This is a genomic window from Chloroflexota bacterium, assembly GCA_009840355.1.
GTDB lineage: Bacteria > Chloroflexota > Dehalococcoidia > Lucifugimonadales > JADFKI01 > Bin90.
This window is the reverse complement of the sequence record VXNZ01000014.1, coordinates 1-115343: the sequence shown is the minus strand read 5'-3', so window position 1 is coordinate 115343 and position 115343 is coordinate 1. Positions and strand designations below refer to the sequence as shown.

Sequence of the window (115343 nt, the reverse complement as noted above, 5' to 3'; positions counted from 1 at the left end):
GGCGCGATTGCTGCGCTGCTCGGCGCGCCGCTCGCCATCGGTATTGGTGGCGGTATAGTGCTGCTGAACGGCTTGCGCCTCATACGAACGATAGCAATCAGATACCGGAGCGACCAGCCTGAGTCCGCCTCCGAAGAAATCGCTGCATAGCGTATCTGATGCCGAATCCCTTTCACCCCGTTGAGCAAAGGGTTAGTATGGGGTGTTTAGCATGGGAATGAAAACATTCCATCCACCCTATCTGGCAACATAAGCCAAAGTCCGACTTATGCTTCTGATCCTACGAAATCCCCGCTTCCGCTTGCTGTGGGCTAGTTCCGTTGTCAATTACATGGGCTTGATGTTCTACTTTACCGTGCACGGCTGGCTTGCGCTCACGGTTACTGAATCCAAGTTCTGGGTCGGTGCGACATTCGGCTTCAACGGACTGAGCATCATGCTCTTCAGCACGGCGGCGGGCGTACTTGCGGACAGGCTGAACCGTAAGTACCTTATTTTGGCGGCGCTGTTCTTTCAGGTGTGTGTAGCGGCGGCTATAGCCACGCTCATATTCGCCGAACAGATTCAACTCTGGCACATCATCGTTACAGCGTTCCTCGACGGCGCGATAATGTCGGTCAAGGTGCCGTCGCGCACTGCGCTGGTGCTAGATGTGGCGGGTCGCTCAAACATGCTCAAGGCGACGGCGGCAAACTTTGCCGCAATGACCAGTGCGGGCATCGTCATTCCGCCCATTGCCGGCCTGATGGTGGATACTCACGGCATTGGTTGGGCGTATTTCGCTATGAGCGGCTTGTTCGCTATCTCCGGCATTCTGCTGACCTTTCTGCGCGGCGTCCGGCGCACCCCAAGAAAGTCGGAAGCATCCCCTGTGCAAGACTTCAAGAACGGCGTGAGTTATGTGTTCAGCACGCCTGCCGTCAGATTGCTGTTCGTCCTTATGCTGACATCAGAGTTGTTTGGCTGGGCGCACGAAACCATGATGCCGGTGATGGCGGATGAAGTTATCGACGCCGGACCTACAGGACTGGGCTATCTATTATCGGCAGGAAGCACGGGCGCGCTGGTCGCTTCGCTAGTACTGTCCGCATTCGGTGACATTCGCACAAAAGGTGCTGCCCTCATCGCTGGCTATATCGGCTTCGGGTTATTCTTAACGCTGTTCGCCCTGTCGAATTCGCTACTAATTTCTCTAGTCCTCATCGCTGTCGCCCATGCCAGCGCCGCCCTCTATGAGACGATGCTCGGCACGCTATTGCAGACCACCGTTCCTGACGAAATGCGCGGGCGCGTGTTGAGCTTCCAAATGTTCAGCTGGGGTTTTACTGGCTTTTCCGGCTTTCATACCGGAGCGATTGCGGCGCTGCTCGGCGCGCCGCTCGCCATTGGCATTGGCGGCGGCATCCTAATCGTCAACGGCTTGCGGCTGGTACGCAGCTTGGCAGGGAAATACAGGGGAGGCGAATCAACGCTCGCTCGGACGTCCGAAGAATCGATTGAACCAAGCAAGCGTTAGTCGGTGATTTCCAATAGTGCCGCTTATTTCCGGCTGTCGCTCCACCAGCGTTCCATGCGCTCGCGGACAGTGCGTTCGTAGCCTTGCGTGCCGGGCTGATAGTAGCGCCGGTTTTTCAAACTGTCCGGCAGGTTCTGCGTCGGCGTAAAATTGCCTTCGTAGTCGTGCGCGTACTTGTAGCCGTCTCCGTAGCCCATATCGCGCATCAGGCCGGTAACGGCGTCGCGCAAGTGCAGCGGTACGGGTTCGTTGCGCGTGCGCTGCACATCTTCCATCGCCTTGTTAAGCGCCATATACGACGCGTTGCTCTTCGGCGCGGTTGCCAAATATACCGTCGCCTCAGCGAGTGGAATTCTGCCTTCCGGCAGCCCGATGAAGTGCACGGCTTGCTGCGTGGCGACCGCGACCGTGAGCGCTTGAGGCGCCGCCATGCCAATGTCCTCAGATGCTAGAACGACTAGACGCCGCGCGATGAACAGCGGATCTTCGCCCGCTTCCAACATACGCGCAAGCCAGTAGATCGCCGCATCCGGGTCGGACGCGCGCACGGACTTGATGAACGCCGAGATTGTATCGTAGTGCAAGTCGCCCGCCTTGTCGTGGCGCAGCGAGCGGCGCTGCATAGCGTCCTCCACGACTTCGACGGTGATGTGCCGTGTGCCGTCTTCGTCAGGCGAGGTTGCGCTGACCGCCAGTTCCAGTGCGTTGAGCGCGGTGCGGGCGTCCCCGTTGGCGAGGTTTACCAGCGCGTCTATGGCAGTATCAGGGATGTGCGGCCGCAAATCTGCGAGACCGCGTTCGTCGTCTGCCGCCGCAGATTGCACGATGCGGCGCACATGTTCATCGCTCAGCGATTCTAATGCGAACACCCTTGCGCGGGATAGCAGGGGTGATACGACCTCGAACGACGGGTTCTCGGTGGTCGCGCCAATGAGCGTCAGCGTGCCGTCTTCGACATACGGCAGGATGACGTCCTGCTGCGCTTTGTTGAAGCGGTGTATCTCATCGACGAATAGTATCGTGGACTGCCCTCCCATGCCCAGCCGTTCACGCGCTTCGCCTGCGATACGCCGCAAGTCCGCCACGCCGGACGCCACACCGCTGACTTGTTCGAAGTGGCTGCCCGTTACATTTGCGATGAGATTCGCGAGTGTAGTCTTGCCGGTGCCCGGCGGTCCCCAAAGGATGATGGACGGCAGCGTGTCGGCTTGGATGCTGTTACGCAGCGCGGTTCCACGCCCGATGATGTGCTCTTGCCCGACATATTCATCGAAAGTGCGCGGGCGCATCCTCGCGGCAAGCGGCGCTCGGCTGCCGAGTTCCTGCCGTGAACGATGCTCGAAGAGTGTCATCAGTATCCTCTGTGCCAGTGTTAGGCTTGTAATGCAGTCTGTACAGTTGCCAGCAGCGCGTTTTCTTCCTCAGGCAGCACAGTGCGGGCATCAAGCAGAACTCGCCCCTCTTCGATGCGCCCTAGAACGGGGGAATCTGCGTCCCGCAGGTGCTTTGCAACAGCCTCCGCGCCGCCCTCAACACGATCGCAGTCTATCGAAAGCACCCATGTGGGAAGCGTCTCGCCCGGCAGACTTCCACCGCCAATCGTGGATCTTGATGATGCCGCGGATGCGTGCGAGCCTATATTATCCGCCCAGTACATGACGCGCCGCTTGACCACATCGGGTGGCATTGCAATCATCCGCCAGATTGGTATCTTGTCCAGTGCTTCACCGCGTAGGTAGTGTTCAATCGTCGCGGCGAGTGCTGCCATGCTCAGCTTGTCGATACGCATTGCCCTAGCCAACGGATGCCGCGCAACCAAATCGACCAGATTGTTCGTGCCGGCGATTATGCCTGCTTGCGGACCGCCTAGCAGCTTGTCTCCTGAAAAGAACGACAGACCTACGCCCGCGTTGACGCTTTCCTGCGGCATGGGTTCGTGCATCATGCCAAACTGCGCGGAATCTAGCAGGCATCCGCTGCCCAGGTCGTGCAGCACCGGCACGCCGCACCGCGCGCTGATTTCAACAAGATCTCGGATTTCCGGCGCGTGCGTAAATCCCATCACTCGGAAATTGCTGGCGTGCACTGCCAGCAGCGCGCCCGTACGTTCCGTGATGGCAGCTTCGTAGTCGCTGGCGTATGTGCGATTGGTCGTGCCGACTTCGACCAGAGTCGCGCCGCTCTGACGCAACACATCCGGAATGCGGAAGCCGCCGCCAATCTCAACCGCTTCGCCACGAGACACGATGACTTCCTTGCCATTTGCAATCGCCGCGAGACCGAGCATCACGGCGGAAGCGTTGTTGTTTACGACTAGCGCCGCCTCTGCGCCCGTTACACGCGCGACCAATTTCGAGATGTGCGCCTGCCGAGAGCCGCGCCGTCCGGTGTCCAAGTCCAATTCGAGGTCGCTGTAACCCTGCGCTGCCCGCAGCGTCGCGTTCTTCGCGTCGTCGCTCAGCGGCGCGCGGCCAAGGTTCGTGTGCAATACAACGCCCGTCGCGTTTATCACATGGCGGGGCCATGGTAGCGCCATCACTTCTGCGCGCGCCGCGACATCGGCAATAATCTCGTGCAGCTGCGGTGCATCGCCACCTGCGGCGATTTCGCCGCGCGCGCCCGCGAGTCGCTGCCTGACGATTTCCGTTATCGCCAGCCGCGAGTGCTTATCCACTAACGCCGAGATGCGCTCGTCCGACAATATCCGTTCCACGCTCGGTAATAATCTGTACGCTGAAGTCATATTACAATTCTCCCACGCACAATTATAAGCGATAGGTAACTCGCATTGCTTACAGGCAAAGTGTGTCGTTTAATTCCAATTATCCTGTCCATCTGCGTCAGTTTCGCTATTGCACCTGAATAGTGGTAAATTTACGCGTTGTTGACCCTACCATAGGGCGATTGTTAGAATGTTCAGAATGTGATGATTTTCTCTACATCAGAGGGTCCATGTTCGTAATAGGTTTAACAGGCGGAATTGGCACCGGTAAGACGCACGTATCGCGCTTGTTGGAAGACTTGGGCGCTGCCATCGTGAACGCTGATTTGCTCGGACACGAGGTTTACGAGCCTCAGTCCGAGGGCTGGCGTGCGGTTGTTGACGCATTCGGCGATGGTATAGTCGCTGACGACGGCGCGATTGACCGGCGCGCGCTCGGCGGCATCGTGTTCAGCGACCCTAATGCGCTGCAGCAGCTCAACGCCATAATGCATCCCCGCATATACGCGCTCGCGGAGCAGCGACTGAACTCGCTGGCAGAGCAGGGCACTACGAATGCCGTGCTCGAAGCCGCATTGCTAATTGAAGCGAATTGGACGCCGCTGGTCAATGAGGTCTGGGTTACGGTTTCACCGGAAGCGGATGTCATCGCACGGCTGCGGCGGCGCAACATGGACGAAACCACCGCCCGCTCCCGCATCGATTCGCAGATGCCGCAGGCTGAACGAGTGGAACACGCGGATGTGGTGATCGAAAACAGTACGACACCGGAAGAACTATCGGCAACGATTCAAGACTTGTGGACCAGCAGGGTTCTAGCCCGTTAAGGAGTGCAGACTTACAAGATGACGCAATCAACGACCACGCTCTACCGAAGCTACATCATCGAGGAATATCACCTCACCGAAGAACCCTACTATGTCGCGGTCGGCGACGAGGTAGAGCTGTTCGAGGCGGCGTATCAGCAGCGCATTCCTCTCATATTCAAAGGACCCACCGGATGCGGCAAGACGCGCTTCGTGGAGTATATGTCGTATAGGCTCGGGCAGCCGCTTACGAGCATCAAGCAGGCGGACAGCCGCGGCGTCGAACGCCCGGAAGGCGACAACATTCCGCTGGTAACCATCGCCTGCCACGAAGACCTGACCGCAAGCGACCTAGTGGGGCGCTACCTGCTGGAAGGCGATTCGACGGTGTGGATAGATGGGCCGCTAACCCGCGCGGTCAAAGCTGGCGGCATCTGTTACCTTGACGAGATTGTTGAGGCGCGCAAGGACACTACCGTTCTCATCCACCCCCTTACCGACCACCGGCGCATTTTGCCGGTCGAGAAGCGCGGTGAACTACTTGAGGCGGCGGACGGCTTCCTGCTGATTTTGTCGTACAACCCCGGCTATCAGAGCGCGCTGAAGGACCTGAAGCACAGCACACGCCAGCGCTTCGTCTCCATCGAGTTCGATTATCCGCCGCGCGACATCGAAGCGGAAATCATCCAGCATGAATCAGGTGCTAATGTGGACGACTCGCTGCAATTGGCAAAGCTCGGCGAGAAGGTGCGTAACTTGCGCGAACACGGTCTCGGCGAAGGCGCAAGCACGCGGCTGCTCATCTACGCCGGCAAGCTGATGGCACAGGGTATTTCGCCACGCCGCGCGTGCCAAGTCGCGGTCAACTGGGCGGTTACCGACGATGAGGCAGTGCAGCGGAGCATCGAAGAGATTATCGCGTCAATCTTCGAGTAGAACGCAGTGCGGCCATGGCACAGATTCAGAAGATAACGCCGTTCCTGTGGTACGACGGCCGCGCAATGGAAGCCGCCGAGTTCTATGTGTCCATCTTCGAAAATGCTAGAATCGTGGACGCGCACAAGCTCAGCGGCGGTCCGGCAGAAAGTGCCAGCATCGTGTCATTCGAGCTGGACGGGCAGCGATTCACGGCATTGGACGGCGGACCTATGTTTCAGTTCTCGGCGGCGATATCCTTTGTGGTAAATTGCGATACGCAAGACGAAGTGGACCACTTCTGGGAACGGCTAGGCGAAGGCGGCGAGCACGACATGTGTGGCTGGTTGCGCGACAAGTTCGGCGTGTCTTGGCAGATAGTTCCCAGCGCGGTGCCGGAATTGCTCGGGGACCCGGACAAATCAGGAGCAGTCATGGAAGCGCTGCTTCGCATGCAGAAGATAGATATCCAGACACTGCGGGACGCCTACGACAGCGAGTAATCTCATTGCAAGAATCCCAAGAAGTGCCTCGCCACAGGCTCTTCGCAGTTGAAATTGCCACCGGCACGAACCCGCAGCACAGAAACAGGTAGCAGCGAAAGCGCAGATGCCCCTATGGGCGACAAACAGTGCGACACTTTCATAGATTACATCGAGCAGGTTATCGCTGAGACTCCGCACAGGCAAGTCGATGACCCGGCGCTCACGCCTGCTGGCGTGATGCTGCTCGTTTTTCGCAAGGATAGCGAGCATTGCATCCTATTGCAAAAGCGTTCAAGCAGGGTTGACAGCCACAAGGGCGAGATTTCGTTTCCCGGCGGCAAGCGCGATCCTGAGGACGTGTCTATGCTCGCCACTGCCATCCGCGAGACGCACGAAGAGATGGGCATCGACCCGCAGGATATTCGCGTTTTCGGCGCGCTTGACCATACCGCCACCACGACGGGCTACCTGACATACCCGTTCGCAGGCACGATACCGTATCCCTACGACTTCGATCCAAGCGAACAAGAGGTTGCGGAAGTGCTGGAAGTGCCTGTATCCTCACTGATGGACTCCGAGAACTGGCGCGGCGAGACGCGCGTGGTCAACGGCGACTTACTATGCGCGCCCGTCTTTGCGTATGATGGACACATAATCTTCGGCGCCACCGCGCGCATTATAGACCGCTTTATCGAAATGCTCCAATCCTCTACATGGGAGGCAATGCCTTGAAGAATCAGTCGGCAACGCTAGATGACATCAGAGTCGAGTTGGGGAAGTTTCCCGCTTCCGTAGTCGACGAATTCGACAAGGCGCTGGTGCAGATGCCTCCGAATCTCACCGACGCGCAAAGGCACGATTGGGCGAACGCAGGCCTTGAAATTGCGCAAGAAACCGTGCGCTCGTGGGAAGCCGCCGCCGAGTTCTACAAGGTGAGCGCTAGGGTGCTCGCCTACATGCCGCTGAACTACTTCTTCCAATGGACGGACTGCGGCAAGGCACTCTGTGCGGAATCGCCCACTCTTGCGACCGCATACTTTGAGGCAAGCCCGGGTACGATGAGCAAGCTGCGCTCGCGCCACATCGAAAGTTGGGCGACGCTCGGGCGCACGCTGTATAAGGGCACTTGGAAGTCCAGCACGCTGGCTTGCAAGTTCTTCCAATCCAGCCCTGCGCTGCTAGACGATCTTAGCTTCCCGGAGTTGGAGCGCTTCGCCAATTTCCTAGACGCGCTGTCACACAGGTCCTATGACCTGTCATCAGACTGCCTGACGCTTGGGCAGAAGCTCTTCCCGATGATTGGTGACGACAAGGCGGCGTTCATCAACATGGCGACAGTGCTCACGGACTCCGGTTGGCGCGAGATTAAGGCGTTCTTTGAGTCCGGCGCGCGCGCATTGCCCCGCATCGAAGGCACGCAGCGGTTGCGCTTCCTGAAACTCGCCGAGCAGCTTGTGCAGAACGGCGGCATGAACATCCCAAGCGTAATGTTGGAGACATCCAACGCACTTTCGCAAGTGGATACGCACGACCACGAGCAGATTCTTGGCATGGCAGAAGCGCTGCTGCCGCGCTCGGCGCATGCGGTGCCGGAGTTCTTGAAGGCATGCCCCGTTGCGTTGGACAAGCTGACGATGAATCAGCTCGAAAAGTGGTACGCAGAGGGCGTCAGCATCCTGATGCAGAACAGTGACGGAGGCTTGGCGTACTTCAAGATAGAGTCTGCGCGCTCCGAAGAGATGCTCGAAACGCTGTCGTCCGGCGTCGAATTCCAGCGCATCAAGGATGTGATGGAGATGTACTGCCGCGGTCTCGCGGGCGCGGAAATCAAGATGTCCGAAAGCGGCGAACTTGCCGACAAGAATATAGGCTGGGTGTCCAGCGAATCGCCGACGACGGAAGGCTCGACGGTCTTCGTCCCCGGGCTCGTTGACCGCTACATGACCAAGCACGAGAACTTCAACTGGTTCAAGGTAGTGTCCACGCACCAAGTCGCGCGCCTTGAATTCGGCAGCTTCTGGTTCGACTTCGACAGGCCATCCACGATGTTCGACGACCTGCGAGAGGAATTCGCACGGCAAAAGTTCGCTGCGGCGCATCCCGGCGACGATGGTGCCAGCGAAAGCGGCGACAGCCTGCCGGAGTCTGACGCCGAAGAAGCCGGGCGCGCCTGGGTTACCGACATACAGCGCTACTTCGACTTGTTCGATGACCGCAAACTGGCGCTCGACATCTACACAGTCGTCGAAGAGGCACGCCTAGATGCTCGCGTCAAGCACGAGTATCGCGGCATACGGAACACTTACACTCAAGTGCAAAAGGACTCCCTACCGCATCGCCCGAACATCACTGAACTCCCGATGCGTCAGGCGATGGTCGAGTTTTTGGTCAGGCTGAGCCTACAGCAGTACGAAGGCTTGCCCGCGCCGGAGCAGTACAAGGAGCAGGCGAAGCAAATCGGGCGAATATTGCGCCAGGTTGTCAACCCAGACGCACAGGTCGAGGACACTGCCGAAGCAACGCTGCGAATCTACGCGATCATATCGCAGATTCCCAACGAAGAAGCGCCACCGGAAGACTGGGATGATCTGGACATGACCGACGAAATGGAAGAGGAATACGTCGATCCGGACGAGATGGAGTCGTTGCTGCAGCAGATAGCGCAGGGCATGGAAATGCAGATGCGCCCGGACGGCGAACAAGACTACGAAGCCACAGAAGAGGTGGATTTCCGAGGCGATTTCAAGCCGGAACTCACGCAGCTTTTGGAACAGTTGCGTATGCAGCAGGACGAACCCGGCCAGGCAAGCGGTGAGCCTATCACACAGGAAATGCTGGAAGAACTTCTTCAGAACAGCGCCGAGCTCGAACTCGAATCGGTGCAGGGTGAGATACAGCAGTCTAGCAATGTGATGGCGAACAACCTGATGAAGGAAGCGGGCGTTGACGCCCCGCAATCGCCTGAGTTCGGGCAAGGCCCACTCGTGCATGTGGACGAAGACGGCGGCGAGCTTGAGGCAAACGAGCCGCAAACATTCGTGTACGACGAGTGGGACTTCCGCGCGGACGACTACAAGCCGCGCTGGTGCATCGTGCGCCAGAAGACGATGCAAGAGGGTGACCCGTCGTACTACGGCAACACACTCGGCAACTACGGCACGCTGGTTACTCAGATTCGCCGGCAATTCGAGATGATGGTGCCTGAGATGTTCCGCAAGGTGCGCAAGCTCGAAGATGGCGAAGAGATCGACATAGACGACATCATCGAAGCCTTCGTGGACATGAAGACCGGAGCCAGCCCCAGCGATAAGTTCTACTGGCGGCGCAACAAAGTGCAGCGCGATGTAGCGGTGGCATTCCTGCTGGATACCAGCGCATCTACCGCCGAGGCGATCGACGACACGCGCAAGAACACGGACGACTGGGACGCGCCGGACGACCCCGTTGAGTATATGGTCTGGTTGCGCACCCGCAGAGGTGAGGCTATGCGCCGGTCGTACAAGCGCATAATCGATGTCGAGAAAGAGGCAATTGTCCTGCTCATCAACGCGCTTGAGGCAATCGGTGACCTATACGGAATATATGGCTTCTCGGGCTACGGCAGGGAGAATGTCGAGTTCTACACAATCAAGGACTTGGACGAGAACTTCTCCGACCGAGTGAAGCGGCGCATAGACCGCATCGCACCTCTGCATGCCACGCGCATGGGTCCTGCGATTCGCCATACGACATACAAGTTGGACAAGCAGGACGCACGTACAAAGCTGATGTTCCTAATCAGCGACGGCAGGCCGCAGGACAGGGGATACAGCCGCGAAGGTGTGGAGAAGGAGTACGCCGTCCACGACACGAAGATGGCGCTCGACGAGGCGAAGAACAAGGGCATCAACGCCTTCGCGCTCACTGTGGACAAGAACGGGCACGATTACCTAAAGACGATGTGCTCCGACATGGGCTACGAAGTGCTTGACGACATCTACGAACTGCCCTCGCGCCTGCTCTACCTCTACAAGAAGCTAACGATGTAGCGGGGCAAGGGATAACAATAACGACAGACTAATGCAACATAAGCGGGGCAGCCATTTTGACTGCCCCGCAACCACATCTCGCGTCGTGTCTCTATCGTTTATCAACCGCCGTTTTCCGTCTGACCGCCGTTCATCCTACCGCTGATGTAGCTCTCAAAGAGTATTAGCGTGTGCGTAATTGAGCGCCCTAGAATGCGCTCTCTGCCGGAGCGTTGCAGCGCGCTCATTGAGAACCCTGAATTCCGCCACGACAGAGGAAACGGGATTGGCTGAGTTTGCAGGCTGGCTTCGTCACGCATCATGAAGCCGGAATACCAACCGCCCCAATCGTAGCCGGTCATTCCCAAGCCCACATCGGCGTTAAAGCGCTCACGCACGTGTCGAGCCATCAGTTCCGCAATTTTCAGATTTTCGTCGCCCATCTTGCCGCTCAGCGCGTCTGAAACAGACAGTGTGATATTCGCACCCTGGTTGTTCAGCGCCGACACGGAGGCCACTATACTTCCGCGCAGCACTTCGTCCGCGCCTTCGACGGCTGCCAGTCTGCTTGTCAGTACGCCACCTGTGAAATCGTCTGCAATCGCGAGCGTAAGACCGTGTTCGCGTAACCGGGCGATCGCTCTAGATTCTGGCGTGTCCTCGTCGGTGCCCCAAATCGCGCCGTCGCCCACGATGCGCCGTATCTCGGCTTCCATCGGCGCAATCAGCGCGCTCGCTTCCTCTTCGGTGCTTGCGGTGGCAATCGCTCGCAGATGAATGCCATCCTGTTTGGAATATATGCCTAGTGATGGGTTCTCGCTCTCGAATAGGGGAGACAGCATCTCGTCCAAGCCGCCCTCGGATATGCCGAATGTCTTCAGATTGCGGGTGACGATCGCGATGTTTGGGTTCAGCGCACGCAATCTCGGCGCGACTTCGTGCTGCCACATGCGCTGCAATTCGCGCGGCGGTCCCGGCATCGCCACGATTATGCTGCCCTCGTGTTCCACCCACCAGCCGGGCGCGGTGCCCGCCGGGTTGTCAATCGCCTGCGCGGATGGAATCAGGGTTGCTTGCTTAACATTCGTCTCAGGCATAGGAAAGCCACGATTGGCGAACAAGCCCTTCAGGTGTTCCAGCAGGTCGTCTTGCACTGTCATATCTTCGCCGCAGACCCTGGCGATGCTTTCTCGGGTGAGGTCATCGGATGTCGGTCCGAGTCCGCCGGATGTCAGCGTGACGTCGGACCGTTCGCTTGCGCGCTGTATCGCTTGGAACAACCGCTCAGGGTCATCGCCGACTTTGGTAACCCAATGTGTTTCCATGCCCAGTTTCGCAAGTTCGGACGCAAGATACGACGAGTTGGTATCAACCAACTCGCCCATAAGAAGTTCCGTGCCTATCGACAGAATCTCAGCGTGCATAGTTATAGTCTCCAATAATTTTGAGCCTATCGGAAGTGCGCTGTTGGCCAGCAGTTTAAGCACAGACACATTCGCATACCCAACTGCGGCGCAAACGTTAGGGCAGGGAAAATTCCAGCTCAACATCACCGGGCGGCACTCGCGCATTATCCGCCGTAAGGGGGATCCTGAGCCAGCGTTACAAAGGTGTCCACCCAGTCCGCGGGCAAGCCGATTATCGGCTGGCGGATAAAGTTCGACTCGGACTTTGCGTAATATACACTGCCGTCTTCGCTCTTGTCGCCGAGCAGCAGCAGCACGCCGTCAGTGAATCGCGTGCCTCTATCGGTCTCGCCGGAGAAGCGTATCTCGATTGCGTTTGAGTCGTCGTTAATGCCCCAAGGCGTATAATCCTGGTCGTCAACTGCCGGCACGATGACCGTCATACCTTCGGGGCCCGGCACCAGCGGGATCAGCGGCTCCCAGACACCGAGGTCTATGGGTTGCTCTTCTTCATCGACAGCGTAATCAATGACCGTCCATTCCTTCGTGCGCCAGTCTTGGATGAACGAAATCAGGTGCGTGTCCTCGGTCACCGGATTTCCGAAATAGACGTTCAACTCGACTATCTCGGTGGGGTCACGCCGTTCGTACCACTTCGGGACGGGCGGTTCGTTGGCGAGCCTGCTGATGACATCGCCCCAGCTTGACGCGATGAGGAACAGGTCCGGGAAACCTTCGACTTGACCGTAGTGATGCCTGCCGTCTGTCGTCAGGTCGCCCAGCCTGAATTGCACGCTGCGATCTGCCGTCAAGCCGACATCGACAATCGTGTCCGGCTTGTCAAGGCCGTATTGCACCGGGTTGTCGATGACGGGCTGCACGGCGGTCAGGTCACGCCGCGTACCAGGCCCGCTGAGTAGCAGCGTTATGCCGCCCCACCGATTGTAGCTCGGCGGGATGCCTTCCGGATTGGTGAACGCCCAGGTTTCCTCTTCGGTCCTGTAGAAACTCACGCTCTTGTCTTCGAGGTATCTTACGCGAATAGTCCGGATGTCGTCTTCGTGGACTTGATAGAACCACGGAGACCTTTCGGCTTTCTTCTCCACGAGTTCCCAGCGACCGGGATTGGCTTGCACGACGTGGTAGTCATCAAGGTCGCCTTGCAGGCGTGTAACCGCAATCTCGAACACATTGCTCCAAGCGATAGCGCCGACGATAACCGCCGCCACGACTATCGCTGCCGTTGCCTTTAGGTTCATCCGGTATTTCTCCCAAGAGTGCGGTCAGGCGCTGCAATTCCAGTCAGGGCACGCCTATACGCTGCCGCGCCGAAATCGCTTGACCGCTGTACTACGCTATTGGTCCGTGTATTCTAGCGCCTTCGCCACCACACGACTGCGCCGATGATGAGCATGATGACCGGCGGCACGAACCAGCTCGACCACTTGATGAAGTCGCGTTCTCGTGTGGTCACCACAAGCTCGCGGTATGGGAAAACCTTCGGGCGAATGGAGATTAGCTCATAGTCTTCCGCAAGCCAGTTCACCGAGTTTAGGAACAGATCCGCGTTGTCGCTCGATGCAAAGAACTTGTTCTTAGCGAAGTCCGAGTCGCCGAACACGACGAATTTCGCCTGAGGGTGGCGCAGCGATTCGTCAATCGTGCCTGTGGCTTCCACTACCACGGATATTGGGAATGGCCCCAGCCGTTCTTCGCCCGCATTGTAGCTCACATCTTCCGCGTTCGATTCTAGCCAGCTCGCGGGTGTGGTCATTGCAATTGGCAAAATGCGCACGAATGGCGGTGTCTCTTCCGGCGGTATCAGCCTGTCAACGGCAGCCGCTTCGGGGAAGAAGGTTACATCTATCTGGTCGGCGATCGGTATGCCCTGCGTGGTTGGCGATGTGCTTGTAGAATACTGAATGTTCGCGCGTTGCAGCAGCGGCGTCAGCTCTTCGCCTGCGACATTGCTAACGGCGTCGGCGATGCTCAATGGCATATTCGTGCTGGGATCACGGGTCGCGACCAGCACGCCCCACTGCGCTATCAGAAAGTTGAAGCCATCCGGAGTAGTAGGGTCGTACAGCGCGATAATCCTGCCGCCGCCCTTCATGTAGGCGTCGAGCGCGGCGAATTCATCGGTGTCCAAGTCTTGCTTAGGCCCCGCTATTACTACTACAGCGGCGTCTTCCGGCACGGCGCCTACTTGTTTAAGGTTCAAGGGCAGCACGCGGTAGTTATCGCGCTGCATTCCTGAAATGGCATAGTCCAATCCGTTGTCTAAGTCTATGTCCCCGGACAGTAAGTCTCTGGTTGCGCCGGCTTCGTCGTGTCCGGTCAGGTAATAGACAATCTTCTGCTCTGCGCCGGTTACGATGAGAATGCTAGTTACGAAGTCTTGCTCCGTGAATGTCTGAACGCTTTGCTGCGTGCCGTCGTCCAAGTCTTCGAATACTATGGCGGGGAAAGTTGTCACGCCGTACTGCTGTGCCACGCTTCGCTGCAATTCGGGGTCCACGAAGCGATAGCTGAACATGTTGCTGCGGCGAGTGAATTCGTTAAGCAGGTCTTCCGCTTGCTGCTGTGCTGCGACACTTCTGGTGTCGGACGGCACGAAAAACGCATTCGCGCGCACGAGCCCGTCCAGACCGTCTAGCACCTGCACCGTCTGCTCGGACAAGGTGAATATGCGCGTTGCCGTTACGTCCACGCGCGTCGGGTTACGATAGAGCAAGAAGTTGAGCAACAACACTATCGCGAAGAATGCGATTGTCAGCACGACGATGTTGCTACCGTACCTGCCTTGCCGCCCAACGAGGAATATGGCGATCGCCCTTGGAGAAAGCACCAGAGCGAGAAACACCAGCACGATGCCGATTATGATGACCGTTACGGAGAAGTCCCGAAGTTCTTCCACAGTGAGGTACATCGCCCCACCGGCGATTAGGGCGACGATACCTACTACCGCCGCTACGAAGCTCCAGAACCCCGTCGATTGCAGCGAAGACAGCACCACATTTTTCAGGCTTTCTCCGCCGCCGCTTTGTTCAACCATTTACCGCCACCTGCGCGTTTCTAGTGACCGGACGGCGATAAACAGGAATACCGCCGCCATGCTTATGTAATAGACGATATGGCTCGTGTCGATGACGCCGCGCGCGAAATCGGTGAAGTGCGCGTTCATGGAAATGGCGTTCAGCACATCCGACGCGACGCCTTCCACGATAGATGCTATCCGGTCGATAAACGATAAGGTCAGCAAAATGCCGATGCCGACTACCGCCGCGACAATCTGATTGCCGGATAACGATGACGCCATTAGGCCGATGGCGAGCGCTGCCATGCCATAGAGCACCAGACCGAAGTATGCGCTAAGTATCGGGCCGGTGTCAGGGGTGGCGAATACATACAGCAGCGCCACATAGTAGAAAGTGAAGATTATGGTAACCATCAGCGCGATGAAACTCGCGATGTACTTGCCGGCCACGACTTCCCAGTCTTGCACGGGGGCGGTCAGCAGCAGTTCGAGCGTACCCAATTTCTGCTCTTCAGCGAGCAGGCGCATCGTCAGGAGGGGAGCCAGGAACATAATGAACAGGCTCGCCCACGAGACAAAGTTCCGCACGCTCGCCTCTGCGAATGGACGCGTCATATCGAAGACGAAGAAGATACCCGTCAGCACGAGGAACATCGCACCAACGATGTACGCCGTCGGCGTGGTGAAGTACGCCTTCGTCTCCTTCCAGGCTATGGTGAATGTATTTCTCAACCTATTGTCCTTACTTCAAGTCAGGGCTGCTGACATCGGGGAATATATAGACTTGCCTATTCTTCGGCGACTGCGATTGGCTCTGGCACCGATTCTTCGGTCGTAACTTGTAAGAAAATCTCTTCGAGCGACATCCCTATCGATTGCAGGCGCAGTAGTTCCCAGCCGCCGCCTACGACCGTTGACGCGAGCATGGCGCGCGGTTCGGATTGCGGGTCCGTGCCTACGATAAATGTGGAATATCCGCCTTCTTGCGAATAGCGATGGTCAACGGCTTCTACGCCTTCTACGCCCTCGATAGCCTCCGCAATCTCGCGGGATGGCCCGCGCGCGTCAATCTCGATGCGTTCCACGCCGCGCAGCCTTGTAGCCAGGTTTTCGGGTCTGTCCACCGCGACAATCTGCCCTTCATGGATGATGATTACGCGCTCGCAAATCATGCTCACTTCGGGCAGGATGTGCGTGCTAAGTATCAGCGTGTGCTCGCCGCCCAGGTCTTTGATGAGCTGCCTTGTCTCGACGACTTGAATCGGGTCGATGCCGATGGTCGGCTCATCAAGCACAAGCACGGCAGGCTCGTGCAATATCGCCTGTGCAATGCCCACGCGCTGCCTAAACCCCTTTGACAGCTTGCCGATGTGAGTCCCGCGGTATTCTTCCAGCCGGCAAATTTCGATGACTTCGTCCGTGCGCCTGCGGATATAGTCGGACGACATACCGCGTATCTTGCCCATGAACGCCAGGTATTCGCGCACTTCCATGTCCGTGTACAGCGGCACGGTTTCGGGCAGGTAGCCGATGTGCCGGCGCGCGTCCAACGACTCGTTCACGATGTCGTATCCGGCGATGGTCGCGGTTCCTTCGGTCGGAGGGTGAAATCCAGTGATTACCTTCATCGTCGTGGACTTGCCCGCGCCGTTCGGTCCGAGAAAGCCCAGAATCTCGCCCTGTTCCACGCGAAACGAAATATCGGTAACTGCGGGGAAATCGCCGTAGTATTTGCTAATGTGTTCCAGCTCAATCATGTCGTACCACTGCTACCAATCCGGCGCGCAATCCGCCCCTTCTTATTCGTTAACGCAACAGGAGGCGGTTGGTTAGTATTTGCCTTCCCTCCGGGCAGAATGTCTAATCAACGCGCCGCCTCGCGCTTGCAAGTGTTGATTCTATCTAAATCATCCCATCAATTTCAATAATTGTTGAACGCGGAGACGATTTCACAAGTCTCTAATACTGTCATTCTGAACGCGGTGAGGAAATTAAATTCGTTGCGTGCAAACCTGTTTCCGATTTTAGATTTCTCGCCCCGCTCGAAATGACAGGTATAAATTGCAAGGGACAGGTATGAATTGCATTTGTGAAATCGTCTTGAACGCGCTGGACGTTGGTGCTAACCTATTTTGACATCACACCGACGGCAAAATGCCGATCTGGGCGTGCCGATTTCCGGTCATAACGCCCATACAGTGGCGGTTTATCATACGCTTATCATCGGAGACAAACGCAAGTTGCATCTTGTAATTGACGGCTACGGCGCACCATTTGAGAAGCTTAACGATACCGATCTCGTGTATCGCTTTCTCAACGAATATCCTGACGCCATCGGCATGACCAAGATTGTTCCGCCGCAGGTCTACACCTATCAGGGCAAGACGCCTGAGGACTGGGGCGTGTCCGGCTTCGTCATCATCGCCGAGAGTCATATAAGCGTTCACACCTTCCCGGATAGGCAGTATGTCAACATTGACATATTTTCCTGCAAAGACTTTGATGCGACTTCCTCACTAGAAGTGGTCAAGCGGACTTTCGGGCTGCCGCAGGTCAAGGTGTGGACGCTTGAGCGCGGTATAGAATACTCCACGCCGCGCGAAGGATACAACGGCATGGTGCACGAGCGCGTGAGCATCGGCGTGCCGTCGCGCGCAGACGCGGATACCGCGAACTGATATGCCCGCATCTGAATACCATTGGCTCGGGGATGTGCCGCTGCAATGGCGCACCTTCCTCGACACGCCTCCAAACGAAAATCATCCGGATGATGCCGGTGTATTCGTCATTCCCGTGCCATACGACAGCACGACATCGTTTAAGGCCGGCGCACGGCACGGACCTGCGGCTATCATCGAAGCGTCCAAGCACATTGAAGACTACGACATAGAGCTAGACTGCGACATATCCGCAACTGGTATTCACACCACGCCCGAATTGCTGCCGCAGATGGACAGCCCGCAATCTATGATTGCCGCCGTCCGTACAGCCGTCGCCACCGCAGCGTCGCATGGCAAGCTTACCGCGTTGCTGGGCGGAGAACACACCATTACAATAGGCGCAGTGCAGGCGTACAAAACGCTGAATCCGGACCTGTCCGTGCTATACTTGGACGCCCACGCCGATATGCGCGACTGCTATCAAGGCACGCGATGGGGGCATGCATCGGTCGCGCGCCGTATAATGGAATTTTGCCCGGTGGCGCTCGTGGGCGTGCGCAGCACTAGCGAAGAAGAAATGCATCGGATAAGAACGCATCGGATACCGACGGCATTCTGGACGGCAGGTTCGCCTGACAATATGCCCGATGCGATGGCAATAATGTCTGAAAGTCTCACCGACAAAGTGTATATCAGCATAGACCTCGATGTGCTCGACCCGTCGCTTATGTCAGCCGTAGGAACGCCCGAACCGGGCGGCATGCTATGGCACGAGGCGCTCGAACTGCTGCGAATCGTCAGTCGTCGCGCGGAAATCGTGGGCTTCGACATCGTGGAACTCAGCCCGCGCGAAGGTCCGATCGCCTGCGCATTCACGGCAGCGAAACTTGCCTATAAGCTAATCGGCTACGCGACGGCTACGCGGCGAAGATGATTCAGGCATCTGAGTCAGAACAGCCCCGCCAAGTCTCAATCTTTTGAGCCTTGTGCACGCACATGCTAAAATGTGTCACAATACGACACAGTGTCGTTCTGACGCGAACTAGCGTATCCGGCATTCTGACACTGATTGTCCGCAATCGACACATTTATGTATCGTTCATAGATTGTTAGATAATGCGGATGGAAAGGGGAGTACATTGACCATCGCAGAAAGGGTCATATACTTGGACCACGCGGCGACCACTCCCATGCGTTCCGAAGTGCTTGATGCGATGATGCCGTACTTTGCGGCTGACTTCGGGAATCCGTCCAGCATTTACACCATCGGGCAGGAAGCGCGCAAAGCCGTTGATGACGCACGCGAGCGAATCGCCCGCATTCTGGGCGCGCGAATGAGCGAGATTGTCTTCACAAGCGGCGGCACCGAGTCTGATAACGCAGCGATCAAGGGCGTCGCATTCGCGCTGAAGAGCCTTGGCAACCATATCATCACCACCGCCATAGAACACCACGCCGTGCTGCACACCTGCTACCAATTGGAGCAGTTTGGCTTCGATGTTACATACCTACCGGTCGATGAGTACGGCATGGTGGACCCCCGCGATGTCGTCGACGCAATCACGGATCAGACGATTTTGGTCAGTGTGATGATGGCGAACAACGAGATAGGCACTGTGCAGCCAATTGCTGAGATCGCGCGGCATGTGAAGGCAGAGGCGGGCCGGCGCGGACGCAGTATCCTGATGCACACGGACGCCGTGCAAGCCGCCGGATTCCTCGACATCAATGTCCGCGAATTGGGCGTGGAATTGCTTAGCCTGTCCGCGCATAAAATGTACGGTCCCAAAGGCGTGGGTCTTCTGTACATCAGGCGCGGTACGCCATTCGACGAGCAAAACGCAGGCGGCGGTCAAGAACGACAGCGGCGCTCCGGCACCGAGAATGTGCCCGGCATCGTCGGATTCGGCGAGGCGCTGCGTCTCGCCGCACAGGAACGGGAAGCGAGCTCGGCACACTGCCTACGACTACGCGAACGGCTGACGCAGGGTATATTCGAGACGATTGACGGTGTAAAGCTCAACGGTCACCCGGCACAACGACTGCCCAGCAATGTGAATTTGTCGTTCAGAGGCGTCGAAGGCGAGCCTGTGCTGCTCGGGCTGGACTTCGCGGGCATCTGCGCGTCAAGTGGAAGCGCTTGTTCGTCCGCATCGTTGGAGCCGTCGCATGTGTTGCTTGCCATCGGGCTGACGGCGGAAATGGCACAGAGCAGCTTGCGATTTACCATCGGACAGGAAAACACAGACGCCGAAATTGACTATGTGCTGTCCGTATTGCCGGATATGATAGCCAAGCTACGGGCAATGCCGTCGCTGTCCGCTGCGAGATAATATCGCAGCGCTGCATTGGCAGTCGCTGGCGTAGTTCGCATTCAGAATTGATATTACAGATTGAACAGGAAGCACGACGACAGAATTGAAAGCACAAATTTCGCACCTGACGCAAAAGTCACATTGGTTCAAGGCGAGTAAGTTTAAGGGAATATCCGGCTGCCTGTCGCCGCTTGCGCTGTTCCTCCTATTGGCGACATCGTTCGCACTGCTGTCCTGTGGCAGCGATGAGCCGGAGAGGGTATCCGCGCGTGGCAGGAGCCTCGAAGTGCACACGACGCATCCGCTCATCGTGGATAAGGTCGCGTTCACGGACGGTGCCGGACAGTACCGCGTCATACGCCCTAGAGCGTCCAATCGTCAGCTGGTGCTGCTCGACATAACGCTAGTCAACCGCACCAGCCTGGTTACGCCCTTGCTCATCGACGAAGACGCAGCGCAGCTCGGCGACAGGCGCGGCGAGCGCATCAACGCGGTTGACCCGTTCGAGGCGTCGCGCGTCGTGGACACTGCCGACCCCGAGACTGACTTGTACACGCCGTTCCTGTGGGGTGCCATCGAACTCGACCGCGAGTTTCAGGTGCAAGGCTGGATGGTGTTCGATGTGCCGAAAGGGCTGATTCTAGGCAGCCTGTGGTGGGAAGAGGTGGACGCCATCATCACCGACTTCATCGAATACAGACGCCGACGGTAGCATCTGCCTGACACGCTCGGCATTTCTGTTATACTGGCACACCAAAGCAGAAACACCACCAACGCGGGAGCGGATGTGCTCCGGTGGGTTCCACGGACTTCAAATCCGATGGTCCCGGCCCTTCGGTCGGGACGGTGGGTTCGACTCCCTCTCGCTCCCGCCAATTTTCTTGCGTATCGAATGATGCGACATTTCTGTGTTGCACGGTCTGTTTTTTCGCTGCGCCGGTGAGTTCGGGCTTCCTGCCTTGACGCTTTAGCGCGGCGCATCCCATTCCAAGGTAGAACCGGAGGAGACCATGAAAGTAGGCGTGAACCTCATCAACTTTGGACCTGCCGCAAACCCTGAAGCCTTTCGCAAGACGATCGAACTCTCTGAGACACTAGGCTATCACCTGGTAATGACATCCGACCATATTGCCATAACGCCCGATGTGCATGGACGATACCCCGAGCCATTCTACGAACCGCTGAGCACGCTGGGCTGGCTTGCCGGAATCACCGAAATGGAGATTGGTAGCACGGTCATCATCGTGCCGTATCGCCACCCGCTTGAGACGGCGAAAGCGGGTGCGAACATCGACCAACTGAGCGGCGGCAGGCTCATATTCGGCGTTGGAGTTGGCTGGGCGGAAGGCGAGTTCAATGTGCTAGGCGTGCCGTTCAACCGGCGCGGCGCGATGACCGACGAATATCTACAAGCGATAAAAGCGCTGTGGACGCAAGATATAGCGTCATTCGAAGGCGAGTTCGTCAGTTTTGAAGACATTCGCACGACTCCGCGGCCAATACAAGAACCGCATCCGCCGATATGGGTCGGTGGTCCATCGGACGCCGCGATTCGTCGCGCAGTGAGGTACGGGGACGCTTGGCATCCGATACGCATCTCGAACGACCAGTTCGCAGACATAGACATACCCAAGCTGACAAGATTTGCAGAAGAGGAAGGCAAAGATGTACCGGACCTCTGCCCGCGCATCCGCCTTCGCATTACCGACACGCCGATGGACAATGCCGATCGTCTAACCGGCGAAGGCACAATCGACCAGATTCGCGCCGACCTTGAGCTGCTGCAAGAGTTGGGTTGCACCTACGTGCTTCTCGATTCATACTACGGCGATGTAGAAGCGACCGCGCACCACGAGACCACATGGCGAATGCTGGCGACCGTTGCGGAAAAGGCGCTTGATTTGCCCAAGCAGAGCGTTCGCTGGGTTTGCGCGCGTTAAGTGACTTCCCGCCAACAAATGAGACGCCGGTGAAATACCGGCAAAAGGGAGCAGCAATGGGCACATTCGATGACAAGGTCGTAATCGTCACCGGCGGCGCGCACGGCATCGGCAAGGCCACTGCGCTTGAGTTTGCGAAAGAAGGCGCGCAAGTTGCGATCGCGGATGTGAACGAAGAGGCTGGGCGCAGAGTCGAATCCGAACTCAACCGGCTCGGGCAGGGTGGGTTGCTGGTAGTCGCGGATGTCGCTAGGAGCGCGGAATGCAGCCGGGTTGTGGCTGAGACAGTGCAAGCTTTTGGCGGCGTGGATGTGCTATTCAATAATGTAGGCATTCAAACGCCGGACTCGTACAAGAATGTAGAGGACACACCGGAAGACCTGTGGGACAGGATTATTAATGTCAACTTGAAGAGCTACTTCCTGATGTCCAAGTTCGCCATACCGGAGATGCGCAAGCGCGGCGGCGGCGCGATTATCAACACTGCGAGCGTGCAGGGCTTGCAATCGCAAAGGCTGGTGCCAGCGTATGCCGCGAGCAAGGGCGGCGTGCTCTCGCTGACACGGCAGATGGCGCTCGACTACGCTGAGCAAAATGTCCGCGTGCTCGCAGTTTGCCCTGGCACAATCGACACCGAAATGGTGCGGACTGTCGCACGACTGGAAGGCGGCGACACCGACAACATTATTGCGGACTGGGGCAAAGGGCATCCGATCGGCAGGGTTGGGCTGGGCGTTGACGTTGCGAATGTCGTGCTGTTTCTCGCCAGTGACAAGGCAAGTTTCATGACAGGCGAGTATGTCAATGTGGACGGCGGATTTATGGCGCTCGGCGCGTGGGCGTCCGGCGCAGGCGCGGCGCAAGACTGACGAACGCAGGAAGGTTGGCGGGCATGAATAGCTCGGACATGGAAGGCAAGGTTGCCATCGTAACAGGCGGCGCGGGCGGGCTTGGCAGCGAGATATGCCGTAAGTTTGCCGTGCGTGAAGCATCGGTGGTAGTCGCAGACATGAACGGCGAGAGCGCCGCCAATGTTGCATCTGCGATTACGGCAGACGGCGGTCAAGCCGTGTCATTGCAGGTCGAAGTAACCGACGAACAATCCGTTATCGACTGCGTGAAGTCAATCGTCGATAGGCTACGGCGCGTGGACTACCTCGTGCATTGTGCGGGGACGAACATCAAGGCGCCGGTGCTAGACATGTCGCTCGACCAGTGGCAATTATCACTGCAACCGCACTTGACCGGCGCGTTCCTGTTCTGCCGTGAGGCTGGCAGACAGATGGTCGAGCAGGGCGATGGCGGCAGCGTAGTCCTGATGTCGTCAGTTACGGCGATGTCACCCGTGCCGGAGCGCGGCGCATACGGGCCTGCTAAGGCTGCGCTCATAAATTTCGCAGGGCAGCTGGGGCTGGAATGGGCGCAATACGGCATAAATGTCAACGCGGTCTGCCCGGGCGTCGCGCTCACGCCGATGACAAAGATGGTGTATGAACGGGAGCCTGAACTACGCGAACAACGGCTTAAGCGATTCCCGATCAGGCGGGAAGTGTTGCCGGAAGAAGTTGCCGATCTGGTGCTGTTCCTATGCAGCGACAGCGCGCGATACATCAACGGCGTGGGCATCCCCATCGACGGCGGCTTCCTTAATTCCGGCTTCTACCAAGCCCCTTAAGCCAAATAATATCCGCAAACATCCCGCCTTTCGGCATGGCAAATCCAATTGGAGGTACAGGCATGGCGCTGCTGAACAATGACACCGATGTATCCGTGTTGGTGGACGGGCTTGACCATGTGGAAGGCGTCGCGTGGGGCTTAGACGGCTACTGCTACGCCGGCGGCGAGGCGGGTCAGATATACAGCATAGACATCGAGCACAAAGAGGCGACGCAGATTGCGGACACCGGCGGGTTCATCCTCGGACTCGCGCTAGATGCGCAGCATAACATCTACGCCTGCGACACCGGCAACCGCGCGGTAATGAAAATTACGCCGGACGGCAATGTCAGCAAGTATTCCACAGGCGCTCCCGACGAACCGTTCTACACACCAAACTATCCTGCGTTCGATACGCAGGGCAATCTGTATGTCTGCGATTCCGGCGACTGGAAAGCGGATAACGGCAAGATTTTCGTTGTCAGACCCTCCGGCGAGACCAAAGTCTGGACTCGGACGCTGTGCGAGTTCCCGAACGGGCTTTGTGTTGGACCGGACGGCACAAGCTTGTTCGTTGCGATGAGCCTGAATCCACCACGAGTTGCGGAAATCGCGATTGCGCCGGACGGCTCAGCCGGCGATGCGCGCACCGTCGTTGAACTCGCGGGTAAAGTGCCGGACGGCGTGGCATTCGATACCGACGGCAACCTATACATAGCCTGCTACCGACCTGATCGCATCTACCGCCACAGCGCCGACGGCAATCTCGAAATACTCGCTGACGACATCGAGGGCACGATTATCGCAGCGCCAACGAACATCGCATTCTGCGGCGCGAACCGGGATATTCTGCTAAGCGCCAATCTCGGACGCTGGCATATCACGCGGTATGAAACGGACGCAACCGGCTTACCATTGCATTACCCCGATCTCGATGCGCATTCGCATTGACGCTAAACGGACGCTACACATCGGAGGCACGACATGACCCAATACCAACACGAGCGCAATCACGGCTGCCGCGTATCCGATGCTTGGACATTCCGTGGACTGAAGACCGCCGTCATCGAGAACGAGATTTTGCGAGTCGTGGTGCTCATCGATAAGGGTGCAGACATTTACCAGTTCGTGCATAAGCCGACGGACACCGATTTTATGTGGCGCTCACCATGGGGCGTCCGCTCACCACACGCGCGTGTTCCTACATCCGGCGCTCCCGACAGCCTATGGATGGATGTGTATGAAGGTGGATGGCAGACTGTGCTGCCCGGCGGCGGATTCCCCAGCCGCTATATGGGCGCAGATGTCGGTTTGCACGCCGAAGTAAGCACCGTGCCGTGGGACGCGGCGATCATTGAAGACAAGCCGGACATCGTATCAATGCGCTTCTGGGTCCGCGCCGCGCGGACGCCGTTCTTCTTCGAGAAGGCGCTGACGCTGCGTGGTAATTCACCGGTGCTAGAAATCGAAGCGCGTCTCAACAATGAGGGGGAAGAGCCGGTGCCCTGCGTCTGGGGCGAACATATCGCGCTCGGTCCGCCGTTCCTCAGCGAAGACTGCGTTATCGACCTGCCCGGCGGCTTGATTATGAACGAAGAGGGCGACGACTGGCATACGAACATCAAGCTGATGCCCGGCTTGGAGTCGCCTTGGCCAATGTCGCAGCTTCGAGATGGCACCCCCAGAGACCTTAGCCGGATACCACCAAAGGATTTTCGCTCTTATGATATGTCATACATCGCCGATATGCCTGACGGCTGGTACGCCATAACCAACCAGAAGTCCGGCGTAGGCTTTGGCTTCCATTACCCGCAGAATGTGTTCAAGTTCCTATGGTATTGGCACTCATTCGGCGGAGGCTTTGGCTACCCCTGGTATGGGCGCACCTACAACATCGGGCTAGAGCCGTTCACGAGCTATGGCAACGCCGGACTCGCGAGCGCCGTGGAGAACGGCACTGCGCTAATCGTGCAGCCGGGCGAAACCGTCGAAGTGTCGCAACGAGCAGTTGCCTACAGCGGCGCATCGAGAGTCAGTTCCATATCCGAAGACGGTGACGTTCAGATCGTGCCCCGCTCGAAATAAGAGCAGTCCATCGGAATTGTGGCAAGACATGGGCAAAACACCTGTTTTGTCCGCAAAATTGTCAAGGTGAAATTTGGTATTCATTGCCAAATTGACTTGACAGTTTCGTGTCAATCAGTATTATTGCTTGCATATCCTTTTAGTGTTGGGTAATCTGCGAGACTAATCGCGTAGATGAGACTTCACGAGAAAAAGCAGAAAATCTAGAAGGCAATGAGCCTGAAGGAGGGACAATGGTTAGATTACCTTTTGTGGTAAGCAAGTGGAGGCATTTAGGCGTCTTAACTGTTGCGGCAGTCGCGCTGTTCGCGCTCATCGCGTGCGGCGGCGCTGAAACGCCACCGGCGGCGGAGCCGGCAGCACCGGCAGCAGCACCTGCGGCGACAGCACCGGCAGCAGCACCTGCGGCGACAGCAGCGCCAGCAGCAGCAGCACCGACGGCAGCGCCCGCGCCCGCGCCGACAATCGCGCCCGCGCCCGCAATGGCTGGCGAGGTTACGATTACGATGGCGATTCCGGAAGTCTCCGAGCAGTTCGGCGACTTTGAGGTCCAGACTTACGGCGGCAGCCCCGGCGAGATTCAGATGGGTTTCTTCGACCAGCTTCTCGTCCATGACGGTGAAGATCCACTTTCACCGTTCGTGGCGGAGAAGTGGACCATCAATGACGCCGGCAACCTGCTCACGCTCAACATTCGTGAGGGCATTATGTTCCAGACGCCCGACGCTTTCGCTGGTGAGGACTTTGGTGAACTCACCGCTGAGGACGTCGCGTGGAACATGAACCGCCAGAACGCCGTTGTTAACCCCAGCCTAGGCGCGGCGATTGGCGCGCAGCTCGGCGCAACCTTCGGCGAAGCAATCGCCGTTGATGACTACATCGTCGAAGCGCCGATGGTAACCGACATCTTCTGGGGCATCCCGATTAGCGAATTCGACATCAACGACACAACCGTCCGACTCGACAGCAAGGACGCTTACGAGCGCATGGGCGCAGCTGCGGTGCAGTTCGTGCCGGTCGGCTCCGGCCCGTTCACCATCGGTGAGTGGAAGCCCAACGACCGTGGCGAAGTCCACGCAGTAGCGGAGCACTGGATTGAGACCGCGCACATCGGCAAGTTCGTCGTAAGGCAGATGCCCGAAATCACCTCTCGTATGGCTGCGATGGAGACCGGCGAAATCGACCTCGCCGCCATTGACTTCGCCAGGCTCACCGAGCTAGAGGAAAAGGGACTGAAGTTTATCCCCACGATGTCAGACAAAGACACGATGACCCTTAGCGTTATCTGGCCCGGCAACCTCTGGACAGACAAGAACGCGAAGACCGAAGAGGCACTTGAGCCTTGGCTGTCCCCGGTCTATGAGACCGACCTACCGCACCTTGGCAACCCGTGGTGCGACCTCGGCAAGGCTTGCCAGTACGAAGACACGAACAATCCTCCGGGCATGAGCGACATGGAACAGGCGCGACTGGTTCGCTGGGCGCTCTCCATGGCAATCGACCGGCAGGGTATCGTGGATGTCCTTCAGGCAGGACTCGGGACTCCCATCTACCTCGAGCTGATGGGACCGAAGTTCCCTGGCTGGCAGCCTGAGCGCACGGTCAATCAGGGCATGATTAACGCCGCACACGAAAAGTACAGCAGCGACCTGCTGGGTAGCGGCACGGACTGGCCTGAGTACGATGTACCTGCAGCCGAGGCAGACTACGAATGGCCCTGGGAGATCCCCACCGACTACGACGAAGCAGAGCGTCTCCTTGACCTTGCCGGCTTCGAAAGAGGCGCAGACGGCACACGATTCGAGATTAGCCTGAACAAGTACCGCTGCGAGACCGGCGATGTCTGCCTAGAGCAGGCTGACGCTGTTGCGGCGGGCTGGGAAGACATCGGCGTGAGCACCACGCTGCTCACCGAAGAGTACGGCGCAGTTGTAGTGCCGCGCATGCGCGACCGCACGCAGCCTTGGCCCGTTGTTAAGAACTGCAGCGTGGAGACCGCCAATTATCCGTTCGACTGGCCTCCGCCTCCAGCGGACAGCTCCTTCAGCCGCCCGGCATGGGGTTGCTCCTTCGAGAGCCGCTTCCTTGACTTCATGTATGTCGGCATCAATGGCGAGAGGGACAAGCAGGCGCGCGAAGACCTCCACCAGGACATGGTTGACTACTACTACTACTGGCAGCTCTACAGCGGCATGGTTCAGCCGCCGCGCGGAGTCGCTGGCAACCCTGAGACAGTGGAATCCTGGGGTTCCCGCTCCACAGCCGCCGGCTTCTGGGGCAGGCCGCAGCACATCGTTCCTGCTCAGTAAAATCCTGTAATTCATCATAAGTAGGGGAGAGGGGATATTTTCCCTCTCCCTTCCCACATATCTAGTCCATCCCTATTTCGACCTCCTGCATTGGTATGCTTGCCGGAGCAGGACAAGTAACCGTCCCCGTCGATTTGAGACGAAAGCCGTAACTAGGCTAAACCGACTAAGAGGTTCAAGTCCCCTATGGCAAAGTTCTTAGCAAGAAGGTTACTCTCAATCTTCATCTCCCTAATCGGGGCGACAATCTTCATTTTCATTCTGACCAGGCTCGGTCCCGACCCGCTGACGTTGTACATCGGAGACGCGCAGGTTGAGTTGTCTGAGGAACAAATCCAGCTCATCAAAGAGCAGCTGGGCTTGGACAAGAACCTACCCATGCAATACCTGACATGGGTGTGGAACTTGCTCCAGTTCGATCTGGGGCAATCGATTGGCACGCTTAGGCCGGTCAGCGAGATTATCCGCATTCACATTGCCGTAACGCTGATTCTAGCCGCCGGTGCTTGGCTCTTCGCCATTACCGTCGGCATCAGCATGGGCATATTAGCGGCTGTGAAGCGCGCGACTTTCTGGGACTATATTGGACGCATATTCGCCCTGATGGGGCAGGCGACGCCGCAGTTCTGGTCGGGCGTACTAGCCATCTTCTTCTTTGCCGTGCTCTTACGAGAGTGGTTCGGCTTCGACTTTTTCCCTACCGGCGGCATTGGTGAATACGACGGTTTCCCTCTGCACTGGGGCAATGCCAAGTACTACATATTGCCGTGTATCGTCTTGGGCTGGCCCGCGTCTGCCAGCATCATGCGCCTCACGCGCTCTTCAATGCTTGAGATTCTCGACTCCGAATTCATCAAACTCGCGCGGGCGAAAGGCGTTAGTCCGCTGACAATCATCTGGAAGCACGGACTTCGTAACGCCATCATTCCCCCGCTGACTTCGGCCTTGGTATTATTGGCGGACTACCTAAACGGCGCGCTCGTCGTGGAGATTATCTTCTCTATGCCCGGTATCGGCACAGTCGCGCTAAACCAGGCTGTGTACGATAACGACTGGCCCCTTCTGGCTGGCACGGTGTTCGTCTTCCTCGGTATCTATGTAACCTTCGCATTCCTAGCGGACATCCTTTACGCGCTAATAGACCCCCGCATACGGTATGAATAGCCATGCAGTCTAATCCTACAATGACCGATCTCGAACGCGATCTTATGGGTATGCGCCAGTACCCGCCGGTACTGCAGCAGTTGAACTCGACTTGGCGCTTCATTCGGCGCTGGCCCGTCATACCCATGACCATCCTCGCGATCCTAATCTTCTGCGGGATATTCGCGCCTGCGCTCGCGACTCACGGGGAAGCAGCAGGTGGAATCCGCGATCGCCACTATCCGCCTATCTGGATGGACGACGAGCGATACGACCGCCTACGTGAGAACGGCGAAGACGCTGGCAGTTGCCTTTGGCGCGCCGTCACGGGCGACCCCGAGACAACAAAGCGCGCCGATGTTTGCCAGTTCCACATTTTCGGCACCGACCACTCCGGCCGTGATGTCTTTACCCGCATGCTGCACGGAGCGCGCATATCCTTGTGGGTCGCGGCGATCGCGCTAGTCTTCGGCTTCATAGTCGGCACATCGATGGGCGTCATCGGTGGCTACGCAGGCGGCTGGATAGACGAAATCATAACTCGCGCAGTGGACATCTGGCAGGCGTTGCCATTCCTAATGGTCGCACTCGTCTGCGTCCTTATCTTCGGGCAGAGCACCGTGCTGCTTCTCGCGCTGATGGCGGCGCTCTCGTGGGTGCCGTTCGTCAGGGTAATCCGTGGTCAGACGCTGACAATCAAAAATCAGGCGTTTGTAGATTTGGCTCGTGTCGCCGGCTGTTCCACTGCGCGCATCCTCATCAGGCACATCGTTCCCGGCGTCATCAACACGGCGGTCGTAATCGCGACACTCATTGTCGGTTCGTTGATTCTGGCGGAGGCGGCGCTCAGCTTCTTGGGTGCAGGTGTCCCAGCACCGGACGCCACTTGGGGCAGCATGGTCTCCGAGGGCAGGAGCTACATCAGCACCGCTTGGTGGCCTACTGTACTGCCCGGTCTTGCAATCTTTATGGTTGTGCTGTCGTTGAACTTCACTGGCGACTGGCTGCGCGACCGCCTTGACCCAAGGCTGCAGCAGATAGGCTAGTCCGGATTCATTGATAAGCGCGAAAGGCGTCAAATACTGACGCCTTTCTATTTCTGGGCAGAACTCGGAAAGGGGCATATACCATCTTGACCATGGTTTATTCCTGCCCGATTCACAGCCATAGATTCCGCTCCTTCGCAAGCCGATGCTGAACCTCGAAACCGGTGTCTGGATACTCGTTCGGCTGTGCGTGGGCATATTTGCATCAGTCGCGCTCGCCGCCGTGACCTGGGTCTTGTCGAGGCTCTTTCTGCAATATGTCGCGCTTGACACGACGACCATCTACATCATGCAGTCGCTGCTAATCGGCGTGCCGGCAGGCATCGGAGGCGTTGCCGCGTGGTGGAACTCGGATGCACCGACAGGTCTGAAAGTGGCAATCACCGCAGCCGTGCCACCGGCGACCGCACTGACCGCATGGTTGACTCTGGAAATAAGAGGCGTGTATTCGTACTACGGGTTGCTTGGAGGATCGCAGCGCGTCCCAGTCATCGACATTGGCGACCTGCTTGGTACCGTCATTACAGCTTCCATCATCGCCGCGAATGTCTTCGCCGCCGCGCCATATCTGTATCGCCTGTTTCGACACCGTGAGGCGTGAACTTCGCAAGGTACGCTGCAACAGATTGTCCGACAATACACACTTATATGCAGCAACTATCTATGCAGCAACTATCCGACATCCTGATGCCTTGCAACGACCACTCCCATCTCTGAAAGGATCTGTTTCCCCTCATATCCCCATAGGCCCGGTAGTGCCCGGCCTCTCCTCCCAATCTTCACTCGCGCCGTCTTGTGGTTCGTAGCCAAGCACTCGCCGGGTTGTATCGATGTCCCAGATGCTCAGTGCATTGTCGGATTCGCCGTTGACAACGGTGAATCCGACCGACTGCGGCGCGTCGATGCTCTTCTGAATGAGTTGCGCCGCGTCCCGGTGACTCAGCCAAAGCGACAGCGCGGAGGGAGCGAAAGTCGGGTCGTCGGGAGTCATCACCCAGCCAATCCGCAGGCAGATGACCGAAATGCCATATTCGTCGTGGAAGTAGCTGCCTAGAGATTCCCCGAACGCCTTGCTCACGCCATAGTAGCTATCCGGCCGCAGCAAGTCGGGCGTCAGCGGGTCGAACGGACGGCGGATTTCGCCAAGTCTGCCGTCGTAAATAGCCTTGTACGGGTCCTGACGCATCGGGTAATTGCCGACGGCATGGTTGCTGCTGGCGAACACGACGCGCTTCACGCCGGACAGCCGCGCCGCCTCGTACACATTGCGCGTCCCAATGATGTTGCTGCTCAGTACCGACTCCCACGATGCACGCGGACTTGGGTCTGCGCCAAGATGCACCACCACGTCAATACCCTCGAACGCCGGTAATATGTCGTTTAGGTTCGCTATGTCCGCGACCATCATCGGCACGGATTCTACATCGACCTGATCGATACCGCTCAGGTAGTATCGTTCGCCAAGTTCGCGCCGAATGATACCGCCAATTTGCCCCGCTATTCCCGTAACGAGCACTCGCTTCTTGTCAACCATAATTCTGTCCAGACCTAATCCTGTATAATCTGATTGCACGCATGCGATTGAACGCGTGCGTTGTTGGAATCACGAACGATGAAACTCAAAGAGGAAGACAAATGATAGGCGTTCTCACACATCATTGGGCAAAGGACGACATGATTGACGAAGCGCGCGAGCTTCTTGACCGCAACGGCGCGGCACAGAGCAGGGCACCCGGCTTCGTAAGCCGCGAAACATTCTACTCGCTCAACGATCCCACGAAAATCACCACGATGGTGAAGTGGGGCAGCGACGACATCTACGAAGTCTGGCGCGCCAGCCCTGAGCGTGCCGCCGTAATGACTGGCGCAGACGCGCTATGGTCCAAGCATCCAGAATCCGAGCGCTTCCAAGTCGCTGAGTGATTCTCACTCTAGCAATCAGGCGTCAAGGATGGGATTGTCCAACTGACCGATATGAGTCATGCAGACTATCCCATCCCCTAAATCTGTTCATCCTGTTAAGTTACTATCCACGCGCCAGCAAAATGCGCAGCACTTCGGGCGCCGCCTGTATCGCGCGTTCGCGCAACCGCTCTTCGTCGAGGCTGCCCAGCGGATGCGGCAGCACAACGAAAGGGTAGTCCGGTATGCCACCGATGTTTGACATCGCCTTGCCGCTGGATATGAACGGCTCGGTGCAGATGACCGCTGTAGGGACACCACGCTTTTCAAGGGTAATTCCGTCGTGCACACTGCACGATGAGCAAGATCCTCAATCGCCCGACGAGGTAATTACCACGTCGCATTGCTCCACAAGCTCGTCGATGATGTGATCCGGGCATGGGCGCGAGGCGTTCATCTTGTTCCGAGCCACAACCGACTTGAACTCATAACGGTCTGCCAGCACTTCCTGTGTGAGCGCCAGTATTTCCTCAGAGTTAATCTTGCCGTTCGCCAGCAAGCCGATTACTTTGCCTTCAAGCGTATCCGGCCGCTCCGCTACGACCGCGTCGTTCGGTATCGCATGAACGGTCGGGTCAAGAACTTGGACTCTTTCCGCAGTTACCATAGTCCTTCCTCCTTAATTCGGCTGCGTATTTGCAGCACCTTACTATCAGTGGCACTTTCAGCCAACATTCTAACTAAGGCAATTCAATCTGACGGCACACCGAGCGCGAATTCGACCCGCCGCCCCACAAGGGAATCACTTGCGAAAACGCACCCGCGAAACCGCCGGCGACGAGTAGTGTAATGCTGTCCGGCGAGTCTGCCGTTGCCAACACTGCGTCCGCGTCCAAGCCGTCGGGCATTTCGCGTCCTGAGCTTTGCCACTCCGTAACCGTGCGCTGGGCGTTTTCGTGCAGGAAGCGCTTGACATCCGCCTTGCTCCAACCCGCCGCACCTAGGTAGCCGACATGCTCAGGGCAAAGAACGACGACAAGCTCGCCTTGTCCGTATCCCGCTGCGAACATAGCATCTCGGAAACTCACGAGTATCGTTTCGGGCGTGTTGCCGGTGTGATTTGGCACTTGCGTCGCAGACAGGCCGGCAAACAGTGTTATCGCGCTCGTGCCTGCCGCCAAGCCGCGCTCTTCGTGCAACGGTTCCCACGGGCTGACTTGCTCCGCCTCCGCGATGCACCAGGTGTATTTGCCCGGATGCCCCAACGTCGCCTTGTCGAGTACGCCGGGCAACGCGCCGGTTACATTGATGATTACAAGGCGAATCGCGCGCCCGATGGTCGCGTTCGCACGATGCCCGGGACCGAACACGCTCACCGACGAGTTCATCGCCAGGTCGTCTGCGACGGGTCCGCTGACGACAGCGAGCACAGCGGCGCCCATCGTGCTGACCGTTATCGCGTGCAGGTTGAACTGCGGCTCGCACAGCGCTTCGACCGCCGCCAACACGACCGGAAAATACTCCGGCAGACAGCCTGCCATTACGGCGTTAATCGCCACTTTCTCGACGGTAATGACCCGACCTTTTGTAGGCTCAGTCCCCAAAATTTCCGACGGTGAGCGGCCAACATAGTCGAGCATTTCGCCGACCTTCTCCGGCGTGGGCGGCACGACTGGCAACCCATCAGTCCAGCCTACGCGAAAGTAATGCTCGATAGCGTCGGACGAACTGTCAAATTCAAACAACTCCGATGTCAGTGATTGCGTGCTCAAGAATGTTCTCCATTAGCAAACTGGTGTTGCGCCGATTATATGCCTGTGATCTCTCGCGGTCAATCACAGTGATGTCTGTGCTTTTACACCTGTTTCTTATACTGCGAATCTCATCTATCTAAGTCGTCCTCTTTGAGAAGAACGGCTTATCGCAAATCCCGCCAATGTGATAAAGTTACCATCGGAAACACAAAGGCAACGGCAACAGCCAAATTTGCAATATAAGGAGGACGCATAGATATGCAATCCCAGCCCACAACCACCCGCGTAGTTAAAGAAGAAGCGCGCGCGCCGTCCGCGATGGTCGCGACGAAAGACCGCGAGGCAACTCGTGCAGGCCTGCGAATGCTCGCGCAGGGCGGTAATGCTGTCGATGCCGCGGTCGCATCATGTTTCGCCATTGGCGTCATCGAACCCGCATCCTCCGGAATCGGTGGCGGCGGATACTTAGTCTATCAGGTCGGCGAACAAGGCGGCGTTATCGGATTTCCAATGAAGGGACCGCTCGCCGCTACTCCTGATATGTACGAACTCACCGGAGAGGCAGCGACCGGCTCATTCGGCTGGCCCGGCGTGGTCAATGACGAGAATATCGAAGGATTTCGCGCCATCGCTACACCCGGCGCAGTTGCAGGACTTTGCGAAGCGCATCGTCGTTTCGGCAAACTGCCCCTCAGTGAGGTGGTCGCTCCCGCAGTCAGTCTGGCGCGGGACGGGTTCATCCCCAACCTATTCGGGCTGAATCAGATAAGCACCACGGCAGGAATGCTGCTGCGCTACGACGAGTTGCGCCGCGTGCTGATGCCCGGCGGCAATATGCCGATGGGTGATGTTGTGGACAGGGCAGTGCTCAAGCAGCCGGAACTCGCTGATGTTCTCGAAGCAATAGGCAAGGGCGGTCCTAACGCATTCTACAAGGGCGACATTGCAAAGGCGATCACTTCAGACATTCAGAACAACGGCGGCATTTTGTCCGAAGAGGACATGGCGAATTACGAGCCTAAAATCTGGGACAGCGGCTTGGAGTTCAAGTATCGTGGGCATACTGTCCGCGTTCCGCCATTCGCATGCGCCGGCATCACGAGCGCGATGACGCTGAAACTGTTGGACGGCTTTGATTTGTCGTCGATGGAACACAATTCAGCGGACATGCTGCACGCCTACATTTCCAGCGCTCGCCTGGCGTACGCGGACCGATTCCAATATCTCGCTGACCCCGCATTCGCCGATGTGCCGTGGAACGGGCTAGTGTCTGACGAGTACACCGAGTTGCGCCGCGCGACGATTACGGATTCGATGAATGGCGCCGCCGAAGCGGGCAATCCGTGGGTTCAGGAGGGGAGGGAGCCGACCAGCGTGCTGCCCGCCAGCCGTCCCGCCGAGGACAAAGGCACGACGCATCTAGTGGTAACCGACTCCGAAGGAAACGGCGTGTCGATTACGAACACGATAATGTCCGGATTTGGCTCTGGCATCATACCCAAGGGCACGGGCGTGATTATGAATAACGGCATGATGTGGTTCGACCCGGTGCCTGGGCGCATTAATTCAATCGCTCCGGGCAGGCTGCCGCTGAACAATATGACGCCCGCGCTGGTGATGAACAAGGACGGCGTGCGAATGGCGGTCGGCGCATCAGGCGGTCGGCGCATAACGAATTGCGTAACGCAGCAGATTGTCAAGGTCATCGACTACGACATGGGCCCGCAAGCGGCGATAGACTCGCCGCGCGTGGACTGCAGCACGCCGCACACCAGTATCGACCCGCGCCTTGACGCTACAATAGTCGCCGAGCTGGAACGGCGCGGCCACGACATCCGCGCGATCCCTGAGAGCTTCATCGCGTCCGGCTTTCCGACATTTGCCAGCCCAGTAGCCATCGTGCGCGGCGAAGATGGCACCCGTGCCGGCGTGGATACATTCCAAGCGGCTTATGCGGAAGGTTTGTAGCTGTGGCGCAAATCTGGCGCAATTGTATGGAATGGAGGCTTTGGCAGTTCATGCCAACCTCCATCCTTGACTGCGGTGTGCGTCTTGACCGTCATCCCAAGCACAGCGAGGAACCTGAATTCGCGCGCTACCGCTCCGGCCGCCACGACAGAAAGCCCTGACGCACCGGCGACACGCCCTTGACCAAGACGCCGCCTTCTACATCGACCAGCAGCTCGTCCATCGCCTCGCGCAATCTGTCTTCTTCCGCACTGCCTGTCTTAATGAAGAGACGATTGCGCAGCTGCGACAGCGCTACTTCGCGGTCCTCGAACTTGTCCGGCATTACGGGCGGCATCATCTTCACATCCGGATAGATGCCCATTTCCCAAAGCGCATTGACCAGCTCCGGCAGCGCGGGCATATCGATCCGCTCTTCTCCGTGCACGGGCTGCCAGAAGCGCGAGATGCGGCTCATCGGCGATTCGACGAACGCTAACAATATGACCAGTTCAGTCGCGTGCGAGTCCAGCTTGCGCACGAACGGCTCGAGGTCCGTTACGCCGTACACGACATGCGCGCAGAGCACCACATCCGCCACGTCAAGCTCGGCGTTTTCCCAAGTGGACTGCGTAACGGACACATTGCAGATACCCGCGTCGTACGCGACCTCGCGCAGCTGCGTGATCATGCTGCCGGACGGCTCAACAACCGCTACATGGTCGCACTTCAACGCCATCGGCAGCGCCATGCGTCCCGCGCCGCCGCCAACATCGAGGGCGGTGCTGCCTTCGCGCACCATTGCCAGCAGCAAATCCAGCACCGCATCGCCTTCACGGCGCGGGTCGTGGCGGAAGAACCGTGCGTACGGCTGCCAGAAGTCGTCGTCTGACCATCCGGCCGAAGCCATCACCGCCTCCGACTGCGCGTGATGTGCCTTGACCCGCTGATTCCAAGCGTCTATTGCACTCATATATAAAACCTTTCTGCATGTTCTTGTATCTGCAAGATGCATCATTATGTCAGCAAGCCATTTGACTTGCAAAGCGATCACACATAACCTAACGCACGATTGTTGTACAATTGGGGCTGACTCCCTGCGTTGGTAACGACTTATGCGAAACAGAGAACGGAATCGATTCCCAATAGAAATCGCGCGTGTCGTAGATGGCGACGGGTTCGAGGCGCGCGTTCTCGACGGGTCCGGCAGATATATCGCCATCCGTCTTTACGCCATAGACGCACCAGAGGCTCCGCAGAAATATGGCAAGCAAGCCACCGAATGTCTCATAAGCCTTGTCCGGCAAGGGCGGCGCTTCTGGGCTGATGTCAAGAACCCAAATGACCCTTATGGACGGACAGTAGCGGTTGTGTACAAAGACGGCTTTGAGGCCGTAAATACTCTCAATTACGCTATGGTGCGAGAAGGCTTAGCATACTGGTACAGCCATTTTGAAGATGGACAAAATGAACTAGGTCTCAGGGAGGCAGAGCGAACGGCCTACATGGAAGGCAAAGGCATCTGGCAACACCCGAACTTAGAACGTCCTTGGGACTACAGGGATAGGGTGCAGGCTGAAGAGGAGCGTCAGCGGCGACAGGAACAAGCCAACAGACAACGAGCACAAGAGGAAGGAGAATTAAGACGACAACAGGCACACGCTGAGAGAGAAAGGCGACGGCATCAGAGAACGCGAGCCGAAATAGAACAGCGTGAGAATCTCATAACACAAGCAGCAGTTGCGTTTATTGCTGCAGGTGCCCCCGTGGACGTACTCGGTAATGATGGGCTTACTGCATTGTCTCGCGCGGCATACAATGGTAATACAGAAATAGCAAAGGCGCTTATTCAGGCGGGCGCGGACGTCAATGTGAGAAATGAACGTGGGTGGACACCGCTGCATTGGACGGCTAATCAAGGTCACAATGAGATAATGGAGAATCTCATTGATGCAGGTGCTGACATCAACGCGAGTGATAAGGATGGTCTGACCCCTTTGCATTATGCTTCCAATGAAGGTCATACAGAGACGGTGAAGGTGCTCATCACCGCAGGCGCCAATATCAACGCGCGAAGTGAAGAAGGCTGGACACCTTTACATCGCGCAACGTTCGAAGGTCATAAGGAAACTTCTCTAGTGCTGGTTACTTCTGGTGCAGACGTGGATACGCCCTATGATGGATGGATACCTCTGCACTGGGCATCCGCAAATGGTCATGTTGAAATAGTGAAGGCACTCATATGCACGAGTGCTAACGTCAACGCAAGGAACAAAGATGGGCTAACACCTTTACATTGTGCGGCTAATGGAGGGCACAGAGATATATCAGTTATGCTTATCTCTGCTGGCGCGGATGTGAATATGAGAGATAACCGTGGGTGGGATCCCTTGAATTGGGCGACTTCAAAGGGTCATACAGGAACAGCGAATGTGCTCAGGGTAAAGGGTAACAGAACCCGTGACTCAAGTGGTAGTTCGCCGGGATGTCTATCTCTCGTTTCAACGGTTACTGTGGTTGCGATTTGTGTCAGTTTCATAGTTGTTTCTCTCTGAGAGATACTGGATTGACTGTCACTTCACTCTCTCACTTCATTAGTGCTAGCTCAGTGCCCTCACGTCCTTCCATCCTGTCCATCCATGTCGGATTTCATTTGCGCCCACGCCCTCTAAGTAGTATCCTTTCCCTTGCAATTAGAATCCTTTCACATCAGTAGGCAAGGGTTTGGGACAGGTTAATCCCCATCCTAATTATCCTGTTAGTTTCCGCCGGACGATAGACATCCATGACAATTTTCCAATACATCGACAATCCCATCCCCTGGGCGATAGTCGGATTCATCATCGGCTTGGTGCTCGGCGTCAACTTCGCGTCCGTCGTGCTGGTCGCTATTGGGCTTGGCGCGTTTATCCTGTACGTCTTTGTGCACGGTCCGGCGAAGACTCAGACGGAGGGCAAACTATTCGCGGCGTGCCCCATCTTCATCCTGGCGTGGATGGTCGGTTTCTTCGTGCATGGACTGGTGTTCTGATGGCAGCCGCGACTTCGCCCGTTCGCGCGTCGCTCTTCGTGACCTGCATCATCGACCAGATATACCCTGAGGTCGGCGACAGCACGGTGCGCTTGCTGCGTCGTCTAGGCGTTGAGATGGACTTTCCTGCGGCGCAGACTTGCTGCGGGCAACCTGCGTTCAACTCCGGATTCTGGAGCGATGCAAAGCCACTCGCACGCCGGACGATTGAACTATTGCAGCACGATAGGTATGTCGTCGTGCCTTCCGGTTCGTGCGCCAGCATGATGCGCGTATTTTACGCCGAGCTGTTCCACGACGAGCCCGCGATGCAGCAGAGAATCGCCTCTCTCGCAAGCCGTACTTACGAGCTGACAGAGTTTATCGTAGATGTACTGAGAATCGACGACCTCAGCGCTTACGTTGAAGCTGATCCAAGCCAACATAAACGCAAAATAACTTATCACGAAGGCTGCCACTTGCGCCGCGAGCTGCACGCGCAAACTCAACCGCGTACGCTGTTAGACTCGCTGCCGGACGTGGAACTTGTCGAGATGGAACAATCCGAGGTCTGCTGCGGATTCGGGGGCACCTTCTCCGTGAAATTCCCCGAGATCTCAGGAGCAATGCTAAACGACAAATTGGAATACGCAGGCAAGACCGGCGCGGACGCGATTACCGCTTGCGATAGCAGCTGCCTGATGCACATCGGCGGCGGCATCGCAAAGCGCTGTATGGACATTCAGCCGCAGCACATAGCGCAGGTTCTAGACGACGCGCTGACCGGATAAACGCAATGCAGGTAACTACAAAACAGTTCACGGACTCTGCCGCAAGCGCGCTGAACGACGAGAAGATTCAGGCGAACTTGCTTGGGCTGTACGGCGGATTTCACCAAGCGAGGCTCGATGCATCCGCCGCTACGCCCGATTGGGAGGCGCTGCAAGATCGTGGCCGCGCGATCAAGGCGCACACCATCGCAAATCTGGATTCCTACTTGCGCATGGCAATGGAGAATGTCCAAAAGGCAGGCGGCAATGTGTACTTCGCCAAGGACGCCAACGAGGCGACTAGCTATGTCACCAGCCTTGCGCAGTCCAAAGGCGTGAAGACTGTCGTGAAGAGCAAGTCCATGGTGTCCGAAGAGATGGGCTTGAACGAGCGTCTTGAAGAGGCGGGCATCGAATCCGTTGAGACCGACCTTGGCGAGTATATTATCCAGCTCGCTGGCGAAGCGCCATTCCACATCATCGCGCCGGCAATCCACAAGTCGCGCGAGGATGTATCCGAGCTGTTCGAGGACAAGTTGAATGCGCCGCACTACACCAGCATTGACGACCTTGCACAGGAAGCGCGCCGCCAACTGCGCGAGAAGTTCATCGCCGCGGATATGGGCATCACCGGCGCGAACTTCATAGTCGCTGAGACGGGCACGCTCGTGCTGGTAACGAACGAGGGCAACGGGCGGATGTGCACATCTATGCCGCGAATTCATGTCGCCATCACGGGCATGGAAAAGGTCGTGCCGTCCATCGAAGATATGGGTATTATGCTGCGCCTGCTCATACGCTCGGCGACGGGGCAGCGCATTTCCAGCTATGTGACCGCTGTAACCGGACCGCGCCGTGCGGAAGATGAAGACGGGCCCGAAGAATTTCACCTAGTCATCGTGGACAACGGACGTTCGCGCCTGCTCGCCGACCCGGACTTGCGCGAAGCATTGTACTGCTTGCGCTGCGGCGCGTGCCTGAACGCCTGCCCGGTCTATCGCAAGGTCGGAGGGCACTCGTACGGCTGGGTCTATCCCGGACCCATCGGAGCAATAGTGTCGCCGATGCTCACGAATCTGTCAGATGCCAAAGACTTGCCATACGCGAGCAGTTTGTGCGGCGCGTGCAAAGAGGCGTGTCCGGTGAAGATAAACCTGCCGAGAATGCTGCTGTATCTGCGGCGCCAGCTTGCCGAGGGCGACAAGTATCCGCGGCACAGGACATCAACGACCAAAGAGCGCCTGGCAATGAAGGCATGGCGCATGGCGGCGTCCAATTCATTTGCTATGTCGGCCGCGAGCAAACTCGGCAGACTGGCGCAGCCGTTCATGCCTAGCGAAAACAAGGATAAGGCAGGATCATCGCCATTGTCAGCTTGGACACGCTACCGCGCTCTGCCGAGCCTTGCATCTCGACCATTCCGTAAGCGAACCAAAGACCACAATCTGTGAGCCGATTCGATAGCAACGCACTGCCAGCCGTTGCTGACCACTCGCATTGACATACCGTACGCCAATGAAATCCGAAGACTTTCTAACCAATCTGAGCCGCAGTCTAGGGCGAGACGCCGTTCCGAATGTTACGCCTGACGCAGCGACGCACCTGTCGCTGAGTTCTGCGATGGCGCAGGAACGGGCGCAGCAAGTCGCGGCTGACATGTCAGCGCGAGCCGACGAATTGATGGCGAGCTTGGAACGCACCGCCGCCGAAGCCGCCTGGCGGGTGTTCCGCGCGAAATCGCCGCAGGATGCAACACACTACATTCGTGAGGTTGCGCGCGACATCGAAGCGCGCACCATGTTGCGAACCACACACGCCGCACTGGACGCTCTCGACGTCGAAGAGGCTATGCATGGCACCGGCATTACGCTCGAAGTGATGGCGGTCGATCAGGACACACCGGACGATGCGCAGGAAGCCATGCGCGGCGAACTGCGGGGGAAGGCGATAGGCACAGACATCGGCATCACCGGCGTGGATTACGCAATTGCGGAGACAGGGTCATGCGTGTTGCTGCCACGCAAAGGCGTCAGCCGGGTCATCTCGCTGCTGCCGCCCGTGCACATTGCAGTCGTGCGCTCCGGACAAGTGCTGCCAAGCCTCGACGAACTCTTCACGCTCCGCCGGCAGGACTTCCTCACCGGCGACATCGGCAGCTACTTAAACATTATTTCAGGACCAAGCCGTTCAGCGGACATCGAGTACCAGCTGGTTACCGGTGTGCACGGCCCCGGCGAAGTCCACATGATCCTGCTTGACTGACTTGGCAGAGCGGACAGGGTAGGGGAGTGAGTGCCGTTACGACATTCTAGCTATGTTCGCCGAAGACCGCTGATCCCGCCTTCATGAACCTTAGCGCCTGTTCCGTTGCATTGGCGATGAGTTCGGCCGCACGGGTTGACGCTTCGTCTAGGCTCATAGGTCCCGGCGTAATCGACGTGAGAGCGTCAATGCCATGCTCGTGGACATCCTGGAAACCAGCGCCCAACGAGCCGCTAACGCCTACTACCGGGATGCCCAGCCGTTTCGCGCGCTGCGCCACGCCTACCGGCGCCTTGTTGTAGATGGTTGAATGGTCCATGCTGCCCTCGCCCGTGATGACGAGGTCGCAGCCGGGCAGGTAGTCGTCCAAGCGAATTGTACCCAACACGATGTCCACGCCGGCACGAAGTTCGCCGCCAGCGAAAGCGATCATGCCTCCGCCTAGTCCGCCTGCCGCGCCAGAGCCTGCCACATCGTTGATGGTCGCGCCAATATCGCGCTCCACAACTGCGGCGAAGTGCGAGAGGGCGGCGTCTAGCTCGGCAATCATTTCAGGCGTGGCGCCCTTCTGCGGGCCGTAAATTGCGGATGCGCCGGTCGGTCCGGTCAAAGGATTATTGACATCGCAGGCGACCATAAACTCGCACTGAGCAATCCGAGCGTCCATTCCCGAAGTATCGATATTTCTCAGCCGTGCGAGAGGCGCGCCACCGAATGGTAGATCGTCGCCGGCATCGTCCAACAGTCTAACGCCGAGCGCCTGCGCCATTCCCGCGCCGGCGTCGTTCGTCGCGCTACCACCGATGCCCACGATGAAGCGCCTGAAACCGGCGTCCAATGCGTGCGCGATAGCTTCGCCAAGGCCGTATGTGGTCGCCGCGAGTGGGTTGCGCTCGTCCAGCGGCACTAGGGCAAGCCCCGATGTCCGTGCCATTTCTATTACAGCGGTTATGCCATCGCCCATGGCGCCCCACTGTGCCATGCGGCGCTCGCCTAGCGGTCCGGTAACTTCTAGGTCGTGAATGCGTCCGCCGGATCCTTCAACCAGAGTTTCGAGTGTACCGTCGCCGCCGTCTGCCACCGGAACCGTGACGACCTGGGCCTCGGGCACAACCCGCTTGATGCCTTCGCGCATCGCCGTTGCCGCATCCAACGCCGATATGCTTCCCTTGAATGCCTGTGGTGCAATTACAATCTTCATAATGCCGAGAATTATATCATCCGCACGGCACGCCTGTGTACATACTCTCCCTGCAATGAATTCAAGAAATCCAATGGCAGGAACATCTAGAATCACTGTCTGCAGCATATCTGTATATGGCATCAAGCCTTATTTCGGTGAGAATTGTACCGCATGGAACGAATTTGCGCCTCTTGACTATATGTTCATATTCCTATAACCTTGAATTATGCCTAGAATACGAGAGCACTCCGAACCAACTCGCAAGCTATACGCTGACATCCGCGAGGACATATATCTTGCCGCAAAGTCGCGTGCCGCGGAACTGCGTGTGCCGATGCGCCGCTTCGTGGAGGACGCGCTGACGAATGCCATATCAGGCGATTCTGCTCCGTTATCGCGGTCGTCCGATGCTGCGGCGGCACCTATCGAACCGTCTGTATGGGATGACCAATATCTGCGCGCGCAGGCGAACCAACCGCTAGGCGCGCCGATTGGGCTTTCGGATGACGAGGCGCGCCGTGTTGCGCTTGGCGCATTCGATTTCAGCAACAGTATCGACGCACCAATGCACGACTCAGATTCTAGACAGCCTGAGTTCCAAGCACTAGGCAGAGTCGGCGATCCGGTCGATTTCTCCGACGAAGACGCCGCGCACTTGGCGCGGACGGCGCTAATGTTCGGCGCTCCCAACGACGGGGAGGCGGATAGTGGCTGAAATGCTTCTCGACAGGACGCTCTTCGACGATCTGCGCAGTGGCGATGCTGCCGCGCGCGCGACGGTCGAATCCATTCTGGACGGCGACATCCAAGCCGCCATATCTCCTCTGACCGTATTCGAACTATGGCAGAGCGGCGATATTGACAGGCGTACGGAGATTGGATTCCTCAGCGTGCTGCGTTTTGTTGAAGAGGCACCGCCCAACATTGAGACCGCTAGAACTGCCGGGCTGTTGGCGGCAGATTATCAGAAGGGCGACGAGTCGCATTCATTAGAGCGCGATGTCTCGTATATCGCGCTGGTAGCCGCAACCGCAATTCAACTCGATATCCCAATATGCACCCGCGCCGCCGACGCTTTTGCGCAGTTCGGTGTGGAAATTATCGCGTACTGACTTGTCTCTTTCGGCGGCATTCAAAGCAACACGCAAAATTTAGTAATTCAACCTTATTTGCGGTTTGCAGGCCAGTCTCTCGTTCGTTAGATTTCTGCCGTTGCGCCGCCGCTTGTAAGCAAAGCCAAACGCAAATCCGGCTGACTTATGGCAGATTCGTGATGGCCCGGCAAAGCAGTAAATGTCCCATCTCAGCCGCCCACGATTGACTGGAAATTCGTTGCTGAGTGTATAGCCGCGCGTTTGACATATCGCATAGCCTTACTTACGATGCACTTGTATGAATAGTGGAGTCGTGGCTTATGAGGCACATTTTTGCGGTCTCGCTGATACTGTTTGGCTTTGGTGGGCTTCTGGCAGTGCAGTACATTGGCACGGCTGAGGCGGCGAGTCAGGCGGCGGGCGGCGAGGCGCATCTGCTGGTCATTGACGACGCCATCACGCCATTGGAAGCGAACAACTTTGCCGGCGTGGTTGACGACGCCGGCAACGCTAGCGCCAGCTTGCTAATTGTGCAGCTGAGCACTCCCGGCGGACTGCTTGATTCCACGCGTGAGATTGTAGAGGAAATCTTCGCCGCGCCGGTTCCGGTCGTCGTGTATGTATCGCCGCCCGGTGCCCGCGCCGCCTCTGCCGGCACATTCATCACCGCCGCTGCGCATGTCGCTGCGATGGCGCCAGCGACCAACATCGGCGCGGCGTCTCCGGTCAGCGCAGGCGGTGAAGACCTGCCCGACACAATCCGTGAGAAGGCGACTCAGGACGCATCTGCCTTCCTTCGCAGCATTGCCTCGCAGCGTAACCGAAATGCCGACGCCCTCGAAGAGACGGTACTTGCCGCGCGGTCGTACACAGCCGAAGAAGCGCTTGATTTGCGAGTCATAGACCTGCAAGCGGATAACCTTGCCGACCTATTGGAGCAGCTCGACGGCATGGAGATTGAATTCAACGGCGAGAATGTCGTGCTTGCCACGCAAGGCATGACCGTGACGCCTATCGAGCGCACGCCGGTTGACCACTTCATGCGCTTTCTCGCGAACCCGAATGTAGCGTTCTTGCTGCTGACCATCGGCGGTATCGGCATCCTCATCGAGCTGTTCAGCCCCGGCTTGATTGGCCCCGGAGCGGTCGGAGTAATCGCGCTAACGCTCGCGTTTCTTGCATTTGGCAGCTTGCCCGTCAATTGGGTCGGCGTCGGGCTGATTGTGCTGGCAATGGCGCTGTTCTACCTTGAAGCGCAGGCGCCGGGCATCGGCTTATTTGGTATAAGTGGAGCGGTAGCATTCGTCGTTGGCGCGTTCCTGCTGTTCGGCAATATCAGCATCACACCGCAAGCTCCGGAGCTGCCGGACGCACCGAGCCTTTCCATCAGTCTGTGGGTGATCGGCGCGGTGTGCGCGGCGATGTTCGCGTCGCTGCTGCTTACAGTCAGGGCAGTGCGCCAAGCGCGCAGAGCACCCGCATACTACGATTTCTCGACGAGCAACCCGAACAATCTGGTCGGTACAATCGGCACGGCAACAACCGACCTCAACCCGACTGGCAGCGTGCAAGCGGCAGGCGAGCAGTGGAGCGCGGTTTCTGAGAACGGTATTCCCGTTCCGAGCGGCGAGCGTGTTATGATAGTGGAAGTGAGTGGGCTTGTATTGAAAGTAACGAGCGAGTCCGCCTTTTCCGAACGGACGGAGCGGTGATGGATCCCGAACTACTGTGGGCAGCGCTGATTGTCGCGGCAATCATACTTTTCATCGCGGAAACGCAGATGCCCGGCACGGGTATTTTCGGCATCGCTGGTGCGGCGTGTCTAATCGTCGGCGCATTCATGGTCAGCAGCGGCAATCCCGCGATTGTCGGGGGCGCGGCGCTTATTTCCATTGGCAGTGTGGCTTTGACAATCAAGGCGATGCGAGACGCGCGTAAGGCGGGGAAGTACGCCAGCCCGACCGATCCCAGTAGACTCATCGGGGAGATTGGTACGGCGACTACGGCGCTCACGCCGCGTGGAAGCGTGCTGGTGGCAGGCGAGCAGTGGACTGCCGTCGCTGACTCGGACGCGCATGTGTCGAGCGGCGAGCGCGTCATTATTCTGGAAGTTGACGGTCTCGTGCTCAAGGTGTTCAAGGCGGACGGGGATTGATCTAGTCGAGTCTCTTTACTGTTCAATATTCTCCAATTCTGACCTATCTCCGGAAGGAGAAGCGCCAGAATTCATGAAATCAGCGCTATAGATTCTAGGATTTACATCAAGAATGCACTTCAGGAGTAAGAAGCGATGATTCCATATTTCAAGATTGTTCAGCAGTATGAGTTGCTCGGAGTATTTTGGCTTGGCAAGTTCGCTGGGTTGAAGCCGCCGGGATTGCAGGTCTTGCTATGGCCGTTCCACAAGACGCATACCGTTGACCTGCGCGAAGACGTTATCGACATCCCGCGCCAGACAAACATCACCAGCGACAATGCACCTATTGACATCGACTTTTTGGTGTATCTCCGCGTCATACCAAACGAGGCGCAGAAGTCCATCCTCGAGGTAGTGGACTACGCCAGCGCCGTCATCGGCATTGCGACGACTACTTTGCGCGCCGTCATCGGTGAAATGCCGCTTGACGATGTACTTTCGCAGCGAGAGCGCATCAACGAAGAACTTCGCCTGAAGCTGGACGAGATAACCGAGCGTTGGGGTATCAAGGTTACGCAGGTCGAGATTCGCGAAATTGAGCCGCCGCGCGACATTCAGGAAGCGATGAACCGCCAGATGTCCGCCGAGCGCGTGCGCCGCGCAGCCGTAACCGAAGCCGAAGGCACGCGCCAAGCCGCCATCACGGTCGCGGAAGGCGAGAAGCAGGCGGCGATTCTTAAAGCGGAAGGCGAGCGCCAGGCGGAGATATTGTCCGCAGAGGGCGACCAGCAGGCAGCGATCTTGCGCGCGGAAGGCTTCAGCAACGCGCTGGATAAGGTGTACGACGTTGCACAGAACATCGACTCCAACACGTTGAGCTTGCAGTACTTCGAAACGCTGCAAAAGCTGGGCGAAAGCTCGTCCACCAAGTTCATTTTCCCTATGGAGTTCACCAGCCTGCTGCGTCCGTTCACCGGCGGAATCCGCGGCGAGGATCGTAGAAACGAAGGGGCAGCGGGTTAGCCATGGTCAAGTTCTGGCAACAGACCTTGCTCGACTGCAATTCACCCCTGTCAGCCTTCCTCCGTCGAAAGGGAGGGGACAACTAGGCAAAGAAGACAGACTTTTCTGGCGAAACCTAGCGCCAGCATCTACACGTAATTCTTGATGCTGCGTGCCAGGGTTAGTGTCATGCCGGGGACGGATGCGATTTCTTCGACGGATGCGTTGCTGACGCCTCTTACTGAGCCGAATCTGCGTATCAGCATTCGCTTGCGCTTGGGGCCAATGCCTGGCACTAGGTCTAGCGCTGACTGCACGCTCTTCTTAGAGCGGCGCTCTCTGTGGAATGTGATGGCGAATCGATGCGCTTCGTCTCGCGCGCGCTGCACCAGATACAGCCCTTGCGAGTTACGCGGCAGCATTATGCCTTCGCTCATCATCGGGATAAACAACTCTTCGTTCTCTTTAGCAAGGCTTGCGAGCGGGATGTCATTGATTCCTAGTTCCAAGAAGACTTGCAGCGCAGCGCCGAGATGCCCCTTGCCGCCGTCTATCAGCACGAGGTCCGGTTCGATGCCCCAGGCGTTGCCGCCGTCTGCCTTGCTTATCGGCTGAAGTGGCTTGTCCGGCGGGTCGTCAGGGTTGCGAGGACGCCTTGACTTAGACAGACGCTTGAACCGGCGCGTCAGCATTTCGCGCATCATGGAGTAGTCGTCCACGCCCTTGACTGACTTAATTTGGAATCGACGATAGTGCGCCTTCTTGGGCTTGCCGTCCTCAAACACGACCATGCTGCCAACCGCGTTCGTGCCCTGAATGTTGGAAATGTCGTAGCACTCGATGCGGCGTGGCGGGTTCGGCAGGCTGAGCGCCTCGTGCAGTTCGGACATTGCGGCATCCATCGCGGCGGTGTCCGACATCTGCTTGACGCGAAGTTGCTCAAAGCCTTGCTCTGCGTTCTCCGCGACCATCTGAACAAGACGGCGCTTTTCGCCACGCTGCGGCACATGGACGCGCACGCTGCCTTGCCGCTTCTCGCGCAGCCACTTCACGATGCCGTCAGTCTCTTCGAGCGGATGCTGCACGAGTATGCGCGGTGGGACATAAGGCGTGGCGTCGTAGAACTGCTTCACGAAAGCGGTGAGAATCTTGTTCGGCTCGTCGTCCTGCGTGCCTGTCATCAGGAAATTATCGCGCCCGATAAGCTTGCCCTGCCGTATGAAAAACACCTCGACCCATGCCTCCCGGGTACCCGGCGCAGTAGCGATGACATCCGCATTCTCCGATGTCAGGTGCAGCACCTTCTGACCTTCGTGTACCTTCTCAATGGCGGTCAGCTGGTCGCGCAGCACAGCCGCCTTCTCGAATTCAAGGCTTTCGGCTGCGGCGAGCATGCGCTGCTTAATCGACCCGACGACCTTGTTTGTCTTGCCTTCGAGAAACAGAATAACCTGGTCGATGACCTCGCTGTACTCTTGCTTATCGACTGCGCCGATGCACGGACCGACGCAGCGGTGGATATGGTAGTCGAGGCAGGGGCGAGCGTCCGTGCCGGTGATAGTCTTGGTGCAGGAACGGTAGGGGAATAGTTTCTTTAGCAGGCCGAGTGTGCGGCGCACGCTGCCTGCGCTTGCGAACGGGCCGAAGTACTTCGAGCCGTCCTTGTTGACGCGCCGCGTGATATAGACCTGCGGGAAGTCCTCGGACACATCGATCTTGATGAACGGGTAGCTCTTGTCGTCCTTCAGGCGGGCGTTGTACGGCGGCTGGTGTTCCTTGATGAGGTTGCACTCGAGAATGAGCGCCTCTTGCTCGGATTCGGTAACAATGTACTCGAAGTCCGCAACCCGCTCCACCATGTTGGCGATTTTACGGGGATGACTGGCGCTTGGCGCAAAGTACGAACTGACGCGGCTGCGAAGCCCTGCAGCCTTGCCAACATACAGCACTGCACCGATTTCGTCGCGCATCAGGTACACGCCCGGCTTTGTGGGCGTTGCTTTCAGACGCTCGGAAAAGTCGATGTACGGCATGTTAACGGCAATATGTCAGAATTGCCTTCCCGTTGCAATGCCTGAAGAAGCGCCGGCACTTGGCGCCGTTATGGGTTGCATGGAAGGCAAAGTTGGGATTGGAAACGACAGCTGGGCTCTGCTGCCTGCCTAGCCCAGCACGAATGTCAGTCCTGCGAGAATCACCGCGATAAGCGATGTGATGATGCCGATCTGCCTAATCTCGCCGACTAAGAACTTGCTGACTGCCGGCGCGCTAGTATCGATGGCGCGGCGTCTTGCGCGCGGGGCTGGGCGGGGGCTGGGTGCTACGGCGGTTGCTGTGCTCGTCTGAGCCTCCGGGCTTGAGTTGTACGATGTAGCCCGCCTTGCAGGACGCGACGGCGCAGCGGCTGCTGCGTCGCTGACCGCGGTGGACTGCGTAGGACCGGCTTCAAAGTTCTGAGGCGCTGCCTTGCCGCGTCGCTTCCTGCGGCTCAGCCGTGCCTGTCGCGATGCTGCGCGTTGCGCTTTGCTTGGCATTGCAATGTCTCCTATGCGTGTTTCTGTGAAGACTTATGTATGAGACCGTGCTGAGAATACTACTTGCCGATACAGGCGAATTCAATCATCATCATTCACGCTCTCGGATGGGACTTATCGTATTCGGTGCGCACATGCTCGCTGGTCAGGTGCGTATAAACCTGCGTGGTTGTGATGCTGGAATGCCCCAGCAACTCCTGCACATGCCGCAGTGGAGCGCCACCTTGCAGCAGGTGCGTGGCGAAGCTGTGGCGCAGCATGTGCGGCTTAATCGCCTTGGTGATGCCCGCGCGCGCGGCACTCGCCTTTAGAATCAACCAGAATCCCTGACGGCTGAGCCGCTTGCCGCGCCTGTTTAGGAACAGTGATCGCTCTGATTCGCGCTTCACAAACGAAGGCCGCGCTTCATTGATATAGCGTCGCATCACCGCGATTGCATCGGCATGTGCCGGGATCACGCGGTCTTTGCCGCCCTTTCCAAAGGCGCGCACGCTGCCTTGCTCCAAGTCAATGTCGCCTAGATCAAGTGAGACTAGTTCGGATGCGCGCAGTCCGCAAGCGTACATCAGCTCGAACATCGCGCGGTTGCGCAAACCGTCCGGCGAGTCTTGCAACGCCGCGTAGGCGAGCAGGTCGCCGACTTCATCCACGCTCAGTGTGTCCGGCAGCGAACGCCCGATGCGCGGCGAGCTGATATTTTCGGTAGGGTCGCGGCTTACCTTGCCTTCGTCCAGCAAGAAGCCAAACAACGACCGGCTCGATGCGACCTTCCGTGCGCGCGTAGTATCGGAATACTCTAGCGCGTGAAGATGAAGCAGATATTGGGACATCATATCTTCGTCCACATCCTGCCAATCGCTGCCGTTACCGTTCAAATGGTTGGTCTGTAAGTACTGCACTAGTTGATTGAGGTCGCTCCTGTAGGCCGAAAGTGTGTTCGGCGAAACGCCTCGCTCTACCGTCATATAGTTCAAGAATCCATCAACGCTATTCTGCAACTGTACACAACGCTCCAAATATGATGATTGCTATCTGTTCATATTCTAGCATAACGCCTATCGGCATGCCCGCGCATGCCTAGATAGCGTTTCCATTCAGGTGGTTTGAATAAGAATCCCGTTCGTCCTGAGCTGTCCTGAGCGCAGTCGAAGGGTCTGTCAAAGCACGAGAACTCGGGAGCGCGTGGTTTAACAAGACCTGTGCTGAGCTTGCCGAAGCGCTCACCACGAACGGTAACAAGATACTCTTGAACACCTGGAAGGAAACGCTATCGCATGCTTGTGCGGCATTGAATTGAGCTTGCATACAATAGGGGCAAGGGCTTACCACAATCGTCATTCTATTGACACATCCACCTGACACCGCTATTTTGTGTCTTGCCAGTGGCATTCGCCGACAAAATTATCGAATGAAAGCAGACCAATCGCAGGAAGCGCATGATTGAAATCGATATTTCGCCGTACTTAATCAACACTGGGTCATTCCTGCTAAGCTGGCACGGGTTCTTCACCTTCGTGGCGGTCGCTATGGCAGTCTATCTGGTGGGCAGATGGGCGCCGATGAAGGGCATCGACCCGGACGACATTTACTCCATTGCAATCTGGGCGATACTCGGCGGAATTATCGGTGCGCGCCTTGTCCATGTTATCGACAACTGGGGCTATTACCAGTTCAATCTGCTGCAGATTCTGTTCATCTGGAGCGGAGGCATAGGCGTGTGGGGCGGCATTCTGGGCGGATTCCTAGGCGGGGCGGCGTATTGCTACATAGCCAAGCATCCCATCGGCGTAATCGCAGACCTGACGGCGCCGGCGCTGCTGCTGGTGCAATCCGTCGGCAGAATCGGCGACATCGTGAACGGCGAGCATTGCGCCAGGGCAGCGACGGATTTCATTCTGGCGTTCAATTGGGTGAGCGATGACAGCGACGCTCGCGTCTGCGCCAACGGCGTTGGCGTTCCCGTGCAACCCGTCATCGCATACGAAATGCTGTGGAACTTCGCCGCGCTGTTCATCATTTGGAAACTGCGCGACAAGCTGCGACCGGACGGCATGCTGTTCGCGCTGTACCTATCGTTCTACGCGGTCGGACGCTTCTTGGTCACATTCCTACGACAAGATAAGGTGTGGGCGCTGGGGCTGCAGGAAGCGCACTTCATCGCCATTCTGGTGCTGCTCATCACCATTCCGTTGCTCATAATCAAGGCGCGTCCGGCAACACCCGAGCAGGAAGCACGAGCAAGCGGTGAGAGCCAAGAACGCCGCGCCCGCAGAGTTTCACGCGCGGAACGGCGACGGCGTGAGAGGGATTCATAACCGGCGGGTAGGGTAGCCAGAAACAGGCTGGTAATGCCCCGCGGCGCGATCAATTGGAAGCGCACAAGTCCTGAACGGTCATTTGCAGGGTCGTGCGTCCCTGCCAAGAGTCAAGCCCTACGCTATACACGACATCGATTTCGCGTCGCGTTACGCCTGCCAGATGCCCCAGATTGAAAGCGATCGCGTCGATTGTCGTGCGTCCCTGATTGAGCCGCATTTTGAGATGCCGCCCTCCGGAACCGACCCGCCGCGCTTCCACCACTCGCACGCCGCGCGTCAGGAACACCGGCGACGGATTGCCTTCGCCGAACGGACCGAGCGACAGTATAAAATTGACGTTGTTCGGCGTGAATGCTTCAAGACGCACTTCGCAGTCGATGTCTATCGACGGCGCAAGGCTCTGTCCATCCAACCACTCGGCGGCGGTGCAGTACAAGTTCTGCTCAAGGGCAGGCAGGTTAGCGATCTGCATGGTAAATCCGGCGGCGCGCGGATGTCCGCCCCATTCGTCGAACAATTCTGCGCTCTCGCCCATCGCCTTAATGATGCTGAACTCCGGGATGCTTCGCGCGCTGGCACGGCAGATCTCGCCGTCAATCGAGATGGCGATTGCCGGGCGATAGTATTGCTCCGACAACCTGCCCGCAATCAGACCCAAGATCCCGGGTATCCAATCGGCGCTCTTCACAATGAGGATATACGGCAATTCGCACTGCCGCTCAACCTGCGCCTCTGCTTCTGCAACGGCGCGATGGGTAAGTTCCTGCCGCTTGCCGTTGAGATGCTCGATTTCGTCTGCCAGCGAGCGCGCCACATCCGCACTGTCGGTCGTCAGCAGGTGCAATGCTACCTTTGGGTCGCTTAGGCGTCCCGGCACGTTTAGGCGCGGGATTATGCCGAACGACAGCGATTCCGTGTCGAGCGTGCCCATATTCATTCTCGCGCTGCCAGCGAGCGCTTGTATGCCCGGATTATCGGTTCGGTTCAGGCTCTCCAAGCCGCGCTTGACCAGAAAGCGATTCTCGCCTTGCAACGGTCCAACGTCCGCCACTGTGCCAAGTGCAACGAATTCGAGCAGGTGCTCGGGCCAATCTTCGTCAAGCGCGCCGTATAGCGCCTCAATGAGCTTGAACGACATGCCGACGCCGGTAAGACCGCCGAATGGATAGAGCGAATCCGGGTGTCGCGGATTGATGAGCGCGTGGGATGCAGGGACTTGAGGCAGCACGGTGTGATGGTCCGTGATGATTGTGTCGATACCCAGCTCCGCAGCCTGGTCCACTTCGTCAACGGAAGTCGTGCCGCAGTCCACAGTAATCAGCAGTGATGCGCCGCCTTCTGCCATCAGATTGATCGCTCGGGTATTCAGCCCGTGCCCTTCGTCCGCGCGGTTCGGCAGCAATGGAGTAACCTTCGCTCCCAAGCTTCTGAGGGCGGTCGTCAAGAGAGCAGTGCCGGTTATGCCGTCCGCATCGAAGTCGCCAAATATGGCGATGTGCTCCCCGCCGTCAAGCGCCTGCCTAAGCCGCTCGACGGCTTTGGGCATGTCCGGGAGCATCTTGGGGTCGTTAAGCAGGCGCTCGTCTGTATTGAGGAAGAGCTCGGCGTCTTCAGCTGTCTGAACGCCCCGATTGTAAAGAAGATGGGCGTGGAATGGTGTGAAACCCAGTTCTTGGGCAAAACCGAACGGTGGGAAATCGCGCAGCTTCCAGCCCTTTTGTGTCGCGTCTGACATGGTATTGCAATGAACCATCAAAGTGAAGATGAAGAGTCTCAGCCCGTACTATACATGCTAGGACTCGTAATGGGCAGGTAAGCAGCGCGCATTTTCGCCAGAAATCAATGATGAATCGTTACCCGACTTTAAGTAAATGGCAGGAAGAAGACTAAACGCGCTGTCCGTTAATCCTCGTAGCGTTGGAAGGCTAGGGAGGCGTTGTGCCCGCCGAAGCCGAACGAATTGCTGAGCGCAGCGTCGATGCGCCCCTGCGTCGCCACGTTTGGCGTGTAGTTCAGGTCGCATTCGGGGTCGGCATTCCGCAGGTTGATTGTCGGTGGAATGGTCTGCTTGGCAATCGCGAGCGAGGTTATGGCTGCTTCGAGCGCGCCGCTCGCGCCAAGAAGATGTCCGGTCATCGACTTTGTGGAGCTGATGGGAACGCTGTACGCGCCCTCCTCGAACACGCCCTTCATCGCCATCGTCTCGTACTTGTCGTTCAGCGGCGTTGATGTGCCGTGCGCGTTCACATAGCCGATTTCGTCGGGCTGCAAGCCAGCCTTCTTGATAGCGATCTTCATCGCGCGCGCCGCGCCTTCGCCTTCGGGCGCGGGCTGCGTGATGTGATTGGCATCCGCAGTCGAGCCATATCCAACGAGTTCGACAATCGGCGTTGCGCCGCGCTCTATGGCGTTTTCAAGTGTCTCCATCACTAGCACACTTGCGCCCTCGCCCATCACAAAGCCATCGCGTTCCGCATCGAACGGCCGCGATGCGGCGGCAGGGTCGTCGTTGCGTGTGGAGAGCGCATGGCAGGCGTTGAATCCTGCAACCCCGATCGGGCATATCGCGGCCTCTGCGCCGCCGGCAAGCACCACATCGGCATCGCCTTCCTGCAGCACTTCGAGCGCCTGTCCGATGGCATCCGCGCCGCTGGAACACGCGGATACGGTGGAGTAGTTCGGGCCCTTTGCGCCGAGCATAATCGACACTTGTCCTGACGCCATGTCCGGCAGCATCATCGGTACAAGGAACGGGCTGATACGCGACGGACCGCGGTTTTCTAGAACCTTGACTTGCTCGGACAGCGTGATAATGCCGCCGATGCCACTCGAGATCATCACGGAGACGCGCGTGCTGTTGTCTGCGTTTATGCCAATGCCCGCGTGGTCAACCGCTTCAAGGGCGGCGACCGCGCCAAGCTGCACGAACCTGTCCATGCGGCGCGCTTCCTTCCTGCCGACATGCTGCGCGGCGTCGAAGCCCAGGACTTCCGCGGCGATGGTGGTGCGATAGCCTTCTGGGTCAAAGCACGAAATCTGGTCCACGCCGGATTTGCCGGCGACCAGTCCTTCCCATGTGGACTGGCGATCAAGCCCAATCGGGCTGACAACGCCTATCCCGGTAATTACTACTCGATTCTTCATATTGGGATTGCTCCAGTTTCAGATATTAATGTGAACTATAGCAGTCTTGCCGCCTGATTGATACATTACTACGGCTGGCGAGAAGTATTCGTCCAACGCTAATTCATGCCGGGTTCGTGCCGAATGACCATAAACATGGGGCATCAGTCGGCAGTCTGCTCAGCGACATACACGGCTACAAGCGCGTCCTTCAATGCGTTCTCACTAGGCGGATAACCGATACGATGCTCGCTTACAGACGCTTCGCCACGTGCCTGAACTTGAAACACGCCATCGCCGTTCACAGACATAACGACCGATAGCGCTTGACTATCGCCCCAGTTCAAGTGCCAGAAGCACTCATACACGATTTCTTCAGTGTTGGCATCGCTGAACGACGCGAAAGCGGTTGGCCGCAAAGATGCGCCTCTGTTGGTGTCGATGATGCCCTCTTCATCCAGCAGACCGGCATTGAGTTCGTGCAGCATCGGCAGTATCACCGCGTCCATATTGTCCGCTTCGACCCACAGCCGAAGCAACAGATGGATGTGCGCCATATCGACAGGGAAGTAGTCGGATGCCCTGCGAATGAAGTCTACCGCCTCCGGGTGATACGCCACCATACAGCGCGCGCGTTCTATCCAGTCCATGCACAGTCTCCATTCGCCCGGAATTGACCGCCTATTCCACAAATCCCTATAATAGCATAGCGGAATGTCATCAGCGTAAATGCTCTGACAAGGCAGCAATGCTTCAGTAGTGTTGCACATTTTCCGCTTGCCTCCCATCCTAACCATCTCCTAAACTAAAAGGGAAGGAACTACTCCCCGAGTGCTATGTGATGCAGACACAGACTAACGAGACTGGAGCCACTAGCCCTACAACATTCGCCATTGAGACGCACGGCTGCAAGCTTAACCAGGCTGACACGCTGGCGCTGACGCGCGAGTTTGCGGAGGCGGGGCTGAAGCAGGTGCGCGAAGATGAGCCGGCGGATGTGTATGTGGTCAATAGCTGCACCGTGACGCATGTCGCGGACAGGAAGGCGCGGCAGTCGCTGCGGGCGGCGCGGCGGCGCAATCCGAGCGCCACCATAGTCGCGACGGGCTGCTACGCCCAGCGTTCGCCAAAGCAGCTCGCAGACATGTCTGCGATCGACTTGGTGTTCGGCAATGTGGACAAATCGCGGCTTGTGCGGCAGGTCATGGATTGGCGCGGCGAGAATGGTGCCAGCACCGTCCCGTGCGCCACCGGCGACGATGCCGACTATACGATTCCCAGCATCGGCCGCACTCGCGCGATGGTGAAGATACAGGAAGGGTGCAATCAGGTCTGCGCTTACTGCATCGTGCCTAAGGTGCGGGGTAGGGAGCAAAGCGTCCCGACAGATGCGATTGTGGACGAAGTGCGCCGGCTCATCGACAGCGGCTATCGCGAAGTGGTGCTGACCGGCACGCAGCTCGGCTCTTACGGTTTTGATTTGCTAGAGGCGTCGTTACATTCGCTTATTGCAAGCGTCTTGTCGCAAACCGATGTTGAGCGGCTGCGCGTATCTTCGTTGCAGCCGCGTGAGATAAGCGACGAACTGCTAGACCTGTGGGACGACGTACGGCTCTGCCCGCACTTCCACATGCCCCTGCAAAGTGGCAGCGACCGCATACTAAATCGGATGCGCCGCAGGTACACTACGCAGGAATACGCCGAGACCATTAGCCGAATTCGCGCGCGCATTCCGCATGTCAGCGTAACTGCCGATGTTATCGTGGGCTTCCCCGGCGAGACGGACGATGATTTTCAGGCGACTTACAAAATCTGCGAATCCATCAGGTTCGCAGATATACATGTGTTCCCGTACTCGGTGCGGCCCGGCACCAGCGCGGCGCACTTCAAAGAGCAATTGCCGCCGGAGGTCAAGAGCGAGCGGATGAACGCGCTGCTGGCGTTGTCCAAGTCGCAAATGCGGCAATTCCGTCAAGAGCGGTTGGGCGATGCGCGCCCGGTGCTTTGGGAAAGCCGGACAACGCGCGACGGTGAATCATTTTGGACTGGCTTGACCGACAACTACATCCGCGTCAGAGCGCAGAGCGATGATATGCTGTTGAACGAAATTACCGGCGGGATATTGCAATCGGTTGACGAGCGCGGAACGGTCAATGCCGAGGTAGTCTGGAAGTAGTCTGGGTGTCGCAACCTGACAATTCTTGGGACAATGAATTGCGCAGTTCGTGTAAGTGGGCGAAGGAAAGGGGCGCTGCAATGAGCGCCCCTCCTTACATCCAAAGCGGTAGTGCTATGCCGGCAACTTGGCAGCCTAAACTTCGACCGGCAAGAAGTGCGTCGCGCCGTTCTTCTGTACGATGTAGCCCGCGTTCTGCTCAAAGGCGTGGCCGAACACAACCAACCAGCCGCCTTCGATCGCCATCTCAATGAACTCGCGCTTGCGTTCAAGCGTTGTGTTCGGGTATTCGTGCATCGCCGGGATGTAGGGCAAGGGCAGGTGGTACGGCGTAGGGATTAGGTCGCTCACGAAGGCGATCTTCTCGCTGCCACGTTCTACCAGCACAATCTGGTGGCCGATGGATGGTCCGTCCGTAACCTTCAGCTTGAGGCCGGGGATGACTTCGTAGTCGTCGTCCACAAAATCGATCATCTCGCGCTCTGCAAGTGGAAGGAAATCGTCGTCGTAGAATGTGTCAGCGTATCGTTCGTTGGGCGAGTTTGCCTCTTCCCAGCTGGACCGCTGCACTAGATACCGCGCCTTCGGGAATGTCGGCACGGGTGTGCCGGAGCGGTCGAGCTTCGTGCAGCCGCCAGAGTGGTCAAAATGCAGGTTGCTGAGTACTACCGCGTCGATGTCGCGCGCCGTGATGTCGTGCGACTTCAAGCCCTTCAGCAGCTTGTTGCCGTTAAGCCGCATTGTCTCCTTCATCCTGTCCTGTCGCTTCGAGCCTGCGCCGGTGTCTACCAGCACGTTCAGCTCCGGCGTCTGGATAAGTAGGCAGTTCAACGCGAGACGTATGCGGTTTCGCCGATCGGGCTTTATCTGCAACTCCCACTGGGTCTTGGGCACTTGTCCGAACAGGCAGCCGCCGTCCATCAGAAATGTGCCGTCGCTGACAACATCGATAGTAGTAGTTCCTAAATTCACCGTTCACTCCTCGAGGCGTTTCGCTACCAACCTTCCCAACATCCGTATATAAAAGGTAGCGAAAGTCCAAAAGACGCGGCAAGCGGAATTGCATCAATCGTTTAAGAGAAGTTCAAGAAATCAACCAGAACATTGACGGCAGCGGACAGCGGCAAGTTAATGCAGATTGCAGTGGAATTCGCGAATATGTAAGCGAAAATCACCTTGCATCCCGCTACTCAAGGCACGAAAATCGGCGAAATGCCTCCTGTGGAATGAAGAACGCCGATTGTGGCATAAGAACACACAATCGGCGTGAGATTGTAAACTGAATCGTTAAATCGATGCGCGGCTAGCCTTTCAGCTCTTCGATGGCGGACGCGAATGCATCGAGGGTATGCTGCACATCGGCATTGCTGTGCGCGAGCGAGATGTAGAATTTCGTGTCGCCTTTGAGCACGCCGCGCGCGAGCAGCAGTTCGTTGAATCGATTGAGCATCTGCTTGTCGGCGGTCAACGTGGAGCGGTAGTCGGTTATCTCGGCATCAGTGAAAAACACATCGAAGAGCGGCGCTTCACCTACTACGCTCGCCGGAATTTCCGCTTCATTTAGCATTCTCTGCAGCTCGCTGCGCAGCGCGTTTCCGGTGGCGAAAATGCGCTCGTAAGCGCCTTCGCGGCGCAGAATTTCCAGCGTTTTCAAGCCCGCCGCCGCCGCGACAGGGTTACCGCTTAGCGTGCCAATCTGCGGCAGCGCGTCGCCAGACGCCGGGTCGAAGTGCGACATAATCTCTTCCTTGCCTGCCAGCGCCGCAAGCGGAAATCCGCCCGCGATGACTTTGCCCAGCGAGCACATGTCCGGCTCGACGCCGTAGAACTCCTGCCCGCCGCCATACGCGAATCGGAAGCCAGTAACGACCTCGTCGAATATCAGCGGAATGCCGTACTGCGCCGTTACATCGCGCAGCCCTTGCAGGAAGCCGGGCTTTGGCGGCAGCAGTCGTTGGAAGGGCTCGACGATGACCGCTCCAAGTTCGTCATGGTGCTGCTCAATGATTGCCGCTGCCGTCTCGACGTCGTTGAACGGCGCAATTAGCACTTCATCTTCTATCGCACGCGGTATGCCGGATGAGTCGGGCGTAGGACGAGGGAAGTCGTGCGGATTGGCGGGCGACATGCTCATCAGCGCATAGTCGTGCATGCCGTGGAAGCCGCCCTCAAACTTCAGTATCTTGTCGCGCCGACGATACGCTCGTGCCGTACGCAGCGCGTAGAAGGTTGCCTCCGTGCCGCTGCTGGTAAAACGAACCTTGTCGGCGCACGCCATCGCGTCCACCAATTCTTCCGCGAGCATAATCGCCTGGTCGTTGTTGGCGAAGAACGTCGTCCCCTTGTCCACCTGCTCGCGGACGACTCCGGTTACTTCCGGGTGCGCGTGTCCTATGAGCATTGGTCCGGAGCCGAGCAGGAAATCTACGAATTCGTTGCCGCTGGCGTCTCGCACTCTACCAGCCTTGCCCTCAGTGATGACTATGTCCTTGCCGATGTTCCCCAGACTGCCGCCGGGCAATACCCGGTGCGCTCGCTCAATCAGGTTGGTCTCCGCTGCGGTGATGGTGCGCTCTGCCACTGGCTTGCTCCTCACATTCTTATTTTCGTATGCGCTATAATTGTAGGCTCGCTCGCATCCGTGAATGCCTCACTAGGATAGCAGAATCGGCGCGAGCTGACATATAATTAGCGCGAATCACGACGAGTAATTCGCGGAACCATACACACGACAATTCGCAGACAAGTGTCATAATGGGCAATGAAATAGGGCAATCTCGCCCATCTTTGGAGGAATCACTATGAGAATTAATGTAGTAGCAGGCGACATAGCGCAGCAGGATGTTGGCGCGGTGGTGGTGAACCTGTTCGAGGGCGTAACCACGCCGGGCGGCGCGACGGGCGCGGTTGACAAGGCGATGGGAGGCGCAATATCGGCGCTCATCGCGGACGGCGAAATCAAGGGAAAGAGCGGAGAGATGACGCTCATTCACACGCTGGGTAGCATCACACCGAAGCGCGTGCTTGTCGCCGGACTTGGCAGCGCGGACTCGTTCACCCTCGACGGCGTGCGGAGCGTGGCGGCTGAAGCGGCGCGGCATCTGAACGGCATCGGCGTGCAGTCCGCGGCAACCATCGTGCACGGCGCAGGCATCGCGGGCTTAGACGAGCAGGCGAGCGCGCAGGCGCTGGCAGAGGGCATCGTGCTGGGCATGTACCGCTTCGACAAGTACAAGGCAGACGCATCAGACGTCAACCTGAATGAAATGACTGTCGTAGAGTTCGACGAATCTAAGCTGGACGCACTGCGGAGTGGCATTGATGTCGGCAGCATCATTGGCGAAGGGGTGAACCGCTGCCGAGACATGGCGAACGAGCCGGCGAACAGTATGACGCCTTCAGAAATGGCGGAGCAGGCACTGGAAGTTTCGCAAGCGCACGGCATAGAACTTGAAGTTATCGAACGGCCGCAGATGAAGGAATTGGGCATGGGCGCGCTTCTCGCCGTGGCACGGGCAAGCGAAGAGCCGCCAAAGTTCATCATCATGCGATATAACGGCGATCCGCAGAACACGGAGAACAACATCGGGCTGCTGGGCAAGGGCATCACATTCGACAGCGGCGGGCTGGACATCAAGAACGCCTCTGGTATGGCGACGATGAAGGGCGATATGGCAGGCGGCGCGTCTGTCATCGGCGCGATGGAGGCTATTGCGCAGCTGAAGCCGAAGATTAACGTAACGGTCATCGTGCCAGCAGCTGAAAACATGGTAAGCGGTGCTGCGCTGCGTCCGGGCGATGTGATCCGCGCGATGAACGGCAAGACAATAGAGATTGACAACACCGATGCCGAAGGTCGGCTTGTGCTTGCGGACGCGATGTCGTATGCGCGCTCGGTCGGGTTGAACAGGCTAGTTGATGTTGCGACGCTCACCGGCGCGATGGGGGTTGCCTTGGGCGATAAGTGCATGGGCGCTTTCGGAAACGACGACGACTTCACACAGCAGGTCGTCAGCGCAGGGAACGCGGTCGGCGAACGCGCCTGGCCGCTGCCTATGTACGATGAATACAAGACGCAGTATCGCAGCGACATCGCGGACATCAAGAACACCGGCGGAAGCGGCGCGGGCGCCATCACGGGCGCGCTGATTATCGGCGAGTTCAACGACGGTGCGCCGTGGGTGCACCTGGACATCGCAGGCGTGGCGCGGACTGGCAGCGTAAAGGGCGCCAATATCAAGGGCGCAACAGGTGCGCCGGTTCGTACGCTGGTGCGGCTGGTATGCGATCTGGCGGGCTAGTCTGCCGCTTCACATCGTCCCTTCGCCGGATTAGCCGCGAGGGGACGATGGCTGACTCTGCCTCAAGGGCTGGGCATATTTCCTGTCCATCCGGTTTCTTTTCCCCTCGATGGCGGAAGATTAGGATATGGGACTTGCCGCAGATGAAATGAGCCAATCTCTGGGCTATCTACGCCTTATTGTGCTAGATTTGGTGCTGTGGTATCATCCGCTCTACTCGCAACTGGAGAGTGAAAAGGCAATATGACGACTCCGTCCGCCAGATGGACATTTATAACTAATCATGGACTTGTGCTGTCGTTCATATTCCACAACCCGCGCAGCACCGCCCGTGAGATAGCCTCGTACATCGGCGTTACTGAGCGCACGACGCACAAGATTATTTCGGATCTGGAAGTTGAGGGTTACATTGAGCGCCGCAGAGAGGGCCGCCGCAATGTCTATCGCGTTAACCCATCGCTGCCTTTGCGCCACCACACCAAGCAAGATGTGATGGTCGAAGAACTGCTCGAAGCTCTCACTACGAAGAACCCGCAAGCGGCGCTGGCAAACTAACGGCGTCTGCCAATTACAGATCTACACACTTAATCACAACCATCGCTCAGCCCATCACAATAGTTGACCGTATAGTTCGTTGACTGCTAGAATCGGCTTATGTGGTGGGTGTGGCCCAGCGGTTAAGGCGCCAGGTTGTGGCCCTGGAGATCGGGAGTTCAAATCTCCTCACCCACCCCACACCTCCTGCCCCAATATTTCATCCACCGTATCGCGTTGCGTCCCTCAGCTTGCCCCATTTTCCTAGCCTTGCCCAGAACGGAGTGATTGCCAAATGTCCCAGTTCAAGAATGTGATTACCGTGCGGGAAGGCGATATGGACGGCAATCGCATGGTCATTCTACTGAAGACAAAGCAGGGCAGGCGAATAAACGCGATAGGCGTACCTCAGGACAACAACTCGCGAACAGGTCCCACCTGGGCGTACTTGTTCGAAAATGACGGACTGACGCTGATTGACGCAGGCGCGACAGGTTCGTATCAATATCTCGCAGACGGCGTGCTGGCAGCCGGCTACCAGTTGCGCGATATCGAGCGCGTTATAGTAACGCACGGGCATCAGGACCACGACGGCGCGGCAGGGCAGTTGGGGCAGGAAGCGGACGCGCAGATTTGGGCGCACGAGATTTATGCGCCACTGCTGCAATACAACCCGTGGGACATACAGCGCAATCCGTCGTCGCCGTTGCAGCGCGAACTGCAGCGCGTCGTGAGCGGCGACAGGGAGCGTAACGGGGCGGAGGCGGCGCGGCAGACCAGCGGCTACGCCAAGCGCAACAAGCGATATGTCGAGACGCGCAGGCGCTTTCACGTCCACCGCAGCGTCAGTCAGGACGAGACAGCCGGCGATCTGACCTTCATCCACGCGCCGGGCCACGCGCCGGACGAGCTTTGCATAACGATGGACAAGTTAGTGTTTTCGGGCGACCATGTGCTTCCCGAAATCACGCCGCACCCCACGACCAAAACGCGCTTCTCGCCGGAAGTTCGCAAGCACATACCACAGCATCTGCACTGTGAAGATAAGAGCTACGGCCTGCTCGCATATCTGCGGTCGCTGCGGCTGATAACGAACATGGACGATGACATAGCTGTCCTGCCCGCGCACCGCTTGTACAGCAAGGGCAAGTTCAACTTCGAGAACACCGCGCGCGCCGAGGAAATACTGCAGCATCATGTAGTACGGCTTGGCCGTGTCCTGCACAGGATGGGCAACGAGCCGGCATCGCTTGAGCACATCACGCGGGGCGTATTCGCGCGGCGCAAGCTAGCCGGCGGCAACCTATACATGGCGCTCTCCGAAATAGTCGCACACATCGAATTGCTAGAAGACGCCGGCGACCTAGCAATGGATGAGCATCTGCGCTTGAGAGCCACCGGCAGTGAGCACTTCCGTGAGGTGGTCGCCGGGCTGTGAGATTGTAGCTGTCCTGCGAGAATCCGCAAGGGCACGCTCGCATAACAATCGGCAAGTAATGACTCGCTCGCGCTAAATTGGTAATCATGATGTCAGAAAAGCGCGGGCCATTTCTTTGCATCTGCAACGCCGCATCCAAGCGCCGTGTAGGGCGCAGCACACATGCTATAATGAGTAGCGGCGCGCGCCTGTAGCTCAATGGACAGAGCATCGGTCTTCGGAACCGAGGGTTGGGGGTTCGAATCCCTTCAGGCGCGCCAGAATAGTCAGTTGGTTGGTCAGTATCTCAGTCGGTCAGTTTCTCTGCCGCTCTCTAACACCGTGTGTTCCCCATCGCAATCCCTCTTCAGGAGGAAATTACGATGGGGATTGCTTTTCCGCTGACTTACTCGCTAGGGACGATGGGCAGGGTAATATGCGAAGGATGCACAGCCGAATGGTGCACCGTCTGCAGCGCGGACGTGAATGTGCCTTCTTCGCCGATTGTGCCGCCGGTGTTCATGTTGCGATCGAAGCGCGGGAAGTTGCTCGACGAGATTTCCACACGGATGCGATGACCTTTTTTGAACACGTTCGCGGTCGCCCATAGGTCGATATCGTACTGCACGATGTCGCCGGGGGAGACGAATGACGCGGGCGCGCGTGGCTTGCGATAGCGTGCGCGAATGATGCCGTCCGTCAGGTTGCGCGCGTAGCCGTCTGGCTCCACGTCCACCAGCTTCGCGGTGAAGTCCGTGTCAGCCGCCGATGTGGATGCGTACAGCGTAACGGTTATCGGTCCAGTAACCTCCGTGTCCTGCTCCATCGGCGGTGTGGAGTACACCAGCACATCCGCGCGCGCCTCGACGGGACGCTGGTCGTACGCCCCTGGCGCCATGAATGCAGGATCACAGCACAGACCGCCGCCTACGGTGGGCACGGGGTCGATAGGGTTGTACACGAACACATCCGGCGGCTCATCGCCGGGCGATTCAGGGTTTAGGCTGCCGTCGCCGTTCAGTGTGTTCGCGCGCCCGCCGCTGTGCAGGTAGTAGCGCACATTTTCGGCGCGCTCCAGGGGCCAAGAATCTTCGTAGCGCCATTCGTTCACGCCCATCACGAAGATGCGCACGGGGCAGTCGTCCGGAATGCTGTTGTCCGCGCCGTTCAGATGGTGATCGTAGTAACGCAGGAATTCGCCGGCGAGGTCTATCGCCGCCGCCGCCGCGCGTGTGCCGAAGTTGTACTCGCCGGACACCGCGGGCGCGGAACCGGAGTGTATCCACGGACCAATGAGCAGGCGCTGACCGTTGCGCGCGAGTTCGGACGCGCCATTCTCGCGCATGCCTAGGTAGTTCGCAATCGTGCCGCCGAGGAAGATGTCATACCAGCCACCCACATTGAACGCGGGTATGGCAATGTCCGAATGCGACTCTGCGATGCAGACCTGCTTCCAGTAATCGTCGTAGTCGGCGTGTGAAAGCCAGTCGTAATAGTACGGCGCGACGCCTTCCTTGAGGTGCGTCATATCCTGCATCGGCAGGTGCGAGAATTCGCCGCCGAGCGCGTCCTTCGCCGTAATCAGGGCATTCAAGTCGGCGATGTCCTTGTTGATTTGCTGCGACAGATTGCCCCAATTAGCGCTCGAGAGTGCGCCAATCGACCAGGAAAGGTTGAAGCCTAGCTCGAACGCGCCGCCTTGCCACGCCCAGCCCTCGTGATAGTCGTGCGCGGTGAAGCCCGGCGCGATGGCGGTGAGAGACGGCGGCTGCGATTTCGCGGCAAGCCACTGCGTCGCGCCGACATAAGATATGCCGAATGTGCCGACCTTGCCGCTGCACCAAGGTTGGGACGCCAGCCATTCCACAGAATCGTAGCCGTCGTTTATCTCGTTGACGAAAGTGTAGAACTCGCCTTCGGAAGTGTACCTGCCTCGCACATCCTGCACGACAGCGGCGAATCCGTTTGTGGCGGCACGGATGACATCGAGCGTGCCTGTGCGATTGGCGGGGCTGCTCTTGTCGTATGGCGTGCGCGTCAGCAGCGCGGGGAATCGTTCCCCGGGCGCATCCGGCCGGAAAACATCGGCGTAAAGCGTCGTACCGTCTCGCATCTGAACCGGAACATTGAAATCGACTTTGATAGAGTAGGGACCTGGCATGCTCGGATACCTCCTGCGGGCTAGTCAGCCATTCAGCGATTTGTGCGAATGTATAGCAGAGGGCGGTAAGTGTCAATTCGCGGCGCTAGGCTTGTGCATTCGAAATGAATGTTGGAGAGCAAATGCACTCAGGTCTTAACTCTCCCCGTCTAGTGGGAAAGGATAATTCGAAGAGCGATAATAAAGCCGGTTTCAGTTGACACAAAATTGCGAAAGTGCGAACATGGCGTCGTATTTTTCAGGTTGTAGCTTCTCTCGAATGCGCCTTGCCACAGTCGATATTCGCTATAGAATGGGCAGTGAGAGAGAATAACAGGGCGGCAAGTTCGCATGACGCAATTGCAAGAGCGAAGTTCTGGCAGGCAGATTCACAGTCTGTCCGGAATGTGCGACCTCGACACGCAGACATGGCGGCGCAGCGACGATGTCCTTGCCGGCCTGCGTTCTCACATAGGCGCTTGGGAATACCATCCCATTGACACGCCGCTGCTTGAAGAAACAGAATTGTTCGTTCGCAAGGCAGGCGGCGACCTATCCGGACAGCTGTATAATTTCACCGATCCGGGCGGCACACCGGTTAGCCTGCGACCTGAGTTCACATCGTCCGTCATTCGCCATTACATCGACAATGAGCAATCGCTGACGCCGCCGGTGCGCTGGCAGTACAGCGGGCCCGTCTTCCGCTACGACGCGACCGGGCAGGGCAGATACAGACAATTTACGCAATGCGGCGCGGAGCTTGTCGGCGCGTCCGGCTTTGACGCGGATATAGAGATCATTTCGCTTGCGGTGTCAGGGCTATACAGCGTCGGGCTGAGCGATTTTCGCCTGCGTATCGGGCATCTCGGCGTGCTACGCGCGCTGCTCCGCGAATTCGGGCTTTCCGAACCGGCAAGGCTGTTTATAATTGGCAACATTGACGCGCTTCGCACGGGCGACGCGGATGTGCAAGGCTTGATGGAGCACGCCGGAGAAGTCGGGCTGCTTTCCGGCGATGTGGATCTCGGGCTCGGGCTTGAGACCGCACTCGAAAGCATGAGCACCGAGTCTGCCGAAGAGTTCATATTAGGCGTCCTGAAAGAGTCTATGCCGGAGCCGCTGGGACGACGAGCAACCGACCAGATTATCGCGCGTCTGCTCAGCAAGGTGCGCGACGCGAACTGCCCGGATGCGTTCAGGCGCGCGCTCTCGCTTGCCGCCGCATTCTCACGGCTGGACGGCGCGCCGCGCGTTGTCCTGCAGTCCGCACGCGATGCCGCAGAATCGAGCGGCGTGGACGCGGCGCCGCTGGACGAACTGGCGTCGCTAGCGGAACGCTTACCGGAATTGGGCATTGCAAAATCACGGATCACACTGGATATGGGAATGGCGCGCGGCATTTCGTACTACACAGGCATCGTGTTCGAGATTGCGCATGACAGCGGTGCGGCAGTTGGCGGCGGCGGACGATACGACGATCTCGTGCAGGCTCTTGGCGGCAGCGCTAGTGTGCCGGCGATGGGTTTCGCTTACAATGTGAATGTGCTGCTCGATTTACTTCCGGGCAATGCGCGAGCGGTCAACGGAGTGGGTGCAGATGGCGTTTAATGGCAGTTTGCGGCTTGCCATATCAAGCGATGGTGCGCTATTCGAGCCGACACAGAGGTTCTTGCGATCGTGCGGGATCGGCGTCTCGCGTAGCAACACGCGCCGCTACATCGCGGACATCCCCGCGATGCCCGGCGTTACGGTGATGTTCCAGCGCGGCGCGGATATTACGCCTAAAGTCGAAGAAGGCAGTGCAGATTTGGGCGTCGTTGGGCTTGACCGATACCTTGAGACGCGAAGTGAGGGCGGTGACAGCGGAGTCGTCATCGACGACTTGGACTTCGGCAGATGCCAACTCGTTTTGGGCGTCCCGGATTCGTGGGTCGATGTCGTCTCGCTCGCAGACTTGGCGGATGTGTCGATGGAGTTTAGGCAGCAGGGTAGGGACTTGCGGATCGTTACGAAGTACCCGCGCTTGGTCGAACGTTTTCTGCTGCGGTCTGGCATCAACCTCTTCTCACTTGTCCATTCTAGCGGCACGTTGGAAGCGGCGGTTGCGATGGGATTCGCGGATATGATTGCGGATGTGTCCGAGAGCGGCACAACAATGCGCGAAAATCGACTGAAGACGATTTCAGGCGGCACGATTATCTCATCACAGGCATGCCTAATCAGCAATCAGCGGCTGCTGAGCGAGGATGACGCCAAGCTGGAACGCGCCAAGACGATTGTCGATGTAATGGAAGGGCATCTACGCTCCCGTAACTACTTCAGCATCACGGCGAACATGCGCGGCGAGACGCCCGAGGATGTGGCGCGGCAGGTCTTGGAGCACACGGACATCAGCGGCTTGCGCGGTCCGACCATCGCGAAGGTGTACTCGCAGGATGGCTCCGGTTGGTACGCTGCGACCGTCATCATCAGGAAAAGCAAGCTGACCGAAGCGGTGGACAGCCTGCGGCAGGCGGGTGGAACAAGCGTTACCGTAACGGATTTGAGCTATGTGTTCAATTCCACATGCGAAGCTCAAGAGCGGCTGACTAGTGGGGTAGTGTAAGGAGCGGATATTGCCAAATCCTCCTGTGCATATGAACCTTGCGCGCAGGGCTGCGGACATACTTCGCCACGACACAATCGACGCGAATATGGGCTACTACCTGTTGGGTTCGACATCGCCGGACATCCGCGTAATCACGCGCCTGGACAGGGCGGTTTACCACTTCGCGCCGCTGGATTTTGAAGAGATAGGCACGGGCATCAACGGGCTGTTCCATAGCCATCCGACGCTCGGCGACGCATCGGCGCACAGCGATGCGACACAGGCGTTCATGGCGGGCTACCTGACGCACCTGCTCGCCGACGAGACTTGGATCGCGAATATATTCCGCCCGTACTTCGGCAACAGCGATGTGTTCGAGGACAGCGTGCTAGGTCTCGTGATGGACCGCGCGATGCAGCTCGAACTCGACCGCCGCTGCTGGGGTACGGTAATACCGATGCGCGGCTTGCTTGACCTTACGGTTGAGTCTGTGCGAGTCGAGTTTCTTCCCGACGAGACGCTCGCCGCTTGGTTGCAGTGGGTTACGTCGAGCCTGGACCGCGGTTTTTCGTGGGAACGGCTGCGCTTCATGGCGCGGCGCATCGCGTCCGGCGAGGAGTCACATCCGGCGCATGTGCTCGCCGATACATTTCTCAAAGACGAGTCGGATGGGCTTGATCTGATTTACGAGCACATGCCGCGCGGAACGGAAGAAGAGTATCAGGAAATAGTTATCGCGTCGCTGACGAAAGCCCTCGAAGACTACTTGCCGTAATCGATTAATCTGGCTGTGCCAATTACATTACGCCGACTAAAGTTGTTAAATCACCCCTATAGATAATGGTTCGCTAAGGGATAGTTGCCGTGAGGATAGTTCGTGGGTTAGAAGAATCGCGCCGAGCGCTATGCGAAGGCAGAGGGCTTGGACTAGATGATGTGCCGCAATCACTGCTCGACGGCATTGCCGATATGTTCGGCGAGCCGCTCACGCCGCTGCAAGTCGTAGAGCGCATTGTTCGGCGCGTGCGGCGCGAAGGCGATGCGGCGGTGCACGAATATACCGAGTTCTTGGACGGCGAATCACCGGACACGCTGGAAGTGCCGCGCGCCGCAATTCAGGCGGCTCGAGAGCAGACGAGCGCCGAAGTGGTCGATGCACTGGAGGTCGCCGCAGAGCGCGTGCGCACATTCCACGAGGCCTGTCTGACCAAGGGATGGATGGATTACGGCGAAGGCTACGGGCAGGTCGTGAACGCGGTTAGCAGCGCAGGCGCGTACATCCCCGGCGGCACGGCGCTGTATCCCTCCACCGTGCTGATGACAGCGATACCGGCAAAAGTGGCAGGCGTAGAGGAAGTAGTAATGTGCACGCCAACAAAGGGCGGCAAAATGCCAAGCCCGGCAGTGCTGACGGCGGCAGAGATTGCGGGCGTTGACCGCGTATTCCGCATCGGTGGCGCGCAGGCGATCGCGGCGATGGCATACGGCACTGAGAGCGTGCCGCGCGTGGATATCATCTGCGGGCCCGGCAACATATTCGTTACGCTGGCGAAGAAACTAGTGTATGGAGATGTTGGAATCGACGGCTTATACGGTCCGACCGAAACCGTCGTAATGGGAGACGAAACATCAAACCCGACCCTGTGCGCGGTGGACATGCTCGCGCAGGCGGAACACGACGTGCTCGCGCGACCCGTGCTGATAACCACATCCGAGCGCCTCGCTGAAACGGTGGACGCGGAGATTACCGCGCGCTTGGAGCGCCTGGACAGGGGAGAGATCGCGCGCGCATCGACGCAAGAACAGGGCTGCATCGCGCTGCTCGATAATATGGACGACGCGCTGACGCTTGCGAACGAATTCGCGCCGGAGCACATCTGCCTGATGATGGACGACGCATGGCAGCATCTTGGCAAGGTGCAAAACGCCGGCGCGATATTCATCGGCGATTTCTCGCACGAAGTTCTTGGCGATTACGTTGCAGGACCGAGCCATGTTATGCCCACGGCAGGCACGGCACGATTCAATTCCGGGCTGGGCGTGCACTCGTTCGTGAAGATTAGCCCGGTCGTAGCGTTGAGCAGCGCAACTTCCGCCGAAATATCGAAAGCGGCAGCAGTGCTTGGCAGGACCGAAGGCCTTACAGCACACGCGGAAGCTGCGGAAATCAGGGAAGAACTCTTCTAAAGAAGAGTGACACGTCCCCCAGTCTTGGGCGTGGGCGACGCAATGAGAGGAGCCGGCAATGGCAGGTGAGATCAAGCGTCTGATGCGGCAACATCTGGTCGATATTCAGACATACGAAGCGGTTGACCCGCCTGAGCTGATTGCGCGGCGCGCGGGCATTCCCGAGAGCGAAATCGTGAAGCTCAACGGGAACGAAAACCCGTATGGCGGCTCGCCGAATGTCGCCGACGCCGTGGCAAACGCGCCCGTACACATATACCCCGACCCGATACAGCGCAAGGTGCGGCAGGCACTCAGCGAATACACGGGCGCCCCGCCCGAAGAAATCATCGCGGGTGCAGGCAGCGACGAACTTATCGACTTGATGTTTCGGCTGTTCCTGGAGCCGGGCGACAAGGTGCTAGACTTCGATCCGACATTCGCCATGTACGGCTTCCTTGCACGAATCGCGGGTGGCGAGACGGCACTTGTACAGCGCAATGAAGTGTTCGACGTGGATGTTTCCGCTGCGCGTGATGCGCTTGACGACCGCACAAAGATAATCTTCTTGGCGTCTCCGAACAACCCAACTGGCAACCTGACGCCGCGAGAGCATGTGCGCGAGCTGCTGGACACCGGGCGCATCGTCGTGGTGGACGAGGCGTACTACGAGTTCTGCGATAGCACGGTCGCCGATATGGTCTCCGACCACGAAAACTTGGTTGTGCTACGGACGATGAGCAAGTGGGCAGGTCTCGCCGGCCTGCGTATCGGCTACGGCATAATGAACGAAGAGCTCGTGCAGCATGTCATCGACATAAAGCAGCCATACAACATTAGCGTCGCTGCCGAAGCCGCGCTGCTTGCGTCATTGGACGACGCGGACCTGCTGCTAGACAATGTAGGGAAAATTGTGGACGAGCGCGAGCGAATGACTTCGCTGCTAAACGACATCGCGGGCATAACCCCATGGCCGTCCGCCGGCAACTTTGTGCTGTGTAGGCTTGAGCCTTCAGGCAGCGCAAAGGAAGTGTTTGAGGCGCTGGCGCAGCGGGGAATTGTTGTGCGAATGTTCAGCTCGAACCGACTGAAGGACTTCTTCCGTGTCGCCGTAGGGACGCCGGAGCAGACCGACGAATTTGTGAACGCGCTGCGCGAAGTGATGTAACGGAGACCACATTGCGGAAATCGAAGCTGAGCCGCGAAACGCGCGAGACGCAGATAAGCGTCGAGGTGAATCTTGACGGCAAGGGCGAGTACGACATCGACACGGGCAACGGGATGTTCGACCATCTGTTGGCGCAGCTGTCGCGGCACGGGCTTATAGACCTGAACATCAAGGCGCGCGGCGACACGCACGTCGGTTGGCATCACCTCGTCGAAGACACTGGCATCGTGCTAGGCAGGGCACTGAAGGATGCGGTCGGCGACGGCAGCGGCATTCGTCGAATGGGGCATACCTATGTGCCGCTAGACGAGGCGCTGGCGCTTACCGTCGTGGACTTCGGAGGACGCGGCTACGCGGTCATAGACGCTCCAATGTCAGACAGCGATTTAGGCACGCTCCCCGCAGAACTCATCCCACACTTCCTAGAAACAATGGCGCGCGAAGGCACATTCAACCTTCATGTGCGAATACTCGCAGGCAGTAGCAATCACCACAAGGCGGAAGCGATGTTCAAGAGCCTAGCGCGGTCAATGCGCGCGGCGCTGGAGGTGGATGACCGGCTGGGCGGCGAAGTCGCGAGCACGAAGGGCAGTATCGGGTAGGGCACACATTGCCTCTCTTCCAGCCCCAAAACGGATGGAGACGGAATTTCCGATAGCCGGAGGATGTCGCGCAAATCTACAAAGGCGCAGATTCGAGGTCGAAGCGATAGTCTTCGATGACGGGGTTGGCGAGCAGCCGGTCGCACATTTGACGCAGCTGCTCAGACGCGGCGGATTCGCTTTCTGCTTCGAGCGTAATTTCCATATACTTGCCCGCGCGCACCGACGACACACCGTTGAAGCCGAGCTGGTGCAAGCCGCCGCGAATTGTCTGCCCCTGCGGATCGCTGACGGTGGGGCGTAGCTGGATATAGACTCTTGCGAGGTACATTGCGCTCCTAACAGCCCACCTATTGCGCCGTGTTGGTTTCAATGAAGTCGCGGATTGCCGCTTCGTCGAATGCTTCAAGCTCTTCGTTGGAATCCGCGCCGATTAGCAGAATCCGCGCGTCCATGTCTGTTTTCGGATTCAACCCTATCGGAGCGTCCGCGCTATTTAACTCGTCCACGATGGTGGTGAGCTTCGCCACTAGGTCGTCGCACCCATCCGGGCAGTTGTAGAATATGTCCACTCCGCCGAGTATCGGATTGGGCGGCAATGGAGGCACCGCCGCGCTGTCGCCCGGCGAATCGTTTTCAACCGGCTCTACCTGAACATCGGCAACCTCGGCGCTGAACGCCTGCGCTTCTGCCGCGCCGGTCCCGAAGATGTCTCCGCTACCGCCTCGGAACAGCGTGTCGAGCGGCAGACCGGGCAGAATTAGCGAGAGGATAAGCAGAAACGCTACGCCGCCGGCGATTGTGAATCCTCCTATCGCGAGCATTTTCTTGCGCCGTGACTGCCGCCTTCTACGCGCCGCGCGGACTTGGGTCGGTGTCGGTCGTTTCGCCCTGGTGGTCATTTTATTTTCACCGGAAAACTAACAGGATGTACAGAATAGGGAGGATTTTCACCCATATCCTAGCCTTCCCCCTTGATGGGGGAAGGGATTCTTATGCATGATTGTCTAGGATAGTGCGTTGCCAGTCAACTTTTGATAGGCTTCGAGGTAGCGCTGATGAGTGCTGGCAACGACATCGTCGGGCAGCTCCGGCGCGGGCGGCTCGTGATCCCAGCCAGCGTCGTCGAGCCAGTCGCGGACGTACTGCTTGTCGTAGCTGGGCTGCGACTTGCCCGGTGCGTAGCCGTCCACGTCCCAGAAGCGGCTGGAGTCAGGAGTCAACACCTCGTCTATGAGCGAGATTTCGCCGTCGATGATGCCGAACTCAAACTTGGTATCGGCTATGATGATGCCCTTTTCCCGGGCGTAGTCGCGGGCGGTGGAATACACTTCGATAGATGCCTGCGAGAGTCGCTCGGTAAGTTCCTTGCCGACCATGTCTTCCATCTGGGCGACGGTGATGTTCTCATCGTGTCCCTCTTCAGCTTTGGTGCTGGGCGTGAAGAGCGGCTCTGGGAACATATCGCCGTCCTGCAAGCCTTCGGGCATTTGGACGCCGGCGACGGTACCGGTTCGGCGGTACTCGCCCCATGCGGAGCCGGTGATGAAGCCGCGCACGATGCACTCGACGTCGATGCGGTCGGCGCGCTTGACGATCATAGAGCGGCGGGCAAGCTCGTCGGAGATGCCGAGGTCGTCGCGCTCGGTGGCGAGACATACGAAGTGGTTCGGGATGATGTCCTTCGTCATGTCGAACCAGAACTCGGAAATCTGCGTCAGAACGGCGCCTTTCTCCGGGATTCCGGTAGGCAGCACGACGTCGAATGCGGAGATGCGGTCGGTGGCTACCATGAGCAAGAGGCCGTCTCCGAGGTCGTAGGTGTCGCGGACTTTGCCTTGGTAAAGGCGATTGGGCAGGTCGGTATCTCGGATTGTAGTCATTGGTTTTACCTCCGAACTTGTATTGATGGACAGGATGTGGCTGTCTCTTTCCATAGATTGGCTTTCGGTCTGCTCGATGCGCCAGAGCAGGTCGTCCGGCACTCCCGCCAGCAGGCGGATGAGCGCGTGCAGAGCGCAAAAAGGAGAAGGAGCGTCTCTGCCGAACTCCGAGTCGTGGATGTGTTCCCAAAGGTCGGATTCTATCTCGGCGCGCCTTTCTTCGCGGATTTCAGAAGGAAGCCCGAATGTGTACACACGCGCCCAGTTTCTCACTAGGTTTGGAACTATTCCAACGGATTTTTCAATCATGCGAGCGTGAGTCCCCCCTTTGCTTCGCCAGCATCGCCGACGCTCGCGTGGACTGCCTTTGCCAGAGCCGCTTCGCCGGCGGGCGTTACGATGTAAAGGCGGCGCCTGGGACGCCCTTCTTCGGCTGCTATGAGAGGGTCTTCCCAACTACTTTGGAGCAGTTTGGCTTTCTCCAGTCTTCCAAGCGCCTTGTATAATGTGCCGTGCGCCGTCAGCAGGCGCGCGCCCTCCCGTTCCTTGATTTGCTTGGCTATGAGGAAGCCGTGAAAACTAGGCAGTCCGTCGGTTCTCAAACGGATGCCCGCGTCAAGGATTGAGACTTCAATTGGTAGAAGGGTGTTGGCTTTTCTTCGCATGAACACATTATAGGAATATATCTTCCTAAAAGTCAAGGGGCAGGGCGCGTGATTTAGGTGCGTTGTTGATTTGGGACGATGTCTTTCGTGATGTGGGACCACAAGGCGGAAATCCGACAGAAGAGTGTCCATTAAGGTTATATGCCTATGGACAGGACGACATCGAAAGTGGATGTGCGATCAGTGGCTGCCATGAGAGATAAGCCGCCACCAAGGTCGTAGGTTCGCCCACCTTGCCCAAATAGAGTCGGTTGGGCAGTATGGTTTCAGCTATTGTGGCTATTGCATCCTTCTCACTATCGGTTGACAGTTGTCAGCAGTTTCACGTACCCATACGAATGCTGACGGACTGACAGACTGACGTTAGCGATTCTTCAAGCCTTGTCGGTAGTCGTCGTATGCAGCGCGGATGTCGTCGTGCTTGATGCCGAGAATCTGCGCAGCGAGGAAAGCGGCGTTGCGCGCGCCCCAAGAGCCAACTGCGACGCAGGCGACAGGAATGCCCGGCGGCATCTGCGCTATGGCGTAGAGCGCGTCCACGCCGTTGAGGTCGCTGCTGGGCAGCGGAATGCCGATGACGGGCAGGGTGGTCCAAGACGCCGTTACTCCGGGCAAGCCGGCAGAGCCGCCCGCAGCCGCTATTAGCACTTCAATGCCCCGTTCCCGCGCGGTCGTTACATACTCCATAACCTTTTCCGGCGTGCGGTGCGCGGACGCGACCGTAACTTCGTTCTCGATTCCCATCTGGTCGAGAACGCTGACCGTCTCTGCGACGACTGCCTCGTCGGAACTGCTGCCCATTATTACGCCTACAAGTGGCATTTTATCTGTCTCCTTGTCTAGTTCTTGGTTACCTTTGGTCGGTTTTCGGATTGTAAGACGGAGTTAATAGGATACACAGGATTTAAAGGATGGGTCAAAAATTTGCGATGTCAGTCCGGTAGAAGCCGCCCTTGAAGGTTATGCGCCTGATACCGTCGTATGCTTTGGTGCGCGCCTGTTCGTGCGTGTCGCCCAGCGCGGATACGGTTAGGACCCGGCCGCCGTCGGTTACGATTTCGTCGCCCTGTAGTTTCGTGCCTGCGTGGAATACGATTGCTTCGTAGTCTAATTCCTTGACACCGTCGATAGGATAGCCGGTGGCGTAGGCGGCGGGGTAACCGCCTGATGCCGCTACGACACCTACGCATGCGCGGGCGTCCCATTCAATCTGCGTGTCTTGGAGGTCGCCGCGCGCGGCGGCGAGTAGAATATCGGCGAGGTCCGACTCTAGGCGTGGAAGTATGACCTGAGTCTCGGGGTCACCGAACCTGCAATTGAACTCCACGACTTTAGGCCCTTCTTTGGTCAGCATCATGCCCATATAGAGTACGCCTCGATAGGGTGAGCCAATGTCAACCAGTCCCTTCGTGACAGGCTCCATGATGCTGGCGCGAACAAGCGCTTCGATGTCGGCGTTCCAGTGCTGTGGCAGGGGTGGGCTGAAGCTGCCCATGCCTCCGGTGTTTGGTCCAGTGTCTCCGTCGCCCACGCGCTTGTAGTCGCACGCCGCGATCATCGGGGAGACATACTCGCCGTCAACGAAGGCGAACACGCTGACTTCCTGGCCTTCCAAGCACTCTTCGATAAGCACGCGGTCGCCGGCGTCGCCGAATGCCCGGTCGAGCATGGATTCACGGACGGCATCCTGTGCCTGCTCGCGGGTCTGGGCGACGGTTACACCTTTGCCAGCGGCGAGGCCGTCCGCTTTGACCACGATGGGAATGGGGCAGGTGTCTAGGTACGCGCTCGCTCGCTCGAAGTCGGTGAACGTCTCGGATGCCGCGGTTGGAATCGAGCAGTCAGCCATCAGCGTCTTGGCGAATGACTTGCTGCCCTCGATGCGCGCGGCCGCCTGAGTGGGACCGAACACCGGAAGGCCGGATGCGGTAAAGGAATCTACGATGCCCGCGGCAAGAGGCGCTTCAGGTCCTACTACCGTCAGGTCAATGGCATTGTTCGACGCGAAGTCAATCAGGGCGGGGATGTCCTCTGCGCCGATAGGCACATTGGTTGCGATGAAGTGGGTGCCGGCGTTACCTGGCGCGACATAGAGACGCCCGACTGAGGAACTCTGGGAGAACTTCCACGCGATGGCGTGCTCGCGCGCACCGTTGCCGACTACGAGGACATTCATTGTGTCTGTGCCCTCCTGACGAGTTTGCCCGACGACGGCTCAACCATGTGCGTTTGCAGCGTCTTTTTGTCGTTTTTGTTAGCAACCTTATGGCATGCCGACGCGCCGAGAGAGTTCAATTCCATCAGCGTTCCCATAGCGACGAAAGCGACATCCGCCATCTCATCGGCGGCAAGATCAAGTTCGGCGCGGTTGAGTTCGGCAGCGTGTTCGCCGACCTCTTCCATGAGGAAGGCGAGGCGGGTGCAGAGGCGCGGGAATACATCGTCGGCGGGTGTTTTATCGTTAAGATTAGGTATGTCGAAGCGCGCGTGAAAGTCGTAAACGCTCCCGGCTAGGCGCGCGACGGCGTCCACGAACTCTTCTCGGGTCAAGGCGTCAAATGCGGTAGGCACGGGCTGGCTTACTCCCATTCGATTGTGCCCGGGGGCTTGCTGGTGATGTCGTACACCACGCGGTTGACGCCCGGCACTTCGTTGGCGATGCGTGTGGAAATGCGACCCAGCACATCGTAAGGGATACGTGCCCAGTCGGCGGTCATAGCGTCTTCGCTGCTGACGGCACGGATGGCGATGACATGCCCGTAAGTGCGAAAGTCGCCAGTAACGCCGACACTGCGGGTGTCGGTCAACACGGCAAAACTCTGCCATAGTTCGCGGTACAGGTCGTTCTTGCGAACCTCCTCCATAACAATGGCGTCGGCTTCTTGCAGAACTGCGAGCTTGTCGTGCGTTATCTCGCCGATGATGCGAATCGCTAGACCCGGTCCAGGGAACGGCTGACGATATACGATTTCCTCCGGCAAACCCAATTCCAAACCCACGCCGCGCACTTCGTCCTTGAACAGGTAGCGCAGCGGCTCGACTAGGCTGAGTTTCATATGCTCGGGCAATCCGCCCACATTGTGATGCGACTTTATCTTGGCGGACACCGTGTTGTCGGTCGTCTCGCTCTCGATGACATCGGGATAGAGCGTACCCTGCGCGAGGAAGTCCACCGCGCCGATACGCGCCGCCTCTTCGTCGAACACGCGAATGAACTCTTCGCCAATAATTTTGCGCTTTTGCTCCGGGTCGATGATGCCGCGCAACGCGCCGAGAAATCCTTCAGTGGCTTCCGCGAATACGAAGCCAGTCTGGAAGTGGCGCTGGAATGTGTCGCGCACGGCTTGCGGTTCGCCCTTGCGCATCATGCCGTTGTTCACGAAAATACAGGTGAGCCGGTCGCCGATAGCGCGCTGCACAAGCGCCGCCGCGACGGCGGAATCCACGCCACCCGAAAGGGCGCAGATGACCTTGCCATCGCCGACCTGCTCGCGCACACGGTCGATGCTGTCGTTCACGAAGTTGCCGGGCGTCCACAGCGCCGCGCAGCCGCAAACTTCGTACAGGAAGTTCTCGATGATAGTCCTGCCCTGCGGCGTATGCACGACTTCAGGGTGAAACTGCAAGCCGAGCAAGCCCGCGCCATTGCCCATCACCACGACAGGCGAGTTCTCGGAGCGGGCGAGCGAGCGAAAGCCTGACGGCACTTCGGTAATCTGGTCGCCGTGGCTCATCCACACCGGCATAGACTTCGGCAAGCCCTTGAACAGAAGTTCGCCGTCCGCGGTGCGCTCCATCACGGCATTGCCATATTCCTTGCGGTCGGTCGGCGCGACCTTGCCGCCGAGTTGGTGCGCCATGGCTTGCATGCCGTAGCAGATGCCCAGCACCGGCAGCCCGGAGTCGTACACCCAGTCAGGGGCAAGCGGTGCGCCATCGTCGTACACGCTAGCCGGTCCGCCGGAGAGTATGACGCCTTTGGGATTGAGCCGCGCAATCGACGCCCAATCCGCCGTGTGCGACACAATCTCGCAGTACACATTGCTCTCGCGTACGCGCCGGGCGATGAGCATGCTGTACTGCGAGCCAAAGTCTATGACCACGACAGTCTCGCGCTGAACGCGCGCCGCCACGTGCGATTCCGAGCTCACGCTGTCGTCATTCGGGCTATTGGTGCTGGCTTCGTTTACCATCTACCTTTCACCAATCGGCAATTTCCTGTGCCGTCCAGATACTAAAATGCTTTGGGTATTTCATATCGGATACGGCTGTGGAAATCGGCTTCAATCTCAAATGAAGTGCTTAAAATTTACCATTTATGATATACTAATTCAACATTATGCAGAGGTGGAGATGTCCGATTTACCGCTTGATACAGGTATGCAAGGGCAAATTGCGATTGCTGTGAAAATGCTCGCCGAAGGCGGTGTCGCAGCTATTCCGACGGACACGCTGTACGGGCTTGCGGCGAACGCATTCGACGAATCCGCCGTGCAGAAGGTGTACGAGCTGAAAGGGCGACCGGACGGCATGGCTTTACCGTTGCTGCTGTCGGATGCCGAGGATGCCGCACGGTGCGCCGCGCATTTGCCGGACAGCGCGTTGGCGCTTGCCGAGCGATTCTGGCCCGGCGCGTTGACGCTGGTCGTGCGCAAGGGTGCGGATGTGCCGGACATCGTTACCGCAGGCATGAGCACGGTGGCGCTGCGAGTGCCGGACCATCCCGTGCCGCGCGCTATCGCCGAGTCGCTGGGTTCGCCGATAACGGGAACAAGCGCGAATTTGAGCGGGAGGCCCGGATTGACGAACGCGGCAAGTGTGCGCGCCGAGTTTGGCGACACGCTGGATTTCGTGCTTGACGGCGGCGATGCAATGGGCGGCGTGGCATCGACCATATTGGACATGACGGGCGACGAACCGCGTGTACTGCGCGAAGGTGCGGTGTCTTGGGCGGATATCGAGGCGGTTCTAAAGAAGACGGAGTGAGTTTGATTACCACGCGAAACTTGGACGACCTGACCGCGAGAGTGGACACTGAACTGCAGGCAATCGTCAACGAGCGCGGCTTTCCTCTATACGACATGATGGGCTACCACATGGGCTGGCGAGGAGCGCATGGTGCACACGACGGCTACCCGCAGCGGCAGGAGCGGATGCACGGCGCATTGACCCTGCTGGCATGCGAAGCGGTCGGCGGCGATATCGATGTGTGCCTGCCTGCGGCCGCCGCGCTTGAAATGGTGGAAAAGTTCACGCAGATTCACGATGATGTGCAGGACGGCAACCCGCAGCGCAACGACCGCGACGCGGTGTGGTGGGTGTGGGGACCCGCACAGGCGATAAACGCCGGCGACGGGATGCACGCGCTAGGGCGGTTGGCGTTATTGCGTCTGGCGAATCGTGGCATTTCGGACGAGCGGATATTGCAAATCGTGCGGCTGGTTGACGCCGCGAGCCTTAGCGCGTGCGAGGGTAGATTCCGCGACCTCGAAGCGCAAGAACGCATCGACTTGAGCGTGTCCGCATACATGGCGATGGCTGCCGATAAGTCCGGCGCGCTTGTGGGATGCGCGCTGCAGATCGGCTCGCTGGTCGGCGGCGCGGACGATAAAACGGCAGGGCTTCTAGCGCAATGCGGCGAAAAGCTGGGCATCGCGCTACAAGTGCGATCCGATCTAGCGGCGCTATGGGGACGGGACGATACAGTGCCTCCTAACGTGCCAAATGTTGAAGTGCTGAACAAGAAGAAACTCATCCCCGTGGTGTATGCGCTCGAGAACGCTTCGATTAGTGAGAAACGGGCGATGGGCGAAATCTACTTCAAGCGTGTGCTGGACGCGGACGATGCCATCAGACTGCGCGAGGTCGTCGAAGGTTTGGGCGCCCGCGACACCTGCGAAGAAATAGCGCAAGGCTTGCTTACCGAAGCGATGGACGCTATCGGCGACACGACTGTAAGTACAGATGGCAAGGCTCTGTTGCGAGCGCGGGTCGCGGATCTGGGTGGCGCGCGCTGATGGGCAGGGGAGTGCGCGACAAGAAATGTGTTCGCGACTTGGGCGTGCGCGGGCAAACGGCGCTGGTCCGCGTGGACTTCAATGTGCCGTTCAAGCCCGATACGACCGAAATATCCGACGACGGCCGTATCCGCGCGGCTCTGCCGACACTCCGCTACCTGTTGGAACGCGACTGCCGTCTGGTTATATGCTCACACTTAGGCAGACCGAAAGGGCAGGTAGTCGAATCACTGCGAATGTCTCCGGTATCGCAGCGCCTCAGCGAGCTGCTTGGCGTGCAAGTCGCTCAGTGCGCGCAAGTCGTAGGCGATGAAGCGCGCTCGATGGTGTCCGTACTTGCTGCCGGCGATGTGATGATGCTGGAAAACACACGCTTCCATCCTGGAGAGGAGCGCAACGATCCCGCATTCGCACAGCAGCTAGCATCACTTGCGACGCTGTATGTCAACGACGCATTCGGTACAGCTCACCGCGCACACGCATCAACCGAAGGTGTGGCGCGATTTCTGCCATCGGCCGCAGGTCTGCTAATGGAACGCGAACTTAGATTTCTCGGCAGCGCCCTGACCATACCGCGCCGTCCCTTTGCCGTGATTTTGGGCGGAGCGAAAGTCTCCGACAAGATAGGCGTACTGGAAAACCTCAGCGGCAGGGCAGACCTGCTACTCATAGGTGGGGGAATGGCGGCGACATTCATCAGGGCGCAGGGCTTCAGGGTAGGTGAGTCAGCAATCGAAGACGACCGTATGTCGTTCGCCCATGCTCTTCTTCGCCGTTCCGATGGCGGCGATACGAAGCTGCTACTGCCTGTTGATGTCGTCGTCGCTGATGCGTTTGCAGAAGATGCTACACATTGCACAGTCAGCACAGACGCAATTCCCAGCGGTTTCCGTATTTTGGACATAGGACCCAAAACGGCGCGGAAATTCAACGAGGCGCTTCAGGAGTGCAAGACCGTGATGTGGAACGGGCCGCAGGGAGTGTTCGAGTGGGAAGCGTTCTCGCACGGAACGCGCGCGATTACGGAGACGCTCGCCGCGTTGGACGACGCCACTACCGTGCTCGGCGGTGGTTCGACTGCGGAAGCGGTTGCGTCGCTTGGGCTGTCGGATAAAATGACGCATGTGTCGTCCGGCGGCGGCGCATCTTTGGAATTCATGGAAGGCAGGGACTTGCCGGGTGTAGCTGCGCTGCCGGACAAGTGATATGGCTATTCCAAAACCTTATATTGATATGTTGATAGAAATAATAAAATTTACGATTGGATTTGCATTATGATCGACCTGCCATATCTAGCGGACGTATGCCGCACTACGGAATCTAAAATCGTGCTGCTGGTCGTGGATGGGCTCGGCGGCGTACCTCACCCGGACACGGGCAAATCGGAGCTGGAAACGGCACATCTGCCCAGCTTCGACAGGCTGGCACAACGCAGTGCGGGCGGGCTGACAACGCCAGTTATGTCCGGTATCACGCCGGGCAGCGGTCCCGGACACATGGCGCTTTTCGGCTACGACCCGGTCAAATACCTGATGGGACGTGGCGTGCTTGAGGCGCTGGGCATCGATGTGGCTCTTGGCGCGGGAGATTTGGCGGCACGCGGCAACCTTTGCACAGTCGATTCCAATGGCGACATCACTGACCGCAGAGCGGGGCGCATACCCACCGCCGAGAGCGCGCCGCTCGTCGAAATGCTAAACCAAATCGAAGTGCCGGGCTTGGAAGTAGAGGTGCTTCCGGTGCAGGATTATCGTTTTGTGCTGGTTCTGCGCGGCGAGGGGCTTGACGACAAGATTAGCGAGACAGACCCGCAGATGACGGGTATCGCCCCGTTAGAAGCACGGGCGCTTGACAACGGTTCGGAGCGCGCGGCTGCGGCGGTCAGAGCATTCATTAACGCGGCCAAGGAGACCCTGAGCGGGCGAGAGTACGCGAACATGGCGATGCTGCGCGGCTTCTCGCTGCTGCCGGGCCTGCCGGACTTCGGGGAAAGTTACCGGCTCAACCCCGGCGCCGTCGCAGCTTATCCGATGTATCGCGGAATAGCGAAGGTCGTTGGAATGCAAGTGATTCCCACCGGCATGTCATTCGACGAAGAGCTGGATACGCTCGAAGAACACTTCGACGAGCACGACTTCTTCTTCCTGCACTACAAGCCTTCAGACTCAGCCGGCGAGGACGGCGATTTCCAAGCGAAGGTGAAGACACTAGAGGCGCTCGACGCCTGTATAGACCGCTTGGTGGCGATGCAGCCGGATGTGCTTGTCGTCGCGGGCGATCATTCCACGCCAGCTTTGCTTGCCGCTCACAGCTGGCATCCCGTGCCGATGATGATTTCCTCAGAGTGGACCATCGGTGAGAATATGGAGTCGTTCGATGAACGAGCGTGCGCCCAAGGCTCGCTAGGTCGAATTCCAGCCACGGAGCTTATGCTGCTTGCCCTGGCTCACGCAGGGAAGCTACTGAAGTACGGACCATAACCATAGTTCTATTGCAATCACTCACATATCCATATCTCTTGCACGCAGCGCATATTGCAATATGTGCTGAGGTTTAACATATTGAATTCCGCTCACCTTGACGAGGCAATATGACAATATCAATGGTAGTCGGCAATTGGAAAATGAATACGACGCTAGTGGAAGCCGAGGCGCTGGCGGCAGGTATCGCCGAGCGTATCGACGATGGATATTCTCCCTATGATGCAGGCGTTGAGGTGGTAGTTTGTCCGCCTTTCATATCACTATCGGCTGTTCAGGCAGCTTTGCGAAATAGCAATATATCTATTGGCGCACAGAATGTGTATCATGCTGCGAGCGGCGCATACACCGGTGAAGTCTCGGCTGGCATGCTCATTGATATATGTAAATATGCCATTGTCGGACATTCAGAACGGCGCAGTCTGTTTGGCGAAACTGACGAAGCGGTGAACCTGAAGGCAAAGGCGGCGTTGGACGCCGGCATCACACCTATCCTATGCGTCGGTGAGAGCTTGGAAGAACGGGAATCCGGCAATGCCAAGTCAGTAGTGGAACGGCAGGTGCGCGCGGGACTTGATGGTGTCGATCTTGGAGGCGTGGTCGTAGCATACGAACCGGTCTGGGCGATCGGCATGGGGCAGTCTGCATCTCCGGAGATTGCGCAGTCAATGATGGCGCACATCCGGCAGACTCTAGCTGCTCTTGGCGGCACTGATGCTGCGGACACTGTGCCGCTGCTGTACGGAGGCAGCGTGAATGCCGGCAATATCGCCGGTTACATCGCGCAGCCGGATGTCAGCGGCGCGCTGGTCGGCGGCGCAAGCCTGGACGCGGAGTCTTTCACGGACATCGTGAGCGTCATGGGTGGGGCGTAAGTCGGAACGGGGTAGGGGATGGCGAAGAAGCTGCCGCCGAAAATTCTGGTTATCGTCGGTCCTACTGGCATCGGGAAGAGCGCGTTAGGAATGCGCCTTGCGCGCGACTTCGATGGCGAAATCATCGGGGCAGACAGCAGGCAAGTCTATCGTCAGATGAGCATCGGAACCGCAAAGCCCTCGGACGCCGACCGGGCCGAAATACCACATCACCTCGTTGACATAATCAACCCTGACGAACGATATTCTCTCGCACTCTTCCTTCGAGACGCCAAGCAAGCTATTCACAACACAAAAACCAAGCGCGCACGCCTGCCCATAGTAGTTGGCGGCACAGGGCAGTACATCTGGGGATTGCTCGAAAGCTGGCGTATACCCCAAGTAAAGCCAAACGCAAAAATGCGTGCTTCGCTTGAACGGCGGCTTGAAATGGAAGGCTTGGCAACTCTGTACGACGAGCTGCAGCGGCTTGACGCGGCTGCCGCCGCACGAATTGACCGGCGCAATCCTCGCCGCGTCGTCAGGGCGCTCGAAGTCGCCTTGTCCTCTGCGACGTCAAGAGCAACCGCTTCCACCAACGAACAGCAGCGCGCAACCGAAGATGACGCTGATCGTTCGCGGAAGAATCCGCCGGACTTCGACGCGATGGTGATTGGTGTGACTATGGAACGCGCGGCATTGTATGACCGTATCGACAGCCGAATCGACGCGCAGATGGCAGACGGCTGGCTAGAGGAAGTGCGTCAGTTGCTCGATAGCGGCTACGGCATGCAGCATTCCGCAATGTCCGGGCTGGGCTACGCCGAGCTGATACGGCACCTAGACGGCGAACTCACGCTTGATGAGGCGGTGCAGCGCATTAAGTTTCGGACGCACAAATACGCGCGAAAGCAGTACAACTGGTTTCGTCTTACCGACGATCGAATCCGCTGGCTGGATGCTCCGGTTAGCGATACCGAGTACGCGCGGCTGGCGGACGATGTGCGGGCGTGGCTAGAGAATTGATTGGGATGGAGGGGATGGAGGGAATGGATAAGGATAGTTGATGTGCTACAATTGTTCTCATATTTGGGATTGAATCGTGAGTTGGGGACAGTTCAATGGCAGAGCAACGAGAACATCCGCTGAACCGGCATCTGTTCATCGCCGACAACCTGAATTTGCTGAGGGCGCTGGATAACGAATCCATAGACCTGATTTGCATAGACCCGCCGTTCGCCAAGAACCAGACATTCACGGGCAGCCTGCGCCCGCCGCTGTCGGAGGCGGAGCGGCAGCAGGAACTGGAAACGCTGGCAGGGTGGGGGATTCGCAGCCAGCGCGACGCGGAGAATGCGGGGATAGAGTGGCCGGAGGCGGACAACACGGGGCGGTTCAGCGACATCTGGCGATGGGAGGACGATGTACACGAGGACTGGATAAATCGCATTGAAGGAGATTATCCAGCGTTAGCGAAGTTCATTGACACCGCCCGTACAACCCATAGCGAAGAGAGAGCTGCCTATCTATCTTACATGGCGATACGCATTATTGAGATGCACCGAATACTGAAGCCGACAGGGAGTATGTACCTGCATTGTGACCATTCTGCCAATGCTTATTTGCGGATGACTTTAGACTCGATCTTTGGAATCGACAACTTCCGCAATGAGATTATCTGGTATTACAAGGGAGCGGGAATATCGCCCCGCCGTTGGTCGAGGCGGCACGACTCAATATTCTGGTATTCGAAAGGAGATGATTGGTACTTCAATGCTGACCCTGTTAGAGACGAGTATGCGGAATCAACGAAAGAACGATTCTCTCATTACATTGGGAACGTAAGAGGCGATCGTGACTATGGGCACCAGGAACTCAATCCCAAAGGAAAACACCCCGACGATGTATGGCAGATTAAGATTGTTGCACCTTCAGCTCTGGAGCGTACCGGATATCCTACCCAAAAGCCCGTCACGCTAGGAGAGCGAATCGTTCTATCAAGCAGCAATCCGGGCGATGTGGTGCTGGACTGCTTCGCGGGATGCGCGTATGTGCCGGTGGCGGCAGAGCGCAACGGTCGGCAGTGGATAGCATGCGACATATCGCCGCGCGCGCTGACGGTGCTGCGGCGGCAGTTCGCCAAGTTCAACTACGCGGTGGATGGCACGCAGCAGACCGAGACGCCGCTGCTGAACCCGGAGGCGAACATCATCACGCGCGGTCCGGGTCAACTACCAGACCGCTCAGACGAAGATCCGGTGGAGAGCCAGGACATCAAGGAGCTGCCGCCGAGGAAGTTCAAGGTGCCGGCGAGCATCATACCGGAAGCGGAGATGCTGGAGAAACTGCTGGAGCTGTCGGGGTATATGGCGTGGTGCTGCGGGTACGCGAACCGGATGCCGGATGGGAGCGTAATCAAGACGACTCGCAACTTCCACCTGGACCACATAGATCCGAAGTCGAAGGACGGCAGCAACGACATACAGAACCGCGCGCCTCTTTGCCCGTATCACAACACGCGCAAGAACAACCGGCGGGTGCATCTGGCGGACTACCGGACGGAGATTGCTGACGCCGGGGAGATGATGGTGGATACGATGGGCGAACTCATCAACCTGGCGGAAGCGCACCACAAGGCGATGCAGATGTACGGGCAGGCGTATGCGGCGCGGTATGGGGTGGGTGGGGATTGACGTGGATGGACAGGATGGAGGGGATGGGGATGGCGAAAGGGATACTGACAGATGATTTACAGACCACTCAATGCGAGAGAAATCAGATTTCTTCACAACAGCGAGGCAATGCCTCCATTTGTAGAAGAAAGGAACATAGAGAAGTCTGACATTGACTATGAAGACACCATCTATAGTATGTTGCGTGTCGCACTGTTGAGGTATCAGTCGAATGATACAGTTGCGTCCTTAACCCAAGGGATGATAATGCACGAATCCTTGGGTCCCTTCTCAAATTTGCCTGATACGATTCTCTCTTTGGATTTCAGTGGCAAGCCAATTGCTCAGAACGACCTAGCTAGGTTCATAATATCTCAATTTCGAGACGATAAAGACGGCCATTACTCAGACTCAACTGACAATGAGTTATGGCTGTGTTACAACGATAGTAGCGATAAAGTAAGAAGGAGTCTAATTGCTGCAACGGCAAAGTTGTCGAAGATTCATTTACCTCGCTCGTATAATGACAGCATAACGGAATATCGGGGTGTCATTCCTGTGGGCGAGCCCGTCAATCGAACTATCCCGGTGTACCTCTGGCCGGACGCGTCATTAGACTTGGATGTATTGATTCATCTTACAGGCAAGGAAAAAGCGATGGCCATACATTTGCCTGAAGGGTACAGTCGAGGAACTTGGAGTCGAGACGAAGTTACCCACGAAGTCTTTGAGAAGGCAGTGTTAAGGCAAATGATACAATGGCCAGAAGAGAAACTGCCGGAAGGGATAGAATATGAACCGAATGGTGAAACTACCTTTCCGGACTTTGCGGTTACAAGCTGGGATTTGTTCCCTGAAGCGAATATCGCAATTGAAATAACTAGACTCTTTGACTATCAGGCGAGAATGATCGATACAGTAAGGCATGGAGAACTGGCTGATTCATTTGATCAAAGGTTGAATTCACTTTCTGAGAACTCAAGGTGGAGTGAGAATGAGATTAGAGAGTCAATAGAAAAGGCGATACGACGGAAGGCGGCTAGAGGTGGCCAGTTAAGCACAGATCAGAAGTACATGCTGATTCTCGTATCCAACATCCTGCCTTTGGAAGCAGAGTTTAGGGTGTTTCAAAGCCAAGATTACAGCGCATTCGATTACGTAGTTTTGGCAAACCAGATTGGCGACCTAAACTTTGCCTTTCAGACAATTAAGGAATAGGCAAAGAATGTAGTGTAGGGTTAATGGGGTAATGGGAGACAGAAAATTGAGATTTACGAAGATGCATGGGGCTGGGAATGATTATGTTTATGTAAATGCCCGCGAACAGGAACGGGACTGGCCAGCACTGTCGGTTGCGATGAGCGATAGGCACCTCGGCATCGGCTCGGACGGGCTGATTATCGCGCTGCCGTCGGAGAAGGCAGACCTGCGGATGCGTATGTTCAACGCGGACGGCTCCGAGGGCGAGATGTGCGGCAACGGCATACGCTGCCTCGTCAGCTTCGCCTTCGATAACGGCATCGTACCGACTGATAAATCGCCGGTACGCGTGGAGACAATGGCGGGCGTGCTGGATGTAACGCCGCTGCGAGACGACCGGCAAGGCATGGTCGGCGCGCGCGTCCTAATGGGCGAGCCGCGCCTGAATCCGCCCGATGTGCCGGTTGCTATCGAGGGCATGGACGCGGTTATAGACCATCCGTTGGAAGTCGCCGGACGCGAGTTCCGCATGACCTGCGTATCGATGGGCAATCCTCACGCGGTGGTGTTCATGGACGAGCCGGTTGACGATTTCCCGCTCACTGAGATAGGTCCGATGGTCGAGCATCACCCGCTCTTTCCCGCCCGCGTCAACTTCGAGATAGTGAATGTGCTTGACGGCGGCAAGACTCTCAAGACGCGCGTGTGGGAGCGCGGATCAGGCATCACGATGGCGTGCGGCACCGGAGCGTGCGCGGTGCAGGTGGCGGCGCGGCTGAACGGTCTCGCGGGCGACAGGGCAACAATCGCTCTGCCGGGCGGTGAACTAACGGTGGAGTGGCATGGTAAGGGCGAGGTTGTGATGGAAGGGCCGGTAGCGACCGTGTTCGATGGGGAGTGGTGGGGCTGACATCGATCCAAATTATCAAGCCCCGTTTCGACGGGTTTTCTCTTTGCGATACCGTATGACTGCGCTAGTTCCGCCGTTTCTGCTATCATGTGCCAATCGCTTCGCATAGAAGCATTGATAGCGCATAACACACAAGCAATCAGTTGATGGAGACAGTATGAATTTCGCCAGCCGCATAGACAGGGTGCCGCCGTATCTGTTCGTGGAGATTAGCCGGAAGATAGCCGCGAAGAGAGAGCAGGGGATTGATGTCATCAGCTTCGGCATCGGAGACCCGGACATCCCAACCCCGGACAATGTAATCCAGAAACTTCGAGAGACCGCGCTTGACGGGCCGAATCACCGTTACCCGGAGACGGACGGGCTGCCGGAGTTTAGGCAGGCGGTCGCGGACTGGTATCAGAGCAGGTTCGGCATCTCGGTGCATCCGGACAAGGAAACGCTGCCGCTGATTGGCGCGAAGGAAGGCATCGGACACGCCGCGCTGTGCTTTATCGATGCGGGCGACATCGCCCTGGTGCCGGACCCGGGCTATCCGGTATATTCGGTCGGCACGTGGTTCGCCGGTGGCGAGTGCCACTGGATGCCGCTGCTCGAAGAGAACGGCTGGATGCCGGACCTCGACGCGATTCCGGACGATGTAGCGGACAAGGCAAAGGTCATCTGGCTGAACTATCCGAACAACCCGACCGGCGCGATAGCAGATGCGGACTACTTCGGCAAGGTCGTGGAATTCGCCAAGGCGCACGACATCGCGGTTATGCACGACGCGTCGTACTCCGAGGTCGCCTTCGACGGCTATCATCCTATCAGCTTCCTTGAAACGCCCGGAGCTATGGACGTTGGCGTGGAGTTTCACTCGCTCTCCAAGAGCTACAATATGACCGGCTGGCGGCTCGGCATGGCGGTCGGCAACGAGGAGATTATCAGCGCGCTGATGGTCATCAAGTCGAACCTCGACTCCGGAGTGCCGAACGCGATCCAGTACATGGGAATGGAGGCGATGCAGCTATCGCAGGAAGCAATAGACGAACGCAATACCATTTACGAGCGGCGGCGCGACCGCGTGGTGCAAACATTGCGCGACATCGGGCTGGACGCGATTCCGCCCAAGGCGAGCCTGTATGTGTGGACGCGCATTCCCGAAGGCTTCACATCCGCCGAATTCACCGCGCTGCTGCTGGACGAGGCGGACATCGTGGTTACGCCGGGCAACGGATACGGGCAGTACGGCGAGGGCTACATCCGCCTGTCCTTGACGATTGACGATGCCGATATGGAAAAGGGCTTGGCGAAGCTCGCAGAGTGGCAAATACCGTCGAAAGGGTAGGCTTTTCGTGCTGGCAGAATGGTGCGATTAGGCATGGCGGACTTGTAAATGGGGACTGGTGCAATAGGAGGTGGGATATCGCTAAGCGAATGAAATCAACGCGGCAAAGGCTGGAACGCGCGATACTCGTGGGCGTGGAATTGCGGCGGCGGCGCGGACCGTGGCGGCTGAAAGATTCGCTCGCAGAGCTGGGCGAACTTGCAAGAAGCGCGCGCGCCATCGTCGTGGGCACAGTCTCGCAGCGCATAGACAGACCCACGCAGGTGTATCTGGGCAAGGGCAAGCTTGAAGAGCTGAAGCGCCTCATCTACGCCAAGCACGCAGGCACAGTCATCTGCGACGACGAACTGACGCCCACCCAGCAGCGCAATCTCGAAAACGCGCTGGGTGAATCGGTCAAGGTGATAGACCGCACGGCGCTGATTCTGGACGTGTTCGCGCAGCGGGCGCGCACAAAGGAAGGACGCCTGCAGGTCGAGCTTGCGCAGCACGAGTATTTGCTGCCGCGGCTCGCCGGGCAGTGGACGCATTTAGAGCGCTTGGGCGGCGGCATCGGAACGCGCGGACCGGGTGAAACGCAGATCGAGACCGACCGCAGGCTCGTGCGGCGGCGCATCCTGAAGCTCAAGCGCGACCTTGAGGACGTGCGGCGGCATCGCGCGCGTTATCGAGCGCGGCGCATCGAGATGGAAGTACCGGTGGTCTCCTTGGTTGGCTACACGAACGCCGGCAAGAGTTCGCTGCTGAATCGGCTAACGAAGGCAGATGTGATGGCAGAAAACCTGCTGTTCTCCACGTTGGACCCGATAACGCGGCGCGTGCGCACTCCCGCGGGACGCGACGTGCTGCTGACTGACACAGTGGGCTTCATACAGAAGCTGCCAACGGCGGTAGTCGCGGCGTTCAGGGCAACACTTGAGGAAGTTCAGGAATCCACGCTGGTGATGCATGTGCTGGACATCACGCATCCAAACGCGGCGCAAATGGCAGAAGTCGTCGATAACATCATGGAAGCTCTCGATGTGCTCGACAAGCCGCGCATCATGGCGCTGAACAAAGTCGATCTGCTAGACGAGAGCGCCGACGGCGACACGCTAAGCCGCGCGCTGCAATTCGCCGACGGCGATGTGAAGTGCGTCTTCACATCAGCAGAAACAGGCGCAGGCTTGGAATCGCTGCTGGACGAAATCGACACAGCGCTGGACGCGTTAGAAGTGCCGCAAGAATTGCCGGCGTTCGCCGCCGCCGGCACGGGTAGGGCGTAGTCTGTCAGACTCGCCGCGAGGCACACCGTTGCATTTTGCTACGAAAGACACTCCTACTTCGGAGTGTCTTTCCATTTGCGAATCATTTGCAAGCCGATTTGAGGACGAGGGAATCAACAAGGGATTGCTGGGCGGCACAGGGTAACGCATGAGCGCATATTCGCACTATAAATCTTATGTCAAGTTATGCAATGGGATTCGTCAAGCTACTTTACATAACAGCATTATTGAGCACTTGAGGCGCGTTGCCATCAATCGGACGGCACAGACAGCCTTGATGGATGTCGAATGATAATCACCCCCAAAACGCCTTCACGTCAAAATCGCCGCAGAGCGTCTAATTTGGTTCGCCATGTGTAATCATACATTCAAGCTGGATTTGCAGAAGCCGCCACGGGCTCCGGAAGGCATATCGACCCGGACATAACCTGCAAATCGAGTGGACTCTCATTAAACCCGAGAGGTTCACGTCACATCAAACCGCGAACCTGCCTTGCGCAACAGCCTATGTGATTTGGGCGCCAGATAATAATGAGGCCAAGAATTGAGTGCGCGAGCCTAATTCGCAGAGACTAAATTGCTCCGCGAAGTACCATCGCCTCAGAAACGCCGTAGAGGCTTAGATTCCCCCCGTCAGGTGTAATCCCCCCTCTCTGTACATCGGATCCTGATTTCTGTGAAGCGAAGACGCGACTTGTCGCGCTTCCTCGGCTGACACGCGGCGAAACAGGACTCGTTCATCGAGCGCCAACCGCACAGACATCTCACACGGCCGCGACCCTGATTACACCGGCATTGTGAAGCGCAACAAATATGTTCAGCATCGATTCGCCCGGGAGCTCGGTATCGATTTTCACCTGTTCGAGGCCGGACGCGCCTATATCGAGATTCGCGCCGTTTTCGCATATCAATACAATGCGGCCAAGGAACAGCGCCGATGCCGCGCCGAGCATGCCCATCATCCGGTACATACCGTCTGTGTGGACTTCGCCGCCGAGCACGAGTATCGCCGAGGCGCAGTCCCGCATCGCTGCCGATACTTCCTGCGATACCAAGAGACCGGCTTGCGCGTCCGTCGGTTGTGGGCTGACGCAGCGTATGCTGAATTCTCCAAGCATCGAGATGATGCGATCGGCAGCCTCGGAGTCGCCCACGCTGCCTACGAAAATGCGGTTTTCGCTGTTCGCAGACGATGCCGGCCGGAGTGCGGCAGCTTGATGGTCAGTGTCGGTAAGATAGGCCGGTGGCGGTTCGCTTGCCAGCCTAGGTTGCTCACTTGCGGCTCGTGAATTTATGGGATCTAAGACCGGCGGAATAGGCAAGCTAACGACGTACTGCCCGTCAGTTTCCGATACGATGCCCGCGAATTCGCCGTTGTCCAGAAGGATTGCGAGGCACTCTTGCGTCAATTCTACTTGCACTCCAAGATCGCGCCGTAGGATGTTCTCCAAGTATTCATTTGCCGGAAGGCCCCTACCTTCAAATAATTCGTAGAAACTGCGGAAGATCTTCGGCGCCGTCGCGGCGGCAATCATGGCATTCGTGCGTTCCGGCTCTTGCCTTGACGCTACTATGGTCTCGCCCAAGTCTGTGAGATGTATGTCCGCGTCGTTGTACCCGCCTTCAGTTAGACCGTATGCGGCGGAGGCGTTCAGACGCATCGTGAAAGCGCTGCTCTTGGGCGTCGTGCCAAGCGCGCTCGCAAGCATTTCTCTTTCGAAGGCAAGCCCGGCGTTGACTTCGTATATCGCGCGCGGCACGCTGAGCGCGTCTCGCAGCGTGTAATTCGGATACGGCCTGACCAATCTTGTGCGCCTGCTCTCGGGTGCCTGCGTCATTGGTGATCCTCCGATTCATCAATGTGGAAATCACTGAAATATGGACTGATAACGCTGAATATATCGAATATCAGCCTTCGGGTCAAGTAGTGTTGGAGTTATTTGGAAAAGGAATGATAGCCATAATAGGCGTGTAAAGCGGTCATTTTTGAATGTTGAAAAGCAGGACATTGTATTCAACATCAATTCACCTGCGAGTGAAGAGGCGTAACTGATTCGCTTGAGTGAGTCAGTCAAGGCTGTGATGCCCTTCTCAAATTTCGCCCCTTCCGTAGCTGAGCCCAGCGACTTCACCGCGCCCCCATTAGGTCCACAGAAATATATGCCAATTTAATGGTGGGAATGTAAGGGTTATGCGTGCGTGTTAGAATGGTGGGATACAACGCGAACTACGAGAAGGACGACACAGGGTGAGAACAATTGCCTTATAGTTTCAGTTTCAGGCGTTTGGGCATTGCGGCGATTGGCGTGGCGCTGCTCGCGAGTACGGCTGCTGCCTGCCAGACGGATACGAGCAGCGAGACGGAAAACGCGGCGCCTTTGGATGCGACTTCCGCCCCCGCAAGCGAAAGCTCCCCAACTTCAGCGGCATCACCGCAAACCGCGGCGCCTGACCCTACGCCTACGAGCACGCCTGAACCGTACGCATCAAACGACGGCGGCACATCGGCGGCGCAAGAAATGCCGACCAGAGCTCCGCGCGATTCTGCCGCTCTGGACGCTCCCCTATTCCCGGCGGTGATCCCGCAAGACATGCCGCTCGAAGTGCCGGAAGGTGTCCCGGAAGAATTGGCGATCGTCTGGCAGGTTTGGTCGATGCTCGCGGCTGAGCATGTCGATCGCGGCACATTCGATCCGGAGGTCTTCACCGAAGCGTCGATCCGAGGCATGCTCATGGCACTGGACGACCCGCACACAAACTATGTACGGCCCGATGTATTCGGCATGGAAAGCGAGGACATTCGCGGGCGCTTCGAAGGCATTGGCGCGCATGTGTCCATGAACGCTGACGGGCGGCTGGTCGTGGTCGCGCCGATTGCGAACAGCCCGGCAGAACGCGCGGGCATCCGGCCCGGCGACACCATCCTCGAAGTGGACGGCGAGAGCATCGAGGGCATAAGCCTGATTGAGGCGGTGTCGAAGATTCGCGGACCGCGCGGCAGCATAGTGCGGCTGCTGGTCCAGCACATCGGCGATGTCGAGCGTGTTGTCATCGAGGTCGAACGCGGCGTAATCCCCTTGCAGAGTGTCGTGATGCGCAGCGATCCGGGCGCTCGGATTGCGCACATCCGCCTGACAAACTTCTACGAAGACACCGCGGACACGCTGACCGAGACCATCCGCAACACAATGGCAGCGGGCACTGAAGGCATCGTGCTCGACTTGCGCGATAATCCTGGCGGGCTGCTGAACTCGGTCGTCGATGTTACGAGCCTATTCCTTGAAGGCGGGCTGCTTATCCTCTACGAAGTGGACGGCGATGGCAACCGCAAGGACTGGATTGTGCGGCAGAACGACGATGTGCTCGAGCAGGTGCCGATGGTACTGCTGGCGAATCAGTTCAGCGCGAGCGCGAGCGAGATCCTCGTCGGCGCGCTGCAGGACCACGACCGCGCCACTGTCATCGGAAGAAAGACCTTCGGTAAGGGCAGTGTCAGTGTCCTACGACAGTTGGACAACGGTGGCGGCCTTTTCATCACCTTCGCCCGCTGGTTCACACCGGACGGACGGCTGATCGACCGCAATGGACTGGAACCGGACATCGAAATCCTGCACGGCGACGCGCAGGAGGAAGACATCAGGCAGCTCGAAAGGGCGATTGAGAAGCTCGAGGCAGAACTCGAACAGTCTGCGCCAACTGCATTGAGGCCGGCGGCATGAGCAAGAAGAATAAGGTACAGCAGAAGCAGAGCGGCACCGTCGTCAACAATCGCAGGGCGCGTCGCAACTACGAGGTCTTGGACAGCGTGGAAGCCGGGCTGGTACTCACCGGCACGGAAATCAAGGCGATCCGCGAAGGGCGCGTGAACCTTAGCGATGCTTACGGCAAGCCGGAGGGCGGCGAGCTGTGGCTGATGAACATGCATATCGCGCAGTACTCGGCAGGCTCGAGCAACAACCACGAGCCGACTAGGCCGCGCAAGTTGCTGCTGCACAAGGACGAGATAATCCGCCTTTCGCGCCAGGTGTCAGAGCGCGGGCTGACACTGGTGCCAATGCGTCTGTACATCCGGCGGCATCGCGCGAAGGTGGAGCTCGCTGTTGCGCGTGGGCGCAAGCTGTACGACAAGCGCCGCGCGATGATTGACCGCGAACGCGAACGCGAGGCGCTGCAAGCAGTACGACGATAGCACGTCCTCTACCCTGCCGCCTCCACATCCGGACGGCGGTGTCGCATCTTTCATCAGTGCGCCTAAGCGAGTAGGCACGAGATGTGACATATCAGCATAATGCGCACATATAAGCACAAAGTATTTTCTACTCCATGAAATGAAAGAGCGCCGATTAACGTCGGCGCTCACTTCTTGCTTTTTTAGCGTCCCGTATGACCGGGCGAATTTTCTATTAGCCTACCCGCTTCACTTCCAGAGTCTCGCCGGGAGCCAGGGCGACCCGCCTGACGATGATGTCCAGCTTCAGCAGCCAGTAACCCAGCGTTGCCTTGCTGACTCCGAGGTAATCGGCTGTGGCGGACAGGCCGTTCTCCGTTACCAACTCCGGCAAGAGCTTCTCCAGGGGCTGATTGAACTTCTCTTCGACTGCCAGCATCTTCTTGGTCTTGCGCCTCATCGGTGTCCTCCTGTGTGGCTACTCTAATCTTTATCAAACCTATTGAACACATACTAGCGTCAAACCACGCATAGGGTCAATGCGTTTTTCTACACTTTTCTTTGATTTTCTTGCAATTTCTTTTGCTATCAAGTTTATTCAAGGCTTTTCAACAAGTTTCCGGTCAATTTAACCCCCTTCCGCGATGTAGTGTAGAATCTAATGCATAGGGATGATGACCGCCGGGACACTAGTACAAGGAGAGATTCCCGTGATCCGAGAGACACTAACGCAGGTGAGGCGCAATCATGCGCTCGAGCACGCCACCGTTTCGCTTATGCTGGAAGAAGGCGTGCGCGGTCCGCTTGGCGGCTATTCCCTGCCTTGGGGATTCTTCATAGTCGGCAATTTGTCCACAGAGCAGCTGGAGCGCATCGTGGAGACGGCGCGGAGCAGCCTGAGTGCGGGTAATAGCGAGATGGCAATATCGCCGCATTGCGGGACGAATATCGCGCTGGCGGCGCTGCTCTCCGGCGTCCTGTCTAGGCTGGCGTTAGGCAGAAGCAAGCAACTCAGGTGGAAGCGCCTGCCTCTCGTGTTCGGCGCGGTTGTGGTGGGCATGCTGTTGAGCCGGCCCCTAGGCAATGCGGTGCAGCGGCACTTCACCACCCTACCCGACATCGGCGCGCTCGAAGTTGTGAGCATTCGCAAGGCTTGGCCCGGCGATCAGCCTCGCTTGCACCGCGTCATCACGCGAATGCCGTAGCCGCGCGTCCGCTCCATGTGCATGAGATATGCCGGCGCCCTTATTGGCATTGCTTGACCGAACATATATGCATTGGCTACACTTGATTGCACAGCCTCTCGGCGCGTCCCTGTAGCTCAGTTGGATAGAGCGGCTGCCTTCTAAGCAGCGGGTCGCGGGTTCGAATCCTGCCAGGGACGCCACACAATTCTCCGCCCACAGCATTACCTATAACCATATGGTTACCATTTCAATTGCAGGCGCACTTCTTACCATTGCCGCTTCCACCTTTGCAATATGACTATAGCGACGATACCAATACAGGCATTGCATGACAATTACATATTACCATAGCACTCTAGGTGGGCGCTGGCACAATTGTCATAGTAAAATATGACATTATAGTGCTCACACTCAGAGTATGTGTCCCATCGGCGCCCTGTGAGATGAACAACTACTCATTCAGCACCACCAAAACTGCTGCATCAGCGAAATTGGCGTATCTCCCCCCGCCAGTCGCGAAAATAGCCCGTCTCCAGATCGCGCGCAGAGGGCTTATTTGGGGCACCGATGGGTAAATGTACCTGAGCTTACCCTGCTTTACGATCGGCCAGCACATCTACAATCATTCTCCAATACTACACAGCAACGGATTTTCTGAACTCGTGCGGATACATCCTGTCGATACCTTACCAATCGACGGCTCGCGGCTCGTCGAGATTACTTCGCGTTTTGATTTAGTTTCGGCACTGCCATAGTGTCAGGCATCCGCGAGCAATTTATAGTTTGACAAATCACATTTTGCAGCGCCGGTCGTCGTTGGAAATCTTGGCGCGCCGCGCCGCCTCTTGGTTGCTAGTCGATTCATATAGGTTTCCGCACTATTAAGATGCGCCAAACCAATGAGCATCGCCGAGCGCGACCCTATCCGCCGTTGGAGCTATTCCGCCAGTACAGGCGTCTAACCACTCCCCTACCCTATTTTATGCTTTGTACAAAATAATTATTATACTTTTACAACCCAATCACCCATTCATCCCATTGACGCCGGGATCATTCCAATTGGACATCCCCTTCCCTAACTCACTTCCCTGATTCCTTTACAGAGCCGAAGCGCACCTGTGAGTAGGACAATCTAGCCGCGACACGGAAAGAAATTTCGGCGAGTCTTCGCCTGCTGTGTTATATTTGTCGCAGCATGACGGTGCACACTCTGTAACGCATTGGCAATATGAAGGTGCCAAGCAAGGAGAGACGGATGGCTACTGAAAGCTTCTCGGCAGAACTGCGGCAGGAAGCCTTGCCTATTTGGGAGGCGATTTTCGAGCACCCGTTTCTCGCGGAGATTCAAGCGGCGACGTTGCCGATGGAAAAGTTCCGCTACTATGTCGAGCAGGACTACCACTATCTCGCCGGATTCGGGCAGGTCGTGGCGACCGCGCTGTCGAAGGCACCCGATTCGGCGACACTCCGCAGACTCACGCGGCGCATTACCACGCCGGTGGAACGTCTGCTGCACGGCAAGATGTTCGATCTTCTGGAAATGACGGAAGCCGAAGCTGAAGCTGTCGCGCTGTCGCCGACAAACTTGGCTTACATCAACCACATGCAAACGGCGGCATCGGCTGGTGGCGTTGGCGAGGCGGCGGCGGCGTTGCTGCCCTGCCCATGGACTTACCACGAAATCGGTCAGCTGATTGATGTACCGGATCACCCAGTATTCACCTACTGGGCAGCGCCTTATCGCGACGGGCTGCTTGAAGAAAGCACTGCGGCGTGGCGCGAGCTTGTGGACGAATTCGCGGCGAAATCAGGTCCGGCGGTGCGCGAGGCGATGCGCAGCGCGTTCATCACCAGCTCGCGCTATGAGTTCATGTTTTGGACTATGGCGTATCGGATGGAAGACTGGCCCGTGTAACAGGCTGACAAAATCAACCGTATGGCGACTGACAACGGAAAAAGAAACCACGCGGCGCGACCGCGACAGGCGAATTGACACAGAGCGAGGGAGACGAAGATGAGTCCCAGAATGTACGCGGGTCAGGTGAACGCGCCCGACTTTCCTGCCGGGCTGGAATGGATGAACATCGACAAGCCGCTGACCATGGCGGACCTGCGCGGCAAGGTGGTCGTGCTAGACTTTTGGACATACTGCTGAATCAACTGCATGCATGTATTTCCGCAGTTGCGGAAACTAGAAGAGAAGTACGCGGACGAGATGATTGTCGTGGGCGTACATTCGGCGAAGTTCGCCGCCGAGAAGGACTATGAGAATGTTCGCAAGGCGGTGCTACGCTACGAGATTGAGCATCCCGTCGTCAACGACAAAGACTTCGAGGTATGGTCGCAGTACGGCGCGCGCGCCTGGCCCACGCTTATGTTCATCGACCCGGAAGGTAAAGTGCTGGGCAAGCACGAAGGCGAGTTCGCAGTCGCTGACTTGGACAGCCTGCTTTCGAAAATGATAGCCGAGTACGACAACAACCAGCTCGTCAACCGCACGCCCATCACGCTGAAGCTCGAAAAGGATAAGGAGTGGGAGCGCCCGCTGTCATTCCCCGGCAAGGTACTTGCGGACGAACGGTCGGACAGGCTGTTCATAGCAGACTCCAATCACAACCGCATCGTGGTTACGGATTTGCGCGGAAATGCGCTCTATGTCGTCGGCAGCGGCAAGCAAGGGCTGCGCGACGGCGCATTCGACGAGGCGCAATTCCACGATCCGCAGGGCATGGCACTTGGGGGAGATACACTGTTTGTCGCCGACACGAAGAATCACGCAATACGCGCAGTTGACCTAGCAAATCAAAGCGTAAGAACCGTCGCCGGCACCGGCGAGCAGGCAAGATCGTTCCACCGCGGCGGCAACGCGCGCTTCGTACAGCTGCGTTCGCCATGGGATGTCGTGCTCGAAGGCGATAGCCTCTACATCGCTATGGCAGGCTTTCACCAAATATGGCGCTATGACCTGAACACGCAGGAAGTTTCGGCATTCGCTGGCAACGGACGCGAGCGCATCGTGGATGGACAGCTCGCCAACGCGGAACTAGCGCAGCCGAGCGGCATCGTCAGCGACGGCGAGAAATTATACTTCACAGACAGCGAAACAAGCGCAGTGCGGTCAGCGGACTTAAACACAAACGGCTCCGTCAACACCATTGTCGGCCTGCATCTGTTCGAGTTCGGGGATGTGGACGGCATCGGAGATGAGGTGCGCCTGCAGCATCCCATCGGCATCGAGCTGCACGATGGCGTGCTGTACATCGCCGACACGTACAACAACAAAATCAAGCGCATCTACCCGGCAACGCGCGGCGCGACATCGTTCATCGGCGTCAACACTCCTGGCCACGAAGACGGCGCGGGTGTATTCGCGCAGTTCCACGAGCCTGCCGGCATCAGCGTGGCGCGTGGCAAGCTCTACATCGCCGATACCAACAACCACGCCGTCAGAGTCGCCGACCTAAACACACAAGAGGTCAGCACACTGGAGATTAGCGGGCTGTAGCACCGGCAAGCCCCAGATGTAACGGAGAATAGAATGCCCAACCGCCTAGCTAACGAAACCAGCCCGTACCTGTTGCAGCACGCCAACAATCCTGTGGACTGGTATCCTTGGGGCGATGAGGCGCTGGAACGCGCGCGCGTGGAGGACAAGCCAATCCTGCTGAGCGTGGGATATTCCGCGTGCCACTGGTGCCATGTGATGGAACGCGAGTCGTTTGAGAACGCGGACATCGCGGCGCAAATGAACGACAGATTCGTCAGCGTCAAGGTTGACCGCGAGGAGCGACCGGACATCGACTCCATCTACATGACGGCAGTGCAGGCGATGACCGGACATGGCGGCTGGCCTATGACCGTCTTCCTGACTCCGGACGGTAAGCCATTCTACGGCGGCACATACTTCCCGCCTGAAGACCGGGGCGGCATGCCGAGCTTCCCGCGCGTCCTTGAGGCTATTTCGGACGCATACCGCAACAATCGCAGCGACATAATGCAGAACACTGAGCATCTGCTAGAACGCATGCGGCAGATGGCGGCGGTCGGGCAGCAGGGCTTTGAGCCGCTGACGGACGAAGTTATGCGTCTGGCGATGCGCAAGGCGGCAAGCGACTTTGACGACAGGCACGGCGGCTTCGGATTACAGCCAAAGTTCCCCCAGCCGATGACCTACGAATTCCTGCTACGCCACTACCTACGAACCGAAGACGCGGACGCGCTGCACATGGTCGAGCTGACACTGCAACGCATGGCGATGGCTGGCATCTACGACCAGATTGGCGGCGGATTTCACCGCTATTCTACGGACAACTTCTGGCTCGTACCGCACTTCGAGAAGATGCTCTACGATAACGCCCTGCTCGTCAGGCTCTACCTACATGCCTACCAGATAACCGGCAATCCGATGTACCGGCGCATCGTAGAGGAAACTCTGGAGTACATTCGGCGCGAAATGACATCACCGGAAGGTGGGTTCTACTCGGCGCAGGACGCGGACAGCGAGGGCGTTGAGGGCAAGTTTTTCATCTGGCTGCCCCAGGAAATCGAAGACGCGCTCGGCGAGGAAGACGGCGACATAGTCTGTCGCTACTACGGCGTTACGCCGCACGGCAACTTCGAAGGGCGAAACATCTTGCGCGTGGCGATGGATGCCGCCAATCTCTCGCGTGACGAAGGGCTGTCTGCCGCCGAGTTTAGCGAACTGCTGACTCGATCGCGCGACAAACTGCTTGAAGTGCGCAACCGACGAATCGCGCCGGGCCTTGACGACAAGATTCTGACATCGTGGAACGGGTTGACGCTGGCGGCTTTCGCAGAAGCGGCGGCAGTGCTAGGACGCGACGACTACGCCGACATCGCAGAGCACAGCGCAGAGTTTCTACTGGCGAATCTGCTGCACGACGGCAGACTCCTCCGCACATACAAGGACGGTACGGCCAAGCTGAACGGCTATCTCGAAGACTACGCCTTCCTGATAGATGGCTTGCTCGCGCTGCACGAGGTTAACTTCAGTCGGGAAACACTGGACGCCGCCATCACTCTGGGCAACGATATGATCGAGCTATTCTGGGATACGGCAAGCGGGCAGTTTTTCGACACGGGACACGACCACGAGCAACTTGTCGTGCGTCCGAAAGACCTGACCGACAACGCGATCCCTTGCGGTAGTTCTATGGCGGTATCGGTGCTGCTGCGGCTTGCTGTGATTAGCGGAGACGGCGATATGGAACGACGCGCGTCCGAGGCGCTGCGATCCGTTCGGCAGCTGATGATGACATTCCCCACTGCGGCTGGAACATGGCTAGGCGCGCTGGACTTCTATTTGTCGCGCCCGAAGGAAGTAGCGATAATCGGCGGTCGCGATGATGCGGAGACAGGTTCACTGCTCGCCGAAGTATATCGCAACTATGTGCCAAACCGCATCCTGCTATGCGCAAGCGAAGGTGACGACGACACCGGGTTACCGCTGCTCACCGAAAGGCGCAAGATCGACGGCAAGGCGACCGCGTATGTGTGCGAAAACTATGTATGTCAGCTGCCCGTAACCGATCCGCAGGCGTTCGCAAGGCTGCTAGTTGAATGATACATATAGCACTGCGGTCTCACATAATGTACATCTGCCATCACCCCCGAAAGGCGCTACAACCTTGACCGACGCAACGGATATTGTCATCCGAGTCGATAACCTCACGAAGCACTACGGCGAGTTACGCGCGGTTGACGGCGTATCATTCGACGTGCGGCGCGGCGAGGTGCTCGGCATTCTGGGGCCCAATGGCGCGGGCAAGACAACCACTCTGGAGTGCATCGAAGGTCTAACCGAGCCTACATCAGGCGCTACAACCGTGCTTGGCATAGACACGCAGCGCGAACCCCAAAAGGTCAAAGAGCGCATCGGCGTGCAGCTTCAGGCATCGGCATACTTCGACCACCTCACACTCAAAGAGATACTCGACCTGTTCGGCATGTTCTACAATCGTAAAATCGCCACCCTTGAACTGCTTAAACAAGTCAATCTGGCAGACAGAGCGAACACCACCGTCAACAAGCTTTCAGGCGGGCAGCAGCAGCGATTCAGCATCGCCGCTACGCTGGTCAACGATCCGGAAGTGGTGTTCCTCGACGAACCCACCACAGGCCTCGACCCCCGCGCGCGCCGCAGTCTCTGGAATTTCGTCCAGTCTATAAACTCCACAGGGTGCACCGTCGTGCTGACAACACACTACATGGAAGAGGCAGAGTACTTGTGCGACCGCATCGCCATTATGGACAGGGGCAAGATAGTCGCCTTGGACACCCCCGATAACTTGGTGCGTTCCCTGCCCGTTCCCTACCGGATAAGGGTCGGCGAAGAATGCAAAGAACGCATAGTGGAGCTGCACGAACTGGCGGGTGTGAAAGAGGCGCTGGCTGACGAAAACGGTGCGCGTCTGATGTCCACGGACGCATCCATGACCGTGCCTGCCCTGATGAATTGGGCAACTAAATCAGGCGTGAATCTGACGCATCTCGAAGTTGTTCCATCCAATCTTGAGGATGTGTTTCTGTCCATCACGGGACGGGCGCTAACGGAGTGATTCGCTTTACGACATGCTGCTTTACCATCTCACAATCGCCAACCTGAAGATGCTCGCGCGAGACAGACAGGCGTTATTCTGGGCGCTAGCGTTTCCACTCTTGTTCGTCGTCGTGTTCGGGCTCTTCTTCAGAGATACCGAATCAGCGCAGACCCTAGCGGTCATAGACTACTCGCAGGATGGAATGTCGGCGCAGATAATCGAAAATCTGGAGCAGGTGGACGGTCTAGTTATCGTCAGGCGAGACAACGAATTGCAGGCGCGCCAAGATATTGGCGAAGGCGATCTGAGACACCTGCTAATCATACCGGAAAATCTCGCGGCAACCGTTACGGACGACCCACCCGCACAAATCTGGCTGCTCTACGATGATTCAGACCCGCTCAGCGGTATTGTAGTGGGTGTGGTGTCGAGTTTCGTCGACCGCGCCAATCTGCGTATGGCGGAAGCCCCTACCCGCCTAGAACTCGCACCGCAGGGCGTATCCAGCCGCAGCATAGACTACATCGACTTCCTGATTCCCGGCCTTGCAATATGGGGAGTGATGAATTTCTCCATCATTGGGGTTGCCACATCTATGGCGGCGTATCGGGAAAAACGCATCCTGATACGGATACTCGCCACGCCGTTGAGGGTACGCGTGTTCTTTGCGGCGCGTGTGCTGTCCGCGCTGGTCTTGTCCGTCATTCAGGCGGCGATAATCCTCGCCACCGGCTGGCTGTTGTTCGGCGTCGCGGTTGAAGGCAACCTTTTGCACATCGCGTTGCTGGTCGCTCTGGGCAACATCGTGTTCCTCAACATAGGCTTCGTGGTCGGCGCGTTCTCCAAGACCGTATCGGCGGCAAGCGGTCTTGGCAATGCCGTCGGACTGCCCTTGATGTTCATGTCCGGCGTGTTTTTCCCTGTGGAAAATCTGCCCACAATTTTGCGTATTATCGTCGAGTACCTGCCGCTTGCGCCCATCGTTTCAATGGTCAGAGGCGTAGTCTTGCACTCCGCCGCCTTCTGGGAGTTTCCGCTGGAACTCGCCATCTTGTGCGGCTGGATAGTCATGTCCGCTGTCGCCGCAATACGCACATTCAAGTTTAGGTAGGGCTACGACAGGACAGCAGCAATCGCAGTCAAGGGCAAACAAATCACACAGAGTCCACATATAGGGATGCGGTGGAAGTGAAGGTTTTCATCAAGGTGCTGACAACTGCCGCCAACGCCCCTCCTAAATCAAGATAACTTTCACGCCCAATCCCTACGCCGCCTATCTATCGCAACGCCAGAGGTGGCAGGTCGCGATTCGTTTGCAACAGTATTGCCAATCCATTATCATTCTGTGTTGTCCACAAGCACATAGCAAGCGGAGCGAGAAATGGCGACAACGGACTATGCAAGCATCGAAGTCATCCGGCAGTTGCAAGCAATCGTCGGCGACGATTATGTCGTCTATAAGCCTGAAGACCTGATCGTTTACGAGTACGACGGCTCCGCGGACAAGGCGATGCCGTCCATCGTGGTCGTGCCGGAAGATGCGGAGCAAGTCTCGGCGGTCGTAAAGGTTGCGCGAGAGAACGAAGTCCCCATCGTACCTAGAGGCGCGGGCACCGGACTGAGCGGCGGCGCGGTCGCTCAGGTCGGCGGCATTGTAATCTCGCTCACACGCATGACGCGCATCCTTGAAGTGGATGTGGAAAACCGCATCGCAGTCGTTGAACCGGGCGTCATCAACTTGCACCTGACCGAGTATGTGTCGCAGTACGGCTTGTGTTACGCGCCTGACCCGTCCAGCCAAAAGGCTTGCACCATCGGCGGCAATGTCGCGGAGAACTCAGGCGGACCGCACTGCCTTGCTTATGGCGTAACCACAAACCACGTGCTGGGCATGGAAGTCGTGATGGCAGACGGCTCGCTTCAATGGGTCGGCGGACGCACACGCGAGACACCGGGGTACGACCTGCGCGGCATCCTCATCGGCTCCGAAGGTACGCTGGCTATCGTTACGAAGGTCATCGTGCGATTGCTGCGCCAGCCTGAAGCGGTCAAGACGCTGCTCGCGGTGTTCCGCGATGTGAGTGAGGCGAGCGCCGCAGTATCCGGTATCATCGGCGCAGGCATCGTTCCCGCCGCCATCGAGATGATGGACGCCCTCTGCATCCAAGCGGTAGAGCCTGCCGTGAATGCGGGCTACCCGGAGGATGCCGGCGCAGTGCTGCTAGTGGAAGTCGAGGGCTTGCACGAGTCTGTGGAGGAAGAGGTGGAGGAAATTGAGAATGTGTGCAACGAATTCGGCCCGATAGAGATTCGGACAGCGACAAGTCAGGAAGCGCGCGACCGGCTCTGGGCAGGACGCAAAGGCGTGCTGGGCGCGTTGGGACGGCTCGCACCGAACTATCTGCTGGTGGACGGCACAGTGCCGCGAACTAAGCTGGTCGAAGTGCTTTCGCAAATTCGGCAGCTGTCGCAGGACAGCGGCTATCCCATCGCTAACCTGCTGCACGCCGGCGACGGCAACCTGCACCCGTCAGTTCTGTTCGACGAGCGCAAGCCGGGTGATACGGATAAGGCGCTCGCGCTCGGCGGCGAGATACTGCGGATGTGCGTGGATGCGGGTGGCGTTCTGACCGGCGAGCACGGCATCGGGCTGGAAAAGCAGGAATACATGGACTTCATGTTCACTGACGACGACATGGAGGCGATGGCACGACTTAAGCCCGCGTTCGACACGCGCGATATGCTCAACCCGGCGAAGATATTCCCCACCGGCGCGTCCTGCGGAGAAGTGGCGGGCCACCACAGCCACTGGCACGGCGCGATAGCCCGCGTCGGCGCGGATGCTTGGATATAGACTTCGATGGCAAGTAATCTTGATCGCATCGCTGAGCTGCTCGGGGCGGCGTATGTCCGGGACGGCATAGATTCGGATGCGGTGGATGGCATTATTCCTCAAGTCGTTGCTTCGCCTCGCAGTGCAGACGCGCTAAGCCAACTGCTCGCTTTCGCCAACATCGAAGGCTTAGCAGTCGCACCACGCGGCGGTGGCACGCAAATGGCGATGGGCAATCGCGTGCGGCGTCTCGACGTTGTTGCGGACATGACCGAGATGGACGCCGTAGTGGAGCATAATTCTGCAGACTTGACCTTAGTCGTGCAGGCGGGAATCACCCTCTCAGCACTGCGCAATGCATTGGTGGAAGATAGGCAGATTCTGCCAATGGACGCTCCTCTGCCCAATAAAGCGACGATTGGAGGAACGCTGGCCGCGGGCGTCAGCGGTCCGCTGAAGTGGCAGTACGGAAGCGCGCGCGACCTCGTCATTGGCATGAAGGCAGTGCAAGCGGACGGCAGGCATGTGAAGAGCGGCGGCAATGTGGTCAAGAATGTCAGCGGTTACGATATGGCGCGACTGCACGTCGGCGGGCTGGGCACGCTTGGCGTCATCACGGAAGTATCCTTCAAGCTCACTCCAATGCCGCGCCGAGAGTCAACGCTGCTGGCGCAATTCAACACCGTTGCCGATTGCATGAGCGCGGCGCTGAGCATATTCAACAGCGGCGTAATGCCAATCGCTCTCACCGCGTTCAACCGCGCGGCTGCAACTGGCATGGCGATGGACGACTACACGGACGCCGCGAGTAGCAACGCATACACGCTCGCAGTCAGGCTTGGCAGCAGACCGCGCACATTGAGGCGCATGGAAAGCGAGGCTCTGTCAGTCATCGAAAAGCGGGCGCAAGTGGCGCATACGGAATCGATTGGCGCTGAATCAAGCGCGCTCTGGGCAACACTCGCAGATTTCGGGCATGCCGATGGCGAAGCGCCTGCGCTGTCTGCGCGCATCGCCGTATTGCCGACCGATGTCGCGGATGCGATGGACGCTCTCGAACGAATCGGCGACGCGGCAATCGCGACGCATCCCGGCTATGGTATGATAAACGCGCACTGGTTCGACACGAACGCCGATCTGACCGCGCATGTGCGGAACGCGCGACAGGCGATACACGAACTCGGCGGATCGCTGATAGTCGAGCGCGCGCCGCTTGCGGTTAAAGACGGCATCGATGTCTGGGACTACACTGGCGCTTCCATCAAAGTGATGCGGCGCCTGAAGGCGCAGTACGACGGCAACGGCATACTCAATCCGAACAGGTTCACTGGAGGAATCTGAATGGCAACCGCCCCTCAGAAGCCCCAATCGGAAGATGGAATATCCCTGTTTTCCGGACCTGACGCGCCGCAAGAGTCCGAACTGTACAAGTGCGTCCACTGCGGCTTCTGTCTCCAAGCCTGCCCCACTTACGTCGAAACCGGCTTGGAGGCGGAATCGCCGCGCGGACGCCTTGCTCTGATGAAGGCGGTCAACGAAGGTCGAATCGGCATAACGGACACGGTGATGCGCCACTGGGACCTGTGCATCCAATGCCGCGCTTGCGAGGTCGCCTGTCCGTCTGGCGTGCCGTACGGCAACCTTATCGAAGCCACCATGCAGCAGGTCGCAGATCGCAGAAAGCCCGGCTTCGTCAACGGCAAAATCGCGTCATTCGCGCTGAACAAGTTACTGCCCAATCAGCGCATGCTGTCGATGGTCATTGGCAGCATGCGACTCTACCAGCGACTCGGCATGCAGTCGGTGATGCGCAAGAGCGGCTTGCTGAAGCTGCTGCCCGGCAACATGGGCGATTTGGAAGAATCCATGCCGTCGCTGCCGTCCGAAGTCTTCAAGGCGCGCGGTCAGGTTTATCATGCGCAGGGCGAATTCAGAGCGCGTGTCGCATTGCTTGCCGGTTGCGTTATGCCGCTGGTGCACGGACCCGAGATGAACGCCGTGGTGCGCGTCCTTACTCGAAACGGCTGCGATGTGGTCGTGACGAAGGGACAAGGCTGTTGCGGCGCGATAAACTCGCACGTGGGCGATCTCGAAGTAACACGAGAACTTGCGCGGCTCAACATCGACGCTTTCTTGGCGGAAGATGTGGATCATATCGTGGTGGCGTCGGCGGGCTGCGGTTCTCGCATGAAAGAATACGGGCATCTACTCAGAAACGACCCCGACTACGCCGACAAAGCGGAAGCATTGAGCGCAAAGGTAAAGGACATCCACGAATTGCTTGCAGCGCTGCCGATAGTGCCACCGAAGGGACACCTGCCCTATCGCGTAACCTACCAGGACTCCTGCCACCTGTCGAACGCGCAGCGCGTAACTGCCCCGCCAAGGCAACTACTCAACGCTATTCCTGGCATCGAGTTCGTCGAGCTGTCCAACGCGGACAAGTGCTGCGGCGCGGGCGGCACATACACAATCACCGAGCGCGATTTTTCGATGCGGATACTCGACACGAAGATGCGCGCCGTTCGTGAAACTAGGGCAAACGTCATCGCAACCGCGAATCCGGGCTGCCTGATGCAGATGCAATTCGGCGCGCAGCGAGACGGCATGGAAGTGCAAGTCAAATACATTACCGACCTGCTAGACGAATCATACAGCAAAGAGTAGTCAGTCGTCCGCCGTCGGCGCTGAACAGAGCCTGAAAATAGCAAATTTCAAATTATTACTGACTCCACTCTGTTCGCTTACAACTGAAAACTATCAACTGAAGACAAAACACAAGGAGAATTAACGCTATGGATATGGGACTCAACGGGAAGGTCGCGCTCGTAACCGGCGGCAGCGACGGTATTGGCAAGGGCACGGCGACTTCGCTCTGCGCGGAAGGCGCGAGCGTGGTCATTTGCGCGCGCCGGCAAGAAGTGCTGGACGCAGCAGCGGAAGAAATTCGCGCGGCGACAGGCGGCGAAGTTACGCCAATACGAGCGGACGTGACCAGTGACGAGGATGTGGACAACCTGTTCAACGCCATCGTGGAAAAGTACGGCAGGCTGGATATTCTGGTGAACAACGCCGGCACATCTGCGGCGAACCTGTTCGAGAATGTCTCCGACGAAGTATGGCGATATGACCTTGAGCTAAAGCTCTTCGGCGCAATCCGCTGCTCCAACAAGGCGATTCCGCTGATGAAGGCGCAGGGCGGCGGTCGCATCGTGAATATCACGACGCCCGGCGGCAAGGCGCCGACGGCAGGGTCGGTGCCGACATCGGTCAGCCGCGCGGCGGGCATCGCGCTCACGAAGGAAATGTCAAAGGACTACGCCGGCGACAACATCCTCGTGAACACGGTATGCATCGGTCTTATCAAGGCAGGGCAGCACGAACGGCGCTGGGAATCCGCTCGCGAGGAAAACTCCGACCTCACACTTGAAGCGTACTACGAAGATATGGGCAAGCGCGTCCCAATCGGGCGCGTTGGCGAAGCGCGAGAGGCGGGCGACCTCGTGACTTTCCTGGTGTCCGACCGCGCCGCCTACATCACAGGCGTAGCGGTCAACATCGACGGCGGCACATCGCCAGTCGTGTAGCGGATTTTGCGATTCAAGCAAAATACGAAGGGGCGTACCCAAATACGCCCCTTTATCGTTTATCATAACGCCTTATCCCTGAGCAACTCGTCCGCCCAGTCCGCTTCCGCATCCGACAGCGCCGGTTCGGCATCGGCGGCGTAGTTCAGTGCCAGGTCATAGCCTGCGCTGTCATATATCCCCGGATGCTTGTTGCTCGACGACAGAACCTCTATGGCAGTTGTCAGATAATCGCTTCCAACCTCACGCACCTCCAAGTAGCCTTCGCGTACCTCTTCCGGCAGCGGAAATCTTACAGCGACAGCGCTATCTCCGGCATCTTCAGCTACGATTAACGGCGAATGGTCAGAAGCGTCGCCATTGCCGGACGCACCCAGTACAGACACATACGGCATCCTGAACGAACTCTTTTCGTCAGGTTCGCTGAGATATACGCGCTGCTCTATCCTGACATAATAGCGCGGACGGACTTTCGCCGCTAAGTCGTCTCTGATCGCTACGATTAGCCCGTTCTGAACATCAGGCCATATAGAGGTCTTCTCCAAATTTGGATCCATCCCCGGAAACGGTGAAGGCCTGACAATCCCCCTATTTCTCGCAGCTCCTATACACTGCCCCGCTGCCCACGCTGGCGTAAGGCATGGTCGGCGAGGACTAGCGCCATCATGGACTCCACGATTGGCACGGCGCGCGGCAGAACGCACGGATCATGTCTGCCCCTGCCTTGAAGTGTAACTTCATTGCCGTCCACATCGACGGTGTCTTGCTCGCGCATTATGGTCGCAGTGGGCTTAAATGCGGCGCGAATCACGATGTCCTCGCCGTTGCTAATGCCGCCCTGTATGCCACCCGAATTGTTCGTGCGTGTGCGGATGCGACCACTATCGTTATAAAACGGATCGTTGTGCTGCGAGCCGGTAAGCGTCGTACCACCGAATCCGGAGCCTACCTCAAAGCCCTTGCATGCGGGCATAGACAGCACCGACTTGGCGAGGTCCGCTTCGAGCTTGTCAAAGACCGGCTCGCCCAAGCCAACGGGCACACCGCGCGCAACGCATTCCACGACGCCGCCCAGCGAATCGCCGTCTTTGCGCGCTTGCTTGATGCGCTCAATCATTTGCACCGCCATGTCCTGGTCCGGGCAGCGCGCGATGTTCGATTCTACATCTTCCAGCGTTACCGTGGACGAGTCAACATCGGCGTGCAGCTTCCAGACCTGCTTGACATACCCGACGATTTCGACTCCAAATTCGCGCGCGAGTATCTTCTTCGCGATTGCGCCTGCCGCAACGCGACCTATCGTCTCGCGGGCGCTGGCACGACCGCCGCCCTTCCAGTTGCGTATGCCGTACTTGGCATCGTAGCTATAATCGGCGTGCGACGGGCGATAGACACGACGCATGTGGTCGTAGTCTTTGCTGCGCGCGTCGCCGTTCCATACGCCAATCAGAATTGGTGTTCCGAGCGTTTCGCCCTCGAACACGCCGGAGAGTATCTCGGCGCGGTCGCCTTCCTTGCGCTGCGTGGAGATTTCGCTCTGACCGGGACGTCTGCGGTCTAGTTCCTTCTGTATTTCCTCTACCTCAAGCGGCAGTCGCGGCGGGCAACCGTCAACCGTTACACCGATTGCGTCGCCGTGCGATTCGCCCCAAGTCGTGATTCTGAACAGGTGCCCGAGTGTGTTTGCCATTTCACTATTCCTCAAATGTGCTGTCCGTCAGAGCAGATAGCCAATTCAAAATACTGTGTAAGTCGCGTACATCGTAACATTAGCGGCGGCGATTGTGGTAGAATGTTCGTAACATCGTTTGGAAACACGGGTCTGGGTTGAACACCTGTGAGCGCCTGCCGCTAGTCGGATGAGCGCTGCTTGCAGCCCAGGCCCCTTTTCTTTGCCGTTCTCGTCGTGATCGAATGATGCCTATAGGCCCCATCCTAACCGCCCACTTGAGAGTGAAAGGACGGGTGGGTCCGAAATCATCCAATCGCTGCTTGTATCCGCATTCGCTTGCGCCGTCATCCCATTGGGTATAGACTTGCGGGCATGTCTGACGCCTCCGATGTTCCCGCGAGACGGCAACCCGCTGTAGCAGCAGCGCGGTCTGCCCCTCCCCAGCCTTCCACGATACCGACAAGTAATTCCCCGCCCCCAAGAACCACGACGAGTTTGGGACGCCGCGCGCCTCCACGCTCGGACTGGCGGTCGACCTTCGATTCGCTCCGCAACCGTAATTTCCTGTATCTGTGGCTGGGCATGCTTGTGATGATGGGTGGCATGCAGATGCAGATGATTGCGCGCGGCTATCTCGCGTACGAACTTACATCATCGCCGTTCTTGTTGGGTGTGGTGAACTCAGGGTTTGCAGTACCGCTGCTCGCGCTGTCGCTATTCGGCGGGGCGTTTGCGGATCGACTAGAGCGCAAGTACATCATACAGTTCGGACAGGGAATGTCCGCGGCGCTGGCCATCATCATCGGCGTCGCCATACATTTCGATGTGATTACTTGGTTTCACCTGTGGATTGCGTCCATCATTCAAGGCGCGCTGTTTTCCTTCCTGATGCCCGCGCGACAGGCGATTATCCCGCAACTCGTTGGGCAGGAACGCTTGTCGAACGCGATGGCGCTCAATGCCGCCGCAATGAGCGCGACGACGCTCGCTGCGCCGGCGCTCGCCGGCTGGGCGTACGCCTACCTCGGCGCCTACAATGTCTATTACATCATAGCGGGGCTGGCAGTCATCGCGTTCGCGCTTACCGGGCTGATACCGCGCGCAGGCACAGGTGCCGGACGCCGTCCCGCGCCGATGATTGGCGACATCATCGACGGACTGGTCTATATCAAGCGCAGCCCGCTGGTGCTGATACTGCTCCTGATGGGACTGGCGACCGCGCTTCTCGCCATGCCTTTCCGCTTCCTGATGCCGATATTCATCGTGGATGTGTACCGCATGGGACCGGAGGCGATGGGACTGCTGGTCACGATAATGGGCGGCGGCTCGCTGGTGGGTTCGCTGTTCATCGCATCGCTGGGCAAGAGCGGGCGCGGGATGCTGCTGTTAGTCGGCAGCTTCATATCGGGCGTAACACTGCTGCTAGTGGCGGTCATTCCCAACTATGTCATTGCCGCCGTTCTGATGCTACCACTTGGACTCGGCGATGCGGGACGGCGCACGCTGAACCAGTCGCTGATAATGGAAGAGGTAGAGGACAGGGATCGCGGTCGAGTGATGAGCGTGTTCATGCTGAACTTCGGACTGATGCCGCTGGGCGTGCTGCCCGCAGGCACGGCAGCCGAGTACATCGGCGGTCAGGCGGTGGTCGGTATTCTAGCCGTGCTGCTGCTAGGCGTTACAACGCTCATACTGGTCACGCAAAAGCGGCTGCGCGAGATGGCGTAACAGTTTTCAGTGAACAGTTATCAGTTGTCAGTCTAGAACTCATCTCACAAATAGTCTCGCCGCTCAAAATCGCGTTAAGTCTGTTTGTGAATGAAACGGATTTATATCTAAATCTCGTTCGCCCTGAGCCTGTCTGAGCGCAGTTGAAGGGCAAGGTTCGCGGACTTGGTTAGTTATGAGATATCTTCTAATTAGGTAGATTAAGTCCGCCGATGGACGCAACCAATAACTAACGGCTGGCAACTGAAAACTACTTACAGGTATCGGTCTTCAGATGGACGATGAACGGCCCTGAGACTATTTTGGACGGGAATACGAGCGCCTCCAGCTCTTCCGGCGAGTCCGCGACATTCAGCGTGTAAATCCAATTGTCTCGTGTCGCAACGGGTTCGGCAGCTTCGACCGAGTTCAGCAGGCTGGAGATGATTGTCGTGCTCTTGCCCCCGCAGATATTCAACACCTCGCGCTCTATCAGGGCGCGCGCCTCCGGTTCTGAGAGTTCGGTAGATACATTCGGCAGGCAGGCGATAAGCCCAAATGCCGCCAAGACCGCAATCAGTAGAGTTCGCTTCATTAATTCACTCTCACGCGCTGTAAAATGGAGTTTCCTCGCGGCAGATTCGCTCTAAGGCGTTCGCGGCAGGCGCGAAAAGCGAAGAAGAACACTTGAATACCGTAGCAGGTTTGCCGATATTAAACAATTGATTTTCAGCGTAACTTACGAACACAGCCCCGCGACAAATGCAGTCGCGAGGCTGCGCAAGTTTTGAATTACGGTTCGTCTAAGCTGCTCTGCGGAACTACTTGGCGTTCGCCGCCTGCATTTCCACAGCGACCTTTTCGACCTCTACGACGCTATCTGCGAGCACCGCGGGGTTAAGCCGAGCGGCGTGATCGCTGTATCCGGCGCGCTCCAGCATAGACGCCAGCTTGCCGCCCTTGAAGAGGTTCAGCGTCCACTCCAACGAGTCCGGCGTGGCGGTCATGTCGAGGTACAGACGCTGGTTCTTCGCGCGCGGTCCATAGTGATAGTGCGGCGCGCGCTCGAAGCAGTCGAATGTGAGCAGCTCGTACTCTTCGCTGCCGAGATCGCCCAGCACATGTATCGCCACACCACGATCATTGGCGAGTTCTCGGAACTCAATGCCGAATCGCACGGGCCCAGCCTCGATTATGACATCGCCGCGGTCGTGCACCACCGTTCGCCTGCCGTCAACCGCCATCTGCCTCGCCGTCGATTCGGTCTCGGCGAGCGCGTCTTGCAAGCTGTCCATGTCGATGCTGTCCGCAAGCTCGTCATAGCCCGCGCGGCGCACCATCTCCGGCAGGTGTGTGTTGAGCTGATTCAGCGTCCAGTCTAGCGAGTCGCCTTCAGTCGTCTTGTCCAGCATAAGGCGCGTGTTGCGCTTTTCCGGACCGTAGTGGTAGTGCGGCTCGTGGTCGAAGCAGTCAAAGCGCAGCAGCTCGACTTCCTCGCCGTCCACATCGCCGAGCGCATGGAGGCACACGCCCTGATCGTTGAGCAGGTCGCGGTATTCCAGCCCAAATTTGATATTGCCGTCTCCGATGATTACATCGCCTCGCTCTCGTGCCATAGCGAACCCTCCCTTTCAGAGATTATTGTGCATTTGCGTGGATTATACCCCCAAGTTCAATCGCGCGCAAACGAGGGCTATTCCAACGATAGCGTTTCCATTCAGGTAGTTTGAATAAAAGCCCGTTCGCGAGAACTCGGCGCACGTGGTTCGCCCTTCGGCAAGCTCAGGACTCTCACCACGAACGGCGGTAAAACGCTCTTGAATACCTAACGGCAGTAAACGCTATCGTGCGATATGTGTCAGCCTTCTTGGGACTGGGCTGATATGGATGGAGGGGATGGACAGGATTTCTAGGGGCTGCGGTTGTTGATGGGGATGGTTAGCTTGGGAGTGGGGATTTGGGCTGCTGCGGTGTGGGACGATCGGGCGGTCGCCCCTACGAGGTTGTAGCGGGCCAGATTGCCGTCGAGTGTTCCCTGCTCGTCTTCGGGGTCGGGGTCGTTGGGGCCACAGGTGGCGAATGCCATTGCGTCTTCGGGGTTCTTGCCTTCGGTGATGTATCGGTTGTAGGCGTTGTACCTGTCTTCGGCTTCTTGCGCTGCCTCTTCGTCGCCGGACT

Annotated in this window: 103 protein-coding genes and 4 tRNA genes (1 of these 107 running past the window's edge); 71 read left to right on the top strand and 36 right to left on the bottom strand. The window is 57.8% G+C overall.

Translation table 11 applies throughout. From position 1 onward, the window contains the following. Both F4X57_04125 and F4X57_04120 read left to right on the top strand, forming a co-directional pair. Nucleotides 1-150, top strand: partial view of an MFS transporter gene (locus F4X57_04125; GenBank protein ID MYC06347.1) — the 3' portion only. The gene continues 1080 nt to the left of window position 1, outside the view; only the last 150 of its 1230 coding nucleotides appear in the window; its start codon lies off the left edge, out of view; its stop codon occupies nucleotides 148-150. A gap of 118 nt (nucleotides 151-268) precedes the next feature. After that, on the top strand, nucleotides 269-1516 hold the full coding sequence (locus F4X57_04120; protein MYC06346.1) for an MFS transporter: 1248 nt from the start codon (nucleotides 269-271) through the stop codon (nucleotides 1514-1516). A 23-nt stretch (nucleotides 1517-1539) separates the two neighbouring features. On the opposite strand, the gene F4X57_04115 is transcribed toward F4X57_04120, so the two are convergent. Both F4X57_04115 and F4X57_04110 read right to left on the bottom strand, forming a co-directional pair. Beyond that, on the bottom strand, nucleotides 1540-2868 hold the full coding sequence (locus F4X57_04115) for a replication-associated recombination protein A (protein ID MYC06345.1): 1329 nt from the start codon (nucleotides 2866-2868) through the stop codon (nucleotides 1540-1542). A 20-nt stretch (nucleotides 2869-2888) separates the two neighbouring features. Next, on the bottom strand, nucleotides 2889-4259 hold the full coding sequence (locus F4X57_04110; protein ID MYC06344.1) for an L-seryl-tRNA(Sec) selenium transferase: 1371 nt from the start codon (nucleotides 4257-4259) through the stop codon (nucleotides 2889-2891). A gap of 209 nt (nucleotides 4260-4468) precedes the next feature. Between F4X57_04110 and F4X57_04105 the strand changes: the two genes are divergently transcribed. From F4X57_04105 to F4X57_04085, 5 genes are all read left to right on the top strand, one after another. After that, nucleotides 4469-5065: a dephospho-CoA kinase gene (locus F4X57_04105; GenBank protein ID MYC06343.1), complete on the top strand. Its 597-nt coding sequence runs from the start codon at nucleotides 4469-4471 to the stop codon at nucleotides 5063-5065. 18 nt (nucleotides 5066-5083) lie between these two features. Next, nucleotides 5084-5980 (top strand): CbbQ/NirQ/NorQ/GpvN family protein, encoded by an 897-nt coding sequence (locus tag F4X57_04100; protein ID MYC06342.1) that lies wholly within the window; start codon nucleotides 5084-5086, stop codon nucleotides 5978-5980. A 14-nt stretch (nucleotides 5981-5994) separates the two neighbouring features. Continuing rightward, entirely contained in the window at nucleotides 5995-6462 is a 468-nt protein-coding gene (locus F4X57_04095) for a VOC family protein (protein ID MYC06341.1), read from the top strand. A gap of 114 nt (nucleotides 6463-6576) precedes the next feature. Further along, nucleotides 6577-7176, top strand: coding sequence for a CoA pyrophosphatase (locus tag F4X57_04090; GenBank protein ID MYC06340.1), 600 nt, complete (start codon nucleotides 6577-6579; stop codon nucleotides 7174-7176). Next, nucleotides 7173-10472: a hypothetical protein gene (locus F4X57_04085; GenBank protein MYC06339.1), complete on the top strand. Its 3300-nt coding sequence runs from the start codon at nucleotides 7173-7175 to the stop codon at nucleotides 10470-10472. Before F4X57_04090 ends, F4X57_04085 begins: the two co-directional genes overlap by 4 nt. Nucleotides 10473-10573: 101 nt before the next feature. Here the strand turns inward: F4X57_04085 and F4X57_04080 are convergent, their stop codons facing one another. The 5 genes from F4X57_04080 to F4X57_04060 form a co-directional block, all read right to left on the bottom strand. Beyond that, the gene (locus F4X57_04080; GenBank protein MYC06338.1) at nucleotides 10574-12022 is read right to left on the bottom strand and encodes a CinA family nicotinamide mononucleotide deamidase-related protein; all 1449 of its coding nucleotides are present in this window, start codon (nucleotides 12020-12022) and stop codon (nucleotides 10574-10576) included. Beyond that, on the bottom strand, nucleotides 12022-13116 hold the full coding sequence (locus F4X57_04075; protein MYC06337.1) for a hypothetical protein: 1095 nt from the start codon (nucleotides 13114-13116) through the stop codon (nucleotides 12022-12024). The genes F4X57_04080 and F4X57_04075 overlap by 1 nt, the downstream gene beginning before the upstream one ends. Before the next feature lie 113 nt (nucleotides 13117-13229). Beyond that, on the bottom strand, nucleotides 13230-14912 hold the full coding sequence (locus F4X57_04070; protein ID MYC06336.1) for a hypothetical protein: 1683 nt from the start codon (nucleotides 14910-14912) through the stop codon (nucleotides 13230-13232). Beyond that, nucleotides 14913-15626 carry an ABC transporter permease subunit gene (locus F4X57_04065; GenBank protein ID MYC06335.1) on the bottom strand — a complete coding sequence of 238 codons (714 nt, stop codon included), beginning with the start codon at nucleotides 15624-15626 and terminating at the stop codon, nucleotides 14913-14915. A 56-nt stretch (nucleotides 15627-15682) separates the two neighbouring features. Further along, a complete protein-coding gene (locus F4X57_04060; protein ID MYC06334.1) occupies nucleotides 15683-16651 on the bottom strand; it encodes an ABC transporter ATP-binding protein in 969 nt (322 codons plus the stop codon). A gap of 483 nt (nucleotides 16652-17134) precedes the next feature. Here F4X57_04060 and speD point away from each other — a divergent pair, with 483 nt between their 5' ends. The 14 genes from speD to F4X57_03990 all read left to right on the top strand — a co-directional run bounded on the left by speD (nucleotide 17135) and on the right by F4X57_03990 (nucleotide 30649). Further along, nucleotides 17135-17572: an adenosylmethionine decarboxylase gene (gene speD / locus F4X57_04055; protein MYC06333.1), complete on the top strand. Its 438-nt coding sequence runs from the start codon at nucleotides 17135-17137 to the stop codon at nucleotides 17570-17572. A 1-nt stretch (nucleotide 17573) separates the two neighbouring features. Next, nucleotides 17574-18488: an agmatinase gene (gene speB, locus F4X57_04050; GenBank protein ID MYC06332.1), complete on the top strand. Its 915-nt coding sequence runs from the start codon at nucleotides 17574-17576 to the stop codon at nucleotides 18486-18488. A gap of 211 nt (nucleotides 18489-18699) precedes the next feature. Continuing rightward, complete coding sequence (gene nifS, locus F4X57_04045) at nucleotides 18700-19887, top strand: cysteine desulfurase NifS (protein MYC06331.1); 1188 nt, start codon at nucleotides 18700-18702, stop codon at nucleotides 19885-19887. A gap of 85 nt (nucleotides 19888-19972) precedes the next feature. Then, nucleotides 19973-20581, top strand: coding sequence for a hypothetical protein (locus tag F4X57_04040; protein MYC06330.1), 609 nt, complete (start codon nucleotides 19973-19975; stop codon nucleotides 20579-20581). A gap of 65 nt (nucleotides 20582-20646) precedes the next feature. Further along, a tRNA-Sec gene (locus F4X57_04035) sits at nucleotides 20647-20744 on the top strand. Between the two features lie 135 nt (nucleotides 20745-20879). Further along, nucleotides 20880-21809, top strand: a complete 930-nt coding sequence (locus F4X57_04030) for a TIGR03619 family F420-dependent LLM class oxidoreductase (protein MYC06329.1) — start codon at nucleotides 20880-20882, stop codon at nucleotides 21807-21809. Nucleotides 21810-21865: 56 nt separating this feature from the next. Beyond that, the gene (locus tag F4X57_04025; GenBank protein MYC06328.1) at nucleotides 21866-22678 is read left to right on the top strand and encodes a glucose 1-dehydrogenase; all 813 of its coding nucleotides are present in this window, start codon (nucleotides 21866-21868) and stop codon (nucleotides 22676-22678) included. Between the two features lie 23 nt (nucleotides 22679-22701). Beyond that, nucleotides 22702-23484: an SDR family oxidoreductase gene (locus tag F4X57_04020; GenBank protein ID MYC06327.1), complete on the top strand. Its 783-nt coding sequence runs from the start codon at nucleotides 22702-22704 to the stop codon at nucleotides 23482-23484. A gap of 35 nt (nucleotides 23485-23519) precedes the next feature. Next, a complete protein-coding gene (locus F4X57_04015; GenBank protein MYC06326.1) occupies nucleotides 23520-24416 on the top strand; it encodes a hypothetical protein in 897 nt (298 codons plus the stop codon). Nucleotides 24417-24449: 33 nt separating this feature from the next. Further along, nucleotides 24450-25550, top strand: coding sequence for an aldose 1-epimerase (locus F4X57_04010; protein MYC06325.1), 1101 nt, complete (start codon nucleotides 24450-24452; stop codon nucleotides 25548-25550). A 482-nt stretch (nucleotides 25551-26032) separates the two neighbouring features. After that, the gene (locus F4X57_04005; GenBank protein ID MYC06324.1) at nucleotides 26033-27859 is read left to right on the top strand and encodes a hypothetical protein; all 1827 of its coding nucleotides are present in this window, start codon (nucleotides 26033-26035) and stop codon (nucleotides 27857-27859) included. A gap of 186 nt (nucleotides 27860-28045) precedes the next feature. Beyond that, a complete protein-coding gene (locus F4X57_04000) occupies nucleotides 28046-29023 on the top strand; it encodes an ABC transporter permease (protein ID MYC06323.1) in 978 nt (325 codons plus the stop codon). A gap of 2 nt (nucleotides 29024-29025) precedes the next feature. Then, the gene (locus F4X57_03995) at nucleotides 29026-30048 is read left to right on the top strand and encodes an ABC transporter permease (GenBank protein ID MYC06322.1); all 1023 of its coding nucleotides are present in this window, start codon (nucleotides 29026-29028) and stop codon (nucleotides 30046-30048) included. Between the two features lie 145 nt (nucleotides 30049-30193). Further along, nucleotides 30194-30649, top strand: coding sequence for a hypothetical protein (locus F4X57_03990; protein ID MYC06321.1), 456 nt, complete (start codon nucleotides 30194-30196; stop codon nucleotides 30647-30649). A 132-nt stretch (nucleotides 30650-30781) separates the two neighbouring features. Here the strand turns inward: F4X57_03990 and F4X57_03985 are convergent, their stop codons facing one another. Further along, nucleotides 30782-31582 (bottom strand): NAD(P)-dependent oxidoreductase, encoded by an 801-nt coding sequence (locus F4X57_03985; protein ID MYC06320.1) that lies wholly within the window; start codon nucleotides 31580-31582, stop codon nucleotides 30782-30784. Between the two features lie 101 nt (nucleotides 31583-31683). On the opposite strand from F4X57_03985, the gene F4X57_03980 reads away from it, so the two are divergent. Continuing rightward, nucleotides 31684-31971, top strand: a complete 288-nt coding sequence (locus tag F4X57_03980) for a hypothetical protein (GenBank protein MYC06319.1) — start codon at nucleotides 31684-31686, stop codon at nucleotides 31969-31971. A gap of 103 nt (nucleotides 31972-32074) precedes the next feature. On the opposite strand, the gene F4X57_03975 is transcribed toward F4X57_03980, so the two are convergent. From F4X57_03975 to F4X57_03965, 3 genes are all read right to left on the bottom strand, one after another. Continuing rightward, nucleotides 32075-32299, bottom strand: a complete 225-nt coding sequence (locus F4X57_03975) for a hypothetical protein (protein MYC06318.1) — start codon at nucleotides 32297-32299, stop codon at nucleotides 32075-32077. 21 nt (nucleotides 32300-32320) lie between these two features. Next, the gene (locus tag F4X57_03970) at nucleotides 32321-32617 is read right to left on the bottom strand and encodes a hypothetical protein (GenBank protein ID MYC06317.1); all 297 of its coding nucleotides are present in this window, start codon (nucleotides 32615-32617) and stop codon (nucleotides 32321-32323) included. A 73-nt stretch (nucleotides 32618-32690) separates the two neighbouring features. Then, nucleotides 32691-33722, bottom strand: coding sequence for a hypothetical protein (locus F4X57_03965; protein MYC06316.1), 1032 nt, complete (start codon nucleotides 33720-33722; stop codon nucleotides 32691-32693). A 240-nt stretch (nucleotides 33723-33962) separates the two neighbouring features. On the opposite strand from F4X57_03965, the gene ggt reads away from it, so the two are divergent. Then, nucleotides 33963-35672 (top strand): gamma-glutamyltransferase, encoded by a 1710-nt coding sequence (ggt, locus tag F4X57_03960; protein ID MYC06315.1) that lies wholly within the window; start codon nucleotides 33963-33965, stop codon nucleotides 35670-35672. 127 nt (nucleotides 35673-35799) lie between these two features. On the opposite strand, the gene F4X57_03955 is transcribed toward ggt, so the two are convergent. Continuing rightward, the gene (locus F4X57_03955) at nucleotides 35800-36873 is read right to left on the bottom strand and encodes a class I SAM-dependent methyltransferase (GenBank protein ID MYC06314.1); all 1074 of its coding nucleotides are present in this window, start codon (nucleotides 36871-36873) and stop codon (nucleotides 35800-35802) included. Between F4X57_03955 and F4X57_03950 the strand changes: the two genes are divergently transcribed. The 5 genes from F4X57_03950 (at nucleotide 36767) to F4X57_03930 (ending at nucleotide 41693) form a co-directional block, all read left to right on the top strand. Next, entirely contained in the window at nucleotides 36767-38206 is a 1440-nt protein-coding gene (locus F4X57_03950) for a hypothetical protein (protein MYC06313.1), read from the top strand. The genes F4X57_03955 and F4X57_03950 overlap by 107 nt on opposite strands. Nucleotides 38207-38436: 230 nt before the next feature. Further along, nucleotides 38437-38682 (top strand): hypothetical protein, encoded by a 246-nt coding sequence (locus tag F4X57_03945; protein MYC06312.1) that lies wholly within the window; start codon nucleotides 38437-38439, stop codon nucleotides 38680-38682. Next, complete coding sequence (locus F4X57_03940) at nucleotides 38682-39452, top strand: (Fe-S)-binding protein (GenBank protein ID MYC06311.1); 771 nt, start codon at nucleotides 38682-38684, stop codon at nucleotides 39450-39452. The genes F4X57_03945 and F4X57_03940 overlap by 1 nt, the downstream gene beginning before the upstream one ends. Before the next feature lie 5 nt (nucleotides 39453-39457). Beyond that, a complete protein-coding gene (locus F4X57_03935) occupies nucleotides 39458-40882 on the top strand; it encodes an iron-sulfur cluster-binding protein (protein MYC06310.1) in 1425 nt (474 codons plus the stop codon). Nucleotides 40883-40946: 64 nt separating this feature from the next. Beyond that, nucleotides 40947-41693 carry a hypothetical protein gene (locus F4X57_03930; GenBank protein ID MYC06309.1) on the top strand — a complete coding sequence of 249 codons (747 nt, stop codon included), beginning with the start codon at nucleotides 40947-40949 and terminating at the stop codon, nucleotides 41691-41693. Between the two features lie 46 nt (nucleotides 41694-41739). On the opposite strand, the gene F4X57_03925 is transcribed toward F4X57_03930, so the two are convergent. Further along, a complete protein-coding gene (locus F4X57_03925; protein ID MYC06308.1) occupies nucleotides 41740-42894 on the bottom strand; it encodes a glycerate kinase in 1155 nt (384 codons plus the stop codon). 208 nt (nucleotides 42895-43102) lie between these two features. Here F4X57_03925 and F4X57_03920 point away from each other — a divergent pair, with 208 nt between their 5' ends. The 5 genes from F4X57_03920 (at nucleotide 43103) to F4X57_03900 (ending at nucleotide 47130) form a co-directional block, all read left to right on the top strand. Then, a complete protein-coding gene (locus F4X57_03920; GenBank protein ID MYC06307.1) occupies nucleotides 43103-43591 on the top strand; it encodes a hypothetical protein in 489 nt (162 codons plus the stop codon). Further along, a complete protein-coding gene (locus F4X57_03915) occupies nucleotides 43584-43988 on the top strand; it encodes a type II toxin-antitoxin system VapC family toxin (GenBank protein MYC06306.1) in 405 nt (134 codons plus the stop codon). Before F4X57_03920 ends, F4X57_03915 begins: the two co-directional genes overlap by 8 nt. 302 nt (nucleotides 43989-44290) lie before the next feature. Next, nucleotides 44291-45682 carry a nodulation protein NfeD gene (locus F4X57_03910; protein MYC06305.1) on the top strand — a complete coding sequence of 464 codons (1392 nt, stop codon included), beginning with the start codon at nucleotides 44291-44293 and terminating at the stop codon, nucleotides 45680-45682. Beyond that, on the top strand, nucleotides 45682-46125 hold the full coding sequence (locus F4X57_03905; protein ID MYC06304.1) for a hypothetical protein: 444 nt from the start codon (nucleotides 45682-45684) through the stop codon (nucleotides 46123-46125). Before F4X57_03910 ends, F4X57_03905 begins: the two co-directional genes overlap by 1 nt. Before the next feature lie 135 nt (nucleotides 46126-46260). After that, nucleotides 46261-47130: an SPFH/Band 7/PHB domain protein gene (locus F4X57_03900; protein ID MYC06303.1), complete on the top strand. Its 870-nt coding sequence runs from the start codon at nucleotides 46261-46263 to the stop codon at nucleotides 47128-47130. Nucleotides 47131-47258: 128 nt separating this feature from the next. Here F4X57_03900 and uvrC read toward each other — a convergent pair whose 3' ends face one another. The 3 genes from uvrC to xerD form a co-directional block, all read right to left on the bottom strand. Further along, on the bottom strand, nucleotides 47259-49142 hold the full coding sequence (uvrC, locus tag F4X57_03895) for an excinuclease ABC subunit UvrC (protein ID MYC06302.1): 1884 nt from the start codon (nucleotides 49140-49142) through the stop codon (nucleotides 47259-47261). A gap of 129 nt (nucleotides 49143-49271) precedes the next feature. Next, entirely contained in the window at nucleotides 49272-49643 is a 372-nt protein-coding gene (locus F4X57_03890; GenBank protein ID MYC06301.1) for a hypothetical protein, read from the bottom strand. Between the two features lie 95 nt (nucleotides 49644-49738). After that, complete coding sequence (xerD, locus tag F4X57_03885; protein MYC06300.1) at nucleotides 49739-50641, bottom strand: site-specific tyrosine recombinase XerD; 903 nt, start codon at nucleotides 50639-50641, stop codon at nucleotides 49739-49741. 438 nt (nucleotides 50642-51079) lie between these two features. Between xerD and lgt the strand changes: the two genes are divergently transcribed. Beyond that, nucleotides 51080-51958, top strand: a complete 879-nt coding sequence (lgt, locus tag F4X57_03880) for a prolipoprotein diacylglyceryl transferase (protein ID MYC06299.1) — start codon at nucleotides 51080-51082, stop codon at nucleotides 51956-51958. A gap of 49 nt (nucleotides 51959-52007) precedes the next feature. Here lgt and recJ read toward each other — a convergent pair whose 3' ends face one another. The 3 genes from recJ to F4X57_03865 form a co-directional block, all read right to left on the bottom strand. Then, on the bottom strand, nucleotides 52008-53717 hold the full coding sequence (gene recJ / locus F4X57_03875; protein MYC06298.1) for a single-stranded-DNA-specific exonuclease RecJ: 1710 nt from the start codon (nucleotides 53715-53717) through the stop codon (nucleotides 52008-52010). Nucleotides 53718-53863: 146 nt separating this feature from the next. Beyond that, nucleotides 53864-55105 carry a beta-ketoacyl-ACP synthase II gene (gene fabF, locus F4X57_03870; protein ID MYC06297.1) on the bottom strand — a complete coding sequence of 414 codons (1242 nt, stop codon included), beginning with the start codon at nucleotides 55103-55105 and terminating at the stop codon, nucleotides 53864-53866. Nucleotides 55106-55248: 143 nt separating this feature from the next. Next, nucleotides 55249-55734, bottom strand: a complete 486-nt coding sequence (locus F4X57_03865; protein ID MYC06296.1) for a hypothetical protein — start codon at nucleotides 55732-55734, stop codon at nucleotides 55249-55251. Nucleotides 55735-55925: 191 nt separating this feature from the next. On the opposite strand from F4X57_03865, the gene mtaB reads away from it, so the two are divergent. Beyond that, nucleotides 55926-57260 carry a tRNA (N(6)-L-threonylcarbamoyladenosine(37)-C(2))-methylthiotransferase MtaB gene (gene mtaB, locus F4X57_03860; protein MYC06295.1) on the top strand — a complete coding sequence of 445 codons (1335 nt, stop codon included), beginning with the start codon at nucleotides 55926-55928 and terminating at the stop codon, nucleotides 57258-57260. A gap of 135 nt (nucleotides 57261-57395) precedes the next feature. Here the strand turns inward: mtaB and F4X57_03855 are convergent, their stop codons facing one another. Next, nucleotides 57396-58232: an MBL fold metallo-hydrolase gene (locus F4X57_03855; GenBank protein MYC06294.1), complete on the bottom strand. Its 837-nt coding sequence runs from the start codon at nucleotides 58230-58232 to the stop codon at nucleotides 57396-57398. A gap of 331 nt (nucleotides 58233-58563) precedes the next feature. Beyond that, nucleotides 58564-59907 carry an aminotransferase class III-fold pyridoxal phosphate-dependent enzyme gene (locus F4X57_03850; protein ID MYC06293.1) on the bottom strand — a complete coding sequence of 448 codons (1344 nt, stop codon included), beginning with the start codon at nucleotides 59905-59907 and terminating at the stop codon, nucleotides 58564-58566. A gap of 154 nt (nucleotides 59908-60061) precedes the next feature. Between F4X57_03850 and F4X57_03845 the strand changes: the two genes are divergently transcribed. The 5 genes from F4X57_03845 to F4X57_03825 all read left to right on the top strand — a co-directional run bounded on the left by F4X57_03845 (nucleotide 60062) and on the right by F4X57_03825 (nucleotide 63793). Further along, nucleotides 60062-61561: a leucyl aminopeptidase gene (locus F4X57_03845; protein ID MYC06292.1), complete on the top strand. Its 1500-nt coding sequence runs from the start codon at nucleotides 60062-60064 to the stop codon at nucleotides 61559-61561. Between the two features lie 243 nt (nucleotides 61562-61804). Then, nucleotides 61805-62116: a winged helix-turn-helix transcriptional regulator gene (locus tag F4X57_03840; GenBank protein MYC06291.1), complete on the top strand. Its 312-nt coding sequence runs from the start codon at nucleotides 61805-61807 to the stop codon at nucleotides 62114-62116. Nucleotides 62117-62220: 104 nt separating this feature from the next. Beyond that, nucleotides 62221-62296: transfer RNA gene (locus F4X57_03835), tRNA-His, on the top strand. 94 nt (nucleotides 62297-62390) lie between these two features. Next, nucleotides 62391-63533 (top strand): MBL fold metallo-hydrolase, encoded by a 1143-nt coding sequence (locus F4X57_03830; protein MYC06290.1) that lies wholly within the window; start codon nucleotides 62391-62393, stop codon nucleotides 63531-63533. A 184-nt stretch (nucleotides 63534-63717) separates the two neighbouring features. After that, a tRNA-Arg gene (locus F4X57_03825) sits at nucleotides 63718-63793 on the top strand. Between the two features lie 125 nt (nucleotides 63794-63918). Here F4X57_03825 and F4X57_03820 read toward each other — a convergent pair. Then, the gene (locus tag F4X57_03820) at nucleotides 63919-65673 is read right to left on the bottom strand and encodes a CocE/NonD family hydrolase (protein ID MYC06289.1); all 1755 of its coding nucleotides are present in this window, start codon (nucleotides 65671-65673) and stop codon (nucleotides 63919-63921) included. A 330-nt stretch (nucleotides 65674-66003) separates the two neighbouring features. On the opposite strand from F4X57_03820, the gene F4X57_03815 reads away from it, so the two are divergent. From F4X57_03815 to hisB, 6 genes are all read left to right on the top strand, one after another. Continuing rightward, nucleotides 66004-67260 (top strand): histidine--tRNA ligase family protein, encoded by a 1257-nt coding sequence (locus tag F4X57_03815; GenBank protein ID MYC06288.1) that lies wholly within the window; start codon nucleotides 66004-66006, stop codon nucleotides 67258-67260. Further along, the gene (gene hisG, locus F4X57_03810) at nucleotides 67250-68257 is read left to right on the top strand and encodes an ATP phosphoribosyltransferase (protein MYC06287.1); all 1008 of its coding nucleotides are present in this window, start codon (nucleotides 67250-67252) and stop codon (nucleotides 68255-68257) included. The genes F4X57_03815 and hisG overlap by 11 nt, the downstream gene beginning before the upstream one ends. Before the next feature lie 10 nt (nucleotides 68258-68267). Further along, nucleotides 68268-69014: a zinc dependent phospholipase C family protein gene (locus F4X57_03805; protein MYC06286.1), complete on the top strand. Its 747-nt coding sequence runs from the start codon at nucleotides 68268-68270 to the stop codon at nucleotides 69012-69014. A gap of 194 nt (nucleotides 69015-69208) precedes the next feature. Next, a complete protein-coding gene (gene hisD / locus F4X57_03800; GenBank protein ID MYC06285.1) occupies nucleotides 69209-70426 on the top strand; it encodes a histidinol dehydrogenase in 1218 nt (405 codons plus the stop codon). Nucleotides 70427-70484: 58 nt separating this feature from the next. After that, nucleotides 70485-71573 (top strand): histidinol-phosphate transaminase, encoded by a 1089-nt coding sequence (gene hisC / locus F4X57_03795; GenBank protein MYC06284.1) that lies wholly within the window; start codon nucleotides 70485-70487, stop codon nucleotides 71571-71573. 11 nt (nucleotides 71574-71584) lie between these two features. Continuing rightward, on the top strand, nucleotides 71585-72175 hold the full coding sequence (hisB, locus tag F4X57_03790; protein MYC06283.1) for an imidazoleglycerol-phosphate dehydratase HisB: 591 nt from the start codon (nucleotides 71585-71587) through the stop codon (nucleotides 72173-72175). A 76-nt stretch (nucleotides 72176-72251) separates the two neighbouring features. Here the strand turns inward: hisB and purS are convergent, their stop codons facing one another. The 8 genes from purS to guaA form a co-directional block, all read right to left on the bottom strand. Beyond that, on the bottom strand, nucleotides 72252-72506 hold the full coding sequence (purS, locus tag F4X57_03785; protein ID MYC06282.1) for a phosphoribosylformylglycinamidine synthase subunit PurS: 255 nt from the start codon (nucleotides 72504-72506) through the stop codon (nucleotides 72252-72254). Nucleotides 72507-72525: 19 nt separating this feature from the next. Further along, nucleotides 72526-73077, bottom strand: coding sequence for a DUF3105 domain-containing protein (locus F4X57_03780; GenBank protein ID MYC06281.1), 552 nt, complete (start codon nucleotides 73075-73077; stop codon nucleotides 72526-72528). A gap of 105 nt (nucleotides 73078-73182) precedes the next feature. After that, entirely contained in the window at nucleotides 73183-74058 is an 876-nt protein-coding gene (locus F4X57_03775; GenBank protein ID MYC06280.1) for a phosphoribosylaminoimidazolesuccinocarboxamide synthase, read from the bottom strand. A 305-nt stretch (nucleotides 74059-74363) separates the two neighbouring features. Continuing rightward, nucleotides 74364-74855 carry a helix-turn-helix transcriptional regulator gene (locus F4X57_03770; GenBank protein MYC06279.1) on the bottom strand — a complete coding sequence of 164 codons (492 nt, stop codon included), beginning with the start codon at nucleotides 74853-74855 and terminating at the stop codon, nucleotides 74364-74366. Between the two features lie 231 nt (nucleotides 74856-75086). Further along, complete coding sequence (gene purE / locus F4X57_03765) at nucleotides 75087-75545, bottom strand: 5-(carboxyamino)imidazole ribonucleotide mutase (protein MYC06278.1); 459 nt, start codon at nucleotides 75543-75545, stop codon at nucleotides 75087-75089. 94 nt (nucleotides 75546-75639) lie between these two features. Then, nucleotides 75640-76899 carry a phosphoribosylamine--glycine ligase gene (gene purD, locus F4X57_03760; GenBank protein ID MYC06277.1) on the bottom strand — a complete coding sequence of 420 codons (1260 nt, stop codon included), beginning with the start codon at nucleotides 76897-76899 and terminating at the stop codon, nucleotides 75640-75642. Then, on the bottom strand, nucleotides 76896-77312 hold the full coding sequence (locus tag F4X57_03755; protein ID MYC06276.1) for a hypothetical protein: 417 nt from the start codon (nucleotides 77310-77312) through the stop codon (nucleotides 76896-76898). Before F4X57_03755 ends, purD begins: the two co-directional genes overlap by 4 nt. After that, a complete protein-coding gene (guaA, locus tag F4X57_03750) occupies nucleotides 77303-78916 on the bottom strand; it encodes a glutamine-hydrolyzing GMP synthase (GenBank protein ID MYC06275.1) in 1614 nt (537 codons plus the stop codon). The genes F4X57_03755 and guaA overlap by 10 nt, the downstream gene beginning before the upstream one ends. Nucleotides 78917-78962: 46 nt before the next feature. Between guaA and F4X57_03745 the strand changes: the two genes are divergently transcribed. The 11 genes from F4X57_03745 to hflX all read left to right on the top strand — a co-directional run bounded on the left by F4X57_03745 (nucleotide 78963) and on the right by hflX (nucleotide 91451). Next, nucleotides 78963-79709: a threonylcarbamoyl-AMP synthase gene (locus F4X57_03745; GenBank protein ID MYC06274.1), complete on the top strand. Its 747-nt coding sequence runs from the start codon at nucleotides 78963-78965 to the stop codon at nucleotides 79707-79709. Between the two features lie 2 nt (nucleotides 79710-79711). Beyond that, nucleotides 79712-80740, top strand: coding sequence for a hypothetical protein (locus tag F4X57_03740; protein MYC06273.1), 1029 nt, complete (start codon nucleotides 79712-79714; stop codon nucleotides 80738-80740). After that, nucleotides 80740-81945 (top strand): phosphoglycerate kinase, encoded by a 1206-nt coding sequence (locus F4X57_03735; protein MYC06272.1) that lies wholly within the window; start codon nucleotides 80740-80742, stop codon nucleotides 81943-81945. The genes F4X57_03740 and F4X57_03735 overlap by 1 nt, the downstream gene beginning before the upstream one ends. 69 nt (nucleotides 81946-82014) lie before the next feature. Next, nucleotides 82015-83220: a 2,3-bisphosphoglycerate-independent phosphoglycerate mutase gene (locus F4X57_03730; protein ID MYC06271.1), complete on the top strand. Its 1206-nt coding sequence runs from the start codon at nucleotides 82015-82017 to the stop codon at nucleotides 83218-83220. A gap of 110 nt (nucleotides 83221-83330) precedes the next feature. Further along, the gene (locus F4X57_03725; GenBank protein MYC06270.1) at nucleotides 83331-84095 is read left to right on the top strand and encodes a triose-phosphate isomerase; all 765 of its coding nucleotides are present in this window, start codon (nucleotides 83331-83333) and stop codon (nucleotides 84093-84095) included. 18 nt (nucleotides 84096-84113) lie between these two features. Continuing rightward, nucleotides 84114-85100: a tRNA (adenosine(37)-N6)-dimethylallyltransferase MiaA gene (gene miaA, locus F4X57_03720; protein ID MYC06269.1), complete on the top strand. Its 987-nt coding sequence runs from the start codon at nucleotides 84114-84116 to the stop codon at nucleotides 85098-85100. A 95-nt stretch (nucleotides 85101-85195) separates the two neighbouring features. Then, nucleotides 85196-86767, top strand: a complete 1572-nt coding sequence (locus tag F4X57_03715; GenBank protein MYC06268.1) for a hypothetical protein — start codon at nucleotides 85196-85198, stop codon at nucleotides 86765-86767. Between the two features lie 51 nt (nucleotides 86768-86818). Next, the gene (locus F4X57_03710) at nucleotides 86819-87964 is read left to right on the top strand and encodes a hypothetical protein (GenBank protein ID MYC06267.1); all 1146 of its coding nucleotides are present in this window, start codon (nucleotides 86819-86821) and stop codon (nucleotides 87962-87964) included. A 46-nt stretch (nucleotides 87965-88010) separates the two neighbouring features. Further along, a complete protein-coding gene (locus tag F4X57_03705) occupies nucleotides 88011-88856 on the top strand; it encodes a diaminopimelate epimerase (GenBank protein ID MYC06266.1) in 846 nt (281 codons plus the stop codon). 157 nt (nucleotides 88857-89013) lie between these two features. Continuing rightward, nucleotides 89014-90186, top strand: a complete 1173-nt coding sequence (locus tag F4X57_03700) for an aminotransferase class I/II-fold pyridoxal phosphate-dependent enzyme (GenBank protein MYC06265.1) — start codon at nucleotides 89014-89016, stop codon at nucleotides 90184-90186. Nucleotides 90187-90275: 89 nt separating this feature from the next. Further along, on the top strand, nucleotides 90276-91451 hold the full coding sequence (hflX, locus tag F4X57_03695) for a GTPase HflX (protein ID MYC06264.1): 1176 nt from the start codon (nucleotides 90276-90278) through the stop codon (nucleotides 91449-91451). Between the two features lie 764 nt (nucleotides 91452-92215). On the opposite strand, the gene F4X57_03690 is transcribed toward hflX, so the two are convergent. Then, nucleotides 92216-93289 carry a hypothetical protein gene (locus tag F4X57_03690; protein MYC06263.1) on the bottom strand — a complete coding sequence of 358 codons (1074 nt, stop codon included), beginning with the start codon at nucleotides 93287-93289 and terminating at the stop codon, nucleotides 92216-92218. A gap of 420 nt (nucleotides 93290-93709) precedes the next feature. Between F4X57_03690 and F4X57_03685 the strand changes: the two genes are divergently transcribed. Next, nucleotides 93710-95170, top strand: coding sequence for a PDZ domain-containing protein (locus F4X57_03685; GenBank protein ID MYC06262.1), 1461 nt, complete (start codon nucleotides 93710-93712; stop codon nucleotides 95168-95170). Next, nucleotides 95167-95640, top strand: coding sequence for an SsrA-binding protein SmpB (gene smpB / locus F4X57_03680; GenBank protein ID MYC06261.1), 474 nt, complete (start codon nucleotides 95167-95169; stop codon nucleotides 95638-95640). Before F4X57_03685 ends, smpB begins: the two co-directional genes overlap by 4 nt. A gap of 214 nt (nucleotides 95641-95854) precedes the next feature. On the opposite strand, the gene F4X57_03675 is transcribed toward smpB, so the two are convergent. Continuing rightward, a complete protein-coding gene (locus F4X57_03675; GenBank protein ID MYC06260.1) occupies nucleotides 95855-96079 on the bottom strand; it encodes a hypothetical protein in 225 nt (74 codons plus the stop codon). 250 nt (nucleotides 96080-96329) lie between these two features. On the opposite strand from F4X57_03675, the gene F4X57_03670 reads away from it, so the two are divergent. The 11 genes from F4X57_03670 to F4X57_03620 all read left to right on the top strand — a co-directional run bounded on the left by F4X57_03670 (nucleotide 96330) and on the right by F4X57_03620 (nucleotide 109786). Then, nucleotides 96330-96824 (top strand): hypothetical protein, encoded by a 495-nt coding sequence (locus F4X57_03670; protein MYC06259.1) that lies wholly within the window; start codon nucleotides 96330-96332, stop codon nucleotides 96822-96824. Between the two features lie 105 nt (nucleotides 96825-96929). Next, nucleotides 96930-97006: transfer RNA gene (locus F4X57_03665), tRNA-Arg, on the top strand. A 1028-nt stretch (nucleotides 97007-98034) separates the two neighbouring features. After that, nucleotides 98035-98721, top strand: a complete 687-nt coding sequence (tenA, locus tag F4X57_03660; protein MYC06258.1) for a thiaminase II — start codon at nucleotides 98035-98037, stop codon at nucleotides 98719-98721. Between the two features lie 249 nt (nucleotides 98722-98970). Next, nucleotides 98971-100311: an alkyl hydroperoxide reductase gene (locus tag F4X57_03655; GenBank protein MYC06257.1), complete on the top strand. Its 1341-nt coding sequence runs from the start codon at nucleotides 98971-98973 to the stop codon at nucleotides 100309-100311. A 33-nt stretch (nucleotides 100312-100344) separates the two neighbouring features. Then, on the top strand, nucleotides 100345-102390 hold the full coding sequence (locus F4X57_03650) for a thioredoxin domain-containing protein (GenBank protein MYC06256.1): 2046 nt from the start codon (nucleotides 100345-100347) through the stop codon (nucleotides 102388-102390). 64 nt (nucleotides 102391-102454) lie between these two features. Further along, nucleotides 102455-103384 (top strand): ABC transporter ATP-binding protein, encoded by a 930-nt coding sequence (locus tag F4X57_03645; protein ID MYC06255.1) that lies wholly within the window; start codon nucleotides 102455-102457, stop codon nucleotides 103382-103384. A gap of 13 nt (nucleotides 103385-103397) precedes the next feature. Continuing rightward, the gene (locus F4X57_03640; protein MYC06254.1) at nucleotides 103398-104477 is read left to right on the top strand and encodes an ABC transporter permease; all 1080 of its coding nucleotides are present in this window, start codon (nucleotides 103398-103400) and stop codon (nucleotides 104475-104477) included. A 270-nt stretch (nucleotides 104478-104747) separates the two neighbouring features. After that, nucleotides 104748-106220 carry an FAD-binding protein gene (locus F4X57_03635; GenBank protein MYC06253.1) on the top strand — a complete coding sequence of 491 codons (1473 nt, stop codon included), beginning with the start codon at nucleotides 104748-104750 and terminating at the stop codon, nucleotides 106218-106220. Nucleotides 106221-106226: 6 nt separating this feature from the next. Beyond that, complete coding sequence (locus tag F4X57_03630; GenBank protein MYC06252.1) at nucleotides 106227-107540, top strand: FAD-binding oxidoreductase; 1314 nt, start codon at nucleotides 106227-106229, stop codon at nucleotides 107538-107540. Next, on the top strand, nucleotides 107541-108866 hold the full coding sequence (locus F4X57_03625; protein ID MYC06251.1) for a (Fe-S)-binding protein: 1326 nt from the start codon (nucleotides 107541-107543) through the stop codon (nucleotides 108864-108866). A 128-nt stretch (nucleotides 108867-108994) separates the two neighbouring features. Next, nucleotides 108995-109786 (top strand): SDR family oxidoreductase, encoded by a 792-nt coding sequence (locus F4X57_03620; protein ID MYC06250.1) that lies wholly within the window; start codon nucleotides 108995-108997, stop codon nucleotides 109784-109786. 62 nt (nucleotides 109787-109848) lie between these two features. Here the strand turns inward: F4X57_03620 and F4X57_03615 are convergent, their stop codons facing one another. Together F4X57_03615 and aroC are read right to left on the bottom strand one after the other, a co-directional pair. Continuing rightward, entirely contained in the window at nucleotides 109849-110343 is a 495-nt protein-coding gene (locus F4X57_03615) for a DUF4058 family protein (GenBank protein ID MYC06249.1), read from the bottom strand. Nucleotides 110344-110390: 47 nt separating this feature from the next. Beyond that, complete coding sequence (gene aroC, locus F4X57_03610) at nucleotides 110391-111476, bottom strand: chorismate synthase (protein MYC06248.1); 1086 nt, start codon at nucleotides 111474-111476, stop codon at nucleotides 110391-110393. A gap of 354 nt (nucleotides 111477-111830) precedes the next feature. Here aroC and F4X57_03605 point away from each other — a divergent pair, with 354 nt between their 5' ends. Then, nucleotides 111831-113186, top strand: coding sequence for an MFS transporter (locus F4X57_03605; GenBank protein MYC06247.1), 1356 nt, complete (start codon nucleotides 111831-111833; stop codon nucleotides 113184-113186). Between the two features lie 250 nt (nucleotides 113187-113436). Here F4X57_03605 and F4X57_03600 read toward each other — a convergent pair whose 3' ends face one another. Next, nucleotides 113437-113760 (bottom strand): hypothetical protein, encoded by a 324-nt coding sequence (locus F4X57_03600; protein MYC06246.1) that lies wholly within the window; start codon nucleotides 113758-113760, stop codon nucleotides 113437-113439. Nucleotides 113761-113986: 226 nt separating this feature from the next. After that, nucleotides 113987-114781 carry a hypothetical protein gene (locus F4X57_03595; GenBank protein ID MYC06245.1) on the bottom strand — a complete coding sequence of 265 codons (795 nt, stop codon included), beginning with the start codon at nucleotides 114779-114781 and terminating at the stop codon, nucleotides 113987-113989. Nucleotides 114782-115343: the final 562 nt, after the last annotated feature.

Bases quoted from the DNA above. Each gene is read 5' to 3' on its own strand.
- F4X57_04120 (MYC06346.1), top strand. From the start codon at position 269: ATGCTTCTGATCCTACGAAATCCCCGCTTCCGCTTGCTGTGGGCTAGT.
- F4X57_04115 (MYC06345.1), bottom strand. From the start codon at position 2,868: ATGACACTCTTCGAGCATCGTTCACGGCAGGAACTCGGCAGCCGAGCG.
- F4X57_04110 (MYC06344.1), bottom strand. From the start codon at position 4,259: ATGACTTCAGCGTACAGATTATTACCGAGCGTGGAACGGATATTGTCG.
- F4X57_04105 (MYC06343.1), top strand. From the start codon at position 4,469: ATGTTCGTAATAGGTTTAACAGGCGGAATTGGCACCGGTAAGACGCAC.
- F4X57_04100 (MYC06342.1), top strand. From the start codon at position 5,084: ATGACGCAATCAACGACCACGCTCTACCGAAGCTACATCATCGAGGAA.
- F4X57_04095 (MYC06341.1), top strand. From the start codon at position 5,995: ATGGCACAGATTCAGAAGATAACGCCGTTCCTGTGGTACGACGGCCGC.
- F4X57_04090 (MYC06340.1), top strand. From the start codon at position 6,577: ATGGGCGACAAACAGTGCGACACTTTCATAGATTACATCGAGCAGGTT.
- F4X57_04080 (MYC06338.1), bottom strand. From the start codon at position 12,022: ATGCGCGAGTGCCGCCCGGTGATGTTGAGCTGGAATTTTCCCTGCCCT.
- F4X57_04075 (MYC06337.1), bottom strand. From the start codon at position 13,116: ATGAACCTAAAGGCAACGGCAGCGATAGTCGTGGCGGCGGTTATCGTC.
- F4X57_04070 (MYC06336.1), bottom strand. From the start codon at position 14,912: ATGGTTGAACAAAGCGGCGGCGGAGAAAGCCTGAAAAATGTGGTGCTG.
- F4X57_04060 (MYC06334.1), bottom strand. From the start codon at position 16,651: ATGATTGAGCTGGAACACATTAGCAAATACTACGGCGATTTCCCCGCA.
- speB (MYC06332.1), top strand. From the start codon at position 17,574: ATGCCCGCATCTGAATACCATTGGCTCGGGGATGTGCCGCTGCAATGG.
- F4X57_04030 (MYC06329.1), top strand. From the start codon at position 20,880: ATGAAAGTAGGCGTGAACCTCATCAACTTTGGACCTGCCGCAAACCCT.
- F4X57_04025 (MYC06328.1), top strand. From the start codon at position 21,866: ATGGGCACATTCGATGACAAGGTCGTAATCGTCACCGGCGGCGCGCAC.
- F4X57_04020 (MYC06327.1), top strand. From the start codon at position 22,702: ATGAATAGCTCGGACATGGAAGGCAAGGTTGCCATCGTAACAGGCGGC.
- F4X57_04015 (MYC06326.1), top strand. From the start codon at position 23,520: ATGGCAAATCCAATTGGAGGTACAGGCATGGCGCTGCTGAACAATGAC.
- F4X57_04010 (MYC06325.1), top strand. From the start codon at position 24,450: ATGACCCAATACCAACACGAGCGCAATCACGGCTGCCGCGTATCCGAT.
- F4X57_04005 (MYC06324.1), top strand. From the start codon at position 26,033: ATGGCTGGCGAGGTTACGATTACGATGGCGATTCCGGAAGTCTCCGAG.
- F4X57_04000 (MYC06323.1), top strand. From the start codon at position 28,046: ATGGCAAAGTTCTTAGCAAGAAGGTTACTCTCAATCTTCATCTCCCTA.
- F4X57_03995 (MYC06322.1), top strand. From the start codon at position 29,026: ATGCAGTCTAATCCTACAATGACCGATCTCGAACGCGATCTTATGGGT.
- F4X57_03990 (MYC06321.1), top strand. From the start codon at position 30,194: ATGCTGAACCTCGAAACCGGTGTCTGGATACTCGTTCGGCTGTGCGTG.
- F4X57_03985 (MYC06320.1), bottom strand. From the start codon at position 31,582: ATGGTTGACAAGAAGCGAGTGCTCGTTACGGGAATAGCGGGGCAAATT.
- F4X57_03980 (MYC06319.1), top strand. From the start codon at position 31,684: ATGATAGGCGTTCTCACACATCATTGGGCAAAGGACGACATGATTGAC.
- F4X57_03970 (MYC06317.1), bottom strand. From the start codon at position 32,617: ATGGTAACTGCGGAAAGAGTCCAAGTTCTTGACCCGACCGTTCATGCG.
- ggt (MYC06315.1), top strand. From the start codon at position 33,963: ATGCAATCCCAGCCCACAACCACCCGCGTAGTTAAAGAAGAAGCGCGC.
- F4X57_03950 (MYC06313.1), top strand. From the start codon at position 36,767: ATGCGAAACAGAGAACGGAATCGATTCCCAATAGAAATCGCGCGTGTC.
- F4X57_03955 (MYC06314.1), bottom strand. From the start codon at position 36,873: ATGGCGATATATCTGCCGGACCCGTCGAGAACGCGCGCCTCGAACCCG.
- F4X57_03945 (MYC06312.1), top strand. From the start codon at position 38,437: ATGACAATTTTCCAATACATCGACAATCCCATCCCCTGGGCGATAGTC.
- F4X57_03940 (MYC06311.1), top strand. From the start codon at position 38,682: ATGGCAGCCGCGACTTCGCCCGTTCGCGCGTCGCTCTTCGTGACCTGC.
- F4X57_03935 (MYC06310.1), top strand. From the start codon at position 39,458: ATGCAGGTAACTACAAAACAGTTCACGGACTCTGCCGCAAGCGCGCTG.
- F4X57_03930 (MYC06309.1), top strand. From the start codon at position 40,947: ATGAAATCCGAAGACTTTCTAACCAATCTGAGCCGCAGTCTAGGGCGA.
- F4X57_03925 (MYC06308.1), bottom strand. From the start codon at position 42,894: ATGAAGATTGTAATTGCACCACAGGCATTCAAGGGAAGCATATCGGCG.
- F4X57_03920 (MYC06307.1), top strand. From the start codon at position 43,103: ATGCCTAGAATACGAGAGCACTCCGAACCAACTCGCAAGCTATACGCT.
- F4X57_03910 (MYC06305.1), top strand. From the start codon at position 44,291: ATGAGGCACATTTTTGCGGTCTCGCTGATACTGTTTGGCTTTGGTGGG.
- F4X57_03905 (MYC06304.1), top strand. From the start codon at position 45,682: ATGGATCCCGAACTACTGTGGGCAGCGCTGATTGTCGCGGCAATCATA.
- F4X57_03900 (MYC06303.1), top strand. From the start codon at position 46,261: ATGATTCCATATTTCAAGATTGTTCAGCAGTATGAGTTGCTCGGAGTA.
- uvrC (MYC06302.1), bottom strand. From the start codon at position 49,142: ATGCCGTACATCGACTTTTCCGAGCGTCTGAAAGCAACGCCCACAAAG.
- F4X57_03890 (MYC06301.1), bottom strand. From the start codon at position 49,643: ATGCCAAGCAAAGCGCAACGCGCAGCATCGCGACAGGCACGGCTGAGC.
- lgt (MYC06299.1), top strand. From the start codon at position 51,080: ATGATTGAAATCGATATTTCGCCGTACTTAATCAACACTGGGTCATTC.
- fabF (MYC06297.1), bottom strand. From the start codon at position 55,105: ATGAAGAATCGAGTAGTAATTACCGGGATAGGCGTTGTCAGCCCGATT.
- F4X57_03865 (MYC06296.1), bottom strand. From the start codon at position 55,734: ATGGACTGGATAGAACGCGCGCGCTGTATGGTGGCGTATCACCCGGAG.
- mtaB (MYC06295.1), top strand. From the start codon at position 55,926: ATGCAGACACAGACTAACGAGACTGGAGCCACTAGCCCTACAACATTC.
- F4X57_03845 (MYC06292.1), top strand. From the start codon at position 60,062: ATGAGAATTAATGTAGTAGCAGGCGACATAGCGCAGCAGGATGTTGGC.
- F4X57_03840 (MYC06291.1), top strand. From the start codon at position 61,805: ATGACGACTCCGTCCGCCAGATGGACATTTATAACTAATCATGGACTT.
- F4X57_03830 (MYC06290.1), top strand. From the start codon at position 62,391: ATGTCCCAGTTCAAGAATGTGATTACCGTGCGGGAAGGCGATATGGAC.
- F4X57_03820 (MYC06289.1), bottom strand. From the start codon at position 65,673: ATGCCAGGTCCCTACTCTATCAAAGTCGATTTCAATGTTCCGGTTCAG.
- F4X57_03815 (MYC06288.1), top strand. From the start codon at position 66,004: ATGACGCAATTGCAAGAGCGAAGTTCTGGCAGGCAGATTCACAGTCTG.
- hisG (MYC06287.1), top strand. From the start codon at position 67,250: ATGGCGTTTAATGGCAGTTTGCGGCTTGCCATATCAAGCGATGGTGCG.
- hisD (MYC06285.1), top strand. From the start codon at position 69,209: ATGTTCGGCGAGCCGCTCACGCCGCTGCAAGTCGTAGAGCGCATTGTT.
- hisC (MYC06284.1), top strand. From the start codon at position 70,485: ATGGCAGGTGAGATCAAGCGTCTGATGCGGCAACATCTGGTCGATATT.
- purS (MYC06282.1), bottom strand. From the start codon at position 72,506: ATGTACCTCGCAAGAGTCTATATCCAGCTACGCCCCACCGTCAGCGAT.
- F4X57_03780 (MYC06281.1), bottom strand. From the start codon at position 73,077: ATGACCACCAGGGCGAAACGACCGACACCGACCCAAGTCCGCGCGGCG.
- F4X57_03775 (MYC06280.1), bottom strand. From the start codon at position 74,058: ATGACTACAATCCGAGATACCGACCTGCCCAATCGCCTTTACCAAGGC.
- F4X57_03770 (MYC06279.1), bottom strand. From the start codon at position 74,855: ATGGACACTCTTCTGTCGGATTTCCGCCTTGTGGTCCCACATCACGAA.
- purE (MYC06278.1), bottom strand. From the start codon at position 75,545: ATGCCACTTGTAGGCGTAATAATGGGCAGCAGTTCCGACGAGGCAGTC.
- purD (MYC06277.1), bottom strand. From the start codon at position 76,899: ATGAATGTCCTCGTAGTCGGCAACGGTGCGCGCGAGCACGCCATCGCG.
- F4X57_03755 (MYC06276.1), bottom strand. From the start codon at position 77,312: ATGGGAGTAAGCCAGCCCGTGCCTACCGCATTTGACGCCTTGACCCGA.
- guaA (MYC06275.1), bottom strand. From the start codon at position 78,916: ATGGTAAACGAAGCCAGCACCAATAGCCCGAATGACGACAGCGTGAGC.
- F4X57_03745 (MYC06274.1), top strand. From the start codon at position 78,963: ATGCTTTGGGTATTTCATATCGGATACGGCTGTGGAAATCGGCTTCAA.
- F4X57_03735 (MYC06272.1), top strand. From the start codon at position 80,740: ATGGGCAGGGGAGTGCGCGACAAGAAATGTGTTCGCGACTTGGGCGTG.
- F4X57_03730 (MYC06271.1), top strand. From the start codon at position 82,015: ATGATCGACCTGCCATATCTAGCGGACGTATGCCGCACTACGGAATCT.
- F4X57_03725 (MYC06270.1), top strand. From the start codon at position 83,331: ATGACAATATCAATGGTAGTCGGCAATTGGAAAATGAATACGACGCTA.
- miaA (MYC06269.1), top strand. From the start codon at position 84,114: ATGGCGAAGAAGCTGCCGCCGAAAATTCTGGTTATCGTCGGTCCTACT.
- F4X57_03715 (MYC06268.1), top strand. From the start codon at position 85,196: ATGGCAGAGCAACGAGAACATCCGCTGAACCGGCATCTGTTCATCGCC.
- F4X57_03710 (MYC06267.1), top strand. From the start codon at position 86,819: ATGATTTACAGACCACTCAATGCGAGAGAAATCAGATTTCTTCACAAC.
- F4X57_03700 (MYC06265.1), top strand. From the start codon at position 89,014: ATGAATTTCGCCAGCCGCATAGACAGGGTGCCGCCGTATCTGTTCGTG.
- hflX (MYC06264.1), top strand. From the start codon at position 90,276: ATGAAATCAACGCGGCAAAGGCTGGAACGCGCGATACTCGTGGGCGTG.
- F4X57_03690 (MYC06263.1), bottom strand. From the start codon at position 93,289: ATGACGCAGGCACCCGAGAGCAGGCGCACAAGATTGGTCAGGCCGTAT.
- smpB (MYC06261.1), top strand. From the start codon at position 95,167: ATGAGCAAGAAGAATAAGGTACAGCAGAAGCAGAGCGGCACCGTCGTC.
- F4X57_03675 (MYC06260.1), bottom strand. From the start codon at position 96,079: ATGAGGCGCAAGACCAAGAAGATGCTGGCAGTCGAAGAGAAGTTCAAT.
- tenA (MYC06258.1), top strand. From the start codon at position 98,035: ATGAAGGTGCCAAGCAAGGAGAGACGGATGGCTACTGAAAGCTTCTCG.
- F4X57_03655 (MYC06257.1), top strand. From the start codon at position 98,971: ATGCATGTATTTCCGCAGTTGCGGAAACTAGAAGAGAAGTACGCGGAC.
- F4X57_03650 (MYC06256.1), top strand. From the start codon at position 100,345: ATGCCCAACCGCCTAGCTAACGAAACCAGCCCGTACCTGTTGCAGCAC.
- F4X57_03640 (MYC06254.1), top strand. From the start codon at position 103,398: ATGCTGCTTTACCATCTCACAATCGCCAACCTGAAGATGCTCGCGCGA.
- F4X57_03635 (MYC06253.1), top strand. From the start codon at position 104,748: ATGGCGACAACGGACTATGCAAGCATCGAAGTCATCCGGCAGTTGCAA.
- F4X57_03630 (MYC06252.1), top strand. From the start codon at position 106,227: ATGGCAAGTAATCTTGATCGCATCGCTGAGCTGCTCGGGGCGGCGTAT.
- F4X57_03625 (MYC06251.1), top strand. From the start codon at position 107,541: ATGGCAACCGCCCCTCAGAAGCCCCAATCGGAAGATGGAATATCCCTG.
- F4X57_03620 (MYC06250.1), top strand. From the start codon at position 108,995: ATGGATATGGGACTCAACGGGAAGGTCGCGCTCGTAACCGGCGGCAGC.
- F4X57_03615 (MYC06249.1), bottom strand. From the start codon at position 110,343: ATGGATCCAAATTTGGAGAAGACCTCTATATGGCCTGATGTTCAGAAC.
- aroC (MYC06248.1), bottom strand. From the start codon at position 111,476: ATGGCAAACACACTCGGGCACCTGTTCAGAATCACGACTTGGGGCGAA.
- F4X57_03605 (MYC06247.1), top strand. From the start codon at position 111,831: ATGTCTGACGCCTCCGATGTTCCCGCGAGACGGCAACCCGCTGTAGCA.
- F4X57_03600 (MYC06246.1), bottom strand. From the start codon at position 113,760: ATGAAGCGAACTCTACTGATTGCGGTCTTGGCGGCATTTGGGCTTATC.
- F4X57_03595 (MYC06245.1), bottom strand. From the start codon at position 114,781: ATGGCACGAGAGCGAGGCGATGTAATCATCGGAGACGGCAATATCAAA.